Raw genomic sequence first — 109,152 nt, 5'->3', positions numbered from 1 at the left:
CGTGCGCTCAATTAATACATTCGGTTTTAATGTTGTCGCGGCATTATCCAAATACACGGTAGCATTTGTTTTTCCAAAATAAGGAAAATTTTCTTTAAATGATTGATAATCAAAAGCCATATTTTTTCTCCTGTTTACGCCATTCATACGGTGGAATGGGGGAACGCGCAGCCCATAATCCTAATCGTTGTATTTGTGCTTTTTGTTGGGCGTATAAATAAACGGGGTGGCGAAGATATTGACGATATGCCCAAGCCATACCGGATTTCACCATTTCAAGATTAATGTTTTTTCCGTTGGAATAAACTGTTGCCAGTGTGCGTTTATAGCGATCTTGACCTGTTATTTTTAAGGTGACTATACGTTTGTAAATTAAATTTGAAAGCCGTTGTTTTGATTTTTTCCCAAAAGGTTGATTGCTTTCCGGCGCATCAATTTCTTCCAAACGCACTTTGATCGGCTTGTTTCCTCGCATAAGGCAAGTGATCGTATCCCCATCACTAATTCCTACCACAACGCAGGTATTGGGAGGATGAGCATAGGCAGAAAGTGCGGTTAAAAAAAATAATGAAATTAAGATGACAGTATTTTTAATCATAGCGTTATTGAAAGATAAATCGGCGAGTGGCTAACAATTATTATGCCTAGTAAAGCTAAGCGACTATTGTATCAAATTCCAAACTGAATGAAGCATAATTGTTGTTTTTGATCAAACGCATAAATTCCGGTGTTTTTAAAGAAAAAGGGTAGCAAGAGTTCGGGAAATCGGCGTAAAATAATTTTGAAGTTTTATTGAAAAAGTTTAAAAGGACAAAGATGTTATACAAGCTGTTTCTTTTGGTTCGTTCCTTATTAATTCTTTACATCATGCTTTATCTTGGCAATCAAATTGCGTCTTTTATCCCAGCCGGCGTACCCGGGAGTATTTGGGGATTACTATTACTTTTCATTGGCTTGACGACCAGAATTACTCCGTTGGAATGGATTTATTTTGGTGCAAGTTTGTTAATTCATTTTATGGCGGTTTTATTTGTTCCCGTGAGTGTGGGAATTATTAAGTATTCCGATTTATTATGGACGCAAATGAATATTTTGATTATCCCAAATGTTGTCAGCACCTTTGTTACGCTGGTTTTTATCGGTATTGTGGCGAATATGATGTTTGAGCGCCAATCATTTCGCCATAAACGTAAAAAAGTATTAGCCAAACGCATAGTGCAAGAAGAAAAACAAACACATCAACAATAGAGTCAAAGTATGAATTACATCATTTACCTTTATAGTTTTTTAACCATTTTCGGATTTTGGCTTGCCCTGCAAATTAATAAACGTTGGAAATCAATTATTTTTAACTCGTTTATTCTCACCGTGCTGATTTTAGTAGTGATTTTGATTATGGGAAAAATTCCTTACGATGATTATATGCAAGGGAATGCCCCCATTAACCATTTATTAAGCCTGAGTATTGTGGCACTCGCCTTGCCGTTATATGAACAATTAAGACAAATTGCAAAACAGTGGCGCATTATTCTCTCTGTTGTTGTCCTTGCTTCGCTTCTTTCGATGTTTAGCGGCGCAATCCTTGCACTAATTTTAGGGGCGACACCGGATATGGTTGCTACGGTACTACCTAAATCTATTACAACGCCGATTGCGATGGAAGTTTCAGCCCATTTAGGCGGCATTCCTGCCGTCACCGCTGTGGGGGTAGTCGTTGCGGGTTTACAAGGTTCAATTTTTGGTTATTTAATTTTGAAAAAAATAGGGTTACGCCACCAAGAGGCAATAGGTTTATCCGTCGGTTCGATCTCTCACGCTTTGGGAACCGTAAGCTGTATGGAAATTAATCCCAAAGCAGGGAGTTATAGTTCGATTTCTTTAGTACTTTGTGGCATTATCAGCTCTATCCTTGCTCCGTTAGTATTTAAAATGATTTATTTACTTGTATAAGCCTATGAAAAATACCTTATCTACCGATTGGATTGAGCGATTTATTCCCGATCCGCCACGAGAAAAAGATCACCGCCCGCCATTTCGTCGAGATCGAGGGAGAATTTTACATTCTGCCGCTTTCCGTTGTTTACAGGCAAAAACGCAAATTCACGCCATTGGCGAAAATGATTTTTATCGCACTCGTTTAACCCATTCTCTTGAAGTAGCACAAATTGGTAGCAGCCTTGTTGCTCAACTCAAATTTGCGGAAACATTCACGCATTTAGCAAATCAAGTAAATTGGCCACAAACCGAATTACAAAAACAGCTCAAACCACTCCTACCGAGCAATGATTTAATTGAAAGTCTTTGTTTTGCACATGATATTGGGCATCCGCCTTTTGGGCATGGCGGGGAAGTGGCTCTCAATTTTATGATGTACCAAAACGGCGGTTTTGAGGGCAATGCACAGACCTTTCGGATTTTGACAAAACTTGAGCCTTACACGGAAAAAGCAGGAATGAATTTAACGCGTCGTACACTTCTAGGCGTGGTTAAATACCCGACGATTTTAGAGATGACCTCACCGCGACATACCAATTTGCCTAATTTAACTCGGAGTGATGCCCGTTTTATCAAAATCAGCGACTGGAAACCGGGGAAAGGGCTGTTTCGCGATGATTTACCGATGTTTAATTGGCTATTAAAAAATTTATCTGAAAATGACCGCACTTTATTTACTTCCGTACAAAAAGAGCAGTCGGATTCCAGCGTTTTTTTGAAACCACGCTTTAAATCCCTTGATTGCAGTATTATGGAACTGGCTGATGACATTGCTTATGCTGTGCATGATTTGGAAGATGCTATCGTGACAAAAGTAGTCGATCAACATCAATGGCAAGAAGCACATAGTGCATTAATGCAAATCCCTTTGCCGTGGATACAAAAAAATATTCAGCGTATTAGCCGAGAGCTTTTTTCCGAAAAACATTTTGAACGAAAAAATGCCATTGGTGCATTGGTGAACTTTTTTATTACCCATGTACGTTGGACGGTAACAGATAATTTTGACGAACCTTTGTTACGTTATAACGCGGAATTGCCCGAGCAGGTTGTGATGATCTTGGATGTATTTAAAAAATTTGTTTGGAAATATGTCATTCGTAATGTTGAAACGCAACGTATTGAATACAAAGGGCAGAGGATGTTAACAGATATGTTCCAAATTTTTGAATCCGATCCCATCCGCCTTTTACCGCGTCATACCGCAGAAGAATGGCAAAATGCCCCGGATGAGCAGAAAAAGCGTGTGATTTGTGATCATATTGCGGGGATGTCTGATGCTCACGCAATGAGGGTATATCAACAACTGTAAGTAGTAAGAAAGAGGATGCTTGATGCATCCTTTTATTATTTAAAATCCTAGATAAAAAAAACGCTATTCATTCGAATAGCGGTGGAGGTCTTAAAAATAAAATAACAATTTAAAAAACTGCAAATATGCAGTGCACTAGCAGTTTATCAGACTATTGTTTTGTGAGTTAGTTCACATTTTTTCAAAAAAAATTTCAAAAAAATGACGAAAATATTTCATCAATACCTAGTTTTTTATAAAGGCAAGAATTTGAGTTTCAATTCCTTCGGCATCTAACTTCAACTCGTGCAACATTTCTTGTTGTGAACCTTGTGGAATAAAGTAGTCAGGCAAGCCGAGTTGTAAAAGTGCGGTCGGTTTTGCCGATGAATTTAATACTTCTGCTACCGCTGATCCCGCTCCGCCTTGAATCGCATTTTCTTCCAATGTCACGAGATAATCGTGGGTTTGTACAAGGACGTTAATCATTTCTACATCAATCGGTTTCACAAAACGCATATCTACCACAGTCGCATTTAATTTTTCAGCGACTTCTAAAGCAGAAGGTAGCAATGTACCAAAATTTAGGATGGCAATTTTTTCGCCTTCCCGAATCAAACGGGATTTACCGATAGGCTGTATTTCTAGCGGTGTTAATTCCACGCCTAATGCATTGCCACGCGGATAACGCACCGCAGCCGGTTTGCCGCATTTATAGCCGGTATAAAGCATTTGGCGGCATTCGTTTTCATCACTTGGTGTCATAATAATCATATTGGGAATACAGCGCATAAAACTTAAATCAAAGGCTCCTTGGTGGGTTTGTCCGTCTGCCCCCACGATACCGGCACGGTCAATAGCAAATAAAACCGGAAGATTTTGAATCGCCACATCATGAATTAATTGATCGTAAGCACGTTGTAAAAAGGTAGAATAAATGGCAACAACAGGTTTATACCCCCCAATAGCTAAACCGGCAGCAAAAGTTACCGCATGTTGTTCCGCAATGGCGACATCAAAATATTGTTCCGGAAAGCGTTGGGAAAATTTAACCATTCCGGAACCTTCCCGCATTGCTGGAGTAATACCGATAATTTTTGGATCATTTTCTGCCATTTCACAAAGCCAATCGCCAAAAATTTTAGAATAAGTCGGTTTTGCATTGGATTTTGGCAATTCGCCACAAGCCGGATCAAATTTGGGTACGCCGTGAAAACCAATCGGGTCTTTTTCAGCAGGGGCATAGCCTTTGCCTTTTTTGGTTTTAATATGCAACAATTGCGGCCCTTTTAAATTGCGCATATTGCTTAAGGTCGCGATTAATTCATCAATATTGTGTCCATCTACTGGGCCGATATAATTAAAACCAAGCTCTTCAAATAATGTACTTTCCGGTGAGAACATCACTCCTTTCATATGTTCTTCGGTTTTTTTCATAAAATTCTTCACCGTTGGTACTTTATTCAGAATTCTTTTACTGCCGTCCCGTACCGTAGAGTAGAACGATCCTGAAAAAATCCGCGCTAAGTGATTATTTAATGCGCCTACGTTTTCTGAAATTGACATTTCATTGTCATTTAAAATAACCAACATATCCGTGTGTAATGCGCCCGCATGGTTTAATGCCTCAAACGCCATACCTGCGGTGATTGCTCCGTCTCCGATAACACATACGGTTTTACGCCCCGCATTTTCGCGTTCCGCGGCTAAGGCGATTCCCAACCCGGCACTGATAGAAGTAGAAGAATGCCCTACACTCAATACATCAAATTCACTTTCTTCACGCCAAGGGAAGGGGTGAATACCGTCTTTTTGACGAATTGTGGACATTTGATCACGGCGACCGGTAAGAATTTTATGCGGATAGGCTTGATGTCCAACATCCCAAATGAGTTGGTCGAATGGTGTTTTATACACATAGTGTAATGCAACGGTAAGTTCTACCGTGCCTAACCCCGAAGCCAAATGACCACTGCTTTGACTAACCGATTCCAAAAGATAACTGCGTAATTCATGGCAAAGTTGTGGTAATTGATTTTTCTTTAAAAAACGCAAATCTTCCGGTGAATTAATAAGGGATAAAAGAGGGTAGTTGTTCATGTTAGTCATTCCCAAAATTTATGATTATTAACCGCATTTTTTCATTCAATTTGTGACACGGTATCAATTAATTTTTTCTTGTAATAATAAATTTAGCCAAAGCACGAAGTGCGGTGGTATCAAAAGGGATTTTATCCAATTCGGATAATGCGGTTTGGTATAAATCCTGTGCCTTTTTCTTTGCCCCCTCTAATCCGAGTAGTTTTGGGTAAGTATTTTTACCCAAAGTTAAATCCGAACCGACAGGTTTACCTATTTCTTCACAATTGCCTTCAATGTCTAAAATATCATCTTGTACTTGAAAGGCCAGCCCAATCGCTTCGGCATAACCCGTTAGCGATTGTTCTAATGAGCTATCGGCAAAATGGGGGGAGCAAATAAAACCCAGTTTTAAGGCTGCGGTGAGTAATGCACCGGTTTTATTACGATGGATAATTTCGAGTTCCTCAAGGCTGATTTGTTGATGTTCGGAAATCAAATCCAAACTTTGCCCCAAACACATACCTTGTACACCGGATGCGCGAGCTAAAAGCCGAATTAACGCTAATTTTTGTTCCGTCGAAATATGAGGAGTTTGGCTCAGAATATCAAAGGCAAAACTTTGCAATGCGTCACCAGCTAGAATTGCCGTGGCTTCATCAAAAGCAATATGACAGGTTGGATGTCCTCGGCGTAAATCATCATTATCCATTGCCGGTAAATCATCATGAATTAATGAATAGGCGTGAATAGCTTCAATCGCCGCCGCCGCATAATCTAAAGATTGTTCATTGGCGCCGAGCATTTTTCCCGTTGCATAGACTAAAAAAGGGCGAACCCGTTTTCCCCCTAGTAATAAACCGTATTTCATTGCGTCACGTAGTGGCGCACCTTGGCTTTCAATCTCATCGAATTGCGTTGCTAAGAACAAATTAATCCGCTGCTGAACATCTTTAGATTGTTGTATAAATTGGTTCATTTTACTCGCTTCCTTGGTAATCACTCAAAGGTGCGTTTTCACTTTTTTGCAAAAGAATTTGAATACGTTGTTCTGCCTGCTGTAAACGTTCTTGCCCCAACTGCGCCAATTTTATTCCCTGTTCAAATTCTTTTAATGCTTCTTCTAAAGGCAATTCGCCACTTTCTAAACGAGAAACAATGGTTTCCAATTGCATTAACGTGGTTTCAAAATCTTGTGAAGCTACCGCTTTGCGAGCCATTTTAGTGGTCCTTTTTATGGAAAATATACGCCATTTTACTTTATTTTATCGGATGTTAAAGTTTTATTTCAAAAAATACACATGGGAAAAATCACACTCGGTTTTGCTTTGTGGACTTTTCTTTCGCTTTGCGTAAAATATTCGCCATTTTTTATCAAATACTATTCTTATGAAATTTATTGTTAAACTTTTCCCTGAAATTATGATTAAAAGCGAAACCGTGCGTAAACGTTTCGCTAAAATTCTCACCAGTAATATTCGCAATATTCTTCAAAAATATGATGAAGATACTGCGGTTGTTCGTCACTGGGATTACATTGAAGTGCGGTCAAAAAATGAAACGAATCGTGAAGAATTAATTGCATTATTGCAACGTATTCCCGGTATTCATCATTTTTTGGAAGTGGAAGAAAAACCGTTCACTGATTTACACCATATTTTTGAGCTTACGCTTGCCGATGTTAAAGAGCAACTTCAAAACAAGACTTTCTGTGTTAGGGTAAAACGGAAAGGTAAGCATAAGTTCAGCTCTATTGAAGCGGAACGTTATATTGGCGGCGGTTTGAATCAACATATTGAAAGTGCGAAAGTGCGGTTAAAAAATCCGGATGTTACCGTGCGTATTGATATTGAAGATGACAAAATGATGTTGGTTAAGGCTCGTCATCTCGGTATAGGCGGCTATCCGATTGGTACGCAGGAAGATGTACTGTCTTTGATTTCCGGTGGGTTTGATTCCGGCGTATCGAGTTATATGTTGGTTCGCCGAGGTTCACGCGTGCATTATTGTTTCTTCAATCTTGGTGGTGCGGCACATGAAATTGGCGTAAAACAAATGGCTTATCATATTTGGCAACGCTACAGTGCCTCTCATAAAGTGCGTTTTATCGCTATCAATTTTGAAGGGGTTGTCGGTGAAATTCTAGAGAAAATCGATAACGGCCAAATGGGTGTTATCTTAAAACGTATGATGGTGCGGGCGGCAAGTAAAGTGGCTGCACGATTTAACATTGAAGCCATTGTAACCGGTGAAGCACTGGGACAAGTATCCAGTCAAACTTTAACCAATCTACGCTTGATTGATGAGGCTGCCGATGCTTTGGTATTACGCCCGCTTATTACTCATGATAAAGAACAGATTATTGCTATGGCAAAACAAATCGGCACTGAGGATATTGCAAAATCCATGCCGGAATTTTGTGGCGTTATCTCAAAAAATCCAACCATTAAAGCCGTGCGTGAGAAAATCCTAGCAGAGGAAGGCAATTTTAATTTTGATATTTTGGAAAGTGCGGTGCAAAATGCGCAATATTTAGACATTCGTCAGATTGCTGAAGAAACGGAAAAAGAGGTGGTGGCGGTTGATACCGCTTCAGAATTAGGTGAAAACGACATTATTTTAGATATTCGTAGCCCCGAAGAAACTGATGAAAAGCCGTTTAAATCGGATCGTTACCAAGTTATCCAAATGCCGTTTTATAAACTTTCGTCACAATTTAGCTCGCTTGACCAAAGTAAAAATTATATGTTGTATTGCGAGCGTGGCGTGATGAGCAAACTGCAAGCCTTATATTTGAAAGAAAGCGGTTTCACCAATGTTTATGTGTTTGTGACAAAATAACCGCTATATTGACCGCACTTTTTACGTTTAAATTGTGCGGTTAAGCTTAATTTAATTCTTCCAGCATTTCATCAATAGCTTTTGCCAATAATGTTCGATCGTGGCGGTAACTGATGTCATCCGCATTCAAACGTTTTTCGAGTATTTTTACTGAGGAAATATCTGAAATATTGACCGCACTTTTTTCTTGTATAGGCGTAATCACCCCGTCAAGAATAGTTGCACCGACGGTATGGTGAATCCAGTGAATACGTTCAGCTAAAGAAAGGGTAGCGGCGGTACCTAATTCTATGCCTAAATTATCGATAAAAATTTTTTTCGCCATACTTGTACGAATTGCGGCGGCAATATCAGATAAAAGCAGAGGCGGCATTATACTGGTTAAGAAACTTCCCGGCCCGAATAAAATAACATCTGCCTGCTCCATTGCTTGAATAGCTTCCGGCGTAGCCCGAACCAACGGAATAAGAAATAATGATTGTGGCGTTTCGGTTAAATTATCAATACTGACTTCACCCACAATACTGGAGCCGGTACCAAGGCTTGCAGCAAGATGAACAGGGCTTTCGGACATAGGAATCAAATAGGATTTAACCCGTAATAAGTCTCGAATGAGATTCACCCCATCAAGCGGACGAACGTGCATATTTTCGAGTGCTTTTAGCATTAAATTTCCCAAATTATGGCCTGCCAATTCTCCTTTGCCACTAAAACGATACTCAAATAAAGCAGAAGCAGTACTCGGTTCGGTAATAATTTGGTTTAAACAATTTCGGAGATCACCCCAAGCAATCCCGCCTTGTTGTAAACGAATACGACCGGTTGAGCCGCCATTATCCGTAGTAGTAACAATACCGGTTAGGCGTTCTTTCATAAAACTTAACGCAGACATTACCCGCCCTAAACCGTGCCCGCCGCCAATAGCGACAATGCGTAGATTATTTAAATATTGGTATTGACTCTGTGGGGTGAAATCTGACATGGAATTTTTCTACCTAAAATTAATTAATACGCCAATCATTATATATTTTTTTATATAATAAATTTAAAAGAATTTACTGAATTTACAATGAAGTTCAAATGAACTCATTGCGTTGTTCGACCGGAATCTTTTAAAATGCTGAAATCATTTTATCGCATAACTCCGAGCTTGTTTAGTCTAAGTTCTCAAGCAGAATATGACGGCAATGCCAATAATGATGTTTGTTATTCAGGGATAAGTTGGAAACGGCTTGTCCTCTCCATTTTAGAAAGGTGTCTCATGCAATCCATTCCTATAAAAAACGTAGGCGGCTCGTGTTTAGTCGATGCATTCCAGCGTGCCTACTATTATTTACGACTGTCGATTACCGAACAGTGTAATTTCCGTTGCAACTATTGCTTACCAAACGGCTATCAACCGGAAGCCAATAAACCCAGTTTCCTCACGTTAAGTGAAATTATCCGTATCGCAAGGGCTTTTGCCGATATGGGGACGAAAAAGATCCGTTTAACAGGTGGTGAACCGACTTTACGTAAAGATTTTCTTACGATTGCTGAAAATATTGCTCAAATCGAAGGTATCAATCAAATTGCGTTGACCACAAACGGTTATCGTATGGCGAAAGATGTCGATGCTTGGAAACGTGCAGGCATTACTTCCATCAATGTGAGCGTAGATAGCCTCGACCCGAAAATGTTTCACCAAATTACCGGTATTAATAAATTTGAAGAAATCATGCGTGGCATTGAACGTGCTTTTGAAGTGGGTTATGAGAAAATCAAGGTTAATTCGGTATTAATGAAAAATTTAAATGATATTGAATTTAATCAATTTCTCGCTTGGGTGAAAGCCCGTCCGATTCAAATGCGTTTTATTGAGCTGATGCAAACGGGAGAAATGGATAATTTTTTCCATCACTATCACCTTTCCGGGAAAGTTCTTGCTGATAAGTTAATCGCTCAAGGTTGGCAACAACAGCAAAAATCCCTAACGGACGGGCCGGCAAAAGTATTTAAACATCCTGATTATCAGGGGGAAATCGGCTTAATTATGCCCTATGAAAAGAACTTTTGTGCGAGCTGCAATCGTTTACGGGTATCCTCAAAAGGAAAATTACATCTTTGTTTATTTGGTGAAGAAGGTGTTGAATTGCGCGATCTATTACAATCTGATGAACATCAATCGCTTTTACAAGCTCGAATTTTTGCCGCCTTACAAAGTAAACGTGAACACCATTATTTGCATCAAGGTGATAGTGGTGTGCGTAACCACCTTGCCTCAATAGGCGGATAATATTCAAAAACTTTTTCAAAATTAACCGCACTTTTAATTATGACAACATTTACTCATATCAATAGCCAGGGTGAAGCCAATATGGTGGATGTATCCTGCAAAAGCGAAAGCGTACGCGAGGCGCGTGCCGAAGCCTTAGTGACCATGTCACAAGAAACATTAAGTATGATTCTAAACGGACAACATCATAAGGGGGATGTATTTGCTACCGCACGTATTGCAGGTATTCAAGCGGCAAAACGTACTTGGGAACTTATTCCATTATGTCATCCCTTGCTACTTTCAAAAGTAGAAATAAACCTAGAACCTTTGGCGGAAACGAATCAAATTCGTATTGAGTCCTTTTGTAAACTGACAGGAAAAACCGGGGTAGAAATGGAAGCTCTAACAGCAGCAAGTGTTGCAGCACTGACTATTTATGATATGTGCAAAGCAATACAAAAAGATATTGTGATTTCGCAAGTTCGCTTACTTGAAAAGAGCGGTGGAAAATCAGGTCATTTTTTAGCGGAGAAATAATGGATGTTACATATATTATTTTTTGGTCAGACACGTGAAATTATCGGACTGGATGGAGTTGAGTTAGAGGGAGAATTTGCGAGTGCAGAAGCCATACGTCGGCACCTATCTCTGCAAGGTGATAAATGGGCATTGGCATTGGAAAAAGAAAAACTGCTTGTCGCGATTAATCAAACTTTAAGTCCGCTTGAAAGTGCGGTTAAATCCGGCGATGAAATTGCTTTTTTCCCTCCGGTAACTGGGGGCTAATAGCATGAATAATATCCAGATTTCCGTGCAAGAAGAGGAATTTGATCAAAATTCGGTTTACCAATGGCTTTCAGCACAATACTCCGTTGGTGCAGTCGTCATTTTTGTGGGAAAAGTCCGTGATTTCAATTTAGGCGATGATGTATCAAGTCTTTATTTGGAACATTATCCTGCTATGACAGAAAAAGCATTACAGGAAATTGTATCGGAAGCCAAACAACGTTGGGATATTCAGCGGATAGTGGTTATTCATCGTGTTGGATTATTACATACCGGCGATGAGATAGTATTAGTTGGTGTGGCCTCGGCACATCGTGGCGACGCTTATAGGGCCAATGAATTTATTATGGATTATCTTAAATCAAAAGCGCCGTTTTGGAAGAAAGAGCAGACCAACAGAGGAGAGCGCTGGATTGAAGCGAGAGATTCAGATAAAACAGCATTAGAAAAGTGGTAAAACTAAAAAGCTCGGGAAACCGAGCTTTCGATTAAATCATTCTAGCCTTCCGAACCAGCAAGATTACCTAAATCTTTATCAATTAAGAACAAGCCTTTACCATCCTCACCAAGAAGGTTCAGTTTATCTAAAATACTGCTAAAGAGTTTTTCTTCTTCGTGTTGTTCAGCTATATACCATTGTAAGAAATTAAATGCTGAGTAGTCTTTTTCTTCAAAAGTAAGACCGACTAATTCATTAATTTTATCGGTAATTAATTTTTCATGTTGATAAGTAATCTCAATTACTTCTTTTAGTGATTTATATTCGTGCGGTGGTGCTTCAATCGCAGAAATAATAGCTAATGCACCGGTCTCATTTAAATAAGTGAATAATTTGCGCATATGCTGCATTTCTTCTGCTGCATGCGCAGATAAGAATTTTGCTGTACCTTCAAAACCTTGTTGCTCACACCATGCACTCATTTGAAGATACAAATTAGAAGAATAAAATTCCAAATTCATTTGATCATTTAATAATTTTACGACATTTGTTGATAACATTTTATATCTCCTATCTATTATAAAGTTGCCAAATCACGATCGACGAAATATAAACCACGGCCATCTTCCCCGACTAAATTAAATTTATCAATAATACTATTGAATAATTTTTCTTCCTCATGTTGTTCAGCCACATACCATTGTAAGAAATTAAATGTAGAGTAGTCTTTATTTGCAAAAGTCACCTCAACTAATTCATTAATTTTTGCAGTGACAAGCTTTTCGTGTTCTAACGTAATTTCGAATACTTCCTTTAATGAGGAATAATCATTTTTCGGCGCTTCAATTTTACCCAAAAGCGGCATACCGCTGGTCTCACTTACATACTGGAATAATTTGTGCATATGTTCTAACTCTTCGTCTGCATGACGAAGTAAAAAAGCTGCAGCACCTTCATAACCATTTTTTGAACACCATGCACTCATTTGTAGATAAACATTGGAAGAGTAGAACTCTAAGTTAATTTGTTCGTTTAATCTATCTGTAATTGCTTGATTCAGCATAACTAACTCCTTTCCGTTTTGATCAATAAATAATGAACTAGGTCATTCTAGAGAGATAAATGAGAATTTTCAAGATATTTTTTCGCCACATCATTGTAACTTATTAATTTTAAAGGATAAAATCAAAGAAAATTATTCTCATTTAATTATTGATTTTGCAGCAATAAAAACTATGTCAACTTTAATACCCCTAAATAGCTTGAAATTAAATTTTTCAATTCTGTCGGCAGAATTAAAGAGCATAGATAAAGATAGCGTTTAAAAAGTTACTTCATTCCACATTAAATTTAACATAATATACATTATGCGAAATTAGTTATCTGGTAAGTAAAAACTACGGGTTAAGGAAATCACAGACTTATGCACACGTCACGAATACTACTAAAACAGGACAAATAAAGCGATTTTTAAACGTTGTAACACCTTGTCAGTGTAATTTATCGAATGGCTAAGATTGATTGTCAGTATTTTGTCAAGATACGGCTGTGCAAAATCCAGTTCGTTTTGACGAACAATCAACCCTATTTTTTTATCCTATAAAATGTTATTTGTGACGTTGTGATGTTTTACGTGTAATGATGACGAGATTTAAAATTAGGTGTGGATGTATCGGGATTGGTTTTACTTTTGAGATCTTTTCTTGTGTTTTTACTAACGCCTTTCGCTACGCTCCAGTTTTAAGTCACGTAAGGCTTTTTCAATGTTAAACTGTTCCAATTCTGGATAAGTCACTTTTCCCTTTCCGTCGCCCTCGTCAAATACAAAAATCTATAGTACTTAAAAACTAAAAAAGCATATTCATTTTCTGAATATGCTTTCATTTTTTAGTAGGTATTATTGTGATACTGTCACTAAATTAATCTAGTAATTTTGCACCATATTCATAAACCTGTTGTAGCAAAAATAGTTTTTCTGGATTATCAACATTTTCATCAGCAAGTTGCTTTAAGCTGTTCTCAAAATCAATCAAACTTTGCTCTAATTTACGTTGACGATATTTCTGCCATTTTATTTGCTCCGCACGTGTCAAGGTTTTATAGAAATGCCGTGCACGATAATGAAATAATAAATCAGTTATGCGTTTATCTTCAAAAGCTAATCCATGTTCGGCTAATTTTTCCGAAGGTAATTGACGTAATATCATCATATTGTTTTTATCGGCATTATTGAAAAAACCGCTATAAAGCTCAGTTTCCACATTGTCACTAGGCTCGAACACGCGTTCTTCGCTAAAAATATCAATGACTTTCTCGCGAATATCAAAAGACGAACGTAGCTTAGCCAGATTTTCTAAACATAATTGACGATCGATACCTAAACGCTCAGCATTTTCTGGTAATAAGGTTTTGGCTGGTGCAAGAATCGGACATTTATTAATATGTACAAGTTTTAATGGAACGGGTGGTACTTCCCTTTCGTTTAACGACGATTTTTTAGTATATAAATCCGTTCTTAATTCATCCACACTTTTTGCCAATAAATTATCAATATCACCGCTTAAATCACATACAATTACGGCATTTTGATTGATTGGATGCCAAGCTAAGGGAGCGATCCACGTGCAATTACCACGATAATTTCCAAGCATACCGGAAACATGAACTAACGGTGTCATTTCTGCTGTATCAATGAGTTTTTCCACGTCCCTTTTGCCGCGATTTTCAAAGAAATATTGAAATAATTTAGGCTGTTTTTGTTTAATTAATTTTGCCATAGCAATAGTTGCATACACATCCGCCATAGCATCATGGGCATTCTCGTGGGCAATTCCATTAACTTTGGTTAGCTTTTCTAATTTAAAACTTGACATTCCCTCCTCATCGTACGCCCAATTTATCCCTTCAGGGCGTAATGCATAGCAAGCTCGTACCAGATCTAATAAATCCCAACGAGAATTGCCATTCTTCCAACTATATTCATAAGGATCAATAAAATTACGATAAAAAGTATAGCGCGTCATTTCATCATCAAAACGAATGTTGTTATAACCCATTACGCAAGTATTGGGCTGAGAAAATTCGGTTAAAATTTTTTCAGCAAATTCCGGTTCGGGAATCCCCTTTTCATTACATTCTTGAGGCGTGATCCCCGTAACCATCACTGCTTCCGGGGAAGGCAAATAATCGTTGGTTTGCTTACAATAAAGCATTATCGGATCACCAATGATATTAAAATTCTCATCCGTCCGGATACCGGCAAATTGTGCCGGACGATCCGTCGCCGGGTTTACACCGAAACTTTCATAATCATAAATAAAAAAACTGAAATCGTTTTTTTGCATAGTCTTTCTCAAATCTAAACCAAAATTTTATCTAAATAATACAAACAGCAAATAGCCGTAAGGCTGAACACAATTCCTACCCCATTAATTTTGCTGATTTTTTCTTTAAAAATTAATGCACCGGTGATGGTACCCAAACAAATCACCCCAATATTCATTCCGGCAAATACTAATGTCGGGTTTGCACCAAAACTTTGGTGAGCCTTAATGTAAAACAGAATATTAAAAAAATTTAATACCCCTAAAATAATCCCACAGACAAAACTTGCCACACGCCATTGTGTTCTTTTAAGAAGCAAATAAATAAACATCACACAAGCGGCGAGTGAAAAGGCAATAAACAAGGTTGTCGGGAATGCGCCACCGCTCTTTGACACTTGCTTAAACAAAATATCAATAATGCCGTAACCAAACCAGACGCCAATTAACGCAAAAATACCTTTAAAATTGACCGCACTTTGCTCGTTCGGTTTACTTAACAAGCAAAGCAAACCAATAAATGCCAATATAACGCCAATTAATTTTGAGTGGCTTAAGGCTTCGTTAAAAATAAAAAACGCCGCTAAAATCGGCAAAAATAAAGATAAGCGCTGAGCCGCATCAGAACGAACTATACCGGCAAATTCAACCGCTTTTGACATAATAATAAATACGCTCGGTAATAATAATCCTAATGCCAAGAAAATCGGCATGCTATCGCTTTGTGCGATATAATCCGTGAATCCTAATCCTTTAAAGTTCGGCTTTAGCAAAAAATAGCTCAATAACAAGGCGACAATATAGTTAAAAGCAATCGCCTGCTCGATAATAATATTTTTCTTGCGTGCGACTTTGAGCAAAATAGAAACGGCAACGCTACAGAAAATAGCGAGAATAAGATTGTGCATTTTTGTTCCTTAATGAATAATTCTTAAAATTGCGGATAATTTCCTATAAAAAAGTGCGGTCAAAAATACTTTCATTTTTAACCGCACTTATCCTCTACTCTGTTGCACCAAATCCTCGTAACCCAACCACGTGAACGTGTTCTTGGTTACCGGCAATTTTACGTACCAATTTATAGGTTGTGCCTTTTTCCGGGCTAATATTTTCCGGTGCGGCGATGAGGAGTTGCATATCCAATCGTTCACACAATTCAAATAAGGTGGAAATGGACTTACCGTCAAGACGTGCCGCTTCATCAAGGAATAATAAGCGACAAGGTACAATGTCTTTACCTCGAATCCGGCGGCTTTCTTCTTCCCAGCTTTGGACTACCATCAGCAAAATTGACATCCCCGTTCCGATAGCTTCACCGGTTGATAATGCGCCGCTTTCCGCGCGTAACCAACCGTCCGCACCACGGAAAACTTCTACTTCCAATTCAAGGTAATTGCGATAATCCAATAATTCTTCGCCGATAGTTTGCGCGGTGCGTTGCCCCATATCAATGTGCGGATTAATGCGTTGATAGAGCTTCGCCATGGCTTCTGAGAAAGTAATGCGGTTGTCATTAAATAAATCTTGATACTCATCTTGCTGACCGGAAAGGGCGTCAAGCAACATTGCATGGGTATCACGAATATTTACCACTAAGCGTACGGATCTTACCTGACCGAAAGCAATATTTTGTAATCCCTGATTCAACATACGAATTCGGTTCTGCTCACGTTGAATTGTTTTCCGCATAATGTTGGCCACACTTTCAGAACTAATTGCCAGTTTTTTCTCACGGCTAGTGAGTTCGGCGGTTAAGCGGGAAAGTTCAATTTCCATTTGTTCAATGGCATCAATAGGATCATCGGTTTTAATGATGTCTTGGCGGATACGTTCACGCAAATGTTGATATACCGCGATAAAGAAGCGCACTTTGTTTTCCGGTTTACGGCTATCTTCCGAGGCACGTAAACTATCACGTAAATATTCGTTGTCTGCCACGGCGGTACGTAATGCCCCCAATGCTTTATCCGACATTGAGCGGAGTTCATCAGCAGATAAATAAGCCAGCTCACGGCGGTTTAAGCGTTTTTCCACATCGGAATGCCGGGATAAACGTAATACGACACACCAACTTACTTTGGCGGCAACAATCAATTCTCGCTGGGTTTTGTAATCACGTTCAGCCTTGCGAATACGGCGGTTAAGATTTTCCGCTTCACTTTCAATTAACGTGAGTTGTTTTTCCGCATAAGAACGTCTTTGACGATTGGTTGAAAGTTGCTGATGCAACTCATCACGGCGAATACGCACCCGCTCTTCAGCTCCTTCATCGGCACGCACACCCAACTCATCAATTTCACTAATGAGTTCTTTTAATAGCTGATTTTTACTATCATAAGAACTTTGTAATCCAATGAAAACCTGATTATATTGCGCAAATTGCGTTTGTTTTTGACGAAGCTGTTCCCGTTGTGCATCACGTTGGGTTTGCATTTGTTCTAAACGTTGGCGAAGTTGATCGTTCAATTCCGAAGTTTCTGTCTGAACCCGATCTTCATAAGCAAAATGATGTTTACGCTGTACGACATCAGCTAATGCAAAAACACGTTGTTGCACTTGTTTTTGGCGTTCAATGGCTTGTGCTAATTCGTTTTTTAACGTTTCATAGTGTTCCGGATCGCTTTGCAGCGTGTTAGCTATCGGCTCTAGTTGTGACAACGTCGCACCATATTGACGAATAAATAATTCGTCTTGCTCCGCTATATCTAATTGTTCCCGACATTCCTCGATACGATCAACTAAATCTTCGTCTGCCAATATGCTTAATTGTGGAATTAATTTATTAAGCAATTGCATTTTTTCTTTTGCGTTGTCTAATTGAATACGCAATTGCTGCTCACCGCTACTAAATTGATTTAATTCACGATCAATTTCATTACGTTCACGGTTAATTTCCGCCATTAATGCTTCCGGATTTGGTTGGAATGCAAGGGCTAAATGTAAACCGACAAATTGGCTGAAATGTTCGTGTAAACGTTGGCATTTTTGCACATCAAAGGCAATTTGTGCGTGATCTTCCGCAATTTCATCACGTTGAACTTGCAATTCTTCCAAACGTTTTTCACGGGCTGCACGACCAAATAATGGGATTTCCGGGAATTTAGAATAACGCAATTCACGTTCGGACACTTGAACCACCACGCCAAGCTCTAGCTCTTGCGCGGATAGTACGCTGTCATCGAAAGCGGTCGGATCACCTTCAATTAAATAGAGATCATCCGGACAATCATCAAGTTTATCCAATTGTTCCCTTACCGTATTTAAATCACGAACTACAATGGCATGTCGTGCCGGGCCGTAAAGTGCGGAAAAATACGGTGCGTCTTCAATCGGTACGTCATCATAAAGTTCGGAAAGCAACACGCCGCCGAAACGTTCTGCAAGCGTATTCAAACGCATATCTTCAGAACCGTCAGGCTGACTTAAACGGGAAATTTGCTCCTCTAATTGTTGGCGTTTTTGTTCAAGTTGATCACGTTGCATCGTCAATTCGCGTTCTTTCACGAGTTGCGCCTGCATAAAATTCATCACATCCTGACTGTGCCGGAAAGTCTCTCCGCTCTGCTCTTCCAAGCGTTCCAATGCTGCCTGAGCTGTCAGCCAAGCCGGCGCTTTACGTGCATTTTCATCATAAAGTGCGGTTAAGTTTTCACGTTTTTGACGAAGTATTGAACGAGTTTCCACTTGTTCGGAAAGATCCGCCGTAAGCTCATCTACCAAAGCTTCCTGCTCCGCATGATAGGCTTCTAATTCATCGGCAGTGGCTAAATTTAAATCCGCCCGCTGATTAAAATCATTCAATAATCTGACCGCACTTTGTTGTTGGGCGTAACGTTGTTCCAGCTCATGCAATTTGGCACGAAGTTGCGGTGTTTGTTGTGCTTGTAATTTTTGACTTGGGTATTCACGCAATAATTCTTTAGCGCTTTCCCAAGCAGTAGAACGCGGTATATCACCGGCAATTTTACGGACTAATTGGTAAGCCTTATCAAATTGGGATTTTGCCGCCTCAGAAATAGACATTTTATGTTCTAATTCCAATACTGTTTCCGTTAAGCTTTCCGCATGTGCTTCAAATTCAGCGTGGTAATCAGAGACATTTTTCACATTCAGATCGGCTAAACCGCATAGGTTTTTTGCCTTTTCTAAAGCCGCAATAGCCTGTTGATATTGTAAAGCCCGTGTTTGTTGGGCGTCCAATGCCTGTTGATAGTCGGCAAGTTGAGAACGTACTTCATCGATTTCGATCTCACTTTGTTCAAACAATGCTTGGCTTTCTTCAAGTTGTTCATTGGCAGTTTCCACTACTATTTTTTGTTCTTCCAAACGTTCGGAAAGCTCTGCAACATCTTCTTGATAACGAGATATTTTTTCTTGATGACGAAGTGCATTTAACACCAGATTTAAGTGATCCTGCGCGCTTTGGTGATCCACTTCCAACGTACGTTCATTTTCCGCCAGTTCGGCAACCTCTCGGCTTAAATCAATTAAACGGTGTTGTGATAAATCCTGCTCCGTCTTGGCTTTATACCATTCGCGGCGAAACGCGAGTGCCGCTTCAATATTGCCACGGCGTTCGTTGGCATTACGCATATAATCCGATGCCACATAATTGGTGGTTTCGGTAATTAAATGCTTGAATAAATCACGATCGGATTGGGTAACTTTTATGGCTTCCAAGGTCATACGGTTTTCACGCAACGCACTTTCCATATCTTGGAAGGCCTTGCGTACCCCTAAATTCTCCGGCAATAAATAATCACGCAAAGAACGAGTGATCGCACTTGAAATACCACCGTACAAGGAGGCTTCGATAAGTTTATAAAATTTGCTGCGATCCGAGGCGGAGCGTAAACGTTTCGGAATAATGCCCAAATCAAACATCATTCCGTGATAATCGGTGATGGAATGGTATTGTTTAAACTGAGAGCCTAAATTTTCAATTTTATCTTTGAGTTCGTTTAAATTCAGCACGCGTGCTTGACGCTCCCCCACGCTTTCCGTGAAAAGTGCGGTCGGATTTTGTGATAATTCAACACCTTGAAGGGAGAAGGTTTTTAAATCGACTTTTTTATCACGTCCGGCGACCTGCTGCAAACGAACCCCGACAAGAACACGCTGATGACGGGAATTAATGGTATCCAATACGGCGTAACAAACGCCCGGGCGTAATTTCCCATGTAAACCTTTATCACGTGATCCGCCCGTTGAGCCGGCTTCTGTTGTGTTACGGAAATGAAGTAATGTTAAATCCGGAATGAGCGCAGTAACAAACCCTGCCATCGTGGTTGATTTCCCCGCGCCATTACCACCGGAAAGCGTAGTAACCAATTCATCCAAATCAAATGTACGGGCAAAAAAGCCGTTCCAGTTGATTAATGTTAGAGAGCGAAATTTGCCCCGTTCGACAGCATGATTGATGGCAGGTGCAACAAGCAGGCTTTCTGCCGTATGTTCAATGTCTTGCGCGTGTGATTCGTCCTGCACAATATCATTTTTTAATTCTAATACATCAGACATTATTCTTGCTCTCCTACATCATCAAATTCTGCTTCAATTTCAACCGCACTTTCCTCGTCGATTTCCTCAACATTATGTTCCGTATTTGCCAATGCTTGTTTTTCCAGTTGTAAAGACTGCGGAGTGGCGGCTTCCCCATCACGAATTAAGCGGGCTTGGGCTTCTAGCGGATCATCTCCGGAACGCACTTCCGCTCCAAAACGGAAAACAGATTCGGAAATAGTAAATTTGCCGCTATTTTGTTCGCCTACCGTATGAATCATTCCCAAACGGCGCAAACGACCAATTGCCGCACGCACTTTTTCAGCTAATTTTTGTTTATCCAAGTCAGAACCGCTGGAGCGCTGATTCACCGCTTTTAACAATTTGTCTCCGTCAGCCAAATTGAGTAATTCATCATAAACTTCTTGTGTGCTAAAAATCCCCTGCTGTGCCAAACGCTCCGGACTTAAATAGAGGTAACAAAGCACTTTTCCCACTAACATTTCCAATTCGGAAAGTACTGAACGAGCAATTAAGGTCGTAGCCTTAGGACGTAAATAGAAAAAGCCTTCAGGCGCACGAATAAGCTCCACATTATAGCGACGATAAAAACCGTCTAGCTCATTTTGGAAATCCATTAAAAAGGCGTGATTATCAAGTTGTTCCGTGCTGATATGGCGACCTGAACGCAAAAGGCTATCCACCATAGGAAATAACGGATTCGCAATTGCCGTTGCAAGTTTTGGGGAAATTACATCTTGAAGATTATCTGTCATGGTTTATTTCTCTTACTCTTTATATCCTGTCCCAAGGATGATTAAATCTCTTTTAAAATTGACCGCACTTTAATACTTATCAATCACGTGAGCCTGTACCTCTGCACCCTGATCGTTAATTTCTTTCCAACTCGGATAAACGCCTGACAAATCGTCGTTCGCTATTCCTAAACGCACCGCCTGATCGACAATAATACGCGCCACATCAAAATGACGGGAAAGCGGATAACTATCAAGTTGTTCTTTGAGTACCTCGCTCAAATCTATCGGACGATTATTTTCACGGTATTGAATCAGCAGATTTTGCATATGATCAACAATCTGATCATGTAAATCAGATAAGGACTCGTATTGCAATGCCTCAGGCAATTCGCCGAGCGCATCATCCTCACGTAATACCATTTCTTCATCACGTAAATCAACGAGACGATCCGCTTGTGCCGTCCATAAAAACCACGGATGATCAAAATAATGATGAATAGAATGACGCAAGCGTTGTGAAAATACTCGGTTTTTATCCATATCGATGGCAGTACGGATAAATTTATGTACATGACGATCATAGCCAATCCATAAATCAATCGCTTGCTGTCCCCAGCTGATAATACGGTCAAGTTTGGATTGAAGATCCGTAATGAGTTGATCGATAAAATACAGCTCCTCACGCCCGATGACAGAATCCTGAATCCGAAGTAATTGCGCCTGCAATTTATCGCCGGCGGCATTTAGGGTATCTTGCAATTCACGTAAATTGCCTGATGTTTCATCCAGCAAACGTTCACAGCTTGAAATTGCCGCTTGCCAATCTTTGCTTAACAGCTCGGCAATTTCTTCTTTAATACTTTGCTGATTTTCATCCATGATACGTTGTGAAAGATCAATGCTGTCAAAGATTTCTGCGACGGAATATTTCAACGGCGCAAAGACATTTTTACGCCAATAATGCTCGTTTTCATTATTTTGAGCCCCTTCCTCTGCAGAATTTGATGCCCGTTGTATTTCATCGGCAACAATGGAAAGTTGCACGGAAAGGCGTAACGTAGAAAATTCACGCTGGCGAATATAATAATCGGACACGCCTACGCCGAGCGGCGTAAGACGATAAATAGCCAAACCTTCGGTAAACTCGCTACTAAAACGATTTAATAAACGTTGTTTGACTAGCTCATTGATAGCGTTATTGGCGCGAGTGGCAATTGCATCGGTAGATTGATCAAAGGCATTTATGGTATGACGAAAGATATCTACAAGATCGGCTTCTAACATTTCGCCGTCTAATCGTTCATTGTTATAAATTGCAATCGCCAACAGAAATACCAAACGCTCGGTGGGTAAATTCAGTGAAAACTCGCGTTCTTTTGCCCAAGAAACGAGTTCCGGGATAGTTTGTGATGTCTCGATCATTGAAATGATAGCGCGTTAAAATTGAACAAAAAATTGAGGCAATTATACAGGAATTTTTGTAAATCTTAAAAATCTTCTTTTGAATTGACCGCACTTTTAGCATTTTTCACGTATAATGTGCGCTTTTCATCAATAAGCCCAAAACAGAATGATCGAATTAACCCAACAAGAAAAAAAACAAACTTACAACTTCAATAAATTACAAAAACGCTTGCGCCGTAATGTGGGAAATGCGATTGCGGATTTTGCTATGATCGAAAATGGCGACAAGGTGATGGTCTGCTTATCTGGCGGAAAAGACAGTTATACGCTTTTGGATATTCTGTTAAATTTACAACAAAGCGCCCCGGTTAAGTTTGATATTGTGGCGGTGAATCTTGACCAAAAACAACCGGGTTTTCCGGAACATGTTCTGCCGACTTATTTAGAAAGCATTGGCGTAGATCACAAAATCGTGCAAGAAAATACCTACGGCATTGTAAAAGAAAAAATTCCTGAAGGGAAAACCACTTGCTCACTCTGCTCCCGCCTACGCCGTGGTATTCTCTATCGCACGGCGACAGAATTAGGTGCGACAAAAATCGCCCTTGGGCATCATCGTGACGATATGCTGGCGACCCTTTTCTTGAATATGTTTTACGGCGGAAAATTAAAATCAATGCCGCCTAAATTAATTTCAGACGACGGCAAACACATTGTGATTCGCCCTTTAGCCTACTGTAAAGAAAAAGATATTGAGAAATACGCCGTTGCGAAAAAATTTCCAATTATTCCGTGTAATTTGTGCGGCTCTCAGCCCAATTTGCAACGTCAAGTGGTGAAAGAAATGCTGAATACTTGGGATCGCCAATATCCGGGACGTTTAGAAACCATGTTTAGTGCAATGCAAAATATCACGTTGTCACATTTGTGCGACCCAAAACTCTTTGATTTTAAAAATATTCGGCACGGGCAATTATTAGAAGGCGTTGAAGGCGACACGGCATTTGATGAAGAACGAATCGAACCGATGCAATTTGATAATGAAGAATCTATTGATTTTTCTGATCAAGAAATGATTAGTTTTAAAGAAGTAAAATAAAATGATTGAAGTACAAGGAAAACCAATTAAAACCGATTCATCGGGCTATCTCACCAATCTTACCGATTGGAATGAAGAAGTTGCCAAAGCCATCGCACAGCAGGAAAACATTGAACTTTCTCCCGCTCATTGGGAAGTGATTTATTTTGTGCGGGATTTTTATCAAGAATACAACACCTCTCCCGCTATTCGTATGTTAGTAAAAGCGATGGGTGAAAAATTGGGCGAAGATAAAGGCAACAGTCGCTATTTACAACGTTTATTCCCTGAAGGCCCGGCAAAACAAGCAACAAAATTAGCCGGCTTGCCAAAACCGGCAAAATGCTTATAACTCTTTGATTCGCTTATAGCCGATTGTGCTGTTTTATTTTTAAAACAGCACAAAGTGCGGTCAATTTTGGCTAGATTTTATTATCCATTTTTAATTCCGCCAGTTGTTGATTGACACTTTGTTGTTGGCATTGCACCGCGTCGAACCAATGCTTTTTACTGTTTTCATTGCGCTTTTTCCATGCTTTTAGTTCCGTCTCAATCTGTTTATCCGCCAGTTTTTGGTTAAACGGCATACGGAAAATACTGCCTACGTTGAACAGGAAAATTAACGGGTTTAGCCACGGCAATTTATAGCAACGCCCGATATATTTCAGGCTTTCGGGATTGTTTTCACGTACAAAATCCCGAATGGCACGTAACAGGTAGCGGTTGTGTTCAAGGCTTGGGTTGGGGTAACAACCGTACATTAAAAAAGGCAGTTTTCCTGCTTTATCCGGTATGCCGATTTGTAAAGAATAACGCCCTGTTAGACTAAAAGGATAAAGCCCGTCAAGGCTATAAACAATACCACTTAACGGATCGCCCTCTTCCGGTATAAATGCCAACCAATATTCTTTACCTAAGTGTTGTTGATAAATCACTTTTTTCTTCCGGTTAATCCGAATGCCACGAGGGCGTGGCGGGAATAAAATGCAAAGAAGCAATAACGGCCAGATCACATGAAAAATAGGGCGAATTAAACGCCAATTATCATCTTCAACATAAAGAAGTCTATAATCTTCATATTTCATCACTTTAGAATTTGGATATCGACCTGTAAATACAGGATCATTATGTAGTTCTACATGATCTTGATATAAAGGTAAAATAAACTTATCTGGTTCAAAAGCCCATTCAAAATCATATTTAATTGCTTTAATTTGATTATCAAAAGGGCTAACGCCATATTGAAGATCAATAAAGGCAATGACACCTAAAATCGCTAAAAAGATCAGACGAATCATCCCTCAGGGAAAGGCATCTAAAATTAAATGGCGAATTTCCAATTCATCGGGATTCACCCGACGCACGGAATAGCCCAAGGTGTAAGTGCGGTAAAAATGAAGCCATTTTTCAAAAAATTTCATCGGTTATCCTTTAAAAGTTAAATGCAGTTTGATTTGAATGTTTTCGATATTCACTGCCCTGATAAGTGGGGATTGACACACTCATTGATAAATAATTAATGTCGCCGTAATTAAATTGTACAGGTGTCGGAAAATAATATTGTTTTGCCCGTAAATAACCGGGTGAGTTGTTGCGACGGAATGATAATTTTGGCAACGCCTTCCGTTTCAAACAGTACCTGGTAGCGCAATGCATTTCCCTCAACCCGATATTCATTATAAGGGGGATCATAAATAGTTTTTGGGGTTGCCGGACAACGAACCGTTATCGGGCTTTCAATCCTGATTTTATCCGCATCCGCTTGACTATAAATGCCTTTATAGTTCACAAAAAAGAGAAATTGACTTTCATCATGTACTTCAATTTCTCTGGAAAAACTAAAGTAACGCTGTATTTCAATTTGATAATATTTGCTTACAGATTTACTCATAGTAAAAAGAGAGTCTTCAAGCTGCTTATCAAAATTACTTAATCTCTCTTTTCCTTCCCACTCATAAGCTCTTACCTCTCTCCCCCAATACTACTCACTTCCGCCCCAAAATCCATTATCCACCCAAGTGACAATATCCGGTTGTTTGAAAAAGTCTGTGATGATACCCGCCACTAAAATCACTGAACCAGCAGCCAGCCCCACATAACCAAACCTGACCAGCCATTGCATATTGGTAGTGGCTTTGGCGACACCGATTAAACCAATTGAGGTACTGGACAGTAAAGTACCCGAACCCCGCATGATTGCGGCATACATGCCCACGGTATCCCCTTTGTAATAGGCTTCGTATCCGTAACCGATTTCAATCACCACGGCTAATCCTGCCAATGCAGTGTTCATACTGATAAAGGCGGCTTTTAAATGGGTGAGAAAATTCGGTTTGGTTTCGGCTAATAATAATTGTCCGACTTTTGAAAATGTGGCTTCTTTTTGGATTTCATTGGCAGCGCGTTCAATGGTTTTTTCTAAATAACTCTTTGGGGCGTTTAAGCCAGCAAACAGGGGCAGCATTCCCATCGTCGGGTCGTTGGAAAAACGCCCTAATGCGGTGGTGGCGCTGTTACTTTGCCAGATATAACCGAATATCACCGAGTAACCCAACATTTTTTGTAAGCCGGCAAGTTGCCCTCTCGGATTGAGTACCCGATAACCCTCTTCGTGGATTTTTAGTGTCGGCGCACCGTCCAATTGGTAGAGCGGGTGCGATTGGGGATGGGGTTTAGGGGGCGAAGGATAACGGGCTTTAATGCGAATGTCGCGGTTTATGACTTTGTTTTGTTTGATTTCCGCCTGTTTGGTAAAGGGGTTAATTTCATAAATGCGGTGAATATTTTTGACCGCCCGCACCACTTCGTTTTGTTGGCGTGATTTAGTATATTTTGCCGTTCGGGTATAGAGTTTGTCGGCAATCAGCGACACCAGAAAATCAAATTTTAATACTTCAAAATGGCTGATATCCGCAATACTGACACTACCGCTTGCCCTTACATTTTCATTGAACTTGTACCATTACAGTATAACCTCAATCAATGGTTTTTTATATTCGACTTTTTTAAGCATTGATCCACTTTAAACGTTTTTCATTTTTCACCACGCATAATCATTAAAATAATTCATAAATTTATTGAAAATAATAAATTTGCATAATAATCAAAAAAAACTCATTCTATACTCCTAAACAGTGAGCAACACAATATCATTTTATCAGGGAGTTATTATGACAACATTTCATTTATCCGGCTTTCCGCGTGTGGGAGCAAAACGTGAATTAAAATTTGCCCAAGAGCGTTATTGGCGCGGTGAAATTTCCGAACAAAATTTATTGGATATCGCCAAGAAACTCAGAGAAATTAACTGGAAACACCAAGCTGAGGCAAATGCGGACTATGTAGCGGTGGCAGATTTTACTTTCTATGATCACATTCTGGATTTACAAGTTGCAACGGGCGCGATTCCTGCTCGTTTCGGATTTGATAGCCAAAATTTAACCCTCGATCAGTATTTCCAACTAGCTCGCGGTAACAAAAACCAATTTGCCATTGAAATGACAAAATGGTTTGATACCAACTATCACTATCTTGTGCCGGAATTCCATGCGGATACTGAATTTAAAGCCAATTCTTCCCATTATGTAGAACAAATTCGTGAAGCCAAAGCGCTTGGATTAAATGCGAAACCAACTATTGTCGGGCCATTAACCTTCTTATGGCTGGGCAAAGAAAAAGGTGCGGCATTTAATCGCTTTGATTTACTTCCGAAACTTCTTCCGGTTTATGTGGAAATCCTCAATGCACTCGCGGCAGAAGGTGTGGAATATATTCAAATTGATGAACCGGCGCTGGTTTTAGATTTACCTTCGGAATGGGTTGCCGCCTACAAGGAGGTATATGCGACATTAAGCACACAAGTGAATACCAAACTGTTGCTTGCAACCTATTTTGGCTCTGCGGCAGAACACGCCAATTTATTAAAATCTCTGCCGATTGCCGGATTACACATTGATTTAGTGCGTGCACCCGAGCAACTTTCCGCTTTTGGTGATTACGATAAAATATTATCCGTAGGTATTATTGACGGTCGCAACATTTGGCGTGCAAATTTAAATCAAGTATTAGATATTGTAGAACCATTAAAAGCCAAATTGGACGAACGTTTATGGATTGCACCTAGCTGCTCCCTACTCCATACGCCTTACAATCTAACGGAGGAAACCCAATTACAGGCAAATAAACCCGAGCTTTACAACTGGCTTGCTTTCACGTTGCAAAAAATTCAAGAATTACGCGTTATTAAGACCGCACTTGAGCAAGGCAGAAGCGCTGTACAAGCAGAACTTGATGAAAACCAAGCAGCGGCTGATAGCCGAGCTGCCTCAAAAGATATTCATCGCCCAGAAGTGGCTGAGCGTTTGGCAAGTCTGCCGAAAGGTGCGGATCAACGTCAATCACCTTTTGCCGAACGAATTAAATTACAAAATGTCTGGTTAAACCTGCCATTACTCCCGACAACCACGATAGGATCTTTTCCACAAACTAAGGAAATCCGCTTAGCCCGTGCCGCCTTTAAAAAAGGTGAGTTAAGTTTGGCGGATTACGAAGCAGCTATGAAAAAAGAAATTGAATTAGTCGTGCGTGAACAAGAAAAATTGGATCTTGATGTGTTGGTTCACGGGGAAGCTGAACGTAATGACATGGTGGAATATTTTGGCGAATTGTTAGATGGCTTTGCTTTCACCAAATTCGGTTGGGTACAAAGTTATGGCTCTCGCTGTGTGAAACCACCGGTGATTTATGGTGATGTGGTTCGCCCTGAACCAATGACCGTGCGTTGGTCTCAATATGCCCAAAGTCTCACCCAAAAAGTGATGAAAGGTATGCTTACCGGTCCTGTTACTATTTTACAATGGTCGTTTGTACGTAATGATATTCCACGTTCAACGGTATGTAAGCAAATTGCGGTGGCGCTTTCCGATGAAGTATTGGATTTAGAAAAAGCCGGCATTAAAGTCATTCAAATAGACGAACCAGCAATTCGCGAAGGTTTACCGCTCAAACGTGCCGATTGGGACAACTATTTACAATGGGCCGGTGAAGCCTTCCGTTTAAGCTCGATGGGCTGCCAAGATGATACTCAAATACATACCCATATGTGTTATTCCGAGTTTAACGACATTTTACCGGCAATTGCTGCTTTAGATGCCGATGTTATCACGATTGAAACCTCACGTTCCGATATGGAACTACTTACGGCTTTCAGTGATTTTAAATATCCGAACGACATCGGCCCGGGCGTGTATGACATTCATAGCCCACGAGTACCGACCGCTGAAGAAATCGAGCAATTGTTACACAAAGCCCTTGCCGTTGTACCGAAAGAACGTTTATGGGTCAATCCGGACTGTGGTCTTAAAACCCGAGGCTGGAAAGAAACGCTAGAACAATTGAAAGTGATGGTCGATGTTACGAAAAAACTGCGTGAAAAATTAAATTAACCTTAATAAAGAAAACCGGATTGTAAAAGTATCCGGTTTTTTCTCCAAAAAATGCAGGAAGCCCTTTTTAACTTTCGTAACTGCTTAGAAATTACTGCTGAAAATAAGACAGAAAAAGCAAACAAAAAGCCGTTATTAAAGCGGCTTTTTGTGTTTGAAATTTTGTTTGGCGCTAGGGTCGGACTCGAACCGACACGGTTATTCACCGGCGGATTTTGAATCCTGTAAATTATAAATAAATCAAAATAAATAACAAACAAAATCAATGACTTGTATTATCTCAAACTAAATTACATTTATAGCTTTTTGTACCTTTTAACACCTATTGCGTCAAATTTACGTCAAACAATCAATTCATTTTACCCTTCCCAAATTATGAAAAAGCACGGTAAACCTACCGCGCTTTTATCAACTCCTACTGAATTTGTTCTCCCTTGTACCACACCTCAACTGAACCTTGTAATTCTTCCGCTGTATCAGCACTAAAAATGTAAGGCTCACTCATATCTTCAAGAATACCTTTTTGAACTTTACTATTTAAACGATATTCCACTTTACGCATAATGAATGAAGGTGTAATATTGCCGTCTCCACTACGAATACTCGGAAACAGGAATAACAAATTTGTTACCGATTTGCTTAGGTGAATTAAATTCAAATTCAGATCGTTTAATTGCAAAATCAATATCAGCAAATTGGGGGAAAGTGTGAGCAGTAAATTAACAAAGTGCGGTCGATTTTGACCGCACTTTTTGTTATGCAAAATCCTGTGGATATTGTTTGCGGGAAAGCTCACTTTCATAAGCGGTTTTACAGTGATTTTTGTCAAAAAACAGCCCGTTAATCAGGCGATATAACACTTGCCAACGTTTTTTCGGCTTACCTTGCGTTAAAACCGCACGGCGGTAGGTGCGGCTGGATAATGTTTCATCTGCACCACCGCCCGTGAGTGCGTTAAATAATTGGTCAATCGCGATAATGACGTTATAACCCCAATTTTTTAACTTGTGTTTTACAGTTTTTGCCATTGCTCAATCTCCTGTTCAATTTGGTCTAGTTCTTCTAACGTTTGCGCTTGTTCGATATGGGTTTCAAAATTTTGCTTAATTGCAAAAAGTTTACCCATCACAATGGCGAACAAATCCGCTTTTTCGATGACTTTTTGTTTCAACTCTTCAATGTTTTTTAAGTCGTCACGACCCTTGAAGATTTCAGTTAAAATCATTTCCGGCAATTCATTTCTCGCTTCACGTTCTTGACGGTAAAAACTGTCAATCTCGGCTTGAGAATACCCTTGCAGATATTGCATTTTAAATTGATCGGTTTTGTCCGCAATGCGTTGTAAAAGGGTTGTTTTGCGTTGGGTGGTAAGTGCGGTTATTTTGGTTTTTGAAATAATCCACTCACCATCTTTTAATTCGTGAGCCGGACTGGGTTGTGGCTCAAGCAGTACTGGGGTTCCTTGTTTATCACTGATGATTTGTTTTCCTTGCTCTTGCCCCTCAAGCAACTCAATATATTTTTCTTCGCTGATTTCTATCGCGCCTTCCGGCACAAACCCGCCAAAATCATCATTAAAAAATCCGTCTTTAAAATAAGTTGCCATTATCTCCATCTCCCGATTGCCAAAAATTGCAAGCGGCACAACCTCTGATTAGCGCTACCACTCTCATAGTTATACCAATATAATGTAGTGTTTGTTGATTTAGTAAGTATATTTACTCCTGCATTATGATTCTCCTCTAGAGATGTGGTGATGTTGCCAAACACTATGGGTTTACCAACAAAAGCCGCAGCCCAAGTTAATTGTTTTTGCCCAGAACCGCCCAGTCCGGAGTTAGCGCCGAAAATATCATTGAATTCAGCGAAATAAGTCTGAATCATCGTTCCGTCTGGATAGCGTCTAACTTCGAAATTACCAATTTTTTGATAGGTAAAATCTTCAAGTAATGCCAGCGTACCGCCTTTCTTCCGCAAAGAAACCGTATTAATATTTGTTCCGTTTGCTTCCCTATACATAATAGTCAGCATGTTAGTTGCGGAATGAGGATTGCCTTCAAATCTGACGTAGCGACCCGATAAATTTTTTATATTTAATCCCGTCCAATCAGAATCCTCCAGAATCATTCCCGGCGCGACAAGCGTTTTATTTGAGTAAACCGAATTCGCAAGCAATTCGATCGAGGTATTATCAGTATAATTGAGCACGACAACATCGTTACTTGTACTATTTCGTAGCCCGACAGCATATTTATTCACCCCGCTTCTTTTACCTTTAAGCAACGAATCATCCGTATCAATGACCAGATTTCCGGTCATCGTATCGCCCGATTTTGACACTCCGTTTAAGCCGTCAATGCGTTTCCAGTCACTCCAACCATTTTGATTTTTCCCTCGCGCATAAATGTGATTATCGTGATAACTGATATAAAGCTGCTGTGCGCCAAAGCCGGAGCTTCCAGTCACTATCAGCTTCCCGGCTTGTTCTATTGGATAATGTCGAGCTGATGTTGAGTTGGAATTTAAAGATTGTCCGTAAATACCAGAGGCTGTAATGCTGTTTAAATCCTCGCTTGATAACGCAAGTCCAAATGCACGTCTGTTTGCATTGTTGTTAGCATTATCAGCAGCGTTTTTTGCTTCTACTGCTTTGTCGTGAGCTGTTTTTACTGCCACCGATGTCGCCACAGTATCAGATGATGCACTATTCACCGCATTTGATTTTTTGCTGTTAGGGATGTAATTAGCCTGATTGCGTTGTACACTGTCAAGCTGGTCTTTGACCGTTTTAACCGCTTTTGGTGTTGACGCTTGCGTTTCGCTATTGCTGTTGGTTGCGGAATTTAACTGCACTATACCGACTTGTGTTGTTGTGGCTGTTTGTGTTTTCGGTACAAAAAAGTCATTGCCAAATACTACTACCCATTTACCGGTATAATCCTGTGTGTTGAAGTTGGTCTTATTGTTATCAACAAGACTTTGAAAGGCTAAGTTTAACCGTTCATTAATTAATATCGCCCCTTTCGGATAACCGCCGATTTTCTCTGCAAATTCAGCATTAAATGGATAAATTCCCCCTTTGTTTTGATAAACGATATGATCGGATAACTCGTTGAGTGCGCCGTTCATATCTTTGCCTGATGGAGCTTTCCCTCCCATAGAAATTGGTGTCATAGTAATTTGCGGAAAGCCGTCATTATAAGTTGCGGACTCTCTTGGCAAACTATCTGAGCGATCCATAGGAATATCATTTTTCAAACCGCTAGAAGCCCACGCTTTTGATAGTAGTTTTGGTACCCTCATTTATTTTCTCCAATAAAAAACCCGCATTTCTGCGGGCTTGTTAGTTATTATCTGTCACCTATGTAAAATGCACCCTCACCAAACGGCGCCATATTTGCTTCAATAAACCCGAATGTTTTCTTGATATCGGGTTCGTAAAAGTCCACTAATACACCTGTTGGCCTTGGTAATAAATCCGTACTAATTAGGACTGCTTTCTCATCCGGTGTTAGATTAAATTCAAAGATATAACGTGCCGACATAGTCCCACTTTTAACAAAATAGGCTCGACCTCGCTTTTCGAACAACAGCAAAAGCAATGTATTAATATTGTATGCCGTGGCGTAAATAATATTGCTCATTGCTTTCATCAAAATCATTTTTCTGAACATTTCGTCATTCATAAAATATCTTGAATTGACTTTGTATTTTTCTAAATCATCAGCCGCAAGCGTAGAACCGATAAATTGGTTTTTTTCATTGATAACAATATCTCTTTGGATGCCGACAACTTTCCCCCAAAAATCCAACCCGATTCCTTCTGCAGTGTCAATGTTCCAGATGATTCGATAAAAATTATTAATGTCATATTTCGGATCGATGTACTCATTAAAATGTTCAATCAAATTACATATCACGGGGCTGTTAGCGTATTGGCTGATGATCGTTGCTTTTACATTTTTCATACCACACTTACCCTAATATTGCTTTCTATCAGTGTAGGAATCTGATCAATGCCAATTTGCACATTGTCTGATAACTGTGTTTTGTTTTTGCCGACTTTTACATCTAATAGATATTCATTTCCGATTTTTCCGACTAAGTCAGGAATGAAACCAATAGCATAAATCGTTGCACCAATTTTCAATCTATTTTTATCAAATTCTTTAAGAATGGATTGCTTAATTAATTGTTCCGCCTCTAATATTGCACCACGTTTAACCGTGACAGAGACGTGAATCGGAATCGGTACCGGACGTTGAAATTGCACTTGATAAGTCGGCTTGGGCTCTAAATAACGTTCGTCTGTCACCTGTATAATCGTATTTCCATTGTAATCACACCCATTACCGGCATAACGATGAATGGCTTCTGCAATGGCTTTATCATCACCACCAAGCACCGCAACATAAACACTATGTGGCGCAAGTGCAGTATTGCTTGCCCCAATTCTGACAGTTTCTCCTTTTGGATTATCGATAACATAGCAACTCACCACACCTTCTAACTTGGCAACATTGGCATAAACCGTTGCCGGCATTCCCAGTGAATTAATGGTTACGCTGTTTTCATAGCGTTTAGCAAAATCATTCCGACTTTCTCGCTCAATCCCTGTTACTGCTTCAGTTGGATTAGTGACTCTATCCAGTCCGATAATTGATTGCGATAGACGATTGATTGAATGGGCTTTTGCTGGATAAATCCCATTGGCTGTACACCTTCCAATGACCGTGCCGTTTTCTAAAATACTGACCGCTTCATCAAGCACCCAATCATTTTCGTTTTCGTCTTTTACAACAAAACCTTTTGGGATGTTCACACCCGGCAAGCCGTTAAACTCACATTCTGCCGTGGAATTGATCTGCCCTTTGCGTTTAATAAAATAAATTTTCCCGATCGCATCTTGCATTATGCCATCGCTATAATCCGGATCTAAACTATTCACTAACCTAGCAATCGTGTTATTTTTCTCTGCAATAATAGCCGCAAGTGAGGTTGCCAACTGTCCCTGCGGTGTTTCCAGATTGCGATTTAAACCACCGCCAAAAGCGCGATCAATATCATCTAACACGCCATTTAAGATTTCTTGTTCAGTTGGAAGAATCAGCCCCTGTGGGGTAAATTGAATATTTGGAACACTTGTTGTCATACTTGCACCTGTAATTGTTTGTTTTCTTCATCAGTAAAAGTGATGTCGCCAACTAATCTGCGATTTTCTCCACTTGATACGGTTGCTTTGGCAGATTTCACCCCTGGAACCGTTAAAGCAGCTTGTTCTAACCGATACTGATACAACGCAAAAGATTGTTTTTTGCCTAGGGTGTCATCAAAGTAAGGAATCCCTTTTCGAATATCGTAATAAAGTTCTCCCTTGAATAATTTGACTGCACTTGCTACATCCTGTGCTTTAGCATACGGATCTTTGGCAAAGGCAATATTTCCTTCTGTATCCAACATTAAATCCCATTCTGTGGGATGTAAAAAAATAGTGTTCATTTTGCCCCTCTGAATAAGCGATCAAGACGTTGAATTTGATTAGGGTTTAGGTTTATAATTTGTTTAGTTCCCACGGCTCCCACATTTTGACGCGTAAGTGTAGGCTTAATGTGCGTAGTGGCGGAAGTATCTCCACCTACTCCGTTTACACCCGTGGAATGCAATTTAAACCCGGTAACTATCCAAGAATTGTTCCCTTTGCTTTTCGCTAGCCCCACCCTGTAACCTTGATAATCAATCTGCAAACTTTTATGTTTTCCATCAGGGCTTTTCCATTCTTTATGAATTTTCCCTTTGGCAATCACCTCTACAATATTCTTCGTCAGCATTTTCGTTGCTTGCTCGTAACTCATGCCATCTTTACGCATACGTGCTTCAATAATATGAGAAATCCCCTTGCCAATAGGTTCGCCTTTTTTATTCCGAGCTTTGGTTAAACCATCATCTCCCCATTCAAAATCAACCCAACCTAATTCTTGCTGATACATTGCTCGATGAACGGTTCGTTTTTCTACTATTGCCGTGTTCATCGACTGCCATCCTCGCTTAATATTCGCTTTTACCGATTTCATCGCCGATTGAGAACCGCCTTTACCAAACTGCCCGTTTTTCTTTCTCGGGTGCTTAGTTTCATCCCATTCATCGCTCACAATGACATAGTAAAGCCTGTCTAATTTCTGTTGTTGTAATTGACCCGGTTGCATATTTCCCCCAATAAAAAACCGCACTTCAATTAAAAGTGCGGTCAATTTTGGATTTGTTTTTTTCTACATTGTCGGTGACGGTTTTGGCCCGCCATTGTGAGTATGATCATTGTATAGCGATCGCATTGTTTTCATTGATTTTCCGCCGCCACTTGCATTATCCGTAATATCCCCACCGACTTGTAGGGTTGAAGTGGTTTCGACCGGTGCATCAATTTTCACTTTTGTACCTTTAATCATTACCTCTCCCGTTGAAACAATATCAATCCCCTCATCTTTAAATAAAATGTATTGAGAAGGTACACCATTTAAAAAGCCACCAAAGAAAAGCCCGTCAGAATAATCAAAACGCCTTAAACTTTGTGGATTTGAGGGCTTTTTGTTATTTTTCACACTTGAAATATCACGACTACAAAAACCGCACATTCCAATATCCCCCTCTTTAGGATCGATAATCACCGCATTGGCTCCACCTTGTAAACGAAAATAAGGAATATTGTAAATAATGCCATGCTCATAAGTATTTCCCTGTCCGTCTATTTGCGCCACCATCGGCTGAACATCAACCGTACCTACTGGATTAACACCGGCAGCCTTAACGGCCTTAACCTGAACTAACGTGACCGTTTGGATTCTCCCGATAAGGTTATTTATGATGAACTGTATTTGCGAGGTTTCATCTAGCGTATGGCTATGATTAATTAATCCTAATTTGCTTTCCATTACTTCACCTTTATTTCACCGATACGAGAGGCACTCACCTGACAAAACCATTTGCCATTAGGGGTTTCGCTCTCAAGATAATGGTTTAAACCATAAATAACCCATTGTCCGTTAGCCGGGGTAATCACACTATCCCGAATCTCACAAATACCATGAAATTTAATTTCAGGATCGAACAAGCATTGGAATTTAATCCCACTTAAATCCAACATCGGATAACCAATTAATCCGGTAGTTGGAGAAATCACCGGCACTTTGATTTTTCGCCCCTGCCCTTTGTTTTTTATTGCCACTTTGTTCGCCTCAATGGCCAAATCAATATCGGCAGCTAGGCAAATTTTTTTGACTTGCTCAAGGCTGGTTTCACACAAATAGGGATTTGATATTTTGACATTGACATCGTTATTCTCAAATTCCATTCCCATTTTTTGGCAAATTTGACTAATCAAAGTAGCGACATCAACATCACCCATCTTACTTATCGGCGGCACAGGTAAAATTTGATGTTGTGCTGCCGTGGTCGCTTTTATCGTTAAAGAAACATTTGGTGCGCCGGCAAAATTTGGCGTAGCAAAAGAAATCATTCCTTCAAATAAAATTGAATAGACTTCATTATTTAATGCTTCTAACCGAACAAAGTTTAATTTTGCCGCATCAGTGTACCATTTTACCCGGGCTACTCTATCCATAATGGATTGACTCAGTCCATAAATCACAATCTGTGCAGTAGGTGCCATATTGCCACCACCAACAAAGAGCTGTGCAGACACCCGCATATTTTCAATAATGACTGTATTATTGCCATTGTTGTCAAACTTTTGCTCAGGCGAACCTAACAACAAAGTAACACGCAATTTTCGTTGTTTGAAACTACCATTTCTCAAGAGTTCCATTATCATTTCTCCGAATAAACCAACACAAAACGAGAGCCGAGTTCTTTGTAATTTGGGTTTTCCTTGCCTTGTGTATCGAAAAAAACAAGATTCCCTACCATAGGCAAATAATCCACAGAAATTAACGGTACACCGTCTAAACAAATTCGATTGGCCACAATCAGTTGATTATTGGCTTGTACTGTTGCAAACAGTTGTTTATCGTTTCTCGTCACCAATGTAAGGTGAACGGATTGCGTGCCAATGTTAAACGACAAACTTTGATTAGGGGTTTGTTGTAATGGAATGATATGTAACATAACTAAACCTTAATTGAGGATTATTTTTTTAATTTCACTGACACCGTCTTTTATAAACTCCATAATTCCTTGATCAGAAATTTCCTTCAGAATTGACTTATTACCACCGGCTTGCACCTCTTTTGTTGAAACGGAACCGCCTTGACTTTCTGCGGAAGATTCCGGCATTTTAGTTTCCGTGTACTGCACCTCTACTTCCCGTACTTCTTGAAGGTGAATATTCGCCTTAATCATTCTCGCCCCATCGCCGGCGGAACGGGCATAATCATAGCTGGTGATATTACAATTCGGATAAATGGCTTCCGGTGTAATCACCATAAACAAATCCGTACTGTTCGCAAACGTATCAAGCAAGGCTAAAAATGCGCCACGCTCCATCACGCCACCGCTTGCCTTTGTCATGACTACATCAACCGCATAAGGTTCTGCCACTTTGTTATAACTGGCAAACGACCCTTTCTCTGTCGGCGCATCCGAAATTTTTGAACGATTTTGAAATTTAACAGAGCTCACGTTATCAGCAAGTAAAAGAGGGATTCCGTTTTGATCGAAAATCCCCCAATAGTTTCCAAAAATTTGATTAATAAGTTGCGAACCGCCGAATTTAATCGCCGCATCGCCAATATTCTTAGGTAGTTCCGGCACACTCGGCACACCGATTGAGTTCCAAGACATGAATGCTCCTATTTTGGCTACACAAAAATGCGGTTAGTTTAATAGTGGTAATTCAACTTGTAGTTTGTCTTCAAATACCTTTAATGTCGCTTCCAAGTACGACTTTTTATCTTTCCATTGATTTAGCCCTTTGCCACATAAACTGGCAAATTGTTTTTCAGCTTTATGTTCACCTAATGCTTGATAATATTGCTCAAGTAACGTCATTCCATTTTGCGCCAATTGTTCTTGCATAAAGTTAAAAGCTTTGATGTAGGAAATTTTAATTTCCATTGCTTTTTTAGTACGATAACCCATTACCAAAAGCATAAAACCATCTTTAGTCATTTCAAACATTGGGCGTTTTTCGCCTTTTTTGTCGATATATTCAACCAATCCAAAATTGGATCGGTTAAATTCATCATCGCCAGCTTCAAGGATTTCACGAATATCACGCATAACGTGAGCGTGTATCTTTCCAAAAACTTTAGCCACCGTTTCCGATGTCGTAATCGTTTTGGCATCTTTGTTTTGAACAAACTGTTTAAAATTTTCAGGGTTAGCAAGTTGCATAATATTCTCCTATTAAATTTTGGATAATAAAAAACCCCGAGAAAGTAGTTTCTCAGGGTTATTTAGGATGTAGAAAACCGCCACACGGTTTTCACAGGGAAAAGTGCGGTCGGTTTTGAATGTATTTTTACTTAAATCAGCCTTTGGTTATCGGCTAAGTGTTGTTTAATCCGTTGTAGATTAAGAGAGCTGTGTCTATTCACTTCTAAATTCTCAGCAAGACGGGACATAATTTCCATTCCATTTTGCCAAGTGCTTTTGTATTCTCGGGCATAGTCCCACACGTCAGACGTGAGCCGAGATTGAATAGCATTAAGCGGTTCAATGAGTTTTTCAAGCAACTGATTTTGTTGTTTAGCAGAAAATACCGCCCAAGCGACTTTACAAAACTCACTTTCGGTTAAGTAGTAATCTTCAGATTTTGATGGTTCATTAATAATCAGTTCGCCCTCTAATGGTAAGCGTGCTAATAAACTCACCGCTTCCACAAATTGATCGTCATTGATATTTTTATAACTTTTTCCGAAGTGGGTTTTCAATGCCGACCACTGGGTAATTGCTGCTTTCGCTTGATGTTCTTTCGGTAGCATCTTAGTGCGATCCATTACGAGATTTTTGATGAATGTCTGATGCTCTTTAGAAAGTTTTTCAATTTTTACCACACTTTGAGAAAGTGAATATTGTCCTGTTTTACGAATTTGTGGCAATACCTCAGCAGTTACCCATTTTCTGAAGCGGTGTGGAACTGACCCTTTTTTCACCGCATCACGACAACGTAAAATTAAAGTGTACATTCCGCTTTCGCTGACAATGTTCATTTCTTGTTGCCCGCCAAGGGTGTCGGTTAAAGCGACACCCTTTTCGTCCTCATCTAATCGTTCAATTGCATCACGATAATTTGAGATATTGATTGCATTACAAAGATCTTTTGCAACAAACCAAGGCTCATTGCTAATAGAAACAACACGGATCGATGACTCACCGAATTGAAAGGTAGAAACATTTTGAATTTCTGTTTGTAAAGTAGTATTATTCATAAGTGAATTTCCTAAGTAGGTATTGGGTTTTTCATTATTAGCCTTAATGGTTGCAGCCATTAAGGCTTTCTCATTTTATGCTTCTGCACTGTCATTTTTCATACACTCTTCTAAACAACGTTGAAGTTCACGCGTTACCGAACGATAGTTTTTCTTAGCTGAACCTTGCAGCCATTCAACAAGATAAGCCGGTAGATTAGCGGTAATGTTCTTTTTCTCTGTTCTTTCTTTCATAGTTTCACCTATAAATTTATGTTAGTATTAGACATTAGCAATCGCACTGAGCGATTTCCAATAATATTAGACAATAAAAAAGATAATTTCAAGCAACTTCAAGTAAGAAAAGATAATTATTATGCAAAACATACCTTTTAAGCAGTTAATGAAAGAAAAGCGTACTGAATTAGGGTTATCTCAGAAAGAGTTATCTAATCTAACAAGCATTACTCCTGCACTAATTTCTAAGTATGAAAATGGCTTATCTAAGCCACGCATAGAAACTGCAAAACGCATATCAGAAGTTCTACATATTGATTTAGATACGCTTATCAAATCCCTAGATCAAGACGAAATCTACTTAGTAAAAATTCCTTTCTATTTAAACGAAGAGGAAGATAGAAGTTATTTTCATATCGCAAGTGATATGCTACCTAGACATATAGATACAGATAATTTGCTAGCTTACCGACAAAAAGGTGATTCTATGACCCCATTGTTCCAAGATGGGGATCTATTACTCATCAACAAACTAGATAAAGAAGTCAATGTGAACTCGCTTTTTTTATTAGAGATAGATGGTTATAGTGGAGTAAAACAAGTCAGCATAAACGATTTTGCTAACGAGTATATTATTAATTCATTAAATCCAAATTATCAGTGCATATATATCAAACAAGATAAAGCAAATATTATAGGTAGTGTAATTTGGTGTAGTCGTTTTTTAAAAGGTGATCAACTTATAGTGGGATTTTGATACCACTAAAAAAGCCCTATTGATTGCAACAGGGCTTTTGAAATTTTAGTAAGTTGTAGATTCAATGTGAATCACATATTAAATTGATGAGAGTTTATTCCTTGTTTCTTTTACCATAAACAAGCGCAGTAACAATACCCACCAGTCCTGCGCCCATTAATAGTGCCGCGCTTGTCGTATCACCTAGAATGGCTAACAGTGCAGACAAAGCGGTAAATAAAGTAATAACAGCAAGTGAAATCCATTGCCCTCGTTTGATGACATCAATTTCATCCTGCCCTTGTTTGAGCCGAACATCATTCTGCGCCAATTCCCGATCACGTTGTTCTAACTGTTTACGGCGATCTGCATGATTAGCTTCCTGTTCCTTTTCTGCCATAATCATAATGCGATTTGCCCCATCGGGGATAACTTCATTATACTTTGCAACTTCTGAAGCCATTGGAAGTGGACCAGAATGGCTAATTTGTTGTTGAACCATAATAGACAAAACACCAGCAACTTCTGGTGTTTGAACTAATTTTTCAAGTAACTTTGGGTCTTTAGCAACAGTCTCAATGAGTTCCTGTTCCTGACTCTCTTCTAAATTATTAGTTTCTTTGCTCATGGGCTTCCTTTGCTTTTGCTAATGAACTTCGCATATACCCACCAACGTTATGCCAATATTGATTAATATTTTGAGACGCATTTGGAACATTAAATCTTGATACATCAGATAGCTTAGCACTAGATACCGTCGGCACAATAGATAAAACAGACCCGATCCCTAATGCAAGGCTGATACAAGGTGTCGTTTTACGCATTATTTTTCTCCCCCAAAATCATAAAAAGTATGATTCCACTAGGATCATATCAAAATTTGTTTCAAATGAAAAAAGAATTTATCAATTATCTTGCTAAATATCTTTGGGATGAAACCTATTTTTGCGCCCCTACTCAAGCATTAGGCACTTTTCAGTATGTTCTAGGAATGCTTAATAAAAAACCGAGAACTTATGATTCTCGGTTTTATTTAGACAATCTAGGCGTCATACTTTTTCAACAGGCTATAAAAATAAGGTAACTCGTTTTCACAAAATTTCCTCAAGCTACCTGCTTTATTTATCTTTTCTGAGACTGCTTGATAAACCTGCTCTTGGTAGCGGTCTTGGGTATCTAAATCTGTCACTCCGCACTTCAAGCCTTGACGATAAGCTATCGTTTTATTACTAGCTAAAATAAAGGCTTTTTCAAACTCTGGCATTCCTGAATTAATAAAACATTCTTTATGCATAGCTGCAGTATAATATGTTTCTTTATTGCTCTGCTCACAGTTTTGTGACAATTGAGTAGAATTAAAAGAACTAGAAACATCCTTAGAGGCATTTTTTTCGTTTTGTTTGGAATTTCCAACAAAGTAACTAAGAATTAAGAAAAAGATAAATATACCAAGAATAAACTTAGCAATAGTAGATAAACATCCTCTTTTCTTTACCACTCTTGTACTACTTGCTGCAGAGGCAGCAGCTGAAGCAGAGTTTTGGATAATAAAAGTCGGCTGATTTTTTGCTGAATATTCACCCTCTAAAATTTTCTTCTTCTGGATTTTAAATTCTTCCTCCGTTAGATGTCCAGCATCCTTTAATTTAACTAACTTTTCTAGTTCTTCACTCACCGACATATCCATTCCCCCAATTAACTCAACCCATTATTAAAACTCATGATATTCAACCCCTGATTTAATCCAATCATTGCATCAGAGGCTACCCCAGTAATAGTACTTGCACTAGATTGTACATTCACTCCCCCATTAACGACAACATCTATTTTGTTGTTATGGTTAATATTTTTTGTTTGGGCTTGGTTGATCATTGAGTTTCTAGCAAGTTCGTTTGTATTATACGCTGCTGCAATTTGATTGATACCTTGTGCTGTATTTTCGCCTTTAGAAGAATATCGATTCAATTTAGCAAGTCTATCTTCCCATCCATTCATTCCATTATTTACAGCTTTTGTAACAGTCTTAAAATCTCCATTTTGCGTCGCTGCTAAGAAATCTTTATCCTCTTTTTTGCGCATTTCCCACCAAGTAATTGATGCCTTCGCGGCTAATGCCGGATTTGTCTCCAACCATTCAGGATTATTAACAAGATCAACGTTTAATGCCTTACCTATTTTGCGATAGTTATCTTTACCGGTGATCTGAATAGCTCCTCGTCCTCGATACTTCGCACCATCTCCCTCTTGGTTGTTCCCCATTCTACCGCCGTACATAAAATTAAATTGAGCATCTACACCTTCGGAAATCGCTTTTGCCGCTCCTTCAGGGTCGTTAATTGCACGCTTGATTCCTGCTTTTTGCATTTGCTCAACCGATTTATATCCTCCTCGTTCTCTTAACCGAGTGAAATCTTGTGATTCATGGGCAGTTGTTGCCATAAACATGGCTTTTTCTTCATCACTCCAATCAAGTTTATTTATTTCATTGAGAAGCTCTTGCTCTACTTGTGTTCCTATTACTCTAGGTTTCCCTGTTGCTCCCTCTTTGTTATAAAAGGAACCATCTTCTTTAAATCCTTGAGTTAGAGATATTTCACTATCTGTGTCATGACCAAGTAATACATCCGCAGCCTGTAACCCATTATCTTTAAACATATTCACAAAAGACATCGCCGGATTATTCTCCAATGCCCATTTTGCTGCGTCTGTGGCGAAATTATTTACATCCTTCCAAGCTCCTTTAAAGTCGCCATCTAACAATTTTGAAATGGTTTCCCCTACTCGCTGCAAGATAGGAAGAACAGATTGGAGAAGTTCTTTTGTTAAGTTAGCGAAACCATTTATCAACGAATCAACCGATACTTCGCCATCATACAAGAAACCTTTTAAATCCAGCCAAGATTTACCTTTAGCAACAAGATCTTCCCAGCCCTTGTAACCCGTTGTTAAGGTCATAAAAGCATCGTTCAGGCTTTTTACTGAGAATTTTGAGGTATCAATATATTTAATGAAATTTTCCCAGTTAAACTTCGAATCTCCCCCCTTTACCCATGTTTGATAATCGTCATACAACAGCCCAAACGCTGCCGCCAGTCCCACAACAGCAATAATTGCCGGCAAAAATGGCGCAATAAACGTCCAAGCCGCTTTTGCAGCATTCCACAAAGTCGGAATGAGAAATGCGCTGATAGTGCCGGAAAGCCCGAAGAAAAAGCCTTGTACTAAATTCTCATGCTCCATTAAGAAATTAAAGAATCTTTCCGTTATTTGTGAAATTTTCAATAATACCGGGGCGACTGCATTACCAATCATCAATTTCATTGATTCAAATTGTTGGGAAACCATTTTTGTGGATTTCATCAATTTTTGACTGGTTTCAATATCCTGCTGTCTTGATCGGTATAATTTCCCTTGTTGAGATAACAGGGATTGGACTTCTGCTCTGCCTTTGGAAAGTAAGCTAAAGGTATCCTCATCAATTCCCATTAATTGGGCAATGCTAAAAGCTTTAACCCGATCCATTGAGCTAAATTTATCCGCAAGTTCAAGCATTAAGCTATTCATATCCTTGATTTTTCCGCTTGCTTCTAGTGGCATAATATCCAAAGCGGAAAAGAATTTAAGGATAGAATCATCGCCCATAATGGCAAAGCGATTCAGCCCATCGGAAAGGGTTTTAAAACTGGCACTCATACCTTGTGCAGAGCCGCCGGCAAGTTCAGCTGCTCCGCTCCAATTTGAAAGCGTATCACGGAATACACCGATATTTTTTGAAAGACTGTCGAGTTTCACATTAGCTTCAGCACTTTCTTTCACTAAGCGGTCTAAGCCCGTTCCTGTAGCAATCACTACACCGATAGCACCAAGTGCTTTACCAAACTTAGTGATAGTTTTTCGCTTGCTTAACGTTTTTCTCGTTGGTTTTACTGAGTTTCTCAAAGTCTGCATCGGCTTTTTCCAGATTTTTATCAGTTTCAGCTACTGATTTTCCGGTTTTGCCAAACTCTTTTTGAAGGTTTTCATTCGCCTCTAATACTTTTTCGGCTTCTTCTTCAAAATTACCGGTAATGCCAAGCTCTAAAAAGAGAGAATCAATAATTGTTGCCATCTTAAATATCCATTGCCATTATTTATGGGCTTTATTTTGGTTGTATATATCCACGCTTATTATCTCAACCATATCAAACACATCTTCGAGGCTGTACACTGTCTGTAGCTCGTGTAATGTAGCTAGTTTGTGAGAGATGACCGAACCAACAAGCGGAGTGAAATTAACGTATGCCGCACCAGCTCCCGGCTTGCTTACACCGAGATCTGGGTATTGGCGAGTTGCAAAAAATCGAGATGCAACATCAATGCTTCTTTACGCAAAACCCAAAGTGTTGTGAAATCTTGTACGTCATTCATTGATAAATCTAATTTACGAGGTGAACCGCCTTCAGGAATAATTTGAACACAATCTAATAATTCATCAAGCAACGGAATCGCCTTCTCTGCATCCACATTTTGCAATGATGAAAGCAGCATTGTTGTTATGCCAAGCATACCCATTTTCACATCAGGCACTTCTACACCGGCATTCATTAATGCAATAAGGACCTTTGTCGCCCATTTATCCGCTTTTACTACCGGCATTTCGGTAATAATGAAACGCACGCCCGCATCACGGCCTTCCTCAATAGTGATTTCTTTTGTTTTTAATGCCATTTTGTTTTCCTCTTTTTTAATATGAATTTGGAGTAATAAAAAACCCCGACCATTGCGAGTGTCCAGGGTTTATTTATAAATTAAAAAATAATTCCATTTGCTTGATTTGCGCATATTCTTGCTCCAATGCGCTTTTTTCTTTCTTACAGGCGTTTAGTGCTTTTCCCTTTTCGCTCGCAGAAGTTTTGTATTCCTTGTTTTTAATATTCCAAGCTGAGAGTTTATTTTTCACTTCATCACGGCGGGCGACACCTTCCGTCCAATAATCCCATAAGGCAAGGAAACATTCTTCTTGGTAGTTTTCCAAACGCGCCTTTAAATCCGACCGCACTTTATTTGGGTTAAGACTGAACAGCCAACCATTGAGCTTTTTGATTGGGATACAGAGCATTTTACGGGTTTTGCCATCTGCACCAACCGTTGCGATATCGCAACAGTTGAATTTTTTACTATTTTGATTAAGTTTAACGGATTGGCTCGCCCAGTTCAGACCTATGCCTAACACAATTTCACGCATTGCCACATAAGGCACGCCGTTGTTATCAATTAAGGTAACTTCTTGTCCTAGAAATTCAGCTTTTAACGCTTGCATATTTTCTCCTGTGCTCTCCACAAAAAGAGCCTGTAAGAAGCAGTGAGTGGAGAATGAAACACCGCTTGTCGAGTGTACTTTTCTATCTTACAGGTAATAAAAAAGCCCAATCGTTAATGATTGAGCTTCTGTTTTTATGACTAAAGATTAAATATCTTCTGCCCCGTTATTCACGACTTTGAAAGAATAAGTCGCCGCTTCTAATAATTTTTTCGCATTAGTCCCACCAGGAATGGAAACCATAAAACCGGAAGAGTTATAGCGTTTTTTAATTGATGGAATTTCACACGAAAATTCCACAGCAACCGTTTCTTGTGTGTTGTTGATGTGATTGATAAGTTTGTCGAAATAAGATCGGCTCGGGCTGTTTGCCTGTAGCTGAATGTTTAAATCAACCTCATAAGGGGTAAATCCCCCCGATTGAATCCCATCAACCCCCATTACCGTTTCACCGATTGAACCTTGTCCATAATCAAAGGCATTATCAGCAGCATATTGTTCTAACTTCACCCAGTTATCGTTAAACCCTTTTGCTCGAATTTGTAAGATACTGTTGGCAGATGTCAATGTTTTCTCTGTATTTGTACGCATTGCTTTTTCCTAAAATGAAAAAGCGACCTAAGTCGCTTATTGAACGTTAATTGACGCAAGGTTGATTGATTGCACACTTCCGCCATCGGTGTACCATAACTTCATCGGCATTGATTGACGGATACCTCGAGTTTGTGCGGTTGCCTGCCCAATATATAAGCAATAGCCACGGCTTTCTATCGCACTTGCGGCATCAAAACCAGCTTCACGATTGATAATAGCTTTTTGTTGCTCACTCAATACTACACCTGTTTGAATAGAACCAAAATTCAACGCTTCGTTAATTGGGTCATTACAAGCCGCACGTTGTAAAGCTATCCCTTCTGCATTGTAAGGAAGTGATTTGACAGATGTTAGCAACGTAATCAATGCTAACTGTAATTGGCTATTAATACGGATTTGGTTGACGTAGGCATCGATCCACTTCCACTTACCAGCAATTTGCCCCGGTGAAAGGAATAAGAAGCGATCGTTCGCTGTCGCCCAAGCACCATAAAAATTATAGCCGTTTTTCTCAAGATTTTTTGCGACCGTAGCATCGGTGACATCCGCACTTAAACCGGATTGACCTTTAAATGCCAATGTAATGCGTCCTTGCCGTTCAGTAAAGTTAATCGATGCAATGGTTCCGCATACAAATGCTGCTTTATCTAAACCTCCGTAAATTGCACAACTGCCATCATAAGCACTTTCTTTCAGTTTAGCCCCAAAGCATTCTGTATTACCGGCTAATGTTGCTTCATTTTCAAATCCCCACCCAACAAATAAGAAACGACTGTTTTGATTATTTGACCATTCGGCAAAGCCTAATTTCTCTTCAAGAGTTGGATTAAAAATTGTGGTGAAGGTTGCCCAATTTAGTGTTGAATCAGTGACTGATTTCATCACCTCAGCCGGAGAGCTTGCGCCCGCCCCTTGTGAGAGCACCGCGCCGGCTTTTTTTGTTAAACCTATTTTTTCTGCGACTGTACCTTTAGCGTAATCAATTGATGAACTTTCCCCTGCGGCGTTTGATGATACTTTGAACGCCTGTAGTTGACCATCAAAGGAGACTGTTGCGCCATCAAGTAATTGAGAGAGTTTCTCCGCCGCATTGGAAAAACTAGTTACATCAGAAAAATCAATGTTTTCGATTTTCTTGGCAATCCCATCAATAGATATCTCAAAACTGCCTGTCACCACCTTTAATGCATCGAGTTTTAAAGATTTGACGGAAGAGCCAACTAAAAAGGCACTTTCTTCATCGGTATTATATGCACAGAAATAAAGCTGACTAGGCTTGATAGTTGAATTATCAAAACCGTTAAAATACACACTGGCCGCTTTATGTTCGTCCGAATTAATACCGAAATACTCTCCCACCGCATCGGCAGTTGCAAAAGATACCGCTTGCCCTGTCGGTAGGTTTTCGTTTTTACTGATAAATACCGCATTCATTGATAGCGGAGAACCACCCGCACTTAATACAGCAGGGGTAATGCTAACAATTTGTGAAGCGGGAATAGATTTAAACATAGTTACCTCACACTTTGTTTATTTGGATTAATGGATCTGTTATAAATTCCTGCTGATGAGTAATCACAGGGTTGTAATTGAAATATGCCGTTACCAACCACCGATTTTCATATTCCGAACGCTCATTGATAAACTGCATAAATTTAGGTTCATCACAATACAAAGGACTGCCACAAGTAAAATGTTCACACGCATAAAAATCACGCCATAGCAGACAAAATGTCTTCGCCATTTTGACCGCACTTTCACCATAGAAATCAAGCTGTATCATTATCTCGGCCGTATGTGAAACTTCTGTATTGCTTTCATTGATACTGTAATTATGAGCGTTGGTTGATAAGGCTTTTTCATGGAGAATATTCATCAAAATGAAATCCCCATTAGGTAACGGGACATTGTTGCTGTACCCCCGAATCACGTTGTCTTGCGGCAAATTAAAAAGAGCCAGAAGATAACTTCTAAGCTCTCTATAAATATCATCGTGAGAAGTGCTTAATTCTGTCGCCATACCACCACCTTGCACCAATTCGGGAATGATTCAGAAACTGATTTAATGAGCCATTCTGAGGCTTCATTCTCACCAAACGCCTTAAACACTAATTTATCTGCACCTTGCCCTGTAATACGGCGTAAAACGTGTATCTGCCCTGATACATAAACGTTTAATAATTGCCCTTGCTGTGCTAAGGAATCAAATAACGATAAATCCTGCGTGCTTAAACTTTGCGCCTGAATAGAAACTTCGTAACTTTCATAGTTTGAAACCCGCTTACCGGTATCATCAGTAACATATCCTTGGTTTACTTGAAGTGTTGCCGGTATATTTGGATTTACAGCGGTAATCGCGCTATTTGCGATATTTCTTAGGTTCATTTTGCTTCCTTATCAATAAGATCGCTTGTAATTGATGCTATTAACAAACCGGTATCAACCAAAGGCTTTATTGAGATAGATTTTGGTCTAGGCTTACGCCAACGCCCAGTCTTTGTTTGATAAGGTTTATGCGCTCTACGATTTCGTGCAATTTTTGTTGAGAGCGCAAGAGGTGGGCTATCTATCTCACTAATGGTCATTTTAATATCGCCAGCAGCAGTTTTCCCAACAAGTTTCAATACGCTTTTTGTATTTTTACCCTGTTTTAAAAGTGCTTTAGCGGAAGCCCCCACTCTTTCTGTTTTTCAGAAATTGTTGGGCGAAAAAATGGACGTGGCTTAATATTATTTGACTCCGAACCATATTCGTGAACGGCAGCAATATAAGCAACAGGTGTGTCGTCATCATAGTGTTGATTTTCAATCACACCTACACGTGCTACTTTTCCTTTACCTGCTTTAAAGCCCGCAATCCTTTTCTTCAACTCCTTAGCAAATTTGCTCATAAGAACACGCCTCCCACTTTACGTACCGCTTTACGCTCAGGCAATCCACCAATATAAAGACCGGCAGAACCTAAGCTGTTCAGCAGCGCCCATAACTGAACCCCATAAGGCGAAGACGATAGCCAGTATTCCCAGCCATTACGAGACGGTGGGGCGGAAAATGATACGCTTACACTCCCTTCTGTTGCAGATTGAACAGCGCCATTTGCTCCATTACCACTTGCCACAGAACTCGCTAAATGAACAAGATGAGCTGTCATTAATGATTTAGCATGCTCGAACACTGGCCCGTTTAATATCCAACTTTCTTTTAAATAATGGTCAGCCTGCTCTCCCCAAAGCTCTATCATTTCATCTGAAAATTTATATTCATCGCGAAACGCCAGAAACAATTCGCGGAAAACATCGACATCCATTATTCACCTTCGCTATTTGTGGTTACGGTTAGATCTTCAGGTTTGTTGCGTTTTGATTTGTAGCTTGAAGGCGTTAAAGGCGCACTGCCATCATTGCCTTTCATATCACCAGCCACTTTTTCGACATCGGCTTTTTTATCCTGAACAACGATATAGCCGTTTTCTTTGTGAAGTTGGAAAATTTGGTTTTTCTCTAAAAGCTCCAATTCCTCTTTAGTCACTTCAGTTGCCATACCTAATGGCGTAATGAAACGGTCATTCATAATCCCTGTTCCGCCTTTAATTAGTACGCCACGTTCAGGCACTTTAATATCTGCGCCGGTTTCTGCGTAAGAAACGTAACGGTTATCACAGGTTAAGGTTGAAAATACATAAGGCATTATTTCAGTCTCCAAAATAAAAAATCCGACCTCTTTTAGATCGGATTTATCAATAAAAAAGACCGCACTTTGACGGTCCGATTAAATACCTGTTGCGCGATATACTGCGTAAGGTCGTTTACACATCACACCTGCTGTTGCATTGGTGTAATCTTCCACAATGCCTTTTGCTTTTGGCTCGGCACCTAACGCCATGAATTTCACCGGAACGGCTTGAATCCATACGCGATTGTCATCAGTTGCGCCATCATCAATAGTTTCTGCGTACAAGTAGAACACATTTGCACCACCATTTGCACCATTTAAGTTTGGCGCAGTCACTACGCGACATTTCGGATAGGTTTTACTTAACCATTCACGAACGCTAATGCCGAAATCTGAAGTTACAGTTAAGAATGTTGAGCAGTTAGTCGGTAACACTAAACAAGTCGGAGTTTGCTCAGCATCTACAACGCCTTGTGATTGAATTTGCAATTGCGTGAATGCTTGACGTAAGTCTGCGGTGATTTCCAAGAATGTTTTCTTGTTCCAATTGGTTGCGTTTGCCGCACCTGATGCCACAGTGGTGTAAGCCGGTAGCGCAGGATCGTTCAAGAAACCGTAAGTACGCGCATTGCCATCGTTATAACCTAAGAAACCTACGTTGTTACGTTGGATTTCTAATGCTAACTCTGCAGCAGTACGTTTCTCCGCTGCAGCATCTAAGCGCATTGCACCGGCGCGAGCCTCCTCTAAACGACCAACTTTAATACCTTTTTCAAATCGAACTACTGTGCGACGTTCAAAGCCTGCATTAAAACTTGAAAGTGGAACGTTTGACGTATCACCATAAGGTACTGCATCACCCATGGTTTCTAATACGCCTTGAACAACTTCTTCATCATGCCATTCGCCCACCGTTGCAATACCGACTAATTCGTCGATTTTACGTGGTGCAAATGCCGCACGCACAAAGCCCGGCAACCACGCTTGCAAGAACTGAACCGGAGTCCCTGCGTTAGCAGTAAATACACCGCCATTCAGATCGTCCATTGCATAAGCCTGTGTTGCTTTACGTAAGTATTCACCCGTAAAACCCACACCAACTTTACGGAGTGCCTGATAGTTTTCTACATCTTCCGCATCCATCGCGATAAGCGGTTTATTTTCCGCAATACGTTTCGCAACATCACGACCACTGATATAACCATGCTCTTTTGATTTCATCTAATTTGCTCCCTAATTAATTGGATAAACGAATAATAGTTAAACCGCCAGCAGAATTTGTTACCGGATAGCGATAGATAATCGCGTTAGGCACAAGTTCTTTACCTTCTAAAGATGATTTATCAGAAACGGTTGAAAGCTCGCCAGTGTCTTTATCATAAACCACAAAATCACCGATTTTACATTGCGTTGTTACATGGACAACGACATCACCCATTGTGACAAAATCACCGTGCTGGTGATCTGCAATTGCGAGAGAGGATTCTAACGGGCCTTTTTCAGTGCCATAAGAAACGGCTTCTTTAGGATTAGCCAAAATACCGGCAAACACACGACCGGTTTCAATTTGCCCTCCCACTTGTGCAACATTTGTTGCGCTATCTTTAGTGAAAGCGTAACCATAAACGTTTTTCTTGCCGTTGGAATTAATAATTAAGTTTTCTGCACGAGTTGGAGATTCAAGATGAATATCACCCGGAACGCCAAAGCCTTGTTCAAAACCTACTGATTTTTGAAATGCCATAATTTAACCACCTTATCGTGTTAATTGTTTGTCTAAGAATGATGAATCAGCCTGATCCATTGCAGCAACAGTTTTTTGTTTATTTACCGGAGTGCGATTGGACATATACCCTTGAATCATCGCCATTTCTTGACCTTTTGGGGCCTTTAAGCCGAGCTTGTGGCAACCATAAACCGCAACATCTGTTTCATCCATTGCGGAACAGTCAAATGCGCCGGTAAAGAGAGAAACTTGTTTATAAAGTCTATCGCGATTTGCGATTTTCACCATTGCTAACTTCGTAATTTCTGCTGCATCCATCGCCTCTCCTTTTTGAGCGTCTGAATCATCATCACTACCACTTGCCCCATCATCTGAATCATCATTATCTGAACCATTAGGATCACTAGTCTTGCCTTCTAACGCATCGACACGATTGGCTAGTTTTTCAACAACTGTGATAAGCTTGTCGATCGGCGATGGCTCACTATTTTGCTCATCATCTTGATTGTTATCATCAGGTAAATCATCATCTTGATTGTTGTCTTGGCTATCAGGTTCGCCGGTGCCTTGATTGTCATCGCCGTCTGTTTGTTTTACTTCTTTGATTTTTTCACCTAACACGGCGATTTGCTCAGGTGTTAAATCACGAAGTTGTTCCATGAGTTCTTCTAAAGTCATTTGTTTTTTCTCCATAAAGGAATCACAAGTAAAATTAAATTGTCCAAGGTTCGTATCATCGTGATCTAATACTCGAACATCACCACCCATTCGCCCATTCTCAACAAGGGCTAGGTGGTTTCCCCGCAAATCTAGCTGTATGTAGTCATAAGGCTGACCGTTCCATACACCGGGATTATGCTCATAACGGCAACGATAACCGAGAGAAAGCTCTTTCTTGCCATTCTCAATCTTTCGCGCCAATGCCTCGGAAAATGCTTTAATATTTCCGTAAAGCACGCCATCTTTAAAGTAAACATCTTCGCCAATCACGCCACTTACGCCTTTACGCTCCGCTGGCGTCATACCAAGATCTTCACTTCCAAGCATAGTGTGATCATCAACCCATGGTACGAGTTTGAAACTATCTAAAGCTTCCAAACTGCTTAATTCTTCCGCTGGGCGATATACACCATACATTTTGTCTAAATCTGGTGGTTGAGTTCCATCGGGCAAGCGAATACTCGCCCCTCGATAAAAGAAAACCCCCTCTTTGCTGAGGGGGTTGTTTTTCACTTCAAACCAGCCGTTTTTATCAAACTCTTTTTTATCCTGTGCAATTGTCATTGTTTTATCCTTTGAAATAAGGTATTTATTCTTTCAGATATAGAGGAACCATCGGCTACGTATTTTTTTCAATCCTACCAGCATTTCCTTACTGGTAGGTAAGTACCATTTTCTCTTGACTTGATCCTATCTTGCGCCCAATTCTTTCGCTAGTCTTTTTATTATTTAAGGGAATTTTTACAACTTGATTATTAGTACCCACCTGTTCTTCATTCACTATTTTCACAGGCACAACACCACTTGACACTCGAGGTATTTGTTTTTTCTTTTTAGTTTTAACTTGTTCGCTGCTTATCTCATTATTTTGTAATGGGTTAACATTATTTTTAGACTCCAGTTCTGCAATACGCTTATTAATATCATCTTTGATATCAGTATAGCGTTTTTTAGCACTTTCCTGATTAAATGTATATTTGGGAGAATTGGAAATTTTATTCATTGCCTCAGATAAACCTCGTAATTCATTTAATCCTTTACTACTAATTGCATTTTCTGCATTTTTCCGAGCGGCTTTAATTTCTTTTTCAATATGCTTATTGGTTTCTAAGGAGGATTTATTTGGTGTTTTTGGCCCTTTAAAATCTTTTCTTACTTCATTGATTTTTACGCCTTTAAATTCCCCCCCCCATACCGGCAACAACACGACCTTCGTCATCAATTTTGACAGGAGAACCTTTTCCTTTTGCACCATTTGGTTTTACAGTAATCCATCTGTCATCCATAGCAAAGACAGAGGACCATAGATTACCTATTCGTTTAATTTGTGATTTATTCATTTTCATCATTTTTCTTGTCCTCAAATTCAAAAATCGGTTTCATCAAACAGCGGCAATTAGGTAGCGTACCTGGCAAACCGTGTACACGCTCGCCATACATCACGCCAATGAACGGCGGATTATCAAAATCAAACACCTTACCGTGCATATCAACATGCAACTGGCGCGGTTCATTGCCACCACCAGAATGAATCCATTGGAATCTTTTTACGCCCAATGATTTGAGCTTAGATGATTGAATTCTTGCGTAAACTTTGCGAGTTTGATCAAGTGCAGTCAATTCTGCTCGTCTTTTATTGCCTTGATAGTATTTCTCAAGAGATTTTTTTAAATCAGAAATCCCCTTTCCGGTTGTTACCGAATTGAATACAAGCTTTTGAATATCGGAAAGATAACTCTGCGGAATGAGCTTGATTAGATTCACCGATTCAAGCGTTGCAACTTGAATGATGTCTTTCATTTCATCATTCATAAAATCCGTCTTCACTGCTAAATCTTTGCCCATATCTTTTAGGCTCATTTTTAGTGTAGAAGACGAGTTTTTTAACATTCGCCCAATCATTCGCTCGCTAACTTTCTTGGCCAATAACGAGAAAACAGGATTGTATTTTTTAAGCAGTCGGTTGAATAAAATACGCAGTTGAGAAATTAAATTCCCCCTCTCCGGCAAATCACTATCTTGTGCATATACCATATAGCATTTTGAAACTTCTTGATTGATTTCCTTATGCAGTAATCGAACTGCTGCATTAATGCTTTTAGCATATTCCTCGCCAATTGAGGCACTTACAAGTAGTGGTTTGCCTTCGATTTTATTCATTGCCTTGCTCTAACTGATTAATCGCATTTATAGTTTCATCTGTGACGCCAAGTTGCTTAAGTAACTCCGAATCATCGTCTTTTTCGCCCATATCATGGAATCCAGAATCAGGATCGGATGCCAAGCGATAACGAATATCTTCACCATCAATCGCCCCGGACATTGCAAGTGCCGAATAAGTATCTGCTTTGAGTTTATTACGCTCTGCAATTTCTTGAGCTGTAGGACTATCTACTGGTCGCCAATTTACAGAGGTTTCAATAAATGGCACGCCGGTAGATTTCATCACTAGCTGATGGTGACGTTCTACAAATTCGGTTAAATCATGCTCCTGAATGCTTTCAAGTTCTTCATGATAACTTTTTGCCTCACCTTCACCTGTTGAATTAAAGCCTTTTGGGGTCGTTCCTAATAACTTTGTAGCAGGTACATTCGCAGAAGCCGCTACAAGTTGGTAATTAGTCATAATGACATCATCTAAATCACCAAGGGCAGTATCAAACTGCTGTAACTGATCGCCTTCCTTGTCGCCGATTTTTACGCCGTAATTATCTCGGTAGTTAATCCATTGTTTGAGCTTTTGAGCGTTATTCTCGGCATCGGTCATAAACATCGCCATATTTGTCAGCCAAACAGTTGTACGCTTTGATGTAACCAGTCCAAGTGATTCACTTGCGGTTCTTTCAGCACCATAAACACGCTCCATGATAAGCTGAGGAACAGGTAGCCCACCGTATAAATACATTGGCTTAATTAAATCAGGAACTTCACTGTTGCGAAAAATCATCAAGTGAGAGCGGTGATATTTTTTACCGTTGATTTGCCAGTATGTAGGCTCATAGAAGTGTCGACTTGCCGGATTATTTAATTCTTCGCCAACCATCAAAGGTACACACCAATAAGGATCAATTTGAATAATCCCTTTGTAGCTATCTTTAGTTACACCGTCTAGATTAAACGGCTTTTCGTAAAACTCTGGATCGTTGCTATTGATATCAAAAAGGGCGAGCCTTATACCAAATACTCGCCCCATTCTGACAAATTGTTCACAATTCCAACGCAACCTAAATTTTTTATCATATTTCTGCAATGCCTTAATTGTCTCATCCGGTATATCGCTACCATCTGTTGCAATAATATCATAGCCATTACGAGTAGCATCACGCGCAGGAACTGAACAGGCTTTATTGATAAGCCAGTTTTGCGACAATAGTGCACACATATGATATCCAATAAATGACTGCGAAGCATACCAGTTGGCAATTTGAACACTGATACTTTCCGGTGCAGAGAATTGCATTTTAAGTGACGACAAGTCGCCGTCATCTTTAGAGATGTCACCAACATTAGCACCTAATTTGTTATTTTTTGAAACAGCGTTACGAATGGCACTTAGAAAAAAATTGCTCTCTAAATTCTCAGTAAAGCCGCTATTCGTCCAGTATGAACTTTTTGGTTCTTCTACAACAACTTTTTCAGGTTCTTTTTTCTTTCCAAATCCAAACATATTACTTATCCAAACCAAGAACGTTTGTGCTTCATCAAAGGCTCCAAGGCGTAACGTATCGCGTCTATATAATGGTTGTGTTCATCAATAACTATAGCGAGAATGTCACCACTCAGTCGATCCACCTTATAACTATAGAGTCTAAACTCATTTAGTGTATTTCTACATCTAGGATGAATATAAACTCTTTTGTAAGATTTTATATGTGCTATACCGTCTTCAACACTACCTTTTCCTTTTTTAGCTCCCTCCATGCGTGGTAAGCCATGGCGTTTCAAATAGCTTATTGATTCTGGCCGGGCAGAATCAGAGCGCACAGTATGAGATTCTATATCCGGCAATCTTTCTATTAAGTATGGAGCAGTATCATCAAGCTCTAAACCGACCTTTCCACCCTCATACTCAATGTATAAGTCATCATTAAAAACCCACAATTTAACAGCAGCAGTAGGGTCTTTTGCAAAACCAAAGTCCAAGCCAAAATAAGGTCCGTTGAAATCTGGATTAGGCTCAAACTCCAACTCTTCATATTTTCCGTAAAATACTTGAGACTCTGATTGTTCAAGATAATCGCCCTCCCAGATCCAGCGGTAAGTAGCATCATCTAAACGAATTTTGTCTCGCAATCTCTCTTGTTCAAGCACATCAGGAAACCATGGATTATCGGAATAATTCATTTCAACGATAATCATACTATCATCTTGATTTTGTCGATAACGCTTGTCTGTAGCAGAACCTTTGTTTTCAGGATTCCAGGTAACCCATACTTCAGAACCATCTTCACGAACAGTAGGATTTAATTTTTGCCACGCAACCTCACTAACATTCTCTGCTTCATCTATCCACGCAAGTAATATTCTTGCTTTAGATTTAATGCTATCTAGATTATGGCGTAATCCGGCAAACACATAAGATATATTGCCATCTTTCGTTCTAATATACTTTTCGCCTATATCAAAAAATGACTCAAGCCATGCTTCAGATTTAATCGCCTGTTTAACTTCTTCTAATGATGACTCTTCCAATGAATTCATGTACTCGCGACCACAAAGAATTACACCACTAATACCTGCCTTAGCCCACTGATAAGCCCTAATTGCTGTCATTTTAGCAAAGGTTCTTGTTTTACCAGAACCACGTCCACCGTGCGCACCACGAGTACGCTTATTAGGTGTGGTAAAAACAGGAATTAACTTAGGAGGTATCTCAATCGTTGCTTTCGTCATCTTTATTAAACTGAGGAGCGACTAATTCAATAACTGTCGGCTGGTTAATTGATTCGCCATTTGTCGTCACATCAACCTTATCCTTGAACATACCAATGTGTTTACCAAGCAATTCAAGGGCTTTGTTTACGGCATGTGGTTCAAAACAAGATTTCACCACATCTGTCCCAATTGCTTCACCATTTTCTGATTTTGTAACCACGGTCTCTGTCACCGATTGTTTTCCCGTAGACATCGCAATTACTTCAAGCAAACCACGTAAAACATCATCTTGTGAAACTTGAACCCGCTCCGAACGTTTTTTTTGGGCTTCTTTAATGGCATTTTGAACTGTAGTTTTCTGTAGTAGTTGATAACCCAATTCAGATGCCCTATTTTTACTGTATCCTGCTCTAATTGCTGCTTGAGTGGCATTTAGATCAATCAGATACTCATCAACAAATTTTCTTTGCTTTTCATTTAAACCACGCCCTTTAGACGTGGATTTCACCTCGTCTTTTTTTACAGGCATAGGTTTAATCCTTATATGTTATTTTTGTGCATGCTCTACCTGCCATTCCCGAATCTTATCAATTCGATTTAAGCAAATATCACGCTCACGTTTTAGTATGACGGCATACTGTGTCACATCACCATAAGTGCTGCCATTGAATGAAGATTTATCTAAGTGAGAGATAAACGCAGTAGGCAATACAGGACAAGCCGTTGTTACCGGTTCATTCTTGACGCAAGAAGTCGATAACAGCGCGAGGAGCGTGGCTATGATAAGCGTCAGTACTTTTCTCTTGCTGAGAGATAGATTTAATAACTTCATCTGATTTACTCCTTGCCTCTGATTCTGCTTTGCTTAGTTCAAGTGTAAGACGTTCATTTTCTTTGGCTTGTAATTTAAGCTCAGAAATAACCGCACTTTGCTTTGCGATAGTTTGGGCTTGAGCCTGATTGTCGGCTCTTAAGTTAGAGATAGTGCTGTGCTGAACCCATAACCAAAAGCACAAACCCAAAATAAGAAAAAGTGCGGTCAGTTTTATCGCACTTTCAAATCTCGTAAACATAATGCCCTTTCCTTTTCTCGTCGTATCTCAAGCCCACGTAATTTCTTACCGCCGGCATAAACCCACTTCGGTAATTCATTACACGCCCCGATATAATCACCTGCGTTAGCCTTGCGGAACATCGTTGATTTACGCATTGCACCACAACCCACGTTAAATACGATGGAAGTCATGGCATCAAATGTGCCTTGTGGTAGATTTCTACCATTGCCATATAGATTCACGCAACCTTCTGCTATGCGTAAGTCATTCGCCCAGCGGTCAGCAATCTCTTTATCCGTGTAACGTTTATTGGGATTGATAGATCCACCGCTTACTTCTGTCGAACCAATACCCACCGTTAATACATCAGACGGGCATTGATAAGGGTCACGTCGGCAACCTTCCGCATGACCGATAATTTCCACTCCGGCTTGACTTGTGCGTAAATCAGGGTGATTCGTCTGTACAATACCAATAATGGCGGCGATACTACATACCAACACACCGCCAACCTTGCCGACAACTTTTAATCTACTCATCTCTTAATCCCCGCTTAAGTTGCTGCACTTTAAGTGCATGGATTTCCTCTTCCCGTTCCTCTGCTCGTCGTCTTGCTCTGCCTTCAGAACATTTCGAATAAAGATTGACTAATGCCGTTAAAATACCGATAGCAAGACTGAGTAACATTAAATTTTGCTGGTCGCTTAACCAAGCAAGTAAACCGGAAAAGCTAGACCAGAAATAACTTTGATTTCCCGGGTCTTTAAACATATTTCTCATACTCCGCCCCCTTTCTTTGAGGCAATAAAAAAGCTCGCCTATTAAAGCGAGCCATAGTTCTGTTAAGATAAAGTTTCCACACAATAAAATAACAGAGGTTTAAAATGAAATTATTTTCTAAAATCTATATCGTGATACTTCTTCATGCAGCATTCATATCCACAATTATTTTTTTCTTGGAACCTTACGGAATCATTCCTCATATCATACAGGGACCAATTTGTGTTGTTTTTTGGTTTTTCATACATAGTAAGATTAAACTAGAGGATAATTCTACCCACTATCTCGTAGCTCTTTTATATAGCAGCATGGCAATTACTATAGCAAGCTTAAGTTTTGATGAAATCAACAGTATTATGAAAGTTTCTACATTTGAAGATTATTTTTGGAACAAAATCGTGTTAAATCTTTTAGGTTGGGCTAATTTACCGTTAGCTATAACTGAGTTAATAAAAATAGCAAAATCAGAAACAAACACGAAAAAAGATAGCTAACAAAAAACTACGCTCATTGCGTGGCCTGTATAAATTCATAGGACGTGTTTTTCAATAAAAATATTGGATCTTTTGTATAAAGATCATTGATAAATAAAAGATCCTTGAATATAATCCCTATATCTTGTGTGAAATTTTTTTATTAAGCACTAGATATAATAGGAAACCCCTGATAGTTTATGCTATCAGAGGTTGTAAAAGACAGAAACGAAAACAAGTGAGTTTTGCAGAACACCACTTGTTTATGCTCTTGAAAGGGCTTCGAAACCGAAGCGCATTATGGAGGTTTTGATTCTCCTTTGCAAGAGCTTTTCAAGTTCTTGTAGGTTAATAATATGGCTAATAAAATAAAACCTGGTGAAAATACAGGTAAAAATGGTGGTATTTATCAACAAATAGGACCAAGGGGAGGACGAACAGATAACTTTACAACGATTAAAGATAATCAAAAAGCCCCTCCAACAACGCAACCAGGTCACTCTTGGGAACAAATCCATCGTACACCTGATAGCAAGAAGAGTTAAAATATTTAAAGCTGGTAAAAAATTACCGGCTTTTTACACGACATTTAGCAAATTGCATTATACAATCTAGCAAATAACAAAAAGTTTCATTAGCTTTTCCAGCCTCAACCTCAATACCAACTAAATAACAAATATCAAAAACAATATGAGCAGCCTCGTGAGCAAGTGTTGAAAATTCTCCATCAAACCATCCTAGTAAATGGATATCTTGATTGGCTGATAAAGATTTAAATGTATTAGCAGCCCCTCTCCTGTCTAATTTATCTGCCTTAACATTAAAAAATGAATGAGCTTGTTGCCATTCCTCTCGGCTTAAACATAAGTAAACACGGCTACTTTCAAACAAAGGAACATTCAAATAAGGTAATTGAGATAAATTCATTTTTTCCAAACAAAAAGCCCCAAGCATTTCTGCCAAGGGCTATATCAGATTTATGGCACTCTGTACCGGAATCGAACCAGTATCGATGACTTAGGAGGTCATTGCTCTATCCTGTTGAGCTAACAGAGTAAATATATAATAAAAAGCCCCGACTGTATTCAATCAGGGCTACTAAATTCATTTGTGCGTTTGCAACGTGCTAAAACCGCACCATACTGTGAATCATATACTTTCAGTGCACACTTTGCAAGTGTTTTTTACAAAGTTTGGCTAGTTTTTGTGAATATGGTAAAACAATCCGTCCGTCGTAGTCGCTACCTAAATCAAAGTGCCACGCCAAACTGATAAATACCAACGCCACCAGTGTAATTTTTACCTTTCTAATGCTCATTTTCTGTTCCTTTTGCTGAATCTAAGGTGCAAGAAACCACCACACTGAGCTTTGAAGTTAGGTTCTGAGCTACTTCAAAGTAAAAAGTGCGGTCGGTTTTGAATAAGTTTTAGAATCCGCCTAGTCGGTGCTTTGGTCTGAGAATATCGTTATCCCGAATGGTCGGAAGAACTCTATTCCAGTTTTCATCGCCCCACATTTCGACTTTAAAGTCAGCGGTGAGCTTTTGGATTAGCGGTTGATGTCTGCGTAACATTGAGCCATATTCGCTCACAATACTGTGTGCTTGTGCCGCAAATTTGGATTGAATGTTATCAAGTGCCGGAATGAGATAGTTTGTAAATTCCACGCATTTGACGAGAGCGAACCAGTCCCAAGCTATTTGTTGTAAATCGTGTTCGGCAAATTCAAAAGAATAATGCTCGTTATTCTTCGGTTCGATTAATTCCCCCTCAAGTGCGATTTTATGCACATATTCCACCGCACTTTGTAATTTGTCTGCCGGAATATCTTCTATGCTTTCTACGTTCATATATTGATGAACAAGATTATAGGCTTCGGAATAAATCAATCCTTTTTTACTCACCAACATATTTACAGCATTACGTAAGCCTGTGCGTTCATCTACTGTGGTTTTGTGTTCGTATTTTCCCGTTTTGCGAATTTGTGGTAGCACTTCTTCAAATACCCAATTCTGGAATGTTTCAGCTTCAGGTTTATTAGATCTAAAAATAACACGGTAAAGATTAGGTTCATTGATAAAGATCATTTCTTGATCTCCACCATTTGAAGGGGTGGAAAGTTTTTCCACTCCTTTCGGATTGAACTTGAATTTAGACACAGATCTGTTTCCCAATCCCAAGACAGTTGCAACGTCTAAAAGACAGAAGAATGGCTCTTGATTAAGGACATTAATACGAACAGGGAAAGAGTGAAAGTTAAATGTAGATAGTACGGTTTTCATATAAGCATTTCCTTTTGAGAGAAATCCCGATAATTCGGGCGGTCGAGAGCTCAAAACTCGTGCTTAATCGAGCGGAGTTATTCCCTTTCGGTATTTTATTCCTCGCACTCTCGACCATTGGTTTAGATTATTGTTTTTTTGTACCATTAATTCTGTGGTAAAGAGAAAGAGATCACAAATTTCAGATACAAAAAAATCACGCTGACGGGGTGAATAACCGTTAAGCAAAAAGGCTTTTGAGACCTTGGATGGGATAATACAAAAAAGCCCCATTGATTGCAATAGGGCTTTTGATTTTTAACTACTTTGTTTTTTTCTGAAGTTTTCATCGTTTGTACAATACTCTAAAGAATCACGGATCAAGCCGCTAATTCTTAAAATATTCTCAGGATAATCTAGGATAATTTGGTTACTAGCCACCTCTAACCCCGCTCTTTGAATCTCTCGCTGATGTTCCTCTGTGAGTTCAATCGGTATAATGATTGATGGTCGCTGCTTATTATCATAATAACGCAATACCCAACGATTAGATTTACCTTGGTAAAGAATACTGAAATAGCTTTCCGTATCTTTGGCGATAATGTCTATCTCGTCTCCTAAGATCATTTTAACGTAATCCAACAATAGCCTCTCTGTGTAAGTTGTAACAATTTTGCTATTACTTGGATCGATTATCGGTGCAGTTTCATCTACGACCTGTTCTACTTCGGTAGTATCAGGAATATCCACTTCTTGATTTCCGGTTAAACCCGATACAACCATTGCACTTACCGCTTTTTCTACCGCTTGCTTGACTATTGGTGTAATGCTCTCAATAAATCGCTGATTCAATTGTCTCCCGATATTTGAATGACTTGCAACATAGCGTACAAAATCAGCATTAACTTCTTTTAAACTACTTGAAATGGTTTTTGTAAATGTTGATAAATAGATGCTTTCTTCAGCTAATGTGCGTAACGCTTCCGGCTGAAATTTATCATGACAAAATTGGCTTAGTTGCTCAATTTTAGAATGATCTAATGATTCAAAATTGATACGCAAGAACGGCGTATCATCCATTATATTTTTTTCTTTTAGATCAGTAAAAAAACGCCATTCCCGACCATTTGTAATAGCAGCAACAGCCACCTCAGGTGTTGCATTAAAATATCGAGCAAGCTGTGGCGCATGATTTGTGAGGTTTTCAGCGTAGGCTTTAGCCTCAATGAACATCACAGGAACATTATGACAAAACAGAGCATAATCTACTCTCTCACCGTTTTTAACACCAACAAAATCAGCCATATATTCTGCTTTTACTTTTGTTGGATCATAAGCACTAAATCCTAAAATATCCAAAAATGGCAAAATTAATGCCTGTTTAGTCGTTTCCTCTGTCGTACAGTGTGAGCCTACACGTAAGATATGCTGAGCATGAGATAAAATACGATCTTTAAATAATTGGTCTGTCATAACTTTTTTCCTTAGGTTGATTGGTCTTTTATATTCAACTATAAGAACTGGATCAAACAAGTGATCTAAATCACAAAACAGAAAAAAAGCTCAATTTCTTGAGCCTTTTGAAGGTTTTTTTAAGCAACAAATACCGTTTTCCCAGTGTGCAACATGAGTTTTAGTGATGTTTTCGCTGTTTTTAGACGGTTAAAATACTCTCTACGGGATATATTAAGGCAACGATGAATATTGCTAATTTCCCACCGATCAACATAAGTCAGCATAAATACATCATAAAGCTCAGGATTCACTTTATGCATAATTAACATACATTCGTTAATCTGCATACCTAAATCATCAGAAATCGGATCTAAATGCGGTTTGTAAGCATATTCGGCATTAGGCTTAACTTGAGCAAATCCGGCTGATATGCGAGGAAATTCCGTGCCGTAACGAGGTGTCGCCCAGTATCCCCATTGCACCGCTACTCTATCAATATTAATACTACGCATTTAAGCCCTCTAACGTTTTAATTTTCTCTTTGTAATACTGAATAATTTCTTTGCAATCTTCGATTGTGTTAATCAAGCTCAAGTCCTCTTGAACCAAGCTCAAATTTATTTTTATATTTAGGGACAGAATGCTTAACCTTTGAATTTGGGTGAGTCATGCTTGGAGAAAACAACGCACTTTCAATAGACCATCCGGCTTTAATTCGATTTAATATCGTATTTCCTGCAACTGTTACCCTATCTTGTCTTGCCCACTCGTTAGCAGTCATTGTTACTCCATTAAATGTTATTGTTGAATGTCCTTTATGAGTATATTTAGGTATTAATGAATGGCTGCGCATCACATTACAACCACGGCATATCGGTCTAAGATTGCTTGGCTTATTGTTAGCTATATCATTATCAATGTGATCTACATGACAGTTATGCCAAGTTAATTGAGAGCCGCAAAACTGACAATGAGGCAATTTATCACCGTAGATCGAATAAACTACAAGTCTATGCTCGTAAACATATCCATCACTCATTGCCAATGGATGTCTTGGCTCAAAAAGTAATTGATAACCTTTCATGTTACTTCTGCGGTACTGTCTAGTAGGTTTAGGTAACAAATCGTAAGTGCCATTCCGCATAAATCTAAAATAATGTTTTTGGCATACGCAATCTGCTTTGTACCTAGCCTCTCTATCGCAACCATCAATCTTGCATTTCATTTTCTAGCTCCTTGTTTTTAACTCGGTATAATTTAAGCATTTCTTTTAGTTCAGCTATTTCCCATTTTTTTATCCGGTGTTGATTTGCCTCCAGCCACTCAACTTTTTCACTTCCGATCTTATTTACTAGCCTTGGTCTATACCCGTGGATATTCCCGCCGCCAACAAATAAATTGCATCTAATGCAACCGGAGTGAATATTGTCTTCGTGGAACCGTAAAAATGAACTTCTACCCTGAGGGATAAAGTGTGATGCTTGAAAACTTGGTTTCCATGGCGCACCGCAAGCAATACAAGGCATTCCTTTGTCACGCAATCTAATAAATTTATTAACTTCTTTCTGTAACGCCTTAAGCCAATGTCCACGATCCGTTTCTTTCAATTTCGCCTTACGTTCCCTTAGCCTTTGCTTCTCCGCTTTCTCTCGGGCTTTCTGTGAGTTATTTCGAACGAGCTCTATTGCGCATTTTGGAGAACAAGCCTTTTGCATTGAGTTAAACGGAGTAAATTCTTTACTGCACACTTTGCATTTCTTCGGTTTGAGTAGTTTAATTCTCATTTTTTCCTCGCTAAAAAAATGCATATAACTGATTAATCACGTTCTCATCTGTGGTATTACCAAAAATCTCTTTGAGAGCGGCATTGATTAATGCGGAGTAACATTTTTCAAATTCATCTTGCTCCATATTGCCATAACTCAAACTTTGAGCTTCTACCCGTAGGCTGCCGTCCAATTTGTAAGTCACATCTTTATAGCCGGCAATCACTGTCAGATTCTTGCGGAAAGTGTCAAACTGCTTGCGTTCGTCAAAGTATTTCCATTCGGTTTTATCTGCGGCCCAATGCTCAAAACAGAAATTAAAAAAGGCGAAAACCTTACGATGAAATGCCGGATTACGAACTTGCTTAATTTCAATTTCGTATTGCTCGCCGTTGCGGAACTTCTGCAAGGCTTCGGCTTCCGTTTCCGTTGCCGGCACAAAAGTTCCCCCCGGTAACTTCGTCATCTGAAATTTAGCCACAATACCCACCGCACTTTTTCAATTCTTCCAACTTAAACCAACCGCAAGACTTCGTGCGGTTTAAACTACAATCCCGACTGACATTCGGGAATCGTCCCGTGTAATGACCGGCACAGCGAAAGGGTTCATCTTCAAACCAACCCCATTCATCACCGGCGCTGCAATCCTCAATCTCACCACCGCATTTAGGACATAGGTATTTACTCATCAAAATTCATCCTTTTCCGTTTTTTTATAACGTGGTTGTTTTTTATCCGGCTTACCCATTTCTGCTCGTCGTTCAGCCTCTAATTGATCACATTCAAACATCGCACCAAATTTCTGATCGACATAAACCTTACCCGTTCCACCGTGGCGATTTAATCTCACCATCACCTCCGTCAAATACGGATCGGCATTTTCGTTGTAAACCGATTCTTTATATAAACCGAACCAATAATCACACTCTTGCTCAATTTGCCCTGTATCACGACTATCACTCGGCAGAGGGCGCTTATCCGCACGACTCTCAAGGTTGCGGTTTAATTGTGTAAGGAGTAAAACCACACAATCCATTTCGCGTGCAAGATTTTTTAATTCTTTGGTAATTTGCCCATAGGCTAAATCGTTTCGCTCGGCTTTCTCTGCTTTCATCAAGGTGAGGTAATCGACGCCAATCAAACCAATTTCTCCCCGTTCACGCTTAATGCGGCGACATTCATTGCGGATGTGCGCCATTGATACTCCCGGTGTGTCATCGATATAAAGTAAATCACCATTGACTAAATCGCCTACAGCACTTGCCACCTTATTGTTAAACGTTTCAGGGTAAAGATGATATTTCTCGTTAAACGCCTCCTCATTCTGCTGTGATTCATAAAACGCATGACTATTCACGTCCGCACGTTTACTGATCATCCGTTCAAAAATGGCTTTACCGGACATTTCAAGGCTGAATAACAAAACGGGTTTCTTCTCATTCAAAATGCAGTTTTCCGCCATCAACGAATAAAACGCCGTTTTACCGCACTTAGGGCGTGCGCCCACAACAGCAAGGGATTGTCTAACTAACCCTTTTGAGCCAAGTAAGCGATCTAAATCCGAAAGCCCGGAACTTAATCCACGCACCGATTCAGGATTAAGCAAGCGTGTTTGATAGTCGTTCAACCAGTCATTTCCGACATCACGACCACGACGTAGCCCTTGAACTTTGCCCTCTCTTGAATAATCCGCAATTTCAGACATTAAACGGCTAATCGTCTCCAAACGTGCTTCAACCGGCGCACCGCTTTGTTCAAAAATTAATGCCTCACAATCTTGCAGTTTCGACAAGGTAAAACGTTTCACCGCCTCAGAACGTACGATTTCAGCGTACGCTTTCACATTTCCGGCGCTTGCCGTATTGTTGGATATTTCGGCAAGATAAGCGAAGCCGCCCACGTCTTCACTGATACCTTTCGATTTCAAACTATGCTCAAGTGTGAGTAAATCAATCGGCTTGTTCGCTTGCGCCAAGGCTCTCATCTCTGCAAAAATTCGCTGATGGGCGTAAGTGTAAAAACTCTCCGGCTTGAGCATGCCAAAAATCGGATTGGTTCGTTCATTCACACCCGCAAGCATTAATGCCCCGAGAACCATCTGCTCGGCTGTTACATCGTGTGGGATGATTTTCACGGTTCCTGTCGTCATTACAGCGCCTCCTCCCGAACCCGTAGCACAATATCGGCACGGATGGCAAAATCAAAATTTGCCCGCCAACTCCGATCGTTTTCGCCCCAATGATGCGGTTTCATTGCCTCGAAAAACGCACGGAAATAATTCGCCGCACATTCCGCCGTTGGCGCTTTCAATTCACCAAGAAATTTTTTGATTGCCCGCTTTCGCTTGTCGTTGATTTTTTCCACGAATGGCAATTGTCCACCACGATTTTCGTTTTCGCTGTTCCAACATTCTGCGATTTGGTCAAAATTAATTTTTTCTCCAACACGACGTGGGCTTTTCGCCAAGGATTTGCCGTCAGGCAAATTCTCCCCTTGGGGGATAATGGGGGTATTTATTTTTTCTTTTGTAATAGTTTCTTTTGTGTTCCCTACTTTTTCGGGATACCCATTCCCTACTTTTTCGGGAATTAAATCCCTATTATTTCGGGAACTCCCTACTTTTTCGGGATTAACCATTTCCCACTTAAAAACATCTAGATTTACACCTGTTTTCTTGCCAGACTCAAATAAAACCCGCTCTTTAATCAATTCTTTTCTTGCTGCCGAAAGTTGATTGATATGGTATTTTGTCGGTTCAATATTCATCATTTCGCAGACTTGTGAATGTGTAAACCAATCACTTTCTTTGTGCCAAGAGAGTGTTTTAAGAATAGTGGCTAATAAGTAAGAGCCTTTCCAACCCAACACTTTTGAGCGTAAGATAGCTTTTAAAAGCTCATTCGGAATTGCCGTGAATCCATCATCAACACTCACTTTCTTTGCACCTTGCTGTTCTGTTTTTTGTTTTGCTACTTGTTGTAAACGTAGCTCTTCAATTCTCACAACGTTACTCATCATTCAACTCCTTAAAAAGCCTTTTGGATTGTTTATCAAGTTCATCAATTGAAATCCCCTGCTCAATTAACTGTTTTAATCGTTTTCGATATTCCAAGGCTTGCCAAAAAGGAGAATAATGCGTATAATCATTCCTGAATTTGGATTTATTTCTACACATAGGAAATCTCCTTATAGAATTAACCACGGTTGCAGCCGTGGTTTTTTATTGCCGTTTGTTTAATACAATCACACTCTCAATCGAAAGCTGTGTCGCTGTTAAATGTTTGTCGAGAAGACGGCGGATTTTGTCTTCTTCATCGGACGTAATCTCACCGTCTTGTAAAGACTTTTCTAATGCGGTGTACAACACGCCACGGGCGGATAACTCGTGAAATTGCAGGGTTGAAATTTCCGCATTGTCTAACTCATCTGCGCTCACATTCGGCACAAACCGACCGCCTGATAAGCGACAAATCTCATCGGTGAAATCCGTTAAGCCGTACTCTTGTTGAATCGCCAACAATTCCTCATTGGTAAAGCGTTGTCCTTTGGTTTGGTATAGGCGGTTGTTTAACTGCGTTTCGTTCAAGCCAAGAAAGCTCGCCACGGCTGATTTACCGCCCGCACATTTTTCAATCATCTCAATAATGGTTTTCTTAATTGCCATAATTTTTGCCTTGTTTTTATGGTTTTCATTTGGGGGGAATCGGGTAAATTAGTTTTTAACAGGGAAAACATCGTCAAGAGAGACATTCGCACCCAAAGTGTTTAGTGCTACGATGATTTGTCTCGCTACAGCCAATGATGGCTTACGGGTTCCGGTTTCGTAATTTGCAATTCTTGGTTGACTCCAGCCAATACTGCTCGCCAATTGAGTTTGAGTTACACCAATTTGATTGCGGATTTTTGCAATATTGTTCATATATATTTCCATTTGTAATAAATCCCACGCAAATTAAATCACAAAAAGAAATGTTTAGCAATTGCAATTTGAAATTATGAAAATATAACGGAACGTATTAAAATAGATTGCAGGTAAAACAAGGGGGAAAAATGTCAACAACGTTAGGTGAAAGAATCAAGGCTTACAGGGAGCAACTTGGTATAAGTCAAAAGGAATTAGCTGAACGTAGCAATCAGCTAGATAAAACAAATTCAAATTGGGGGCAACCAAGAATAGCTAACTATGAGAAAGGTAATCGAACACCGAATCTTGATGATATAAAAATCTTAGGAAAAGTCCTAAATGTAGATCCACAAGTTTTGGCTTTTGATACCAATGTTGAACCAATAAAAATTGTAAGATCTCGCGAATATCCACTGCTTAGCAAAGTACAAGCCGGCTTATGGACCGGAATTGATTATCTCCAAAACATTGATGAGGGCTTTGAATTTTTATCAACCAACACACTTGCTTCCGAAAATGCTTTCTTTTTGCAAATATCCGGACAGTCAATGGAAACACGCTTTCACGAAGGGGATTTAGTGTTAATCGATCCGGACCTTGCTCCGACACCGGGCAAATTTGTTGCGGCTGTTAATGGTGATGGTGAAGCAACATTTAAGAAATATAAAGAACTTGGTACTTTTGATGAATGGGGTTCTCCACACTTTGAATTAGTGCCGCTTAACGATGTATTCCCAACATTAAGCTCTCTCAACCAAGAGATACGCATTATAGGTGTAGCCGTTGAGCATCGACAAGGCTTGTAATGAGAGTACACCAAAGCCAGAAGTTGAATTTTGTGGGGTAACAAAAACTGATTATTAAACCTTAATAACAATTAACTCTAAGGAGAATATTATGGAAGAGTTTATTTACGTTCCTATTTTAAAAACTAAACAAAATGAATTCTTGGCACTACAAGTGTTAGATGATCAAGTTAAAGACAAAATAAAACCATTATTTGTTTTAACTCAAGATAAGTGCTTTGAAAGAGCCTTATCCCTAGCCAAGAATTTAAATCAGAAGTGGTCCTCTAGAGATGTGTTTATTGACATATGCCAAGTAAATAACTTCAATATAAATCAATTGAATCATGTAACAGCCATATTCTCTGATCTTATTAATAATAATATTCAATTTACTCCCGTGATTCACCTGGATAATCCTAACCAAGACGCTATAAATTATGTTATCCAAACCCGAATAACTTCAGCTATATTGGTAAAAATAAAGAACTTTTCACACTCTACACCAAATAATTTACAACAATTGATTAGCTCATTACCAAACGTAACTGATGTTATATTGGATTTTGGAAGTGATATTGCAACAAGCAGACAAAATCATTCATTTAATATATCAACATATATTAACCATATTTCTACACATATATCACCACATATAAGCATAATTGTTGCCGGATCTTCGATTCCAAGTGAATTACCGAGAAATAATTATATGCCATTTGGAATGGAACCAAGAACTGAATGGCTTGGCTTTTATGATTACTATTATTCAACTCCAAGAAGTAATCCTATTGTTTTTAGCGATTATTCAATTACACACCCAAACGAATTGGAACCAATGACTTTTGTAAACCCAAATGCCAAGATACGATATACCATTTCAGATAATTATCTTTTTGCAGTTGGCTATCAAGTTCACTCACATACATCTGGATTTGGACAGTATCACGCAATGGCAGGATATATAGTTAACTCTCCATATTTCATGGGGCAAAACTACTCATGGGGTGATAAATATTTATATGATTGTAGTACTCAGGCGTGTGGACCAGGTAATATGGGAAGTTGGATTAAAGTAGGACACAACCATCATATAACTTTTGTCACTCGTCTGATTGGCGCCAATTTATACGGGATTTCAATATAGCTCTAGTACTATCCCTTAGCTCATTTAAAGAAAAGGTGTCTATAATTAATTTATAGATATCTTTTCTCACGAGTTTTCGGATACGCCAGTCAACCCTTATTTTTGTGGCAAGCAAAGTTAACGCTTCTTCTTTCCAAATGAGCTTAGATAGCTCAAATGGATCAATATTCCTATTCTTTTTATTACGGCGATAAGTGATAATGTTCACCTTCCCATGACTGCTCATTGTTGCAATCTTAACTCCCCACCAATCAGGAATCATATCAATCGCTTCTTGAACATGTTTCCCTCCAACTACCAAAGTAACTTTATCCATAATAGATGAATAAGCCAAAGATTGTTGAGGCAAACGCAAAAGATTGTCTGAATCGCTTTTTAACTCATAACCATGTAATTCGCCATTGACTACGGCAATATCAACTCGATTGCGTCCATGATCTAGCCCCAACTCATCAATAACTAAAGTAGATGGATCATTGAGGTGCATCTTTAATATTTTGTCTTTTACCGCTTGACGAACATCTTTATCAAGCATTCGATTTATTGACATTTGCTTCTTATGCTAAGTTAAAAATGAAGGTAATTATAAAGAAAAATATGAAATATTCATCAAAAATCTCTATTTGCTATCCTTCTTTTTATTTTAGAAAATTTTCTCTCTCCTCTCTTTTTTCTCCATCCATTGATTAAAAAACAAGCAATCAAACTACTTCATCAAAAAATTATTCTCTTAAAAATCAATCAAATAATAACAAATTGAAATACATCTTACAAATGAATCACTTATTGTTATTGACTTTTAAATTTCAAACCGTGATAATAAACACATCAAAACAAAACACCCACTAAGGAAATAACATGACAGCTAAACAACTTCTTGAAAACCAAAATTTCTTTTCAATGGCATTGGTAGAAAGTATCAAGCTAATGGCGCAGAAAAGCGGTAAAAGCACTCAAGAGTTATATCGTCTATATCAAAAACAAGAGAGTGGATTTATGGACGAGCTAACGAAAAATATCAAAGCCTGTGCTGAAATCACCGCTCAAGCCCTCGCTTAAGAATTTTTACCAAGCCCTTTGAGGAGGGCTTGAATAAAGGTTCTACCTTTACCACCCGAGCAGGCGAAAGCCGAGAGATAAGCAGAGACGGTGGTTTGAATGTTCTTTAAAAATAGATAACACCCTTTAGCCTTAATTAGGGCGATTTCGCCACAATAAGGTACGCAAGCTAGGCGTGGGTGGTTGAGGCAACAAGCACAATGTTTTCATTGTTTACCGTATTTTCCCTTAATCGGGCCGAAACCGATTCAACCTTTACAACGTAAAGCAAGATGACGGATTAAGCGGATTATCATATTAAGTGCGGTAAACAATGGAAAAGAGAGAAAGGGGTCAGAAATGGCAAAAATCACAATTTTAGGCAAACCGGGAAAAACTAAACCGCAGGAAATCGGCAAAAAAGGACGACAAGCCAGAATGTTTGAAAAGTCCCGAAAAATGACCGCACTTTGGGAAAAAGCGGTTGTGAAACCAAGTGCGGTTGATAGTGCAATCAACTTGGCCCACAGAGACAAAAAACTAATAGATATTGCCAACTACAACTGCGTAAAAGGCAAAATCAAATTCGGTCAAGTCAGAGCCAAAGAACGCCGACAAATGGGGTGTCGGGAGTTGGTGAGAATTTAAGTTTAGAAAGAGGAATTAAAAATGGAAAAAAGTAAATTTTATGAAGCTGAAAGTGTAAAAAGTGCAACAGTTGACGCTATTCAGAAAGAAAAAATTATTGAAGCAATTTTACAATCAATTAAAAATTGCAATTATTATGATGGTTTAGAAATAAGCGCTTGTAAAGCCATCTCTAACATCAATAAATTTAGTGATGCAGAAATTAAAAGCGAATTAAAAGATGAAGCCGGAACAGATTTATCAGGGTTCAATTAATTCTGCCATAAATCAGAAATCTTGTTAATTGCTCTCATTGTAGCAAAATCATTGTTCGAGCAATCAAAAACACCTATTCGATCATCTGAATCAATAAACTGATTTAAGTAATCTCTACATTCTTCAGCTGTATGTGATTTTGACTGAACATACCATACCGATTCAAATAGCTTAGCATAGGTTCCATAAGATTTAATTGCATCAATTAATGTTTTGTAATCACGTTGATTTCTTAAATCATAGGTAACAATAAGATTTGGCATAATATTTTCCTCGCATTAATTGTAGTCGCAGGAAACATTATATTCCTCGATGTAGTCGCATACAAGAGGACTTGAGCCTTACAAGTATAAAGAAAGGCAATCACCAAAAACCGCTCTCAAAACCCTGTGCGAAGCAATTCGCCCAATCTTCTTGAAACCTCTAAACCGAGAGCGGTTTTTAATGACATAGAGACCTAGTCTCACTCCGTTTGCCCACTTAACCGTGGGCTTTTTTATAGGACAAACAAAATGCAAAAGAAATACGAACTATTGAAAGATGACACCAAAGAATATTTTGGCAGAACGCTATATCGCATTAAAGCCCTAATCTCTTTTGGTGCAGTAGTTGCCGGCGAACTTGGCGGCTATATCGAGCAGAGAAAAATTTAGATCAATCTGGCAACGCTTGGGTATATGGCAACGCTCAGGTGTCTGGCGACGCTTGGGTATATGACTACGCTCAGGTATTTGGCAACGCTCGGGTATATGGCGACGCTCAGGTATTTGGCAACGCTCTGGTATCTGGCGACGCTGAGGTATCTTGCAACGCTTGGGTATATGGCAACGCTCGGGTATTTGGCAACGCTGAGGTATATGGCAACGCTCGGGTATATGGCAACGCTCAGGTATTTGGCAACGCTGAGGTATATGGCAACGCTCTGGTATCTGGCGACGCTCAGGTATTTGGCAACGCTCGGGTATATGGCAACGCTCGGGTTAGATCTTGCGCCATTGTTTCCGAGCGAAAAATGATTTTCTGGGCGAGTAATGTCGGTACCGAGAACGGTACACTCACAGTGTTTAATGGCAAGGATGACTTAATCGTTACAAGAGGTTGTTTTACCGGCACAGTCGATGAATTTTTAGCTAAATCGGCGGAAGTGCACGACGAGAAAACCAAGAGGGAGTATCAATTGTTAATCGAAGTAGCTAAGAGTCGAATTTTAGGATAAGTAATTGTTCTGATTTTTGATTAGACATGATAAATCCTAATTTATACGTTGTGGTTGCACAAATTATAATCCTTATGCGTTGTGGTGACAAGTAAGGCGTGTTAGTCACAATCGCATTTTTGCAACGGTTACACACTGCCATTAAAGAAAATTTATAGCTATTTCCCCAAGTGGGGTCATCTTTCTGATGAAAAAATTCTCCCTTGATCTCAAAACCAGTATTTTGTGCCCCACAATAAGGGCAATCATAAGCAAAGGTAATCATATGGAACTCCAAAAACACACAAAACTTATTGATAATTTTATCAACGATGAACACGCAATGTCACTTCTTTTCGACACATATCAAGCAATGTCGAACAACAAAGAAGATCAGGAAAAATTTGTGCTTGCTCTTATCGGTCATTCGGTTACCTCGCACAAATTGTTACAGTTCAAAATGAAATAGGGATTTGACACCGCCCCCAATTCAGACTAAACTAACCCCACTTTCAACAGAAAGTCGGGAATTGGCGTTCCTGAATTATACAGAGCGGTGCAGAAATAATAGTCGCTCAAGGCGGCTTTTTTTATAGCCGAAAATCAGTAAATCTAAAGGCGCTGTCAAATTGACAGAGCCCTAAAAACTTCAAAGGGTATTACAAATCATCATACCCTTGAAAAGTTGTCAATGATGGGCTGGTTGAGGGATCGAAAGATCGCCGTTTTCTCTGTATAGCGGTACGCCAACCTTGATCAGTTCATCACCAGTAATTGGCGTTGCTTGTGATGAGTTTAAAAAACTTAATACAGAGATTTCAATTATGACAACTTTAACCTTTCAAAATACTACTCTTTCGGTTATCAATCAAAATAACCAAGTTTGGCTTACTGGCTTAGAAATTGGTCGTGCTTTAGGCTATAAAGATCCATCATCAAATATCGCAAAATTATTTGAACGCAACCGTGATGAATTCTCCGAAAATATGACCGCACTAATTGATATGAAGACAGTAAGTGGCATTCAAAAGGTACGAATTTTCAGCCTGCGTGGTTGCCACCTCATCGGAATGCTCAGCCACACCAAAGTCGCCAAAGACTTCCGCAAATGGGTGCTGGATATTTTGGACAAAGAAACCGCCGAGCCAAAACAACTCGCCCTGCCAACGCCCGAACGCACATTTACCCTCAACCTCACCGAAGGGGAATTATGCGATCTTTGTTGGCTATGGAAAGCGGCAGAAGTTATGCGTAACTTGCTTAAATTCATTGAACCTGCGTTAGATATGCTTGGTTCTCGCTATGCAGGAGCGGCACATTCATGCTCTGTTGAATATCGCCGAACGGTTGAAAGCGCCAGAGAAATTCTTCTTCGCCCCACCGCCGAAATCAAAGAGCAAGGTATTTACCTTGAAGAAAATTGGCATAGAGTGTTACACGAACTGCGTAAAGGCAAGCTAAATAAAATCTACTAAAACCTAATCAAAAACCGACCGCACTTTTCCCCGTGAAAATCGTGTGGCGGTTTCTTGCACCCAAAATTCAGCAAACTGACTAAAAAGGAAACAAAAAATGGCAAAAAAAGTAACTTATCAACTTATTGTGAAAGTTGATGATGAAGAGGTTTTAAACCGCAAAACTGAGTTCGAACATCAGATGGATTTAACTGCACCGGGAGAAAAAGCACTCGAAGCAATCCGAGTGCTTGAGCAAGATAAGTTAGAAAATGAATTACTTGGTATTACGGTTCAGGCGTTTCTATAAATGTGCAGTTCGCCTCATAACGAATACGTTTCGCAACATTGCATACTTCCTGAATACGCTTTATACGCACATCTTCATTTCTAAAACTAAGATAGTTATCAGGGAAAAAATGAATAGCAAGGCTCATTGCCTCATAAGGTGTTAAAACATTTTCATCATCAAAATTAGACATTTTTAATCTCCTATATTGGTTGTGTGGAAATGCCAATATACCACGTTTGCGGTCGTGGTAAATAAACCGCACTTTTAAGAGGAAACAACAATGAACAAACGCCAAAAGAAAAGAAAGCGATCTCAACGAAACCAAATCGCTATGCGTTCCCGCACCGTATTTATTAACGAACCACCAAAACAGGAAGCCACTATGCACAAATCTATTTTTGAATTTCTCGCCTTTCTTGGCAAAGGCGCACTTGTTTTACTCGCCACCGCAATCGTAGTGATTGCCATTTTTAGTGTCTCTCAAGCGTGGGGCAACCCAACAGACTGGCACAATAACGAACTCAGCGAGCAAATAAGCCAACAAGCCCGAGCCGAAGCCCGAAAACTTTGGCGTGAAGAAAACGGCGATTGGCAGCCAAATTTAACACCACAAGCGGAATGGGAACTACTCCACTACACAGCAATAAAACAAGCGGAGTTAAATCATGAAAATCAATAAAACACGCAACTATGACATTCAATCGCACCCACAAGGATTGGGCTATATCGCCGTGGAATATATCAACGGAAAGAAAGTATGGATAAGCCAAAACCACTGCGACAAGTCATTATGTGAAACCGAAATTGAAAAAAGAAAGCAGCGATTAGCAGAGCTAAATTTGCTTAATCAAACAAAAAATAGACGTAGAAATTGACCGAACTTTGGAGATTAAACAATGAACCCTTTACTTGCCTCAGCTCATCAAGAACACCTAGACAGCCTCGCCGCTTGGGATTGCGCCCTTGAGGAAGAAATAAAAGTGGTTAAATCCGAGGCTGAAAATAAAGATGAACACGTCCTTTACGCCATCAACGAATACGTTAGTTACCATGATGACGAACTGGCATTACACGACTTAGCATTCGGTTCTGGTGCATTTGACAAGCTCATTGAATTACGTGATCGCGCGATTGCTCATGTAGCTGAAAAACGTATCGAAAAACGAATGAATGAATATCATCCGCCCTATTAATGGAGGTAAAAAATGACAACGACACAAAATACGCCAACTAAACCAAACGCACCGGTGAAATTATCCGAATGTAAAACGCTCAAGGATTTTTTGAGCCACCCGATTATTCTTGAAAAAGTGAAAGCATTGGTCAATAAAAATGCGGCAACTTTTACCACAAGTATTATGCAGATTGTAAACAGCAATACCATGTTAAAAAATGCCGTTCCAATGAGTGTTTTCAATGCAGCCTGTATGGCAGCAACGCTGAATTTGCCATTACAAAACGGGCTTGGTTTTGCTTACATGGTGCCATATCAACGCAGTTACAAAGATAAAGATGGTAAATGGCAGAAAGTAACCGAAGCTCAATTTCAAATCGGTTATAAGGGATTAATCCAACTGGCGCAACGCAGCGGACAATTTAAACGATTAGTCGCTGTTCCGGTTTATGAAAAACAACTGATCGAAGAGGACCCGATTAACGGCTATGTGTTCGACTGGAAACAAAAGCCGGAGCAAAACGAAAAACCTATCGGCTACTATGCTTATTTCCAACTGGTGAATAGCTTTACCGCTGAATTATACATGACTGAGGAAGAAGTCAATCAACACGCACAACGCTATTCACAAACTTACCGCACCTACCTTGACAAAAAATCAAGAGGGGAAAAAGCCACCAGTGTTTGGGTGGATAACTTCGATTCAATGGCCCTGAAAACCGTCATGAAACTTTTGCTTTCCAAGCAAGCCCCGCTATCTGTCGAAATGCAAAGTGCAGTATTAGCCGACCAAGCCGTAGTGAAAGATGCCGAAAAGGGCGAATTTTCTTATGTCGATAACAATATCCAAGACGCAGACTTTACAGAATTGACCGTCAGTGATGAAGCCTTTGAGAAGTGTAAACAAAACATCATCAACGGTGAAACCACACTACAAGAATTGTGTGATAGTGGGATGTATGAGTTCAGCAAAGAACAGTATGACGAATTGGAGAAGTTGGAGAAACTATAACGTCAGAAATTCTTATTCTTTATTTAAAATTAAAAATTAAGTACTATAACCACACTAGTCAAAAGAGGAAAATCAATGCTCATCACTCACAATAGAGAAAAATTGTTACAAGTAATTACTTTTTTTTCTCAAAATGTTGAAAAGTTAGGGAAAATAAAGCTCTTTAAGTTGCTTTATTTCCTTGATTTTGAACATTACAAACAAGTAGGGCGTTCCGTAACAGGGCTTGATTATTCTGCTTGGAAAATGGGACCTGTACCTGTCGATTTACATGAAGAAATTAAACAGCCAGAAGCCGATTTTCTAGCTAAAATCAAAATTGAACAAATTCCCATCCGTAAAGGAAGACAAGAAATGCTGAAATTTAATGCCTTGTCTGAATTTGATCAAACCCATTTTTCTAAACGAGAATTAAAAATACTTAATACATTAGCACAGCAATATAAAAATGCATTTGCTGATGATATGATCGAAGCAACCCACCTTGAACGTTTACCGTGGCATCAAATCTATGAAGTTGAAGGCAAAAAGAAAGAAATAATTCCTTATGAGTTAGCATTACCAAGCCAAAATAGGGAGTCAATGCACAAGGACAGTATTGAACGTCTAGCACTGCTTGAGGTGTTAAAGTAATGCTTCAGTTGGGTTCAATCTTATTTCATCCTAAATTCAAGTTTAATGATGGCGGAGAGCGTGATAAATACCTAATTATTTTGGGTATGACATCACAAAAATTGATTGTAGCTAAAACCACTTCAAAGGGGTGGAGATATACCCTTGAATATGGTTGTCAGTTAAATACGCATCAAGCATTCTTTTTGCCACAAAATAGTAACCCTATACTGAGTAAAAATACTTGGATTTGTTTTGATGAATTTTATGAACTTGATAAAAATGAATTGGGCAATCGAATAGGTAATTCTGAATTATTTCATTGTGGAATATTAGTTAATGAACATCTAAAATATATTCAACAATGTGCATTGCAATCAGACGATATTTCAGCACACCAAGAGCTAATTATTCGACAATCACTAATCTAAACATTTGACACCCACCGCCCTTTATTCTAGACTGTCCCCACTTTCAACAGAAAGTCGGGAATTGGCGTTCTTGAATTAGTGAGGCGGAGATAATAATGATCGCCTTAAGGCGATTTTTTTATAGCCGAAAATCAGCAAATCAAAGGTTACGATGAATTGTCGTATCCTTCAAAACTTCAAAGGTATGGGCAATTTGCCCCACCCTTTCAAAAAGTTGTCAATGATGAACTGATTGAGGGGATCGAAAGATCCGCCGTTTCTCACTACGGTACGCCAACCTTGATCAGTTCATCACCAGTAATTGGCGTTGCTTGTGATGAGTTTTTAAAACTTATTAGTGAGAACAAAATTATGACAACTTTAACTTTTCAAAACACAACCCTTTCGGTTATCAAACAACAAAATCAAATCTGGTTATCTACAGCAGAAATTAGTAAGGCATTGGGCTACAATCGTTCTGATAATGTATTAAAACTCTACAACGCACACCAAGACGAATTTACTCCAAATCCGACCGCACTTTCAGATGAACCGGTACAGGATTTTGTGATTTCAATTCGGTTAAATCAAGTTACCCAATCTTACGCTGTCAATATTGCCCGTGAATTGAAAGCGCGCTTTGGCGACAATGTGAGCTTAAATAAAGCAAAGTAGATTTGACAAACCGCCCAATATCGGATTAAGATAACCGCACTATTAAAGCAAGTCGGTTATCCGCTCCGACAAATCAGCGGTTTTTTTGTACCTAAAATTTAGGTAGAAATGATCATATTTGTTATGATCGGGGCGAGAGAGCTGAATAAAATACCCTTTTGGGAAATAAGCTCCGCCAACTTGCTTTGGTAGTTGACCCCTGATCACCTATAAAATGATCAATCTACTAAACTAAAAAGCAAGGTACAAATTATGTCAAATCTAACCATTTTCAATTTTGAAAACACTCCTGTTCAAACGATCGTTGAGAACAACGAAATCTTTTTCCGTGCTGCTCAATTAGCTGAACTTTTAGAATATAAAAATCCACACGACGCATTAAAAAAACATGTTGATCCTGACGACCTAGCAAAACGCGAGATCGTCAATACAGTAAATAAACGTGCACAAGTCTTATTTGTGAATGAAAGCGGAATGTATTCATTAATTCTTAGTTCTAAATTGGAAAGTGCGAAAAGAGTAAAACGGTGGGTAACTTCCGAAATTCTTCCACAAATCCGCAAAACAGGAAAATATCAACTTAAGCCGAAACAATTAGCCTTGCCCGAACCCGAAAAGAAATTCACTTTTGAATTTACCGAATATGAACTTGAACAGCTTGTCTGGTTATGGTGCGGACATAAACAAATGAACGTCCTATTAGGTGATATGATAGAACCCCTCGATGCCATTGGTTCACGCTATACCGGCATAGTCATTAGTCATCACCACGAATATCAGCGGCAATACAAAGCCACGCTCCCAACCATTCAACGCTTGATTGCCCCGTTTAAGCAATCGGACCGTCTGAATTGGACACGGGCAATCAACCTGATTAAACAATAAAACCCAATCAAAACCGACCGCACTTTTCCCCGTGAAAATCGTGTGGCGGTTTCTTGCACCTTAGATTCAGCAAAAGGAAGAAAAAATGTTCAAGAAAGGTTTAAAAATTGTGCTTGCCGTGTTTGTGATTATCAGCGCATATCAACTGGATCTCACCCACGACTACGATGGGAAAATTTCTCACATTCAACAATAAGGAATAACTATGTACCAATTCAAAGCCAGATGTTCAGGTCTTGCTGACTTAATGCCACAGAAGAGAGGCGGAGAGGGACTTTCCGACACCGCCAAAAGTGCGGTCAGAAAAATTGCTAAATTCGATCTGTTTGGTTATCAAGATTTTGAAGGCAACAAATACACCGAAAAAGGGAATCTTCTGGAAGAACAAGCCATTAAATTAAGTGGCAGAAAACGAGGCTTACCCCTCAAGAAAAACACTGAACGCCGAGAGAATGAATGGATCACGGGAGAGTGTGATATTTACGTTCCCTCTCGCAAGCTCATTATTGATACAAAATGCTCGTGGGATATTGGCTCACACCCATTTTTTACTGATGAAGCAGCAGACAAAGCGAAAAAAGCCGGTTATGACATTCAAATGCAGGGCTATATGTGGCTATGGGATTGTGAAGAAGCACAAATTGATTTTGTCCTCTTCCCTACTCCTTACGAAATGCTCAGTAGTTATGATAGCCCCCAACGCTACATTGATTTAGTTGAACAAATCCCGCAAGACAAACGGATCACTACCGTGACCGTCAAACGTGATAACGCCATCATCGACAAAATCAAAGAACGTGTTAGTGCTGCCCAAGAATATTATCAACAGCTCATTCAGGAAATGAGCTAATCCCATTCTGAACCACACCGCCCACTTAACCGTGGGCTTTTTTATAGGACAAACAAAATGCAAAAGAAATACGAACTGTTGAAAGATGACACCAAAGAATATTTGGGCAGAACGCTATATCGCATTAAAGCCCTAATCTCTTTTGGTGCAGTAGTTGCCGGCGAACTTGGCGGCTATACCGAAGCAGAGAAAAATTTAGATCAATCTGGCAACGCTTGGGTATGTGGCAACGCTCGGGTATTTGGCAACGCTTGGGTATATGGCAACGCTTGGGTTAGTTCTTGCGCCATTGTTTCCGAGCGAAAAATGATTTTCTGGGCGAGTAATGTCGGTACCGAGAACGGTACACTCACAGTGTTTAATGGCAAGGATGACTTAATCGTTACAAGAGGTTGTTTTACCGGCACAGTCGATGAGTTTTTAGCAAAATCGGCGAAAGTACATGACGAGAAAACCAAACGCGAGTATCAACTATTGATCGAAGTGGCGAAGAGCAGAATTTTAGGACAAGGATAAGGATAAGGATAAGGATAAGAAAAATGAACATAAATGAAACGCTACAAGAGCGCGCTGAAACACACGGAAATTTTCACGAAGGTGCGGTGATTTTTAATGACATCTTAAAGCACGTTGAAAAATCAACAAAGCTGGATAGCACACACAAATACGCAATCACGATGATAGCGACAAAGTTGGCGAGAATATTAAACGGTAATCCGCACGAAGTCGATCACTGGCGTGATATTGCAGGTTATGCAACGCTAGGCGGACGATTAGATATACCGGAAGAATCGTTATCACCGCAACCGCTCAATGCGTTTGTTGAGTTGCCGGTTGTTGATACAAACCGCAATTAACCGAACCGCTCTTATGCACAGTTTCATTTTATAAAAGCCCTGTTATTACAGGGCTAAATTTTAAGCAACAGTCAAGTCTTTAACTTCTGTTTGTTCATTTACAGTTTTAATAACGCCAATGGCGTGTTGGCAACTTTGCTTTGTTGTATAGCCTTCACCACTTGTCGCTATAGATTGGTGATTACCTGCTTTCAATCTCCAGCGAAATTCACCTTTCGCATCTTTATAAATTTCAAAATACATAGGAGCTCCTTATGCACCAAATGAAAGAATATACCTTTACTTATCATTTTGAGGGTCAAACTTGGGTTATCAATATCTTTGCCGATACGCCAAAGCAAGCCAAAGAAAAAATAAAGGCAGTTTCCCAAGCAACCTACGAAGGCGAAATTACGCAATCAATTCACATTCCAGTAAAAGATACCTCGTGGTTAGCAAAGGCGATCAAAAGAATAGCACAGCGATTTTCATCTTCAACAAAATCATTTTAATTTTGAGGCATATCTCACATTTTAATAAGTGGTTTTGCTTTTGAAAAATTTGACACTGCCCCCAATTCAGACTAAACTAAACCCACTTTCAACAGAATGTCAGCAAGTCGCATTAAGTGGCTCTTTTCATAGAAACCCTATTTCACAAGGGATTTTCGCACAACCAAAGGTATTTATTATGACTAAAACAAAATTGCTTGTTCCTAGAAAAACTCGCAATGTTTCAGCCAAGCAGTACTTGAATGAAGCGAAAAAAGCGAGTGTAAATAACAATGTCCAATCTGTTACTTTTGTACCACCTACAATCGGTTCAAGTGGTTACGGTTCATTCCAGATCACTTACAAAACACCACAACTTTGCCCGTTGAGATAGTATGAATCCAAAGCCACAAACAGACGTTCAACTTCTCGCCACAATGCGAGATTTAGTCAAAGTACAACAAGCTAATCAAGCCGTGAAAGAAAAAGAATTAGCAGTTGAACAAGAGCGTATAAAATCCAATGAAAAGATTGCACTGGCAAGCATTGACGCACAAAAAGGCGACAGGAACGAATAAATAAAAGCAGTTTCCAAAATGCACACACAACGCAATATTATTATCGGTATTGTTATTGTTGCGGTTGTTGCCGTTATTTTTGTATCAATGTTTACAGATAATACTGCTTTTGCTCTAGAGGTGCTTAAAATTGGTGGTGCATTATTAGCTGGTTATATCGCAGGTTTCGGACGTGGTAAAATAACCACACTGGAACAACAAAGACGAAACGAAGATGAATAAATTTTCAAAAACCCCGTTGCAATCCACGGGGTTTTGTTTTACTATCCGCCTAAGGTCTGAAAACCTTAATGTAATAGGCGGATAGTTCACTAATCGCCACAAGGCGATTTTTTTATATCCGTAATCCTGACTATGGTCGGGAGGGCGACTAATACAATACCTTCGGGGAATACGTCCAGCCCTTTCCTATTACGGGGTTTTTCAGCCTCCCGACCGCCATTGTTGAAAACTGAAGAATTTGATAAAGCCTGTTTACAACACAGGCTTTTTTGTTATATCATTCCGCTAACGGTGCTGAACACACCTTGACTAACAGCGGAATATCACCGCAGAAATGCGGTTTTTTTGTATCCTGATTTTATGATCGGGTGGCGTTCCGTACATACAAGACCGTAAGGAAAAACGGAAGGCTGTCTGTTAGCAGTGTTCAAGCACCCGATCGCCCTATCTGAACAATGGGGCAAAATAAAATCTAACAGAGGATACATTCCAAATGACAACTCAAATTCAATTTCAATCTTTCAATTTTAATGCAAATGCGGTTCGTGTCATTACAGATCCAACAGGTGAATTTTGGTTCTGCGGATCTGATGTTTGCTATATTTTAGGTTATAAAAATGCCCCTGATGCCTTAACTAAACATTGTAAACAAGGGGGTATAGCAAAACGCTATACCCCTACCCAAAGCGGTGAGCAAGAGATGATCTTCATCAACGAACCCAATTTATACCGCCTGATCATCAAAAGCAGAAAACCCGAAGCAGAACCCTTTGAAGCTTGGGTATTTGAAGAAGTGCTACCCCAAATCCGCAAAACAGGAAAATATCAGTTAGAGCCAAAACAGCTCGCCTTGCCCGAACCCGAAAAGAAATTCACTTTTGAATTTACCGAATATGAACTTGAACAGCTTGTCTGGTTATGGTGCGGACATAAACAAATGAACGTCCTATTAGGTGATATGATAGAACCCCTCGATGCCATTGGTTCACGCTATACCGGCATAGTCATTAGTCATCACCACGAATATCAGCGGCAATACAAAGCCACGCTCCCAACCATTCAACGCTTGATTGCCCCGTTTAAGCAATCGGACCGTCTGAATTGGACACGGGCAATCAACCTGATTAAACAATAAAACCCAACCAAAACCGACCGCACTTTTCCCCGTGAAAATCGTGTGGCGGTTTCTTGCACCTTAGATTCAGCAAAAGGAACAGAAAATGAGCATTAGAAAGGTAAAAATTACACTGATAGCGTTGGTATTTATCAGCTTGGCGTGGCACTTAGAACTTGGTAATGATTATGACGGAAAAATGGCACCTATACATAGAATTGAACAGGCTTTTTAGGAAAACAAATAATGAAATTAACAAACAAAGAGGACTTAAAAAATGAGTGAAAACAATAACGGCTGGATCAGTGTTGAGGATAGATTGCCGGATAATTTTCAACAAGTTTTATGCTGCAATCATTTATGTATTTTTGTTGCAGAAAGAGTTAATGATAAGTGGTTCACCTTTCCAAGTAACTCTTATGCAAACGTAACATACTGGCAACCTTTGCCGGAACAGCCCAAATAATTAACACGATACGTCGTGCTTGAATGCCAATATAGACATATTTGGACGGTGGTCCAAGAAACTCATAGAACTGTAACGGAAGAGCAAGCGACCGAGATCGTCAACTATTATCTTAAGTACAAAGACAAGACACCTGAACAGCTAAAAGTTGTTGAGGTGCCGGATATTTTGAAGTAGTGGAGAAAATATGGAGCAGACATTAACAGTCAAGCAAGCGGCAAAACTACTGAATTTAAGCTACTCTACTGTTTTTGCCCGTAAAAAAGAATGGGGATTTTTTCAAATGAAATCTTCAAAGATTTGGCTTGTAGAAAAATCAGTTCTTGAACAAAGTAAGAAAAAGAAGAATAATTTATGCCGAGATATACAGGTCGGCGATTCGGAGAAAAGAAAATGTCGATCAGAAAATCAAAAAACGGGATATGGCAAATCGATATTGCCACACCGAGCGGAGAAAGAATTAGATGCTCTGCTAAAACAACTGAAAAAAGGCTCGCGCAAGAATATCACGACAAGTTAAAACACGAACTTTGGCAAGTTGAAAAACTCAACAAAAAGCCGGAAAGAACAATCGAAGAGGCGTTAATTCGTTTCCTCGAGATTTCACAAGGGCAAAAGGATTTCACCACTAAAATCCGCCATGTGGAATATTGGCGTGAGGCATTATCAGGACGGCTACTTAGCTCTTTAACAACCGATGATATTCTAAACGCCCTCCCCACTCACAAAACAGGCACAAAAGAGCCAATTTCTCCTTCCACCCAAAATCGTTACCGCTCCTCTATTATGCGTGTACTATCCCTTGCACAAAAAGCAGGTTGGATTGATAGCATACCGCACATTCCACGCAACAGAGAACCTAAAATAAGAGTACGATGGATAAGCCAAACAAAAGCGCAAAGCTTAATCAATGCATTACAACTGGAATGGATGAAAGATGTCTGCGCATTTGCTCTCGCCACCGGCGCAAGAGCGAGTGAGATCCTCACATTAACATGGGATAAAATTGACATAGAAAGACAAGTAGCCATTGTAACAAGCGATATTGCCAAATCAGGCAAAGCAAGATCTTTGTTATTAGGCGGCGAAGCAATGGCTATTTTGAAAAGGCGAACATTTGAGCGTATTTCACCTTATGTCTTTCACCGTGGAAAAGGAAAACGAATCAGCGAAATTGATGCCTACGATTTCAAACGCGCACTCAAACGGTGCAAAATTGAGAATTTCCGTTTCCATGATTTGCGTCACACCTGGGCGAGCTGGCATGTTCAAAATGGCACCCCATTGATGGTGCTAAAAGATTTGGGGGGTTGGGAAACCTTGGAAATGGTAAAACGTTATGCACATCTCAACGCTGACCATTTGTTGAGATACGCAAACCACGTCAAATTTACGTCAAACTCTGCGATCGACACTTCAAAAATCACCGCAGAAAATGACGAAATAAACGAAAAAAGCACAAATAAAAAAGCCGTAAACCATTGATTTATCAATAACTTACGACTTTTTTAAATTTGGTGCCTAGGGTCGGACTCGAACCGACACGGTTATTCACCGGCGGATTTTGAATCCGCTGCGTCTACCAATTTCGCCACCCAGGCTTGGGTACGAGGGAGATTATACGCATATAAAATCCGCTCGCAAGTAAAAACTCAATTTTTTAATTTATTTGATTTAAAATTAAGCAAACTTCTTTTAGCGTTATTACTATATGTTTAGGATAAAAAATATCGCCAAACAAATGCGCTTCCCAGAATACATAATGCCACTAAAATTTGAACCAACCTTTTCTTCGTTAATTTTTCTGCTGCCATCTTCTGAAAATCCCTATTTAGTGTTAAAATCTTTGAGCTAGATCAATTTTACACTATTATTAAAAAAAATCTGAGGGTTAAATGAGAAATTTCGTTTCAGAAACTAAGGCTGGATGCCGTGCTCAATCAATAAGTGGAGCTATTCATTGCCAGGACTGCAGTATTAGCCAACTTTGTATTCCTTTCACATTAAATGAACACGAACTTAATCAATTAGACAATATCATTGAACGAAAAAAGCCCATTCAAAAATCGCAAATATTATTTAAAGCTGGTGATAAGCTGAATTCCATTTATGCAATCCGTTCCGGAACGATTAAAAGTTATACAGTTAGTGAAACAGGTGAAGAACAAATCACCTCTTTTCATTTGCCTGGCGATGTAGTGGGCTTTGATGCGATCACAAATATGAAGCATCCTAGTTTTGCACAAGCCTTAGAAACCTCTATGGTATGTGAGATACCTTTTGATATTTTAGACGAACTTTCAGGAAAAATGCCTAAACTTCGTCATCAGATAATCCGTTTAATGAGTAGTGAAATCAAAAGAGACCAAGAAATGATTTTATTACTTTCTAAAATGAATGCGGAAGAACGCCTTGCCGCATTTATCCATAACCTTTCTAAGCGCTACTCTGCCCGTGGTTTTTCGGCAAAAGAATTTCGTTTAACGATGACTCGTGGTGATATTGGTAACTATCTTGGTTTAACTGTTGAAACAATCAGCCGTCTCTTAGGTCGATTCCAAAAATTAGATGTACTTTCTGTACAAGGAAAATACATTATTATAAATAATATCAATGAATTAATTGAGCTTTCCGGGATAAATAAAACAAAAATCACAATGGCTGAATAAAAGTTGGGCGTGATTTTCACGTTACTTAATTTATTTGCACCAGATCAGTTTTTTAGGGTTCTTTTCTTGTCATATTACAAATTCTTTTTTATGCTATGAGAAGTAATCCAAGGAGGTAGTAATGAAATTTAAAAATATCTTAGTTGTTCTTAATCCGGATAATGAAAAACAATATGCCCTTGCTCGTGCTGTTCGTCTTGTAAAAGAACAAGAAAGTATTGAAAAAATCAAGATTACAACATTATTAACCGTTTATGATTTATCCTATGAAATGACTGCCTTGTTATCTTCTGAAGAACGTGAAGAAATGCACAAGACAGCCATAGAGCAACATCGTCAAGCCGTTCAATTTTATCTGGATAAATATGCTGATCCGCAAATTGAATTTAACTCTCACATTGTTTGGAATAGCAATGAAGCAGAAGGTATTCGTGAAGAAGTTGAAAAAAACCAATATGATTTGGTTGTTAAATATACTAAAGATGAGGAAAGTTTAACCTCTCTTATCTTTACTCCGGTGGATTGGCAACTATTACGCAAATGTCCCGTTCCCGTTCTTATGGTTCGTGATGGTAATTGGAAACATCAGCGCCGAATTCTTATTGCTGTAAACGTATCCGGTGAGCAGGACTATCAAGATGAATTTAATCAAGAACTGGTATCAACCGGGATTTCTCTCGCTGAAAGACTAAACCGTGGTAACGTTCATCTTGTTGCCGCCTATCCTATCACGCCAATTAATATGGCAATTGATTTACCTGAATTTAATACTCAGGGCTATGAAAATGGCGTTCGTGGACAGCATTTAATTAATATGAAAGCATTGCGCCAAAAATTCGGTATTGATGAAGATCATACTCATGTAAATGAGGGTTTTCCTGAGGACGTCATCCCAGAAGTGGCACAAAAAATTGAAGCTGAACTTGTAATTCTCGGAACAGTCGGTCGCACCGGTTTGTCCGCCGCATTACTTGGTAATACTGCAGAGCATGTTATCAGCAAATTAAATTGCAATTTACTTGCTATCAAACCCTCCAAATAAAAAGAAGCTTAATTACAAAAAAGTGTGGCTATAAAAATAATTTTTTAAATGACCGCACTTTTTGTGATCTTTGTCACAAATTTAAAAAAAACAACTCGATCATCCTTTACTTTTCTTCTATATTCCCCTACCCAGTTTTAGAGAATGATTTTCATTTAAAGGAGAGAATAATGAAAAAAAATCTGATCTTAGGATTAGCCCTTTTTGTCGGTAGTGTACAAGCTCACGAAGTTTGGGTATCCGCACCTCAGCAGTTAAAAGCAGAGGATATTTTAAAAGCTGAACTTGCTTATGGGGACTACCCTTACGTTGAAAAAATCCCCGAAGCCCGTTTACATATTTTTGCCCCAATGGAAATTATTAACCAAGATGGTGAGCATCAAACCTTGATACAAAAAGGTGAAAATTATCAATATCAATCTGAAAAACCTTTAAAAACCGGTTCTTATTGGGTTACCGCAACCTACAAACCGACTTTTTGGTCACAAAACGCTGAAGGTTGGAGAATGGATAATATTCAAGGGACACCAAATGCAACTTACTGTGAACAAACCCAGATGTTTGGTAAAAGTCTTGTTACTGTAGGAAATCAACCTTTAAATGCAGAAATGGCATTAACCCGAGTAGGATTACCTCTTGAAATTGTCCCGTTGAAAGATCCAAGCAAAGTAAAATCGGGCGAGGCTTTCCCTGTTCAAATTTTCTATAATGATATGCCATTAGCAGGAGAAACAGTGATTGCAACGGCAGATACGGTCATAGTCAAAGATTTAGAGGCGGCAACAAGCCATCGTGAACCTCAAGGCTTTTCTGGAAAAACCGATAATCAAGGGCGAATAAATATCCTCCCGTTAATTGACGGTATTTGGAAAATTAAAGTCGTTCATAAAACGCCATTTGCCGATCAAAATATTTGCCAACAATCGGCAAATTATTCAACCTTAATTCTTCCTGTAGGAAAAGGTTTGGATAAGCTCCCTACAAAACCGGAACATCATCATTAAAAACAAAAAGTGCGGTTAAAATTAACCGCACTTTTTCTTTTCTATTTTTTCCGTTCAAGCCATTTTCCATCAACAAAATCAACAATCCATTTTGTTGCTTTACCCTCTTTTTCAGAAGTTACATATTGCTTTTTCTCTTTACGGCTAAAACGAATAATGGCTTCATTACCCTCAGGATCTTTTTGTGGTGCATCTGCAAGATAAGCCAATTTTTCCGGTAAACGCTCACGATATAATGCCAATTCAGCTACTTTTGCCGGACGTGTTTCACGTGATTTAGGGAAATTATGGGCAGACATAAATACCCCACTTGCGCCATCACGTAGTACAAAATAAGCATCAGATTTTTCACATTTCAATTCAGGGAAATGTACCGGCTCTTCTTTTGGTGGGGCAACCTCTCCATTTTTCAAAATTTTGCGAGTGTTATCACATTTTGTACAAGCCATATATTTACCGAAACGACCTAATTTCAAGTGCATATCCGCACCACATTTGTCACACTCAACAACAGGCCCTTCATACCCTTTTATTTTAAAAGAGCCTTCTTCAATCAAATAGCCGTCGCAATTCGGATTATTACCACAAATATGAATTTTTCTTGCTGCGTCGATAATATAGCTGTCCATCGCAGTATCACATTTCGGGCAACGTTTGCGTTCCATTAAGGCTTTTGTTTCAGAAGATTCATCTAATACATTCAACAATTCGGCCTCTGGAATTAAGTTAATCGTTGTTTTGCAGCGTTCCTTAAGCGGTAAAGCATAACCTGTACAACCCAAAAATACACCGGTACTTGCCGTACGAATTGCCATATTTCTGCCACATGTCGGGCATTTAATCTCTGTTTCAACCAAGCTATTTGGGCGCATACCGCCTTCTAATTCATCTAACTCCGCTTTTGATAATTGATTAGAGAAATCTTTAAAAAATTGATTTAATTCTGTTTTCCAATTCGTAGAACCGGAGGCGATTTGATCAAGCACATTTTCCATATTTGCCGTAAAATCATAGTTCATTAAATCACCAAAAGATTCATTTAAGCGATCCGTAACTATTTCCCCCATTTTCTCAGCATAAAAACGACGATTTTCCGTTCTCACATAGCCACGCTCTTGAATAGTCGAAATAATTGTAGCATAGGTAGAAGGGCGACCTATCCCACGTTTTTCCAACTCTTTTACCAACGCAGCTTCGGTAAAACGCGCCGGAGGTTTAGTAAAATGTTGGCTTGGTTGTACTTCTTTTAGAGTTAATTTCTCTGAAACAGCAACTGAAGGCAATTCTTGATCTTCAGGATTTTTCCCCAGTTGTGGCAGTACTTTTGTCCAACCATCAAAACGTAAAATTCTTCCCTTGGCTTTCAAAGTATAGTCACCTGCAGTAACGGTAAGCGTACTACTATCATATTGTGCAGGCGGCATTTGACAGGCTAAAAATTGACGCCAAATTAAATCGTAAAGACGAACCGCATCTTTTTCCATTCCTTCCAAATGTTCCGGCAAAATGGCTATGTCGGAAGGGCGAATTGCCTCATGGGCTTCCTGTGCATTTTCTTTGCTCGAATAGAAATTAGGTTTTGTCGGCAAATATTGTAAACCAAAGTGTTTTTCAATGTGGTTACGTGCCATATTGAGTGCATCTTGGCTCAAATTTGTAGAGTCCGTACGCATATAGGTAATATAGCCTGCCTCATAAAGACGCTGTGCTAACATCATGGTTTTCTTCACACCAAAACTCAAGCGAGTGCTTGCAGTTTGCTGTAAAGTAGAGGTAATAAAAGGTGCGCGCGGACGTGAACTGGTTGGTTTGGTTTCTAGATTTGTGACAACGTAATCAGAAACGTTCAGAAAATCAACCGCACTTTGAGCATCCTTCTGATTCTTGGGATCAAATTTCTTTCCTTTATAATCGGTAACATCCAACCTAATATTTTCTTTACCTAAAGTTTGGGTGAGAACGCCTACTTCCCAATATTCTTCCGGTTGAAATGCCTTAATTTCACGCTCACGTTCCACTAATAATTTGACTGCAACAGATTGCACACGTCCTGCGGATAAACCTCGTGCAACCTTTTTCCAGAGTAGCGGCGATACCATAAAACCCACCACACGGTCTAAGAAACGGCGTGTTTGTTGAGCGTTCACCCGATCCATATTCAATTGTTCAGGTTTTTCAAAGGCTTGTTTAATCGCATTTTTAGTGATTTCATTAAATACTACACGGCTAAAACGGTCATCATCACCGCCAATCACTTCTCGTAAATGCCATGCAATAGCCTCTCCTTCTCTATCCAAATCGGTGGCAAGATAGACATGATCTGTTTTCTTTGCCAGCGATTTTAATTCCGCTACTACTTTTTCTTTTCCCGGAAGGATTTGATAATTGGCTTTCCAATCGTGATAAGGATCAATCCCCATGCGTTTAACTAAAGCGCTACGTTCTTTTTCTGCTTTAATTTTCGCTTTTTCTTCCGCACTCATTCCTTTGGTCGAAATTGGCTTAGCTTTCTCGCCCGTACTTGTTCCCACTGTCGGTAAATCCCGAATGTGTCCCACACTAGATTTCACCACATATTGGCTGCCTAAATATTTATTAATAGTTTTTGCTTTTGCCGGTGACTCAACAATCACCAAAGATTTACTCATTTGATTACCTAATTGACTGGAATTTTGTAAAATTGGCGGTATAGTGCAAAGTTACGTAATCAAAATCAAGTATTTTTTGAAAAAAGGAACATAAATGGACAAACTCAATGCGATTTCCATTTTTTGTAAGGTGGTTGAAACCCAGAGTTTTACTCAAGCAGCATTACAACAAAATATTTCTGTCGCGATGGCGAGTAAATTGGTTTCTCAACTGGAAGAACATCTAAAAACCCGTTTGTTACAACGTACCACAAGAAAAATTATGCCAACTGAAGCCGGTATGATGTATTACCAACGTTGCCAAGGTATTTTACTTGATTTAGATGAAGCTGATGCCAGTATCAGCAATATGACAACAAGTCTGCAAGGCAATCTTCTTATTTCGGTACCGCGTGATTTTGGCTTATTATTTATCTCCCCTAACTTACCTATGTTTATTGCGGCACATCCTAATTTACATATTGAAGTAGAATTTAATGATAAAAAAATCGATCTCCTTGCTGAGGGCTACGACCTTGCTTTACGCATTGGCTACATGCAAGATAGTTCTTTAGTTGCTCGTAAAATCAGTACATCCAGTATTCACTTTGCCGCCTCTCCCCGTTATCTTGAGCGATATGGTATTCCCCAAACACCTGATGACCTCGAACACCATGAAGGGTTACTCTATAAAAGCACATTAAATCAAGTAAATTGGCAAGGCGTACGACCAAATCAAATACAACGCTTTAAAATCAAATCAAAAGTTGTGAGCAATAATGGCTTAGCGCTATTAGATATGGCGAAATCAGGGCTTGGGATTGTCAATTTACCCCGCTTTATTTTAGGCGATGCTTTTAAAACCGGAGAGTTAGTGGAAATTTTACCGGAGTACAAACAACAAGAATTGGAAATTCATATTGTCTATCCAAACCGCCGGCATTTGCCGGCAAAAGTACGGGCTTTTATTGAGTTTTTGGCTAGTTTAGGGTTGTGTTCTGAAATTTAATTTTTGGCAAATCAACTTAAGTGCGGTCAAACTTTTGAATATTTTCATCGAAAAAATGACATCAAAATTGACCGCACTTTTTATGCTTTTCTTCCTTCCATAATAAAAAGGATAATTACACATCCAGCAAAATCAAAATTGCCGCTTCGCCACCCCATTCTCTCGGAGCCTGATGTAATGCCCTCACGTTGGGATGTTGAACAAGCCAGCGGGGAATTTGTTTTTTTAAGGTGAAAGTGCCGTAGCCCGTCATAACACTGGCACAATATACTCTCTCACTTTCGCAGGCAAGCAATAAAGCCGCTAATTCCATTTTCGCCTGTTCACGGGTTAAACCGTGTAAATCTAAAAATAATTCAGGAGAAAAATCTCCTCGGCGTAATTGTTTAAGTAAATGGGAATTCTCACCTTCCCGAAGGTATTTTACGACCCCATCGTTTTCATTCAGTAACGGTTCATATTCATCAGAAAAATAGAATAATGTATCTTCTTTTTCACGAATATCACGTAAATGGGATTTTTTTTGACCGCTCTTTTGGCGCGGTGCTACAAACGTATCTTGTTTGATAGGTTTAATACCTTTCGTTTCTGCACGAAACAACTCAAATTCGTCTTGCATTTTTCTTCACTCAATTTAAATTTTGCTTATCATATCATAGTTATCAACGGCCTTATGTGGTATAACTAGGCAAATTTTTTCACAAGGAAAATATGATGGACATTACCTATAATCAAGAGTTGGTCGCAACAATTTTAGAAGATAACGTTGCCCATGAACTTCATACCATTCAAGATTTTCTCCGTTGGACATATAGCACATTTAACCGTTCTGATATTTACTATGGACAAGGTTATGATAATGCTTGGGATGAAAGCCTTCAACTTGTGCTTGCCGGTTTACAATTGCCTATTGATCTACCGACCGAATTATTCCACAGCCGTTTAACCCCCTCAGAAAAAGAAAGCCTCGTCCAACTGGTTTTAACCCGTATAGAACAACGTGTACCGGTTGCCTACCTAACAAACAGTGCGTGGTTTTGTGGTCATGAATTTTATGTGGATGAACGCACAATTATTCCTCGTTCGCCAATTAGCGCACTCATTCAGGATCGCTTTGAAGGGCTAATGAAACAAACGCCACAACATATTCTTGATCTTTGTACCGGCAGCGGTTGTATTGCGATTGCCTGCGCCTATGCTTTCCCCGAGGCGGAAGTGGATGCGGTGGATTTATCCTTTGATGCTTTAAACATAGCGGAAATCAATATTGCCCGTCACCAATTGGAGCACCGTGTATTCCCTATTCAATCAAATTTATTTGAGAATATTCTTGGGCAAAAATACGATCTTATTGTGACGAACCCACCTTATGTAGATGAAGACGATCTTGCCGATATGCCGGAGGAGTTTCATTTTGAACCTGAGCTTGCATTGGGTTCGGGTAAAGACGGCTTGGAGCTCACCAAACTAATTTTAAAACAAGCACCTGATTATTTAACGGAAAACGGTATATTAGCTTGCGAGGTGGGAAATAGTATGGTAAGTCTGATTGAGCAATACCCTGATGTGCCATTTAACTGGGTTGAGCTTAAAAATGGTGGTGTGGGAGTATTTGCTATCACTCGTGAAGAATTGGTGAAACATCAAGATTTATTTTAATTGAAAGAGCGGTCAATATTCTCCTGAATTTCAACCGCTCTTATTATTTCCATAATGTAACTACTTAACTTCCAGTTCCACGTTATCAAACAATTTTTTCACAGCATTGTTATCACGTAATCGTTCTGCTTTTTCTACGATTGAACGTGTGAGATGAGGTGAAAAATATTCAATAAAATCATACATATAATTACGTAAGAAAGTGCTGTGTTTAAAGGCGATTTGAGTCATACCGGAAGGGAATAAATGACTTGCATCAATCGCAACAAGATCATTATCAAGCTCGGTATGCGCCATACTTGCCATAATCCCTACGCCCAGTCCCAAACGCACGTAAGTTTTTATCACATCCGCATCAGTAGCGGTAAATACGATGTTCGGAAGAATACCGGCAGCGTTAAAGGCGTAATCTAAATCGGATACGCCTGTAAAACCAAAGGTATAAGTCACTAGCGGATACTGCCCCAATTCTTCAATCGTCAAATTTTTGACTTGTGCCAACGGGTGATCTTTTTTCACAATCGCAGAACGATTCCACAAATAACAAGGTAATTGAATGAGATCATCAAAAAGATATGGAGCCTCTGTTGTGATCGCCAAATCAACTTCCCCCGATACTAAAGCATCATGAATTTGAGTTGGTGAACCTTGATGAATATGTAAACTTACATCGGGATATTGTTTAGAAAAGCGTTCAATCACTGAAGGTAACATATAACGTGCTTGGGTATTTGTAGTCGCAATGCGCAGCACTCCGTGATTCGGGCGTGTATATTCACATGCAACGGATTTAATACTTTCCGCTTTCACTAACAATTCGCGCGCAATAGCAATGATTTTTTTCCCTGCCGGTGTAACGGATTTAATATGTTTGCCATTACGTTCAAAAATTTCTAAGCCTAATTCGTCTTCCAACAAACGCACTTGTTTACTGATACCCGGTTGTGACGTATAAAGCGCATTTGCCGCTTCCGTAACATTCAAATTTTGATTCACTATTTCCACAATATAACGAAGTTGTTGCATTTTCATCGCAGACACCTATTTTTTATAGCGTTTTCCTAATTCAGCGTAACGTTTCACCGCTTTACGGATTTGTCCGGATTTAGGCCGGCGACGAGGTCTTGTTACATCAAGTTTACTTTCCGTTTCCGGCGCTAATCCCACTAATTCGCGCAGATAGTTCACCTTCTCAAGATCCATTTCTTCCCATCCGCCCCGCGGTAAGCCTTTCATTAATTTGATATTTCCATAACGAATACGAATCAAGCGACTGACTTGAATACCTTGAGACTCCCATAAACGGCGCACTTCACGATTGCGTCCTTCCATCAATGTGACTTCATACCACTGATTCATTCCCACGCCACCGATAAATTTAATTTCTTTGAAATTTGCCGGACCATCTTCAAGCTGAACACCTTTGCGTAAACGGGCTAACATAACATCATCCACTTGTCCGAATACACGGACGGAATACTCACGTTCTACCTCTCGGCTAGGATGCATAAGCCGATTTGCCAGTTCACCGTCAGTGGTAAATAACAATAGACCGGAAGTGTTAATATCTAAACGCCCCACAGCAATCCAACGCGCGCCATTCAAGCGTGGCAAACGATCGAATACCGTTGCACGTCCTTCCGGATCGCTACGGGTACAAAGTTCACCTTCCGGTTTGTAATACATCAATACACGACACATTTCTTTTTGCGCCTGTTGAAGATTAATAATACGACCGTCAATACGTACTTTCACACCGGAATGGACATCAATTCGATCACCAAGTGTCGCTATTTTTCCATCCACACTCACCCGATTTTCAGCAATCATTGCCTCAATTTCACGACGAGATCCTTGCCCTGCACGCGCGAGAACTTTCTGTAATTTTTCCCCCTCAATTTTCGTGTTAGATGATGAGGATGTTTGGCGTTTCGTTAGGGCTTTATGCTCAGAATGTACTGTACTTTGCTTCTTTTTATGCTCAAAGTGCGGTCGGTTTTCACTCTGTTTTTTGATATTTTTGTTGGATTGATTGATTTTCATCTTATTTCCTTTGTCGCTTTCACAAGCGTCTTGTATAAATTTAAATTAAATAAATGGTTCGCTAGAACCGCTTCCTTCACGTAAAATAACCGGTGTATCTTCTGTTAAATCCACCACCGTTGTCGGCGCTTGCCCTAAATACCCTCCATGAATAATTAACTCCACTTGATGTTCCAGACGTTCCCGAATTTCTTCCGGATCGGATTGTGTTATATGCTCTTCCCCCGGTAACATAAGTGAGCAGGAAAGAATCGGCTCACCTAATGCCGCTAATAAATCTAAGGCGATCTGATTATCCGGCACCCGTAAACCAATGGTTTTACGTTTTGATGTCATCAAACGACGCGGCAGTTCTTTAGTTGCCGTCAGGATAAAAGTATAACGTCCCGGCGTATTATTTTTAATTAAACGATAAGCAACATTACTCACGGTTGCATAATTAGAAAGCTCGGATAAATCACGACACACCAAGGTGAAATTATGCCCTTCCGGCAATTTGCGAATCGCAATAATACGATCCATCGCATGTTTATCTCCAAGCATACAACCTAATGCATAACCGGAATCTGTAGGGTACACAATCACGCCGCCTTTACGCAAAATATCTACCGCTTGGTTGATTAAACGTGCTTGTGGATTGTCAGGATGAATATAAAAAAATTGGCTCATAATTTTTTCCTTAAAATAAGCTTGAGATTATACACCTTTTAATCATGACGTTATAACAACTTGTTATAAAAAAACCGCACTTTGAATACATTGGCAAAGTGCGGTCATTTCTTAAATGTGTTTTTATTTTAATAATGTTCTTAATGCCGAACCAATCTCCGCTAAACTTCTTACTGTTTTAACCCCTGCTGCTTCAAGGGCGGCGATTTTATCCTCAGCAGTGCCTTTACCACCACTAATAATTGCCCCGGCATGCCCCATTCGTTTGCCTTTCGGAGCGGTAACGCCGGCAATATAGCCAACCATCGGTTTGGTGACATGGGCTTTAATATAAGCCTCTGCTTCTTCCTCTGCGGAACCACCGATCTCACCAATCATTACAATGGCTTCGGTTTCGGGATCATCTTGGAAACGTTTTAAAATATCAATGAAACTTGAGCCCGGAATCGGATCGCCACCTATTCCCACACAAGTGGATTGCCCAAAGCCTTCATCAGTGGTTTGTTTTACTGCTTCATAAGTTAATGTTCCGGAACGGGAAACAATACCGACTTTGCCTTTTTTATGAATATGCCCCGGCATAATACCGATTTTGCATTCATCCGGCGTAATAATGCCCGGACAATTAGGCCCTATCATAATCACACCGGTTTCATTTAATTTTTGTTTCACCGTAAGCATATCCAAAGTTGGGATACCTTCTGTGATACAAATAATTAATTGAATGCCAGCATCAATGGCTTCTAGGATGGCATCTTTACAAAATGCCGCCGGCACATAAATCATTGTCGCTGTCGCACCGGTAGTCTCCACCGCCTCTCTTACCGTGTTAAAAACCGGTAATCCCAAATGCGTACTTCCTCCTTTATTAGGGGATACACCGCCTACCATTTTTGTGCCATAAGCCAATGCTTGCTCGGAATGGAACGTACCCTGTGTACCGGTGAAACCTTGGCAAATAACTTTAGTATCTTTATTAATTAAGATCGACATAATTACGCTCCTTTTGCCGCTTTTACTACAGCTTGTGCGGCATCTTTTAAACTATTTTCGACAATAAGATTTACCCCACTGTCTGACAGGATTTTACGCCCTAACTCAACATTCGTGCCTTCTAAACGCACTACAACAGGAACATTTATCCCAACTTCTTTGATAGCGGCAATAACCCCTTCGGCAATTAAATCACAACGAACAATTCCTCCGAAAATATTGACTAAAATGGCTTTTACACCCTTATCTGTCAAAATAATTTTGAAGGCTTCAGTAACCCGTTCTTTTGTCGCACCGCCCCCAACATCGAGGAAATTTGCCGGATTTCCGCCATAAAGTTTCACCATATCCATCGTTCCCATGGCAAGCCCCGCACCGTTTACCATACAACCGATATCCCCTTCTAAGGCGACATAATTGAGTTGATGTTTTTCCGCTTCAGCTTCTCGTAAATCGCTTTGGCTTAAATCTTGGAAAGCCAGTAAATCCTTATGGCGAAACAACGCATTATCGTCAATCGTCATTTTGGCATCTAAACACAGCAACTGACCTTGCTTCGTCACCACTAGCGGATTAACTTCTAAAAGCGAAAGATCTTTTTCTATAAATAACTTCGCTAATTGTACAAATGCATGAGCAAACTGTTTATTTTGTTCTCCGCTTAAACCTAATTTAAATGCTAATTCTCTGCCTTGATACGGCATACCGCCAAATAACGGATCAATGGCGACTTTATGAATCAAATGAGGCGTTTCGCGAGCGACATCTTCAATATTCATTCCACCAGCGGAAGATGCCATAAAGATAATTTGTTGTGAAGAACGATCAATCACTGCACCAAGATAAAGTTCTTGAGCAATATCACAGGTTTCCTCAATATAGATACTATTTACCGGTTGGCCTTGTTTATCGGTTTGGAAAGTTACCAAACGATTTCCCAGCCATTGATGGGCAAAAGATCGGGCTTCTTCCGCATTATGTACCAGTTTTACACCACCGGCTTTTCCTCGGCCTCCGGCATGAACTTGGCATTTTGCGATCCAACGATCACCGTTAAGTTGGAAAAGCGCCATGGCGGCATCATCCGCCGAATGACAAATAATCCCTTCACTCACCGGTAGATCATATTCTTTAAAAAGCTGTTTTGCTTGATATTCGTGTAAATTCATAAGGTTTACCTGCTTTTTTCTGGTTATTTAGGATATGTGAAAATAGTCATCTTTTCGTCGAAAAATAAAAATGCGATCAAAATTGACCGCACTTTTACTCTAAATTTCCAATAATAATCTTGTCGGATCTTCCAATAATTCTTTAACGGCGACAAGGAAACCAACGGATTCTTTACCGTCAATTAAACGGTGATCATAAGACAACGCCAGATACATCATTGGACGAATTACAACTTCCCCATTCAATGCGATCGGTCTCTCTTTAATCGCATGCATGCCTAGAATCGCACTCTGCGGTGGATTAATAATCGGGGTGGACATTAATGAACCAAACACCCCACCATTAGTAATAGTGAAATTTCCACCGGTTAAATCTTCCACCGTTAACTTGCCATCGCGACCTTTTTCTGCCAGTGCTTTAATTTGTTTTTCGATTTCCGCCATACTTAGTTTATCGCAGTTACGTAACACCGGTGTAACCAAACCGCGAGGGGTAGAAACAGCGATACTAATATCAAAGTAATTATGGTAAACAATATCATCGTCATCAATAGAAGCATTTACTTCCGGATAACGTTTTAACGCTTCGACCACAGCTTTAATATAGAACGACATAAAGCCTAAACGTACATCATGCTGTTTTTCAAATTTTTCACCGTAGGTTTTACGCAATTTCATTATCGGTTGCATATCCACTTCATTAAATGTCGTGAGCATTGCAGTGCTGTTTTTTGCTTCAAGTAAACGCTCTGCAATGCGTTTGCGTAAACGTGTCATTGGAACGCGTTTTTCAGAACGAGACTGGTAAGCCACTGTACTGATGGTATTTTGTTCTGTTGCCACCTGTTGTTTTGCTTTTTGCGCATCCCGTTTCGCAATTTCACGCTCAATATCTTCACGGGTTAATCGACCGCCTACACCGGAGCCCTGAATTTGAGAGGCATCAAGATCATGTTCCGCCAGTAAACGTCTGATTGCAGGCCCGTGATCATCAGCATTGTGTTGACTATTTTCAATGGCTGAATGATGGCGATCTGCCGGTGTCGGCTCATTCGATTCATTGATCTTTGTCGTACTAACATCACCTGCTTGAGCTTTGGAAAGTTTACCGAGTAGTTGTTTGCTAACTACCGTTGCGCCTTCGGCTTCTAAAATTTCCGTAATCACACCATCGGACTGAGCCGGTACTTCTAACACGACTTTATCCGTTTCAATTTCAACTAACACTTCGTCACGTTTTACTGCATCCCCTACTTTTTTATGCCATGTTGCCACAGTGGCATCCGCAACGGATTCGGGTAAATCTGGAACAAGAACTTCGATTGTCATGGTCGTTTTTCCTTTACTATTTTTTCTCATGTGGGTTTTAGCCCACCATTTTGGTTACTCTTATTAGTGGATTATTCCACTCATGAAAACATGCAAATTTTGCACCGCACTTTACAATGTCAATGCCTCTTCAACCAATTGTTTTTGCTGTTTAACATGTAATGACATATATCCAACAGCCGGTGAAGCCGAAGCCGGACGCCCTGCATATTTCAATTTAATATCCTCAGGAATGGAACTTTCAAAATTATGTTTGCAGCTATACCACGCCCCCTGATTAAGGGGTTCTTCTTGACACCATACATAATCTTTTACATGGGCATAAGGTTCAAGGGCTTTTTTCATATCTTCATGCGGATAAGGATAAAGTTGTTCGATTCGGATAATTGCTACATCAGTTTGATTATTGGCTCGACGCTGTTCCAGCAAATCGTAATAGACTTTTCCTGAACACATCACAATACGTTTAACCCCTTTCGGATCTAGTTCGTCCATTTCACCAATTACCGTTTGGAATGAACCATTAACAAGTTCATCTAAACTTGATACGGCTAACGGGTGGCGCAATAAAGATTTTGGTGAAATCCCAATTAACGGACGACGCATTTTACGCAAAGCTTGACGACGTAACATATGATAAACCTGTGCCGGTGTAGAAGGGATACAAACCTGCATATTTTGCTCTGCACAAAGTTGCAGATAACGTTCTAAACGAGCGGAAGAATGTTCCGGTCCTTGACCTTCATACCCATGCGGTAACAACATCACCAAACCGCACATTCTGTTCCATTTTTGTTCTCCCGAACTGATAAATTGATCAATCACGATTTGTGCACCATTAGCAAAATCACCAAATTGCGCTTCCCAAATCGTTAGGGTTTTCGGATCGGTGGTTGCATAACCATATTCAAAGGCAAGTACTGATTCTTCAGATAGCACCGAATCCCACACTTCAAAACGCCCCTGGTTGGCATGCAAATGTGTGAGCGGTACATAGCCTGTTCCATCATTTTGGTTATGTACTACAGCGTGACGATGGAAGAACGTCCCCCTTCCCGCATCTTCCCCTGATAAGCGAACGTTTACTCCCTCATCAAGTAAAGTTGCATATGCCATAGTTTCAGCCATTCCCCAGTCAAGCAATTTTTCGCCCTGATACATGGCTTTGCGATCATTATAAATTTTTTCAACACGCGGGTGTGCACGTAAACTTTCCGGATATTCACATACACGTTTTGCCAGCGTGATAAAACGATCTTGCGGGAATTTACTTTCATAAGGCGATGTCCAGTCATAATTAAGATATTGCAACCAATCCATTTTCGCCGTATCCATTTCACGCCATTCTGCCACTACACGTTCGCCATTATCTAGACTGTCACGATATAAATTCATCATTTCAATGACTTGTTCTTCAGTAATCACACCTTCTTTTACTAAACGAGCAGCATAGACCTCACGTGGTGTCGGATGTTTCTTAATGATGCTGTACATCATTGGTTGTGTAGCCAAAGGTTCGTCGGCTTCATTATGTCCATGACGACGATAAGAAATCAAATCAATGAAAATATCCCGTTTGAATAAACTGCGATATTCCACTGCCATACGGGCAACAAAAGCAACAGCTTCCGGATCATCACCATTGACGTGAATTATCGGCGCTTGGATCATTTTTGCAATATCAGTGCAATATTCTGTGGAACGAGTGTCATTTGGATTAGATGTGGTAAAACCGATTTGGTTATTGATCACGATGCGAATAGTGCCACCTACCGTATAACCACGGGCATTCGACATATTTAAGGTTTCTTGTACAACACCTTGCCCCGCTACCGCTGAATCACCATGCACCGTCACGGCTAACACTTGTGAACGTTCTACATCATTTTTCTTAGTTTGGCGTGAACGTACAGCGCCTATCACCACAGGGCTAACAATTTCTAAATGAGACGGGTTGAAAGCGAGGGTTAAATGAACATGCTTTTCACCAACAGCAAAATCGGATGAAAATCCCTGATGATATTTAACGTCACCGGTACGGTCGCCCGAATGTTTACCTGCAAACTCATCAAAGAGATCCTTCGGTTTTTTACCCAGCACATTCACCAGCATATTTAAACGCCCTCGGTGTGCCATCCCCATCATTACATCTTTCACACCTTGTTTGCTGGCGTGGCGAATAATTTCTTTCATTAACGGGATAAAAGCATCACTTCCCTCTAAAGAGAAACGTTTTGCCCCTGGAAATTTCGCACCAAGATAACGTTCCAATCCATCAGCAGCGGTTAATTCATTAAGAAAATTCTTTTTTTCTTCATGGGTAAAGAGCGGTTGATTTAAGCGGCCTTCCAATTTATTTTGAAGCCACATCTTTTGTTCCATATCCTGCACGTGCATAAATTCTAAACCGATAGAACCACAGTAGGTCTCTTTCAGCATTGCATTTAAATCGGCTAGTTTAATGGTGTCTCGTTGATAAACGTAGTGGTTAATATTGAAAGTTTCGTTGAGATCTTGTTCGGTAAAACCGTTATAACGATAATCTAATTCCGGCACATTTGATACTTTCCAACGATAATAATTGAGGGGATCAAGTTTTGCTTCCAAATGACCACGGAAACGGTAGGCATTGATAAATTGTAATACTTTTACTAATTTTGCACTTGCTTCCGGATCAATCACTGTCACCGCTTCGGTGCTATTTTCACGGGCTAAACGTCGGAAATAATCACGCACCGGCGAATGCGGTTGTTCAACCGTAGTTGATTTGGGTAAAGAATCAAAGGTTGTTTTCCAGCTTTTATCAATAGAATTCGGATCGTCTAAATAACGCTCATATAATTCTTCGATATAGGCTTGGTTTGCGCCACCGAATGCGGTTGTTGCCAACCATTCATCAAAATCTTTATTTGGTTGCATGTTTACCTCAAATAATATGATCGATTAATTTCTCTTCCATTATACATAGGATTGAATTGGAAAAATGCCTCATTTATAAGTTTGTTGCAAATTTGTGATCTAGCTCAACAATATTTTTAACTTATAACAAAAAAGCCCGACCAAATTTGTCGAGCTTTAGAAAGTACACTTGATATTGACCTTGTTTTTAAAAAGTCAGGTAAGGCGCAATTTTTTCAATGGTTGTCTCACCTAAACCATCAATTTTTGATAATTCCGCCACATTTTTGATTTTGCCCATTTTATTACGATAATCCACAATTGCTTGCGCTTTCTTTTCACCAATGCCGGAAAGTTTTTGTAAGGTTTCAGCGTCCGCTTTATTAATATTTACTTTAGCACTTGAGGCAATTTTTTGTTTTTCTGTTTTAATCTGCTCTTTCGCTGAATTGAATTTCTCAGAAACTTGGTTTTTCATTGATGAAGTATCTGATGATTTCATTGAGTTAGCTTTTTCTTTCACTACATCTATTTTTTCTTTTGTCGCTTCTTTTGTAGATTTCACCGCCTCTTTAGCTTTTTCTTTTGTCGCAACGACTTTCTCTTTTAGACTATTTTTATCTGCGATAGCATTTTCTTTTTGTTTCTGAATCATTGAATTTACATTCGTTACTGATTCTTTTTTAAGAGTGGTAACCGTATTTTCATTTGAAAATGCAGAACCGGCAACGGCTATGCTAAGTGCGGTCAACGTTAATAAAGATTTTAAAGATTTCATAAAAAACTCCTATAAATAGTGATTTTGTCAGAAGAACATACTTTAAGATTCTAATTTAGGGAATTAGTTCAACTCTGTTCTATTTTTAGAATAAAAAAAGTGCCTCAAAAGAGGCACTACTCGGAAAGCAAAATAGATGTCGGCTATTTGGGATAGCACTTATTTTTAGTGAGGTTAGGTTACTCCCATCAAGATACTTATGCAAATATCTATTTCCAAATTTGTGAAGTAAGTCACGGTTTTTCTTAAAAATTTCCTTTTTACAAAAAAAAGCGTCTATTATGTAGACGCTTCTTCTATAAAATTTATAATTAACCGTTGATAAATTTCTCACCTAATTCAATATCTGCACGTAATGTCGGCAACATTGATTCCAATGCATGTTGTTCAAATTCGCTTAATAAACCGATTGGTAGAATCTCTTCCACACCATCTTTACCTAAACGAACCGGTTGAGCAAAGAAACGGGCATATTTTCCATAACCTTCCACATAAGTGCATTCAACAACAGTCTCTCCTCTCAAACCCTTTATTAAAGAGCGGGCAAAACGAGCGGCGGCTTGAGCCATAGAAAGCGTTGCCGATCCGCCACCGGCTTTGGCTTCTACAACTTCAGTACCTGCATTTTGGATACGTTTTGTTAATGGTACGATTTCTTCAGCGGTAAACTCCGCATAAGGAACTTGAGAAAGTAATGGAAGGATGGTAACACCGGAATGCCCCCCGATAACCGGTACGGTCGTACGGGAAACATTGAGATTTTTCAATTCGGCAACAAAGGTTTCTGAGCGAAGCACATCTAACGTTGTCACACCGAATAATTTACGTTTATCATAAACACCGGCTTTTTTCAGTACTTCTGCTGCAATAGCAACTGTTGTATTAACCGGATTAGTAATAATACCTATGCAGGCCTTCGGGCAAACAACCGCGATTTTTTCAACAAGATTACGAACAATCCCGGCATTGATATTAAATAAATCGGAACGATCCATACCTGGCTTACGTGCTACACCTGCAGAAATCAATACCACATCTGCGCCTTCAAGTGCAGGACTTGGATCTTCACCTGAAAAACCTTTCACTTTCACGGCTGTAGGAATATGGCTGACATCAGCCGCCACGCCCGGTGTTATCGGCGCAATGTCATAAAGTGATAATTCTGTTCCTGCCGGTAATTGTAGTTTTAGCAATAATGCCAACGCTTGACCGATACCGCCGGCTGCACCTAATACTGCAACTTTCATGTATACTCCTTATTAAGTAGATTAATTAACTTTGTAAATTTTAAAAGGTAAACCGATAAATTACAAACATAGAAATTCAATAATGAGATCTAGCTCAAATTTCTAGATAAAACTTGTCTCTTTTTTTACTCAAATTTGTATTTTAGTTGCATATTTTGCATTTTTATGCAACGCTTATGCGGATTAGTCCCATCTTAAAACGAATAAATGGATGATTTAACAAAAACATTTAAAGAATTGCTGAGCCAGGAACGTTTTTCCTCTCAAAGTGAAATAGTTGAAGCCTTAAAAAGCCAGGGTTTTCCAACTATAAATCAATCTAAAGTTTCGCGTATGCTGAGTAAATTTGGCGCAGTGCGTGTGCGTAATACCAAGATGGAAATGGTCTATTGCTTACCAAATGAATTAAGCATACCTGCAACCAGTAGCCCACTAAGAAATCTCGTATTGGATATCGATCATAATGAGTTTTTAATCGTGATTAAGACCACTCCGGGTGCAGCGCAATTAATTGCACGCCTATTGGATTCTATTGGTAAAGCAGAAGGGATTCTTGGCACAATTGCCGGCGATGATACGATTTTCGTGTCGCCGACACGTACAACTGCAATTTCCACTCTAATTGAGCATATTAAAAATTTGTTTGAAAGCTCACTTTAATGAAAATTTTTATTACCGGCGGCACAGGATTAATCGGAAAAAAATTAACCTCTGCCCTAGAAGAACAACATCAACTCACTATTCTCACTCGCAATGAGAAAAAAGCCCGTTCTCTTTTTCCTAAAAAAACGTTGAAATTTTTAACCGCACTTTCCCAGCTTAAAAATTTAGATGAGTTTGATGTAGTGATAAACTTAGCTGGTGAACCTATTTTTACTAAACATTGGGCAACATCACAAAAAGCAAAATTATTTAATAGCAGAGTAAAACTGACACAGCAATTAGTTTCGTTGATTAATGCCGGTGTGAATCCCCCACGCTTGATTTCCGGCTCGGCAGCCGGTATTTATGGTGATCAAGCCAATAAAGTTCTTACTGAAACAAGCCCGACTGTTCATCATACATTCACGGCAGCACTTTGCCATGCTTGGGAAAACACAGCATTACAAGCCAAAACGAAAGTCTGTATTCTTCGCACCGGTATGGTGCTTTCTCCGAATGGCGGGGCATTAAAAAAAATGCTTCCGCTCTATTATTGGAATTTAGCCGGTCCATTAGGTACGGGAAAACAGTACTGGGCATGGATTGCATTAGAAGATATGGTAAACGGCATTTTATTTTTACTTTCTCATGGCGAGTGTCAGGGCATTTATAATTTTGTTTCACCCCAACCAATTACCAATAGAGCGTTTAACCAACAATTGGCTCAATCGTTAAAACGTTGTGCGCCTTTCCCTGCGCCGAAATTTGCCTTAAAACTCGTCTTAGGTGAGCGTGCCAATATGTTACTAGAAAGCCAATATGTTTTGCCGAAACGGCTTATTGAAGCGGGATTCACGTTTCAATATGAAAATTTAACCCAATATTTGACCGCACTTTTTTCCAAAAAATAATATAAAAAAATGCGCCTTAATCCTAATCAAGGCGCATTTTGTTTTTTTAAGCAAATTTAGTCATTATTGCTTGAAAAAATTGAGAGCAATCTTAACAAACTTAAGAATAAGTTATAAATCGCTACATAAATACTTACTGTGGCACGAATATAATTTGTTTCACCACCGTGAATGATATTGCTGGTTTCATACAAAATTGTCATCGTTGAGAAAACAACAAATAATGCACTAATTGCAATGGCTAACGCCGGTATTTGGAAGAAGAAACTAGCCACCATACCAAGTAAAAGCACAATGAAAAGGGCAAACATTGCGGTTGCAAGGAATGACATGTCTTTTTTTGTCGTCAATACATAGGCTGAGCAGGCAAAGAAAACAATCGCTGTGCCGGCAAATGACAACATAATTAAATCTTCCATGCCGTTTGCCACATACATATTGAGAATTGGCCCAATGGTATAGCCCATAAAACCGGTAAAGGCAAATGCCGCTAAAATACCCGCAGGACGGTCAGCTAAACGATGTGTAATGAAAAGTAAGCCGTAAAAGCCAACAAGTAAAACAATAATGTTTGGATACGGCAAATTCATCGCCATAGAAATATAAGCGACAACTGCCGAAAATGCCATTGTTAGACCAAGTAAGAAATAAGTATTACGAAGCACTTTATGGGTGCTTAATAAGGATTCGTTTCTTGAGTCAACAATAATGCGTGATTGCATAAAAGCTCCTTAATAACGTTAGTTAGCATCAAACCCTAAAGTAAGGGCGAGTGTATAAAAAGTCAATGGCTGAGCAAAAATTATTTCCTGCTTTGGCTAAAAAGAAAGCAAAATGAATAAATAAACGCCGAATAAATAGATTTCACTCGTTTTTTATTTACATCAAAAAATTTTGAATTATACTACGCACCGTCAAGTACGGAGGAATGGTCGAGTGGTTGAAGGCACCGGTCTTGAAAACCGGCGAGGGTTTACGCCCTCCGTGAGTTCGAATCTCACTTCCTCCGCCATTTCTTAATAACTCCATAAATGAAGAGTCTTCAAATTCAATAACTTACATTTCGTTATTTTCTATAATTTCTTCTCGTTCATCATTTTCAACTATTAAATTATTAAGTTGCAAAAATGAGTTTGACTCAAATTTGACTTGAGTCTAGCGCCCTTTGTTAAATCAGCGCATTTCCGAACCGGTTCGATAATTTCCCATCCGCT

At 39.5% G+C, this 109,152-nt stretch carries 140 protein-coding genes, 3 tRNA genes, 1 pseudogene and 1 riboswitch (1 of these 145 only partly in view); of the genes and pseudogenes, 51 read left to right on the top strand and 93 right to left on the bottom strand.

Annotation, left to right across the window (positions count from 1 at the left end; all coding sequences use genetic code 11):
• Together FEE42_RS02065 and FEE42_RS02060 are read right to left on the bottom strand one after the other, a co-directional pair.
• Positions 1–120, bottom strand: partial view of a cysteine desulfurase gene (locus FEE42_RS02065; RefSeq protein ID WP_059366289.1) — the start only. Its footprint begins 1,080 nt before the window's first position; only the first 120 of its 1,200 coding nucleotides appear in the window; it begins with the start codon at positions 118–120; its stop codon lies beyond the left edge, outside the window.
• Positions 110–598 (bottom strand): thermonuclease family protein, encoded by a 489-nt coding sequence (locus FEE42_RS02060; protein WP_059366288.1) that lies wholly within the window; start codon positions 596–598, stop codon positions 110–112. Before FEE42_RS02060 ends, FEE42_RS02065 begins: the two co-directional genes overlap by 11 nt.
• Before the next feature lie 218 nt (positions 599–816).
• On the opposite strand from FEE42_RS02060, the gene FEE42_RS02055 reads away from it, so the two are divergent.
• The 3 genes from FEE42_RS02055 to FEE42_RS02045 are packed head-to-tail and all read left to right on the top strand — an operon-like array spanning position 817 to position 3,307.
• A complete protein-coding gene (locus tag FEE42_RS02055; protein WP_135968577.1) occupies positions 817–1,248 on the top strand; it encodes a CidA/LrgA family protein in 432 nt (143 codons plus the stop codon).
• Positions 1,249–1,257: 9 nt separating this feature from the next.
• Positions 1,258–1,950, top strand: coding sequence for a CidB/LrgB family autolysis modulator (locus tag FEE42_RS02050; RefSeq protein ID WP_135968576.1), 693 nt, complete (start codon positions 1,258–1,260; stop codon positions 1,948–1,950).
• A gap of 4 nt (positions 1,951–1,954) precedes the next feature.
• Positions 1,955–3,307, top strand: coding sequence for an anti-phage deoxyguanosine triphosphatase (locus FEE42_RS02045; RefSeq protein WP_135968575.1), 1,353 nt, complete (start codon positions 1,955–1,957; stop codon positions 3,305–3,307).
• Positions 3,308–3,532: 225 nt separating this feature from the next.
• Here the strand turns inward: FEE42_RS02045 and dxs are convergent, their stop codons facing one another.
• From dxs to xseB, 3 genes are all read right to left on the bottom strand, one after another.
• Positions 3,533–5,386, bottom strand: a complete 1,854-nt coding sequence (gene dxs, locus FEE42_RS02040; protein WP_164027610.1) for a 1-deoxy-D-xylulose-5-phosphate synthase — start codon at positions 5,384–5,386, stop codon at positions 3,533–3,535.
• Between the two features lie 67 nt (positions 5,387–5,453).
• The gene (gene ispA, locus FEE42_RS02035) at positions 5,454–6,344 is read right to left on the bottom strand and encodes a (2E,6E)-farnesyl diphosphate synthase (protein ID WP_059366284.1); all 891 of its coding nucleotides are present in this window, start codon (positions 6,342–6,344) and stop codon (positions 5,454–5,456) included.
• Position 6,345: 1 nt separating this feature from the next.
• Positions 6,346–6,585 (bottom strand): exodeoxyribonuclease VII small subunit, encoded by a 240-nt coding sequence (gene xseB, locus FEE42_RS02030; protein ID WP_059366283.1) that lies wholly within the window; start codon positions 6,583–6,585, stop codon positions 6,346–6,348.
• 169 nt (positions 6,586–6,754) lie between these two features.
• On the opposite strand from xseB, the gene thiI reads away from it, so the two are divergent.
• Positions 6,755–8,206 carry a tRNA uracil 4-sulfurtransferase ThiI gene (gene thiI, locus FEE42_RS02025; protein ID WP_164027609.1) on the top strand — a complete coding sequence of 484 codons (1,452 nt, stop codon included), beginning with the start codon at positions 6,755–6,757 and terminating at the stop codon, positions 8,204–8,206.
• Between the two features lie 46 nt (positions 8,207–8,252).
• On the opposite strand, the gene FEE42_RS02020 is transcribed toward thiI, so the two are convergent.
• On the bottom strand, positions 8,253–9,188 hold the full coding sequence (locus FEE42_RS02020; protein ID WP_164027608.1) for a gluconeogenesis factor YvcK family protein: 936 nt from the start codon (positions 9,186–9,188) through the stop codon (positions 8,253–8,255).
• Positions 9,189–9,336: 148 nt separating this feature from the next.
• A riboswitch (molybdenum cofactor riboswitch) is annotated at positions 9,337–9,479 on the top strand.
• On the opposite strand from FEE42_RS02020, the gene moaA reads away from it, so the two are divergent.
• From moaA to moaE, 4 genes are all read left to right on the top strand, one after another.
• On the top strand, positions 9,468–10,481 hold the full coding sequence (gene moaA, locus FEE42_RS02015; protein ID WP_164027607.1) for a GTP 3',8-cyclase MoaA: 1,014 nt from the start codon (positions 9,468–9,470) through the stop codon (positions 10,479–10,481). (Overlaps the previous riboswitch by 12 nt.)
• Before the next feature lie 39 nt (positions 10,482–10,520).
• The gene (gene moaC / locus FEE42_RS02010) at positions 10,521–11,000 is read left to right on the top strand and encodes a cyclic pyranopterin monophosphate synthase MoaC (RefSeq protein WP_135968571.1); all 480 of its coding nucleotides are present in this window, start codon (positions 10,521–10,523) and stop codon (positions 10,998–11,000) included.
• A gap of 3 nt (positions 11,001–11,003) precedes the next feature.
• Positions 11,004–11,249 carry a molybdopterin synthase sulfur carrier subunit gene (moaD, locus tag FEE42_RS02005; RefSeq protein ID WP_135968570.1) on the top strand — a complete coding sequence of 82 codons (246 nt, stop codon included), beginning with the start codon at positions 11,004–11,006 and terminating at the stop codon, positions 11,247–11,249.
• 4 nt (positions 11,250–11,253) lie between these two features.
• Positions 11,254–11,706 carry a molybdopterin synthase catalytic subunit MoaE gene (gene moaE, locus FEE42_RS02000; RefSeq protein WP_164027606.1) on the top strand — a complete coding sequence of 151 codons (453 nt, stop codon included), beginning with the start codon at positions 11,254–11,256 and terminating at the stop codon, positions 11,704–11,706.
• Positions 11,707–11,747: 41 nt separating this feature from the next.
• On the opposite strand, the gene ftnA (FEE42_RS01995) is transcribed toward moaE, so the two are convergent.
• From ftnA (FEE42_RS01995) to mukF, 7 genes are all read right to left on the bottom strand, one after another.
• The gene (gene ftnA / locus FEE42_RS01995; RefSeq protein ID WP_135968568.1) at positions 11,748–12,248 is read right to left on the bottom strand and encodes a non-heme ferritin; all 501 of its coding nucleotides are present in this window, start codon (positions 12,246–12,248) and stop codon (positions 11,748–11,750) included.
• A 17-nt stretch (positions 12,249–12,265) separates the two neighbouring features.
• On the bottom strand, positions 12,266–12,751 hold the full coding sequence (ftnA, locus tag FEE42_RS01990) for a non-heme ferritin (protein ID WP_135968567.1): 486 nt from the start codon (positions 12,749–12,751) through the stop codon (positions 12,266–12,268).
• Positions 12,752–13,607: 856 nt separating this feature from the next.
• Positions 13,608–15,032: an exodeoxyribonuclease I gene (gene sbcB, locus FEE42_RS01985; RefSeq protein WP_164027605.1), complete on the bottom strand. Its 1,425-nt coding sequence runs from the start codon at positions 15,030–15,032 to the stop codon at positions 13,608–13,610.
• Positions 15,033–15,046: 14 nt separating this feature from the next.
• Positions 15,047–15,919, bottom strand: coding sequence for a DMT family transporter (locus tag FEE42_RS01980; protein ID WP_135968565.1), 873 nt, complete (start codon positions 15,917–15,919; stop codon positions 15,047–15,049).
• A 94-nt stretch (positions 15,920–16,013) separates the two neighbouring features.
• Positions 16,014–20,531 (bottom strand): chromosome partition protein MukB, encoded by a 4,518-nt coding sequence (mukB, locus tag FEE42_RS01975; RefSeq protein WP_164027604.1) that lies wholly within the window; start codon positions 20,529–20,531, stop codon positions 16,014–16,016.
• Complete coding sequence (mukE, locus tag FEE42_RS01970; RefSeq protein WP_077494552.1) at positions 20,531–21,289, bottom strand: chromosome partition protein MukE; 759 nt, start codon at positions 21,287–21,289, stop codon at positions 20,531–20,533. Before mukE ends, mukB begins: the two co-directional genes overlap by 1 nt.
• Positions 21,290–21,358: 69 nt before the next feature.
• On the bottom strand, positions 21,359–22,693 hold the full coding sequence (gene mukF, locus FEE42_RS01965; RefSeq protein WP_059366247.1) for a chromosome partition protein MukF: 1,335 nt from the start codon (positions 22,691–22,693) through the stop codon (positions 21,359–21,361).
• Between the two features lie 148 nt (positions 22,694–22,841).
• Here mukF and ttcA point away from each other — a divergent pair, with 148 nt between their 5' ends.
• Positions 22,842–23,774, top strand: coding sequence for a tRNA 2-thiocytidine(32) synthetase TtcA (gene ttcA / locus FEE42_RS01960; RefSeq protein ID WP_164027603.1), 933 nt, complete (start codon positions 22,842–22,844; stop codon positions 23,772–23,774).
• 1 nt (position 23,775) lies between these two features.
• Complete coding sequence (locus FEE42_RS01955; protein ID WP_164027602.1) at positions 23,776–24,105, top strand: TusE/DsrC/DsvC family sulfur relay protein; 330 nt, start codon at positions 23,776–23,778, stop codon at positions 24,103–24,105.
• Positions 24,106–24,175: 70 nt separating this feature from the next.
• Here the strand turns inward: FEE42_RS01955 and FEE42_RS01950 are convergent, their stop codons facing one another.
• From FEE42_RS01950 to FEE42_RS01940, 3 genes are all read right to left on the bottom strand, one after another.
• Positions 24,176–25,051 carry a hypothetical protein gene (locus tag FEE42_RS01950; RefSeq protein ID WP_164027601.1) on the bottom strand — a complete coding sequence of 292 codons (876 nt, stop codon included), beginning with the start codon at positions 25,049–25,051 and terminating at the stop codon, positions 24,176–24,178.
• Between the two features lie 233 nt (positions 25,052–25,284).
• Positions 25,285–25,644, bottom strand: coding sequence for an immunoglobulin domain-containing family protein (locus FEE42_RS01945; RefSeq protein ID WP_164027600.1), 360 nt, complete (start codon positions 25,642–25,644; stop codon positions 25,285–25,287).
• A gap of 90 nt (positions 25,645–25,734) precedes the next feature.
• Complete coding sequence (locus tag FEE42_RS01940) at positions 25,735–26,625, bottom strand: hypothetical protein (RefSeq protein ID WP_164027599.1); 891 nt, start codon at positions 26,623–26,625, stop codon at positions 25,735–25,737.
• A gap of 298 nt (positions 26,626–26,923) precedes the next feature.
• On the opposite strand from FEE42_RS01940, the gene metE reads away from it, so the two are divergent.
• On the top strand, positions 26,924–29,197 hold the full coding sequence (gene metE / locus FEE42_RS01935) for a 5-methyltetrahydropteroyltriglutamate--homocysteine S-methyltransferase (protein ID WP_164027598.1): 2,274 nt from the start codon (positions 26,924–26,926) through the stop codon (positions 29,195–29,197).
• A 415-nt stretch (positions 29,198–29,612) separates the two neighbouring features.
• Here metE and FEE42_RS01930 read toward each other — a convergent pair whose 3' ends face one another.
• From FEE42_RS01930 to FEE42_RS01860, 16 genes and pseudogenes are all read right to left on the bottom strand, one after another.
• Positions 29,613–29,960, bottom strand: a complete 348-nt coding sequence (locus tag FEE42_RS01930; RefSeq protein WP_069029799.1) for a hypothetical protein — start codon at positions 29,958–29,960, stop codon at positions 29,613–29,615.
• Complete coding sequence (locus tag FEE42_RS01925; RefSeq protein WP_059366240.1) at positions 29,953–30,225, bottom strand: hypothetical protein; 273 nt, start codon at positions 30,223–30,225, stop codon at positions 29,953–29,955. Before FEE42_RS01925 ends, FEE42_RS01930 begins: the two co-directional genes overlap by 8 nt.
• Positions 30,210–30,812, bottom strand: coding sequence for a phage tail protein (locus FEE42_RS01920; RefSeq protein WP_164027597.1), 603 nt, complete (start codon positions 30,810–30,812; stop codon positions 30,210–30,212). The genes FEE42_RS01925 and FEE42_RS01920 overlap by 16 nt, the downstream gene beginning before the upstream one ends.
• Positions 30,803–32,500, bottom strand: a complete 1,698-nt coding sequence (locus FEE42_RS12765) for a pyocin knob domain-containing protein (RefSeq protein ID WP_164027596.1) — start codon at positions 32,498–32,500, stop codon at positions 30,803–30,805. The genes FEE42_RS01920 and FEE42_RS12765 overlap by 10 nt, the downstream gene beginning before the upstream one ends.
• A 47-nt stretch (positions 32,501–32,547) precedes the next feature.
• On the bottom strand, positions 32,548–33,165 hold the full coding sequence (locus tag FEE42_RS01910) for a baseplate wedge 1 family protein (RefSeq protein ID WP_164027595.1): 618 nt from the start codon (positions 33,163–33,165) through the stop codon (positions 32,548–32,550).
• Positions 33,162–34,349, bottom strand: coding sequence for a baseplate J/gp47 family protein (locus FEE42_RS01905; protein WP_164027594.1), 1,188 nt, complete (start codon positions 34,347–34,349; stop codon positions 33,162–33,164). Before FEE42_RS01905 ends, FEE42_RS01910 begins: the two co-directional genes overlap by 4 nt.
• Positions 34,346–34,696 carry a contractile injection system sheath initiator gene (locus FEE42_RS01900; RefSeq protein WP_164027593.1) on the bottom strand — a complete coding sequence of 117 codons (351 nt, stop codon included), beginning with the start codon at positions 34,694–34,696 and terminating at the stop codon, positions 34,346–34,348. The genes FEE42_RS01905 and FEE42_RS01900 overlap by 4 nt, the downstream gene beginning before the upstream one ends.
• On the bottom strand, positions 34,693–35,400 hold the full coding sequence (locus tag FEE42_RS01895; RefSeq protein WP_164027592.1) for a putative barnase/colicin E5 family endoribonuclease: 708 nt from the start codon (positions 35,398–35,400) through the stop codon (positions 34,693–34,695). Before FEE42_RS01895 ends, FEE42_RS01900 begins: the two co-directional genes overlap by 4 nt.
• A 63-nt stretch (positions 35,401–35,463) precedes the next feature.
• Positions 35,464–36,123, bottom strand: a complete 660-nt coding sequence (locus tag FEE42_RS01890) for a Gp138 family membrane-puncturing spike protein (RefSeq protein ID WP_164027591.1) — start codon at positions 36,121–36,123, stop codon at positions 35,464–35,466.
• Positions 36,123–37,016: a baseplate hub protein gene (locus FEE42_RS01885; protein WP_164027590.1), complete on the bottom strand. Its 894-nt coding sequence runs from the start codon at positions 37,014–37,016 to the stop codon at positions 36,123–36,125. Before FEE42_RS01885 ends, FEE42_RS01890 begins: the two co-directional genes overlap by 1 nt.
• Positions 37,017–37,018: 2 nt before the next feature.
• Positions 37,019–37,315, bottom strand: a complete 297-nt coding sequence (locus FEE42_RS01880; RefSeq protein ID WP_164027589.1) for a phage baseplate plug family protein — start codon at positions 37,313–37,315, stop codon at positions 37,019–37,021.
• A 9-nt stretch (positions 37,316–37,324) separates the two neighbouring features.
• Positions 37,325–37,990, bottom strand: coding sequence for a phage baseplate protein (locus FEE42_RS01875; protein ID WP_237184457.1), 666 nt, complete (start codon positions 37,988–37,990; stop codon positions 37,325–37,327).
• A gap of 33 nt (positions 37,991–38,023) precedes the next feature.
• Positions 38,024–38,542, bottom strand: coding sequence for a Rha family transcriptional regulator (locus tag FEE42_RS01870; RefSeq protein ID WP_164027588.1), 519 nt, complete (start codon positions 38,540–38,542; stop codon positions 38,024–38,026).
• A gap of 131 nt (positions 38,543–38,673) precedes the next feature.
• A complete protein-coding gene (locus tag FEE42_RS12970) occupies positions 38,674–39,240 on the bottom strand; it encodes a P22AR C-terminal domain-containing protein (RefSeq protein WP_418067223.1) in 567 nt (188 codons plus the stop codon).
• Positions 39,217–39,579, bottom strand: a pseudogene (locus tag FEE42_RS12965) (BRO-N domain-containing protein); the annotation flags it as partial. The gene FEE42_RS12970 and the pseudogene FEE42_RS12965, both read right to left, overlap by 24 nt.
• A 75-nt stretch (positions 39,580–39,654) precedes the next feature.
• Positions 39,655–39,813: a hypothetical protein gene (locus FEE42_RS01860; RefSeq protein ID WP_164027586.1), complete on the bottom strand. Its 159-nt coding sequence runs from the start codon at positions 39,811–39,813 to the stop codon at positions 39,655–39,657.
• Positions 39,814–39,934: 121 nt separating this feature from the next.
• Here FEE42_RS01860 and FEE42_RS01855 point away from each other — a divergent pair, with 121 nt between their 5' ends.
• Positions 39,935–40,552: an XRE family transcriptional regulator gene (locus FEE42_RS01855; protein WP_164027585.1), complete on the top strand. Its 618-nt coding sequence runs from the start codon at positions 39,935–39,937 to the stop codon at positions 40,550–40,552.
• Between the two features lie 94 nt (positions 40,553–40,646).
• Here the strand turns inward: FEE42_RS01855 and FEE42_RS01850 are convergent, their stop codons facing one another.
• The 28 genes from FEE42_RS01850 to FEE42_RS01725 form a co-directional block, all read right to left on the bottom strand.
• On the bottom strand, positions 40,647–41,159 hold the full coding sequence (locus tag FEE42_RS01850) for a DUF2335 domain-containing protein (protein ID WP_164027584.1): 513 nt from the start codon (positions 41,157–41,159) through the stop codon (positions 40,647–40,649).
• On the bottom strand, positions 41,143–41,355 hold the full coding sequence (locus FEE42_RS01845; RefSeq protein WP_164027583.1) for a hypothetical protein: 213 nt from the start codon (positions 41,353–41,355) through the stop codon (positions 41,143–41,145). The genes FEE42_RS01850 and FEE42_RS01845 overlap by 17 nt, the downstream gene beginning before the upstream one ends.
• 218 nt (positions 41,356–41,573) lie before the next feature.
• On the bottom strand, positions 41,574–42,206 hold the full coding sequence (locus FEE42_RS01840; protein WP_164027582.1) for an SHOCT domain-containing protein: 633 nt from the start codon (positions 42,204–42,206) through the stop codon (positions 41,574–41,576).
• A gap of 20 nt (positions 42,207–42,226) precedes the next feature.
• Positions 42,227–44,479: a glycoside hydrolase family 19 protein gene (locus tag FEE42_RS01835; RefSeq protein WP_164027581.1), complete on the bottom strand. Its 2,253-nt coding sequence runs from the start codon at positions 44,477–44,479 to the stop codon at positions 42,227–42,229.
• On the bottom strand, positions 44,412–44,639 hold the full coding sequence (locus FEE42_RS01830; RefSeq protein ID WP_164027580.1) for a hypothetical protein: 228 nt from the start codon (positions 44,637–44,639) through the stop codon (positions 44,412–44,414). The genes FEE42_RS01835 and FEE42_RS01830 overlap by 68 nt, the downstream gene beginning before the upstream one ends.
• Before the next feature lie 194 nt (positions 44,640–44,833).
• Positions 44,834–45,238, bottom strand: a complete 405-nt coding sequence (locus tag FEE42_RS01825) for a hypothetical protein (RefSeq protein ID WP_164027579.1) — start codon at positions 45,236–45,238, stop codon at positions 44,834–44,836.
• A gap of 73 nt (positions 45,239–45,311) precedes the next feature.
• Positions 45,312–45,830 carry a phage antirepressor N-terminal domain-containing protein gene (locus FEE42_RS01820; RefSeq protein WP_164027578.1) on the bottom strand — a complete coding sequence of 173 codons (519 nt, stop codon included), beginning with the start codon at positions 45,828–45,830 and terminating at the stop codon, positions 45,312–45,314.
• Between the two features lie 147 nt (positions 45,831–45,977).
• Positions 45,978–46,421 carry a phage tail fiber protein gene (locus FEE42_RS01815; RefSeq protein ID WP_164027577.1) on the bottom strand — a complete coding sequence of 148 codons (444 nt, stop codon included), beginning with the start codon at positions 46,419–46,421 and terminating at the stop codon, positions 45,978–45,980.
• 36 nt (positions 46,422–46,457) lie between these two features.
• Entirely contained in the window at positions 46,458–47,936 is a 1,479-nt protein-coding gene (locus FEE42_RS01810; protein WP_164027576.1) for a DUF3383 domain-containing protein, read from the bottom strand.
• A gap of 7 nt (positions 47,937–47,943) precedes the next feature.
• Positions 47,944–48,444, bottom strand: coding sequence for a phage neck terminator protein (locus tag FEE42_RS01805; protein WP_164027575.1), 501 nt, complete (start codon positions 48,442–48,444; stop codon positions 47,944–47,946).
• Positions 48,429–48,809 (bottom strand): hypothetical protein, encoded by a 381-nt coding sequence (locus FEE42_RS01800; protein WP_164027574.1) that lies wholly within the window; start codon positions 48,807–48,809, stop codon positions 48,429–48,431. The genes FEE42_RS01805 and FEE42_RS01800 overlap by 16 nt, the downstream gene beginning before the upstream one ends.
• Positions 48,806–49,102, bottom strand: a complete 297-nt coding sequence (locus FEE42_RS12760; RefSeq protein ID WP_237184456.1) for a hypothetical protein — start codon at positions 49,100–49,102, stop codon at positions 48,806–48,808. The genes FEE42_RS01800 and FEE42_RS12760 overlap by 4 nt, the downstream gene beginning before the upstream one ends.
• Complete coding sequence (locus FEE42_RS12755; RefSeq protein WP_237184455.1) at positions 49,075–49,314, bottom strand: hypothetical protein; 240 nt, start codon at positions 49,312–49,314, stop codon at positions 49,075–49,077. Before FEE42_RS12755 ends, FEE42_RS12760 begins: the two co-directional genes overlap by 28 nt.
• Positions 49,311–49,730, bottom strand: coding sequence for a DUF4054 domain-containing protein (locus tag FEE42_RS01790; protein ID WP_164027573.1), 420 nt, complete (start codon positions 49,728–49,730; stop codon positions 49,311–49,313). The genes FEE42_RS12755 and FEE42_RS01790 overlap by 4 nt, the downstream gene beginning before the upstream one ends.
• On the bottom strand, positions 49,730–50,110 hold the full coding sequence (locus FEE42_RS01785) for a hypothetical protein (protein ID WP_164027572.1): 381 nt from the start codon (positions 50,108–50,110) through the stop codon (positions 49,730–49,732). The genes FEE42_RS01790 and FEE42_RS01785 overlap by 1 nt, the downstream gene beginning before the upstream one ends.
• An 81-nt stretch (positions 50,111–50,191) precedes the next feature.
• Positions 50,192–51,316: a major capsid family protein gene (locus FEE42_RS01780; RefSeq protein ID WP_164027571.1), complete on the bottom strand. Its 1,125-nt coding sequence runs from the start codon at positions 51,314–51,316 to the stop codon at positions 50,192–50,194.
• A 16-nt stretch (positions 51,317–51,332) separates the two neighbouring features.
• The gene (locus FEE42_RS01775; protein ID WP_164027570.1) at positions 51,333–51,839 is read right to left on the bottom strand and encodes a structural cement protein Gp24; all 507 of its coding nucleotides are present in this window, start codon (positions 51,837–51,839) and stop codon (positions 51,333–51,335) included.
• Between the two features lie 12 nt (positions 51,840–51,851).
• Positions 51,852–53,105 carry a DUF2213 domain-containing protein gene (locus tag FEE42_RS01770; RefSeq protein WP_164027569.1) on the bottom strand — a complete coding sequence of 418 codons (1,254 nt, stop codon included), beginning with the start codon at positions 53,103–53,105 and terminating at the stop codon, positions 51,852–51,854.
• 88 nt (positions 53,106–53,193) lie between these two features.
• On the bottom strand, positions 53,194–53,745 hold the full coding sequence (locus FEE42_RS01765) for a hypothetical protein (protein ID WP_237184453.1): 552 nt from the start codon (positions 53,743–53,745) through the stop codon (positions 53,194–53,196).
• Complete coding sequence (locus FEE42_RS12750; RefSeq protein ID WP_237184452.1) at positions 53,717–53,890, bottom strand: hypothetical protein; 174 nt, start codon at positions 53,888–53,890, stop codon at positions 53,717–53,719. The genes FEE42_RS01765 and FEE42_RS12750 overlap by 29 nt, the downstream gene beginning before the upstream one ends.
• The gene (locus FEE42_RS01760) at positions 53,874–54,701 is read right to left on the bottom strand and encodes a phage head morphogenesis protein (protein ID WP_164027568.1); all 828 of its coding nucleotides are present in this window, start codon (positions 54,699–54,701) and stop codon (positions 53,874–53,876) included. The genes FEE42_RS12750 and FEE42_RS01760 overlap by 17 nt, the downstream gene beginning before the upstream one ends.
• Positions 54,694–56,208 (bottom strand): phage portal protein, encoded by a 1,515-nt coding sequence (locus FEE42_RS01755; RefSeq protein ID WP_164027567.1) that lies wholly within the window; start codon positions 56,206–56,208, stop codon positions 54,694–54,696. Before FEE42_RS01755 ends, FEE42_RS01760 begins: the two co-directional genes overlap by 8 nt.
• Positions 56,209–56,213: 5 nt before the next feature.
• Complete coding sequence (locus tag FEE42_RS01750; RefSeq protein ID WP_164027566.1) at positions 56,214–57,434, bottom strand: PBSX family phage terminase large subunit; 1,221 nt, start codon at positions 57,432–57,434, stop codon at positions 56,214–56,216.
• A complete protein-coding gene (locus FEE42_RS01745) occupies positions 57,415–57,945 on the bottom strand; it encodes a terminase small subunit (protein ID WP_164027565.1) in 531 nt (176 codons plus the stop codon). The genes FEE42_RS01750 and FEE42_RS01745 overlap by 20 nt, the downstream gene beginning before the upstream one ends.
• Before the next feature lie 18 nt (positions 57,946–57,963).
• Positions 57,964–58,125 (bottom strand): Rz1-like lysis system protein LysC, encoded by a 162-nt coding sequence (lysC, locus tag FEE42_RS12745; RefSeq protein WP_164027564.1) that lies wholly within the window; start codon positions 58,123–58,125, stop codon positions 57,964–57,966.
• A gap of 25 nt (positions 58,126–58,150) precedes the next feature.
• Positions 58,151–58,489 carry a DUF2570 family protein gene (locus tag FEE42_RS01735; RefSeq protein WP_164027563.1) on the bottom strand — a complete coding sequence of 113 codons (339 nt, stop codon included), beginning with the start codon at positions 58,487–58,489 and terminating at the stop codon, positions 58,151–58,153.
• Positions 58,462–59,010, bottom strand: a complete 549-nt coding sequence (locus tag FEE42_RS01730; RefSeq protein WP_164027562.1) for a lysozyme — start codon at positions 59,008–59,010, stop codon at positions 58,462–58,464. Before FEE42_RS01730 ends, FEE42_RS01735 begins: the two co-directional genes overlap by 28 nt.
• Positions 59,003–59,242: a hypothetical protein gene (locus FEE42_RS01725; protein ID WP_206023163.1), complete on the bottom strand. Its 240-nt coding sequence runs from the start codon at positions 59,240–59,242 to the stop codon at positions 59,003–59,005. The genes FEE42_RS01730 and FEE42_RS01725 overlap by 8 nt, the downstream gene beginning before the upstream one ends.
• A gap of 113 nt (positions 59,243–59,355) precedes the next feature.
• Here FEE42_RS01725 and FEE42_RS01720 point away from each other — a divergent pair, with 113 nt between their 5' ends.
• Together FEE42_RS01720 and FEE42_RS01715 are read left to right on the top strand one after the other, a co-directional pair.
• Positions 59,356–59,745, top strand: a complete 390-nt coding sequence (locus FEE42_RS01720; RefSeq protein ID WP_164027560.1) for a hypothetical protein — start codon at positions 59,356–59,358, stop codon at positions 59,743–59,745.
• Positions 59,746–60,080: 335 nt separating this feature from the next.
• A complete protein-coding gene (locus tag FEE42_RS01715; RefSeq protein WP_164027559.1) occupies positions 60,081–60,269 on the top strand; it encodes a hypothetical protein in 189 nt (62 codons plus the stop codon).
• 22 nt (positions 60,270–60,291) lie between these two features.
• Here FEE42_RS01715 and FEE42_RS01710 read toward each other — a convergent pair whose 3' ends face one another.
• The 15 genes from FEE42_RS01710 to FEE42_RS01635 form a co-directional block, all read right to left on the bottom strand.
• Complete coding sequence (locus FEE42_RS01710; RefSeq protein ID WP_164027558.1) at positions 60,292–60,651, bottom strand: hypothetical protein; 360 nt, start codon at positions 60,649–60,651, stop codon at positions 60,292–60,294.
• Between the two features lie 53 nt (positions 60,652–60,704).
• Positions 60,705–60,780: transfer RNA gene (locus tag FEE42_RS01705), tRNA-Arg, on the bottom strand.
• Between the two features lie 103 nt (positions 60,781–60,883).
• A complete protein-coding gene (locus tag FEE42_RS01700) occupies positions 60,884–61,042 on the bottom strand; it encodes a hypothetical protein (RefSeq protein WP_164027557.1) in 159 nt (52 codons plus the stop codon).
• Between the two features lie 109 nt (positions 61,043–61,151).
• Positions 61,152–62,006, bottom strand: a complete 855-nt coding sequence (locus tag FEE42_RS12740; RefSeq protein ID WP_237184451.1) for a P22AR C-terminal domain-containing protein — start codon at positions 62,004–62,006, stop codon at positions 61,152–61,154.
• Positions 62,007–62,303: 297 nt separating this feature from the next.
• Positions 62,304–63,458, bottom strand: coding sequence for a type I restriction endonuclease (locus FEE42_RS01685; RefSeq protein WP_136126486.1), 1,155 nt, complete (start codon positions 63,456–63,458; stop codon positions 62,304–62,306).
• A gap of 119 nt (positions 63,459–63,577) precedes the next feature.
• Positions 63,578–63,952, bottom strand: a complete 375-nt coding sequence (locus tag FEE42_RS01680) for an antiterminator Q family protein (RefSeq protein ID WP_237184450.1) — start codon at positions 63,950–63,952, stop codon at positions 63,578–63,580.
• Positions 63,953–64,020: 68 nt separating this feature from the next.
• Positions 64,021–64,665, bottom strand: a complete 645-nt coding sequence (locus FEE42_RS01675; protein ID WP_164027556.1) for an HNH endonuclease signature motif containing protein — start codon at positions 64,663–64,665, stop codon at positions 64,021–64,023.
• Entirely contained in the window at positions 64,649–65,224 is a 576-nt protein-coding gene (locus tag FEE42_RS01670; protein ID WP_164027555.1) for a recombination protein NinG, read from the bottom strand. The genes FEE42_RS01675 and FEE42_RS01670 overlap by 17 nt, the downstream gene beginning before the upstream one ends.
• A 10-nt stretch (positions 65,225–65,234) precedes the next feature.
• A complete protein-coding gene (locus FEE42_RS01665; protein WP_164028796.1) occupies positions 65,235–65,672 on the bottom strand; it encodes a DUF1367 family protein in 438 nt (145 codons plus the stop codon).
• A gap of 7 nt (positions 65,673–65,679) precedes the next feature.
• Positions 65,680–65,895: a hypothetical protein gene (locus FEE42_RS01660; RefSeq protein ID WP_164027554.1), complete on the bottom strand. Its 216-nt coding sequence runs from the start codon at positions 65,893–65,895 to the stop codon at positions 65,680–65,682.
• On the bottom strand, positions 65,895–67,355 hold the full coding sequence (locus FEE42_RS01655) for a replicative DNA helicase (protein ID WP_164027553.1): 1,461 nt from the start codon (positions 67,353–67,355) through the stop codon (positions 65,895–65,897). The genes FEE42_RS01660 and FEE42_RS01655 overlap by 1 nt, the downstream gene beginning before the upstream one ends.
• On the bottom strand, positions 67,355–68,224 hold the full coding sequence (locus FEE42_RS01650) for a replication protein (RefSeq protein WP_237184449.1): 870 nt from the start codon (positions 68,222–68,224) through the stop codon (positions 67,355–67,357). Before FEE42_RS01650 ends, FEE42_RS01655 begins: the two co-directional genes overlap by 1 nt.
• Complete coding sequence (locus tag FEE42_RS01645; RefSeq protein WP_157888085.1) at positions 68,214–68,381, bottom strand: hypothetical protein; 168 nt, start codon at positions 68,379–68,381, stop codon at positions 68,214–68,216. The genes FEE42_RS01650 and FEE42_RS01645 overlap by 11 nt, the downstream gene beginning before the upstream one ends.
• Before the next feature lie 45 nt (positions 68,382–68,426).
• The gene (locus FEE42_RS01640) at positions 68,427–68,870 is read right to left on the bottom strand and encodes a YmfL family putative regulatory protein (RefSeq protein ID WP_164027552.1); all 444 of its coding nucleotides are present in this window, start codon (positions 68,868–68,870) and stop codon (positions 68,427–68,429) included.
• A 48-nt stretch (positions 68,871–68,918) separates the two neighbouring features.
• On the bottom strand, positions 68,919–69,125 hold the full coding sequence (locus FEE42_RS01635) for a helix-turn-helix transcriptional regulator (protein ID WP_059366203.1): 207 nt from the start codon (positions 69,123–69,125) through the stop codon (positions 68,919–68,921).
• Positions 69,126–69,256: 131 nt separating this feature from the next.
• Between FEE42_RS01635 and FEE42_RS01630 the strand changes: the two genes are divergently transcribed.
• Together FEE42_RS01630 and FEE42_RS01625 are read left to right on the top strand one after the other, a co-directional pair.
• Complete coding sequence (locus FEE42_RS01630) at positions 69,257–69,916, top strand: LexA family transcriptional regulator (protein WP_059366202.1); 660 nt, start codon at positions 69,257–69,259, stop codon at positions 69,914–69,916.
• A gap of 91 nt (positions 69,917–70,007) precedes the next feature.
• Positions 70,008–71,042, top strand: coding sequence for a beta family protein (locus tag FEE42_RS01625; RefSeq protein ID WP_164027551.1), 1,035 nt, complete (start codon positions 70,008–70,010; stop codon positions 71,040–71,042).
• Here the strand turns inward: FEE42_RS01625 and FEE42_RS01620 are convergent.
• Positions 70,999–71,592: a sce7726 family protein gene (locus tag FEE42_RS01620; RefSeq protein ID WP_164027550.1), complete on the bottom strand. Its 594-nt coding sequence runs from the start codon at positions 71,590–71,592 to the stop codon at positions 70,999–71,001. The genes FEE42_RS01625 and FEE42_RS01620 overlap by 44 nt on opposite strands.
• Positions 71,593–71,900: 308 nt before the next feature.
• Here FEE42_RS01620 and FEE42_RS01615 point away from each other — a divergent pair, with 308 nt between their 5' ends.
• From FEE42_RS01615 to FEE42_RS01605, 3 genes are all read left to right on the top strand, one after another.
• A complete protein-coding gene (locus FEE42_RS01615) occupies positions 71,901–72,101 on the top strand; it encodes a hypothetical protein (protein ID WP_059366196.1) in 201 nt (66 codons plus the stop codon).
• Positions 72,102–72,440: 339 nt separating this feature from the next.
• Positions 72,441–72,728, top strand: a complete 288-nt coding sequence (locus tag FEE42_RS01610) for a hypothetical protein (RefSeq protein WP_164027549.1) — start codon at positions 72,441–72,443, stop codon at positions 72,726–72,728.
• A 21-nt stretch (positions 72,729–72,749) separates the two neighbouring features.
• Positions 72,750–72,983 (top strand): hypothetical protein, encoded by a 234-nt coding sequence (locus tag FEE42_RS01605; RefSeq protein ID WP_077494273.1) that lies wholly within the window; start codon positions 72,750–72,752, stop codon positions 72,981–72,983.
• On the opposite strand, the gene FEE42_RS01600 is transcribed toward FEE42_RS01605, so the two are convergent.
• Positions 72,980–73,246 carry a hypothetical protein gene (locus tag FEE42_RS01600; protein ID WP_077494272.1) on the bottom strand — a complete coding sequence of 89 codons (267 nt, stop codon included), beginning with the start codon at positions 73,244–73,246 and terminating at the stop codon, positions 72,980–72,982. The genes FEE42_RS01605 and FEE42_RS01600 overlap by 4 nt on opposite strands.
• A gap of 249 nt (positions 73,247–73,495) precedes the next feature.
• Here FEE42_RS01600 and FEE42_RS13010 point away from each other — a divergent pair, with 249 nt between their 5' ends.
• Positions 73,496–73,636: a hypothetical protein gene (locus FEE42_RS13010; RefSeq protein WP_418067185.1), complete on the top strand. Its 141-nt coding sequence runs from the start codon at positions 73,496–73,498 to the stop codon at positions 73,634–73,636.
• A gap of 38 nt (positions 73,637–73,674) precedes the next feature.
• Complete coding sequence (locus FEE42_RS01595; RefSeq protein WP_418067183.1) at positions 73,675–74,199, top strand: polymer-forming cytoskeletal protein; 525 nt, start codon at positions 73,675–73,677, stop codon at positions 74,197–74,199.
• On the opposite strand, the gene FEE42_RS01590 is transcribed toward FEE42_RS01595, so the two are convergent.
• Complete coding sequence (locus FEE42_RS01590; protein ID WP_164027548.1) at positions 74,177–74,464, bottom strand: hypothetical protein; 288 nt, start codon at positions 74,462–74,464, stop codon at positions 74,177–74,179. The genes FEE42_RS01595 and FEE42_RS01590 overlap by 23 nt on opposite strands.
• Here FEE42_RS01590 and FEE42_RS01585 point away from each other — a divergent pair, their 5' ends adjacent.
• The 3 genes from FEE42_RS01585 (at position 74,465) to FEE42_RS01575 (ending at position 75,942) form a co-directional block, all read left to right on the top strand.
• Complete coding sequence (locus tag FEE42_RS01585) at positions 74,465–74,647, top strand: hypothetical protein (protein ID WP_164027547.1); 183 nt, start codon at positions 74,465–74,467, stop codon at positions 74,645–74,647. It abuts the gene before it with no gap.
• 355 nt (positions 74,648–75,002) lie between these two features.
• On the top strand, positions 75,003–75,653 hold the full coding sequence (locus FEE42_RS01580; RefSeq protein WP_164027546.1) for a P22AR C-terminal domain-containing protein: 651 nt from the start codon (positions 75,003–75,005) through the stop codon (positions 75,651–75,653).
• A gap of 97 nt (positions 75,654–75,750) precedes the next feature.
• Positions 75,751–75,942, top strand: coding sequence for a hypothetical protein (locus FEE42_RS01575; protein WP_164027545.1), 192 nt, complete (start codon positions 75,751–75,753; stop codon positions 75,940–75,942).
• Here the strand turns inward: FEE42_RS01575 and FEE42_RS01570 are convergent.
• A complete protein-coding gene (locus FEE42_RS01570) occupies positions 75,920–76,114 on the bottom strand; it encodes a hypothetical protein (RefSeq protein ID WP_164027544.1) in 195 nt (64 codons plus the stop codon). The two genes, FEE42_RS01575 and FEE42_RS01570, sit on opposite strands and share 23 nt — an antisense overlap.
• A 90-nt stretch (positions 76,115–76,204) precedes the next feature.
• Here FEE42_RS01570 and FEE42_RS01565 point away from each other — a divergent pair, with 90 nt between their 5' ends.
• The 11 genes from FEE42_RS01565 (at position 76,205) to FEE42_RS01515 (ending at position 82,399) form a co-directional block, all read left to right on the top strand.
• Positions 76,205–76,603 (top strand): hypothetical protein, encoded by a 399-nt coding sequence (locus tag FEE42_RS01565; protein ID WP_237184448.1) that lies wholly within the window; start codon positions 76,205–76,207, stop codon positions 76,601–76,603.
• Positions 76,590–76,799 (top strand): hypothetical protein, encoded by a 210-nt coding sequence (locus FEE42_RS01560; protein WP_059366188.1) that lies wholly within the window; start codon positions 76,590–76,592, stop codon positions 76,797–76,799. Before FEE42_RS01565 ends, FEE42_RS01560 begins: the two co-directional genes overlap by 14 nt.
• A 21-nt stretch (positions 76,800–76,820) precedes the next feature.
• On the top strand, positions 76,821–77,117 hold the full coding sequence (locus FEE42_RS01555) for a hypothetical protein (protein ID WP_059366187.1): 297 nt from the start codon (positions 76,821–76,823) through the stop codon (positions 77,115–77,117).
• A 12-nt stretch (positions 77,118–77,129) separates the two neighbouring features.
• Positions 77,130–78,110, top strand: a complete 981-nt coding sequence (locus FEE42_RS01550) for a recombinase RecT (RefSeq protein ID WP_136125908.1) — start codon at positions 77,130–77,132, stop codon at positions 78,108–78,110.
• Positions 78,111–78,185: 75 nt separating this feature from the next.
• The gene (locus FEE42_RS01545) at positions 78,186–78,743 is read left to right on the top strand and encodes a Panacea domain-containing protein (RefSeq protein ID WP_059367746.1); all 558 of its coding nucleotides are present in this window, start codon (positions 78,186–78,188) and stop codon (positions 78,741–78,743) included.
• Positions 78,743–79,153, top strand: a complete 411-nt coding sequence (locus tag FEE42_RS01540; RefSeq protein ID WP_059366185.1) for a hypothetical protein — start codon at positions 78,743–78,745, stop codon at positions 79,151–79,153. The genes FEE42_RS01545 and FEE42_RS01540 overlap by 1 nt, the downstream gene beginning before the upstream one ends.
• Positions 79,154–79,309: 156 nt before the next feature.
• A complete protein-coding gene (locus tag FEE42_RS01535) occupies positions 79,310–79,807 on the top strand; it encodes a BRO-N domain-containing protein (RefSeq protein ID WP_164027392.1) in 498 nt (165 codons plus the stop codon).
• Between the two features lie 252 nt (positions 79,808–80,059).
• Positions 80,060–80,692, top strand: coding sequence for a P22AR C-terminal domain-containing protein (locus FEE42_RS01530; protein WP_164027543.1), 633 nt, complete (start codon positions 80,060–80,062; stop codon positions 80,690–80,692).
• 205 nt (positions 80,693–80,897) lie between these two features.
• Positions 80,898–81,542 carry a translocation protein TolB precursor gene (locus tag FEE42_RS01525; protein WP_167514393.1) on the top strand — a complete coding sequence of 215 codons (645 nt, stop codon included), beginning with the start codon at positions 80,898–80,900 and terminating at the stop codon, positions 81,540–81,542.
• Positions 81,543–81,599: 57 nt separating this feature from the next.
• Complete coding sequence (locus tag FEE42_RS01520) at positions 81,600–82,058, top strand: hypothetical protein (protein ID WP_164027542.1); 459 nt, start codon at positions 81,600–81,602, stop codon at positions 82,056–82,058.
• 23 nt (positions 82,059–82,081) lie between these two features.
• Entirely contained in the window at positions 82,082–82,399 is a 318-nt protein-coding gene (locus FEE42_RS01515; protein ID WP_059366180.1) for a DUF6378 domain-containing protein, read from the top strand.
• A 60-nt stretch (positions 82,400–82,459) separates the two neighbouring features.
• On the opposite strand, the gene FEE42_RS01510 is transcribed toward FEE42_RS01515, so the two are convergent.
• Positions 82,460–82,642, bottom strand: coding sequence for a YegP family protein (locus tag FEE42_RS01510; protein WP_018356020.1), 183 nt, complete (start codon positions 82,640–82,642; stop codon positions 82,460–82,462).
• Positions 82,643–82,653: 11 nt separating this feature from the next.
• Here FEE42_RS01510 and FEE42_RS01505 point away from each other — a divergent pair, with 11 nt between their 5' ends.
• From FEE42_RS01505 to FEE42_RS01475, 8 genes are all read left to right on the top strand, one after another.
• On the top strand, positions 82,654–82,890 hold the full coding sequence (locus tag FEE42_RS01505) for a hypothetical protein (protein WP_059366179.1): 237 nt from the start codon (positions 82,654–82,656) through the stop codon (positions 82,888–82,890).
• Between the two features lie 178 nt (positions 82,891–83,068).
• Entirely contained in the window at positions 83,069–83,263 is a 195-nt protein-coding gene (locus FEE42_RS01500; RefSeq protein WP_164027541.1) for a hypothetical protein, read from the top strand.
• Between the two features lies 1 nt (position 83,264).
• Positions 83,265–83,447, top strand: a complete 183-nt coding sequence (locus tag FEE42_RS01495) for a hypothetical protein (protein WP_164027540.1) — start codon at positions 83,265–83,267, stop codon at positions 83,445–83,447.
• Between the two features lie 18 nt (positions 83,448–83,465).
• On the top strand, positions 83,466–83,669 hold the full coding sequence (locus FEE42_RS01490) for a hypothetical protein (protein WP_164027539.1): 204 nt from the start codon (positions 83,466–83,468) through the stop codon (positions 83,667–83,669).
• A 493-nt stretch (positions 83,670–84,162) separates the two neighbouring features.
• Positions 84,163–84,804 carry a BRO family protein gene (locus FEE42_RS01485; protein ID WP_164027538.1) on the top strand — a complete coding sequence of 214 codons (642 nt, stop codon included), beginning with the start codon at positions 84,163–84,165 and terminating at the stop codon, positions 84,802–84,804.
• A gap of 85 nt (positions 84,805–84,889) precedes the next feature.
• Positions 84,890–85,018 carry a hypothetical protein gene (locus FEE42_RS12925; RefSeq protein WP_255204519.1) on the top strand — a complete coding sequence of 43 codons (129 nt, stop codon included), beginning with the start codon at positions 84,890–84,892 and terminating at the stop codon, positions 85,016–85,018.
• A 42-nt stretch (positions 85,019–85,060) separates the two neighbouring features.
• On the top strand, positions 85,061–85,249 hold the full coding sequence (locus FEE42_RS01480; RefSeq protein ID WP_059366176.1) for a DUF551 domain-containing protein: 189 nt from the start codon (positions 85,061–85,063) through the stop codon (positions 85,247–85,249).
• Between the two features lie 393 nt (positions 85,250–85,642).
• Positions 85,643–86,734 carry a tyrosine-type recombinase/integrase gene (locus tag FEE42_RS01475; RefSeq protein WP_059366175.1) on the top strand — a complete coding sequence of 364 codons (1,092 nt, stop codon included), beginning with the start codon at positions 85,643–85,645 and terminating at the stop codon, positions 86,732–86,734.
• Positions 86,735–86,764: 30 nt separating this feature from the next.
• On the opposite strand, the gene FEE42_RS01470 is transcribed toward FEE42_RS01475, so the two are convergent.
• Positions 86,765–86,850, bottom strand: a tRNA-Leu gene (locus FEE42_RS01470).
• Positions 86,851–87,144: 294 nt separating this feature from the next.
• On the opposite strand from FEE42_RS01470, the gene FEE42_RS01465 reads away from it, so the two are divergent.
• The 3 genes from FEE42_RS01465 (at position 87,145) to FEE42_RS01455 (ending at position 89,964) form a co-directional block, all read left to right on the top strand.
• Positions 87,145–87,918, top strand: a complete 774-nt coding sequence (locus FEE42_RS01465; protein ID WP_059366174.1) for an FNR family transcription factor — start codon at positions 87,145–87,147, stop codon at positions 87,916–87,918.
• A gap of 121 nt (positions 87,919–88,039) precedes the next feature.
• The gene (gene uspE, locus FEE42_RS01460; RefSeq protein WP_164027537.1) at positions 88,040–88,960 is read left to right on the top strand and encodes a universal stress protein UspE; all 921 of its coding nucleotides are present in this window, start codon (positions 88,040–88,042) and stop codon (positions 88,958–88,960) included.
• Between the two features lie 170 nt (positions 88,961–89,130).
• Positions 89,131–89,964: a DUF4198 domain-containing protein gene (locus tag FEE42_RS01455; protein ID WP_059366172.1), complete on the top strand. Its 834-nt coding sequence runs from the start codon at positions 89,131–89,133 to the stop codon at positions 89,962–89,964.
• Between the two features lie 41 nt (positions 89,965–90,005).
• On the opposite strand, the gene topA is transcribed toward FEE42_RS01455, so the two are convergent.
• Positions 90,006–92,612, bottom strand: a complete 2,607-nt coding sequence (topA, locus tag FEE42_RS01450; protein ID WP_164027536.1) for a type I DNA topoisomerase — start codon at positions 92,610–92,612, stop codon at positions 90,006–90,008.
• Between the two features lie 94 nt (positions 92,613–92,706).
• Between topA and FEE42_RS01445 the strand changes: the two genes are divergently transcribed.
• Positions 92,707–93,600, top strand: a complete 894-nt coding sequence (locus tag FEE42_RS01445; protein WP_077587208.1) for a LysR family transcriptional regulator — start codon at positions 92,707–92,709, stop codon at positions 93,598–93,600.
• 115 nt (positions 93,601–93,715) lie between these two features.
• Here the strand turns inward: FEE42_RS01445 and smrB are convergent, their stop codons facing one another.
• Positions 93,716–94,219, bottom strand: a complete 504-nt coding sequence (gene smrB, locus FEE42_RS01440; protein WP_135968516.1) for an endonuclease SmrB — start codon at positions 94,217–94,219, stop codon at positions 93,716–93,718.
• A gap of 95 nt (positions 94,220–94,314) precedes the next feature.
• On the opposite strand from smrB, the gene prmB reads away from it, so the two are divergent.
• Entirely contained in the window at positions 94,315–95,259 is a 945-nt protein-coding gene (gene prmB / locus FEE42_RS01435; protein ID WP_135968717.1) for a 50S ribosomal protein L3 N(5)-glutamine methyltransferase, read from the top strand.
• Positions 95,260–95,319: 60 nt separating this feature from the next.
• Here prmB and cysB read toward each other — a convergent pair whose 3' ends face one another.
• From cysB to mdh, 9 genes are all read right to left on the bottom strand, one after another.
• Entirely contained in the window at positions 95,320–96,291 is a 972-nt protein-coding gene (cysB, locus tag FEE42_RS01430) for an HTH-type transcriptional regulator CysB (RefSeq protein WP_164027535.1), read from the bottom strand.
• Between the two features lie 9 nt (positions 96,292–96,300).
• Complete coding sequence (gene rluB / locus FEE42_RS01425; RefSeq protein ID WP_377092364.1) at positions 96,301–97,275, bottom strand: 23S rRNA pseudouridine(2605) synthase RluB; 975 nt, start codon at positions 97,273–97,275, stop codon at positions 96,301–96,303.
• 72 nt (positions 97,276–97,347) lie between these two features.
• Complete coding sequence (locus tag FEE42_RS01420; protein WP_059366164.1) at positions 97,348–97,971, bottom strand: L-threonylcarbamoyladenylate synthase; 624 nt, start codon at positions 97,969–97,971, stop codon at positions 97,348–97,350.
• A gap of 123 nt (positions 97,972–98,094) precedes the next feature.
• A complete protein-coding gene (gene sucD, locus FEE42_RS01415) occupies positions 98,095–98,964 on the bottom strand; it encodes a succinate--CoA ligase subunit alpha (protein ID WP_164027534.1) in 870 nt (289 codons plus the stop codon).
• A 2-nt stretch (positions 98,965–98,966) separates the two neighbouring features.
• Complete coding sequence (gene sucC / locus FEE42_RS01410; RefSeq protein ID WP_164027533.1) at positions 98,967–100,133, bottom strand: ADP-forming succinate--CoA ligase subunit beta; 1,167 nt, start codon at positions 100,131–100,133, stop codon at positions 98,967–98,969.
• Between the two features lie 99 nt (positions 100,134–100,232).
• Positions 100,233–101,462 carry a 2-oxoglutarate dehydrogenase complex dihydrolipoyllysine-residue succinyltransferase gene (odhB, locus tag FEE42_RS01405; RefSeq protein ID WP_164027532.1) on the bottom strand — a complete coding sequence of 410 codons (1,230 nt, stop codon included), beginning with the start codon at positions 101,460–101,462 and terminating at the stop codon, positions 100,233–100,235.
• Positions 101,463–101,573: 111 nt separating this feature from the next.
• Positions 101,574–104,381: a 2-oxoglutarate dehydrogenase E1 component gene (gene sucA / locus FEE42_RS01400; protein ID WP_164027531.1), complete on the bottom strand. Its 2,808-nt coding sequence runs from the start codon at positions 104,379–104,381 to the stop codon at positions 101,574–101,576.
• 187 nt (positions 104,382–104,568) lie between these two features.
• Complete coding sequence (locus tag FEE42_RS01395; RefSeq protein WP_164027530.1) at positions 104,569–105,138, bottom strand: ComEA family DNA-binding protein; 570 nt, start codon at positions 105,136–105,138, stop codon at positions 104,569–104,571.
• Positions 105,139–105,449: 311 nt separating this feature from the next.
• Complete coding sequence (mdh, locus tag FEE42_RS01390; protein WP_164027529.1) at positions 105,450–106,385, bottom strand: malate dehydrogenase; 936 nt, start codon at positions 106,383–106,385, stop codon at positions 105,450–105,452.
• Positions 106,386–106,592: 207 nt separating this feature from the next.
• On the opposite strand from mdh, the gene argR reads away from it, so the two are divergent.
• Both argR and FEE42_RS01380 read left to right on the top strand, forming a co-directional pair.
• Positions 106,593–107,045 (top strand): transcriptional regulator ArgR, encoded by a 453-nt coding sequence (argR, locus tag FEE42_RS01385; protein ID WP_164027528.1) that lies wholly within the window; start codon positions 106,593–106,595, stop codon positions 107,043–107,045.
• Positions 107,045–107,938, top strand: coding sequence for a TIGR01777 family oxidoreductase (locus tag FEE42_RS01380; RefSeq protein ID WP_135968514.1), 894 nt, complete (start codon positions 107,045–107,047; stop codon positions 107,936–107,938). The genes argR and FEE42_RS01380 overlap by 1 nt, the downstream gene beginning before the upstream one ends.
• A gap of 56 nt (positions 107,939–107,994) precedes the next feature.
• Here the strand turns inward: FEE42_RS01380 and FEE42_RS01375 are convergent, their stop codons facing one another.
• On the bottom strand, positions 107,995–108,660 hold the full coding sequence (locus FEE42_RS01375) for a Bax inhibitor-1/YccA family membrane protein (RefSeq protein ID WP_059366155.1): 666 nt from the start codon (positions 108,658–108,660) through the stop codon (positions 107,995–107,997).
• Positions 108,661–108,860: 200 nt separating this feature from the next.
• Here FEE42_RS01375 and FEE42_RS01370 point away from each other — a divergent pair.
• A tRNA-Ser gene (locus FEE42_RS01370) sits at positions 108,861–108,950 on the top strand.
• Positions 108,951–109,152 lie beyond the last annotated feature (202 nt).

Source organism: Rodentibacter caecimuris, from assembly GCF_010587025.1.
GTDB lineage: Bacteria > Pseudomonadota > Gammaproteobacteria > Enterobacterales > Pasteurellaceae > Rodentibacter > Rodentibacter caecimuris.
The sequence above is the reverse complement of the archived record's forward strand: the minus strand, read 5'-3'. Positions and strand labels throughout refer to the sequence as shown.

What these genes read in the sequence shown, in the direction of transcription:
- FEE42_RS02060 (WP_059366288.1), bottom strand. Translation starts at nt 598, where the DNA reads ATGATTAAAAATACTGTCATCTTAATTTCATTATTTTTTTTAACCGCA.
- FEE42_RS02055 (WP_135968577.1), top strand. Translation starts at nt 817, where the DNA reads ATGTTATACAAGCTGTTTCTTTTGGTTCGTTCCTTATTAATTCTTTAC.
- FEE42_RS02050 (WP_135968576.1), top strand. Translation starts at nt 1,258, where the DNA reads ATGAATTACATCATTTACCTTTATAGTTTTTTAACCATTTTCGGATTT.
- FEE42_RS02045 (WP_135968575.1), top strand. Translation starts at nt 1,955, where the DNA reads ATGAAAAATACCTTATCTACCGATTGGATTGAGCGATTTATTCCCGAT.
- dxs (WP_164027610.1), bottom strand. Translation starts at nt 5,386, where the DNA reads ATGAACAACTACCCTCTTTTATCCCTTATTAATTCACCGGAAGATTTG.
- ispA (WP_059366284.1), bottom strand. Translation starts at nt 6,344, where the DNA reads ATGAACCAATTTATACAACAATCTAAAGATGTTCAGCAGCGGATTAAT.
- xseB (WP_059366283.1), bottom strand. Translation starts at nt 6,585, where the DNA reads ATGGCTCGCAAAGCGGTAGCTTCACAAGATTTTGAAACCACGTTAATG.
- thiI (WP_164027609.1), top strand. Translation starts at nt 6,755, where the DNA reads ATGAAATTTATTGTTAAACTTTTCCCTGAAATTATGATTAAAAGCGAA.
- FEE42_RS02020 (WP_164027608.1), bottom strand. Translation starts at nt 9,188, where the DNA reads ATGTCAGATTTCACCCCACAGAGTCAATACCAATATTTAAATAATCTA.
- moaA (WP_164027607.1), top strand. Translation starts at nt 9,468, where the DNA reads ATGCAATCCATTCCTATAAAAAACGTAGGCGGCTCGTGTTTAGTCGAT.
- moaC (WP_135968571.1), top strand. Translation starts at nt 10,521, where the DNA reads ATGACAACATTTACTCATATCAATAGCCAGGGTGAAGCCAATATGGTG.
- moaD (WP_135968570.1), top strand. Translation starts at nt 11,004, where the DNA reads ATGTTACATATATTATTTTTTGGTCAGACACGTGAAATTATCGGACTG.
- moaE (WP_164027606.1), top strand. Translation starts at nt 11,254, where the DNA reads ATGAATAATATCCAGATTTCCGTGCAAGAAGAGGAATTTGATCAAAAT.
- ftnA (WP_135968568.1), bottom strand. Translation starts at nt 12,248, where the DNA reads ATGTTATCAACAAATGTCGTAAAATTATTAAATGATCAAATGAATTTG.
- ftnA (WP_135968567.1), bottom strand. Translation starts at nt 12,751, where the DNA reads ATGCTGAATCAAGCAATTACAGATAGATTAAACGAACAAATTAACTTA.
- sbcB (WP_164027605.1), bottom strand. Translation starts at nt 15,032, where the DNA reads ATGCAAAAAAACGATTTCAGTTTTTTTATTTATGATTATGAAAGTTTC.
- FEE42_RS01980 (WP_135968565.1), bottom strand. Translation starts at nt 15,919, where the DNA reads ATGCACAATCTTATTCTCGCTATTTTCTGTAGCGTTGCCGTTTCTATT.
- mukB (WP_164027604.1), bottom strand. Translation starts at nt 20,531, where the DNA reads ATGTCTGATGTATTAGAATTAAAAAATGATATTGTGCAGGACGAATCA.
- mukE (WP_077494552.1), bottom strand. Translation starts at nt 21,289, where the DNA reads ATGACAGATAATCTTCAAGATGTAATTTCCCCAAAACTTGCAACGGCA.
- mukF (WP_059366247.1), bottom strand. Translation starts at nt 22,693, where the DNA reads ATGATCGAGACATCACAAACTATCCCGGAACTCGTTTCTTGGGCAAAA.
- ttcA (WP_164027603.1), top strand. Translation starts at nt 22,842, where the DNA reads ATGATCGAATTAACCCAACAAGAAAAAAAACAAACTTACAACTTCAAT.
- FEE42_RS01955 (WP_164027602.1), top strand. Translation starts at nt 23,776, where the DNA reads ATGATTGAAGTACAAGGAAAACCAATTAAAACCGATTCATCGGGCTAT.
- FEE42_RS01950 (WP_164027601.1), bottom strand. Translation starts at nt 25,051, where the DNA reads ATGATTCGTCTGATCTTTTTAGCGATTTTAGGTGTCATTGCCTTTATT.
- FEE42_RS01945 (WP_164027600.1), bottom strand. Translation starts at nt 25,644, where the DNA reads ATGAGTAAATCTGTAAGCAAATATTATCAAATTGAAATACAGCGTTAC.
- metE (WP_164027598.1), top strand. Translation starts at nt 26,924, where the DNA reads ATGACAACATTTCATTTATCCGGCTTTCCGCGTGTGGGAGCAAAACGT.
- FEE42_RS01925 (WP_059366240.1), bottom strand. Translation starts at nt 30,225, where the DNA reads ATGGCAAAAACTGTAAAACACAAGTTAAAAAATTGGGGTTATAACGTC.
- FEE42_RS01920 (WP_164027597.1), bottom strand. Translation starts at nt 30,812, where the DNA reads ATGGAGATAATGGCAACTTATTTTAAAGACGGATTTTTTAATGATGAT.
- FEE42_RS12765 (WP_164027596.1), bottom strand. Translation starts at nt 32,500, where the DNA reads ATGAGGGTACCAAAACTACTATCAAAAGCGTGGGCTTCTAGCGGTTTG.
- FEE42_RS01910 (WP_164027595.1), bottom strand. Translation starts at nt 33,165, where the DNA reads ATGAAAAATGTAAAAGCAACGATCATCAGCCAATACGCTAACAGCCCC.
- FEE42_RS01905 (WP_164027594.1), bottom strand. Translation starts at nt 34,349, where the DNA reads ATGACAACAAGTGTTCCAAATATTCAATTTACCCCACAGGGGCTGATT.
- FEE42_RS01900 (WP_164027593.1), bottom strand. Translation starts at nt 34,696, where the DNA reads ATGAACACTATTTTTTTACATCCCACAGAATGGGATTTAATGTTGGAT.
- FEE42_RS01895 (WP_164027592.1), bottom strand. Translation starts at nt 35,400, where the DNA reads ATGCAACCGGGTCAATTACAACAACAGAAATTAGACAGGCTTTACTAT.
- FEE42_RS01890 (WP_164027591.1), bottom strand. Translation starts at nt 36,123, where the DNA reads ATGGAAAGCAAATTAGGATTAATTAATCATAGCCATACGCTAGATGAA.
- FEE42_RS01885 (WP_164027590.1), bottom strand. Translation starts at nt 37,016, where the DNA reads ATGGAACTCTTGAGAAATGGTAGTTTCAAACAACGAAAATTGCGTGTT.
- FEE42_RS01880 (WP_164027589.1), bottom strand. Translation starts at nt 37,315, where the DNA reads ATGTTACATATCATTCCATTACAACAAACCCCTAATCAAAGTTTGTCG.
- FEE42_RS01875 (WP_237184457.1), bottom strand. Translation starts at nt 37,990, where the DNA reads ATGTCTTGGAACTCAATCGGTGTGCCGAGTGTGCCGGAACTACCTAAG.
- FEE42_RS01870 (WP_164027588.1), bottom strand. Translation starts at nt 38,542, where the DNA reads ATGCAACTTGCTAACCCTGAAAATTTTAAACAGTTTGTTCAAAACAAA.
- FEE42_RS01860 (WP_164027586.1), bottom strand. Translation starts at nt 39,813, where the DNA reads ATGAAAGAAAGAACAGAGAAAAAGAACATTACCGCTAATCTACCGGCT.
- FEE42_RS01855 (WP_164027585.1), top strand. Translation starts at nt 39,935, where the DNA reads ATGCAAAACATACCTTTTAAGCAGTTAATGAAAGAAAAGCGTACTGAA.
- FEE42_RS01850 (WP_164027584.1), bottom strand. Translation starts at nt 41,159, where the DNA reads ATGAGCAAAGAAACTAATAATTTAGAAGAGAGTCAGGAACAGGAACTC.
- FEE42_RS01845 (WP_164027583.1), bottom strand. Translation starts at nt 41,355, where the DNA reads ATGCGTAAAACGACACCTTGTATCAGCCTTGCATTAGGGATCGGGTCT.
- FEE42_RS01835 (WP_164027581.1), bottom strand. Translation starts at nt 44,479, where the DNA reads ATGCAGACTTTGAGAAACTCAGTAAAACCAACGAGAAAAACGTTAAGC.
- FEE42_RS01830 (WP_164027580.1), bottom strand. Translation starts at nt 44,639, where the DNA reads ATGGCAACAATTATTGATTCTCTCTTTTTAGAGCTTGGCATTACCGGT.
- FEE42_RS01825 (WP_164027579.1), bottom strand. Translation starts at nt 45,238, where the DNA reads ATGGCATTAAAAACAAAAGAAATCACTATTGAGGAAGGCCGTGATGCG.
- FEE42_RS01820 (WP_164027578.1), bottom strand. Translation starts at nt 45,830, where the DNA reads ATGCAAGCGTTAAAAGCTGAATTTCTAGGACAAGAAGTTACCTTAATT.
- FEE42_RS01815 (WP_164027577.1), bottom strand. Translation starts at nt 46,421, where the DNA reads ATGCGTACAAATACAGAGAAAACATTGACATCTGCCAACAGTATCTTA.
- FEE42_RS01810 (WP_164027576.1), bottom strand. Translation starts at nt 47,936, where the DNA reads ATGTTTAAATCTATTCCCGCTTCACAAATTGTTAGCATTACCCCTGCT.
- FEE42_RS01805 (WP_164027575.1), bottom strand. Translation starts at nt 48,444, where the DNA reads ATGGCGACAGAATTAAGCACTTCTCACGATGATATTTATAGAGAGCTT.
- FEE42_RS01800 (WP_164027574.1), bottom strand. Translation starts at nt 48,809, where the DNA reads ATGAACCTAAGAAATATCGCAAATAGCGCGATTACCGCTGTAAATCCA.
- FEE42_RS12755 (WP_237184455.1), bottom strand. Translation starts at nt 49,314, where the DNA reads ATGAGCAAATTTGCTAAGGAGTTGAAGAAAAGGATTGCGGGCTTTAAA.
- FEE42_RS01790 (WP_164027573.1), bottom strand. Translation starts at nt 49,730, where the DNA reads ATGGATGTCGATGTTTTCCGCGAATTGTTTCTGGCGTTTCGCGATGAA.
- FEE42_RS01785 (WP_164027572.1), bottom strand. Translation starts at nt 50,110, where the DNA reads ATGCCTTATGTATTTTCAACCTTAACCTGTGATAACCGTTACGTTTCT.
- FEE42_RS01780 (WP_164027571.1), bottom strand. Translation starts at nt 51,316, where the DNA reads ATGAAATCAAAAGAGCATGGTTATATCAGTGGTCGTGATGTTGCGAAA.
- FEE42_RS01775 (WP_164027570.1), bottom strand. Translation starts at nt 51,839, where the DNA reads ATGGCATTTCAAAAATCAGTAGGTTTTGAACAAGGCTTTGGCGTTCCG.
- FEE42_RS01770 (WP_164027569.1), bottom strand. Translation starts at nt 53,105, where the DNA reads ATGACAATTGCACAGGATAAAAAAGAGTTTGATAAAAACGGCTGGTTT.
- FEE42_RS12750 (WP_237184452.1), bottom strand. Translation starts at nt 53,890, where the DNA reads ATGATGAAAATGAATAAATCACAAATTAAACGAATAGGTAATCTATGG.
- FEE42_RS01760 (WP_164027568.1), bottom strand. Translation starts at nt 54,701, where the DNA reads ATGAATAAAATCGAAGGCAAACCACTACTTGTAAGTGCCTCAATTGGC.
- FEE42_RS01755 (WP_164027567.1), bottom strand. Translation starts at nt 56,208, where the DNA reads ATGTTTGGATTTGGAAAGAAAAAAGAACCTGAAAAAGTTGTTGTAGAA.
- FEE42_RS01750 (WP_164027566.1), bottom strand. Translation starts at nt 57,434, where the DNA reads ATGACGAAAGCAACGATTGAGATACCTCCTAAGTTAATTCCTGTTTTT.
- FEE42_RS01745 (WP_164027565.1), bottom strand. Translation starts at nt 57,945, where the DNA reads ATGCCTGTAAAAAAAGACGAGGTGAAATCCACGTCTAAAGGGCGTGGT.
- FEE42_RS01735 (WP_164027563.1), bottom strand. Translation starts at nt 58,489, where the DNA reads ATGTTTACGAGATTTGAAAGTGCGATAAAACTGACCGCACTTTTTCTT.
- FEE42_RS01730 (WP_164027562.1), bottom strand. Translation starts at nt 59,010, where the DNA reads ATGAGTAGATTAAAAGTTGTCGGCAAGGTTGGCGGTGTGTTGGTATGT.
- FEE42_RS01725 (WP_206023163.1), bottom strand. Translation starts at nt 59,242, where the DNA reads ATGTTTAAAGACCCGGGAAATCAAAGTTATTTCTGGTCTAGCTTTTCC.
- FEE42_RS01720 (WP_164027560.1), top strand. Translation starts at nt 59,356, where the DNA reads ATGAAATTATTTTCTAAAATCTATATCGTGATACTTCTTCATGCAGCA.
- FEE42_RS01715 (WP_164027559.1), top strand. Translation starts at nt 60,081, where the DNA reads ATGGCTAATAAAATAAAACCTGGTGAAAATACAGGTAAAAATGGTGGT.
- FEE42_RS01710 (WP_164027558.1), bottom strand. Translation starts at nt 60,651, where the DNA reads ATGAATTTATCTCAATTACCTTATTTGAATGTTCCTTTGTTTGAAAGT.
- FEE42_RS01700 (WP_164027557.1), bottom strand. Translation starts at nt 61,042, where the DNA reads ATGAGCATTAGAAAGGTAAAAATTACACTGGTGGCGTTGGTATTTATC.
- FEE42_RS12740 (WP_237184451.1), bottom strand. Translation starts at nt 62,006, where the DNA reads ATGAAAACCGTACTATCTACATTTAACTTTCACTCTTTCCCTGTTCGT.
- FEE42_RS01685 (WP_136126486.1), bottom strand. Translation starts at nt 63,458, where the DNA reads ATGACAGACCAATTATTTAAAGATCGTATTTTATCTCATGCTCAGCAT.
- FEE42_RS01680 (WP_237184450.1), bottom strand. Translation starts at nt 63,952, where the DNA reads ATGCGTAGTATTAATATTGATAGAGTAGCGGTGCAATGGGGATACTGG.
- FEE42_RS01675 (WP_164027556.1), bottom strand. Translation starts at nt 64,665, where the DNA reads ATGAAATGCAAGATTGATGGTTGCGATAGAGAGGCTAGGTACAAAGCA.
- FEE42_RS01670 (WP_164027555.1), bottom strand. Translation starts at nt 65,224, where the DNA reads ATGAGAATTAAACTACTCAAACCGAAGAAATGCAAAGTGTGCAGTAAA.
- FEE42_RS01665 (WP_164028796.1), bottom strand. Translation starts at nt 65,672, where the DNA reads ATGACGAAGTTACCGGGGGGAACTTTTGTGCCGGCAACGGAAACGGAA.
- FEE42_RS01660 (WP_164027554.1), bottom strand. Translation starts at nt 65,895, where the DNA reads ATGAGTAAATACCTATGTCCTAAATGCGGTGGTGAGATTGAGGATTGC.
- FEE42_RS01655 (WP_164027553.1), bottom strand. Translation starts at nt 67,355, where the DNA reads ATGACGACAGGAACCGTGAAAATCATCCCACACGATGTAACAGCCGAG.
- FEE42_RS01650 (WP_237184449.1), bottom strand. Translation starts at nt 68,224, where the DNA reads ATGATGAGTAACGTTGTGAGAATTGAAGAGCTACGTTTACAACAAGTA.
- FEE42_RS01645 (WP_157888085.1), bottom strand. Translation starts at nt 68,381, where the DNA reads ATGTGTAGAAATAAATCCAAATTCAGGAATGATTATACGCATTATTCT.
- FEE42_RS01640 (WP_164027552.1), bottom strand. Translation starts at nt 68,870, where the DNA reads ATGGCAATTAAGAAAACCATTATTGAGATGATTGAAAAATGTGCGGGC.
- FEE42_RS01635 (WP_059366203.1), bottom strand. Translation starts at nt 69,125, where the DNA reads ATGAACAATATTGCAAAAATCCGCAATCAAATTGGTGTAACTCAAACT.
- FEE42_RS01630 (WP_059366202.1), top strand. Translation starts at nt 69,257, where the DNA reads ATGTCAACAACGTTAGGTGAAAGAATCAAGGCTTACAGGGAGCAACTT.
- FEE42_RS01625 (WP_164027551.1), top strand. Translation starts at nt 70,008, where the DNA reads ATGGAAGAGTTTATTTACGTTCCTATTTTAAAAACTAAACAAAATGAA.
- FEE42_RS01620 (WP_164027550.1), bottom strand. Translation starts at nt 71,592, where the DNA reads ATGTCAATAAATCGAATGCTTGATAAAGATGTTCGTCAAGCGGTAAAA.
- FEE42_RS01615 (WP_059366196.1), top strand. Translation starts at nt 71,901, where the DNA reads ATGACAGCTAAACAACTTCTTGAAAACCAAAATTTCTTTTCAATGGCA.
- FEE42_RS01610 (WP_164027549.1), top strand. Translation starts at nt 72,441, where the DNA reads ATGGCAAAAATCACAATTTTAGGCAAACCGGGAAAAACTAAACCGCAG.
- FEE42_RS01605 (WP_077494273.1), top strand. Translation starts at nt 72,750, where the DNA reads ATGGAAAAAAGTAAATTTTATGAAGCTGAAAGTGTAAAAAGTGCAACA.
- FEE42_RS01600 (WP_077494272.1), bottom strand. Translation starts at nt 73,246, where the DNA reads ATGCCAAATCTTATTGTTACCTATGATTTAAGAAATCAACGTGATTAC.
- FEE42_RS13010 (WP_418067185.1), top strand. Translation starts at nt 73,496, where the DNA reads ATGCAAAAGAAATACGAACTATTGAAAGATGACACCAAAGAATATTTT.
- FEE42_RS01590 (WP_164027548.1), bottom strand. Translation starts at nt 74,464, where the DNA reads ATGATTACCTTTGCTTATGATTGCCCTTATTGTGGGGCACAAAATACT.
- FEE42_RS01585 (WP_164027547.1), top strand. Translation starts at nt 74,465, where the DNA reads ATGGAACTCCAAAAACACACAAAACTTATTGATAATTTTATCAACGAT.
- FEE42_RS01580 (WP_164027546.1), top strand. Translation starts at nt 75,003, where the DNA reads ATGACAACTTTAACCTTTCAAAATACTACTCTTTCGGTTATCAATCAA.
- FEE42_RS01575 (WP_164027545.1), top strand. Translation starts at nt 75,751, where the DNA reads ATGGCAAAAAAAGTAACTTATCAACTTATTGTGAAAGTTGATGATGAA.
- FEE42_RS01570 (WP_164027544.1), bottom strand. Translation starts at nt 76,114, where the DNA reads ATGTCTAATTTTGATGATGAAAATGTTTTAACACCTTATGAGGCAATG.
- FEE42_RS01565 (WP_237184448.1), top strand. Translation starts at nt 76,205, where the DNA reads ATGAACAAACGCCAAAAGAAAAGAAAGCGATCTCAACGAAACCAAATC.
- FEE42_RS01560 (WP_059366188.1), top strand. Translation starts at nt 76,590, where the DNA reads ATGAAAATCAATAAAACACGCAACTATGACATTCAATCGCACCCACAA.
- FEE42_RS01555 (WP_059366187.1), top strand. Translation starts at nt 76,821, where the DNA reads ATGAACCCTTTACTTGCCTCAGCTCATCAAGAACACCTAGACAGCCTC.
- FEE42_RS01550 (WP_136125908.1), top strand. Translation starts at nt 77,130, where the DNA reads ATGACAACGACACAAAATACGCCAACTAAACCAAACGCACCGGTGAAA.
- FEE42_RS01545 (WP_059367746.1), top strand. Translation starts at nt 78,186, where the DNA reads ATGCTCATCACTCACAATAGAGAAAAATTGTTACAAGTAATTACTTTT.
- FEE42_RS01540 (WP_059366185.1), top strand. Translation starts at nt 78,743, where the DNA reads ATGCTTCAGTTGGGTTCAATCTTATTTCATCCTAAATTCAAGTTTAAT.
- FEE42_RS01530 (WP_164027543.1), top strand. Translation starts at nt 80,060, where the DNA reads ATGTCAAATCTAACCATTTTCAATTTTGAAAACACTCCTGTTCAAACG.
- FEE42_RS01525 (WP_167514393.1), top strand. Translation starts at nt 80,898, where the DNA reads ATGTACCAATTCAAAGCCAGATGTTCAGGTCTTGCTGACTTAATGCCA.
- FEE42_RS01520 (WP_164027542.1), top strand. Translation starts at nt 81,600, where the DNA reads ATGCAAAAGAAATACGAACTGTTGAAAGATGACACCAAAGAATATTTG.
- FEE42_RS01515 (WP_059366180.1), top strand. Translation starts at nt 82,082, where the DNA reads ATGAACATAAATGAAACGCTACAAGAGCGCGCTGAAACACACGGAAAT.
- FEE42_RS01510 (WP_018356020.1), bottom strand. Translation starts at nt 82,642, where the DNA reads ATGTATTTTGAAATTTATAAAGATGCGAAAGGTGAATTTCGCTGGAGA.
- FEE42_RS01505 (WP_059366179.1), top strand. Translation starts at nt 82,654, where the DNA reads ATGCACCAAATGAAAGAATATACCTTTACTTATCATTTTGAGGGTCAA.
- FEE42_RS01500 (WP_164027541.1), top strand. Translation starts at nt 83,069, where the DNA reads ATGACTAAAACAAAATTGCTTGTTCCTAGAAAAACTCGCAATGTTTCA.
- FEE42_RS01495 (WP_164027540.1), top strand. Translation starts at nt 83,265, where the DNA reads ATGAATCCAAAGCCACAAACAGACGTTCAACTTCTCGCCACAATGCGA.
- FEE42_RS01490 (WP_164027539.1), top strand. Translation starts at nt 83,466, where the DNA reads ATGCACACACAACGCAATATTATTATCGGTATTGTTATTGTTGCGGTT.
- FEE42_RS01485 (WP_164027538.1), top strand. Translation starts at nt 84,163, where the DNA reads ATGACAACTCAAATTCAATTTCAATCTTTCAATTTTAATGCAAATGCG.
- FEE42_RS12925 (WP_255204519.1), top strand. Translation starts at nt 84,890, where the DNA reads ATGAGCATTAGAAAGGTAAAAATTACACTGATAGCGTTGGTATTTATC.
- FEE42_RS01480 (WP_059366176.1), top strand. Translation starts at nt 85,061, where the DNA reads ATGAGTGAAAACAATAACGGCTGGATCAGTGTTGAGGATAGATTGCCG.
- FEE42_RS01475 (WP_059366175.1), top strand. Translation starts at nt 85,643, where the DNA reads ATGTCGATCAGAAAATCAAAAAACGGGATATGGCAAATCGATATTGCC.
- FEE42_RS01465 (WP_059366174.1), top strand. Translation starts at nt 87,145, where the DNA reads ATGAGAAATTTCGTTTCAGAAACTAAGGCTGGATGCCGTGCTCAATCA.
- uspE (WP_164027537.1), top strand. Translation starts at nt 88,040, where the DNA reads ATGAAATTTAAAAATATCTTAGTTGTTCTTAATCCGGATAATGAAAAA.
- FEE42_RS01455 (WP_059366172.1), top strand. Translation starts at nt 89,131, where the DNA reads ATGAAAAAAAATCTGATCTTAGGATTAGCCCTTTTTGTCGGTAGTGTA.
- topA (WP_164027536.1), bottom strand. Translation starts at nt 92,612, where the DNA reads ATGAGTAAATCTTTGGTGATTGTTGAGTCACCGGCAAAAGCAAAAACT.
- FEE42_RS01445 (WP_077587208.1), top strand. Translation starts at nt 92,707, where the DNA reads ATGGACAAACTCAATGCGATTTCCATTTTTTGTAAGGTGGTTGAAACC.
- smrB (WP_135968516.1), bottom strand. Translation starts at nt 94,219, where the DNA reads ATGCAAGACGAATTTGAGTTGTTTCGTGCAGAAACGAAAGGTATTAAA.
- prmB (WP_135968717.1), top strand. Translation starts at nt 94,315, where the DNA reads ATGGACATTACCTATAATCAAGAGTTGGTCGCAACAATTTTAGAAGAT.
- cysB (WP_164027535.1), bottom strand. Translation starts at nt 96,291, where the DNA reads ATGAAAATGCAACAACTTCGTTATATTGTGGAAATAGTGAATCAAAAT.
- FEE42_RS01420 (WP_059366164.1), bottom strand. Translation starts at nt 97,971, where the DNA reads ATGAGCCAATTTTTTTATATTCATCCTGACAATCCACAAGCACGTTTA.
- sucD (WP_164027534.1), bottom strand. Translation starts at nt 98,964, where the DNA reads ATGTCGATCTTAATTAATAAAGATACTAAAGTTATTTGCCAAGGTTTC.
- sucC (WP_164027533.1), bottom strand. Translation starts at nt 100,133, where the DNA reads ATGAATTTACACGAATATCAAGCAAAACAGCTTTTTAAAGAATATGAT.
- odhB (WP_164027532.1), bottom strand. Translation starts at nt 101,462, where the DNA reads ATGACAATCGAAGTTCTTGTTCCAGATTTACCCGAATCCGTTGCGGAT.
- sucA (WP_164027531.1), bottom strand. Translation starts at nt 104,381, where the DNA reads ATGCAACCAAATAAAGATTTTGATGAATGGTTGGCAACAACCGCATTC.
- FEE42_RS01395 (WP_164027530.1), bottom strand. Translation starts at nt 105,138, where the DNA reads ATGAAATCTTTAAAATCTTTATTAACGTTGACCGCACTTAGCATAGCC.
- mdh (WP_164027529.1), bottom strand. Translation starts at nt 106,385, where the DNA reads ATGAAAGTTGCAGTATTAGGTGCAGCCGGCGGTATCGGTCAAGCGTTG.
- argR (WP_164027528.1), top strand. Translation starts at nt 106,593, where the DNA reads ATGGATGATTTAACAAAAACATTTAAAGAATTGCTGAGCCAGGAACGT.
- FEE42_RS01380 (WP_135968514.1), top strand. Translation starts at nt 107,045, where the DNA reads ATGAAAATTTTTATTACCGGCGGCACAGGATTAATCGGAAAAAAATTA.
- FEE42_RS01375 (WP_059366155.1), bottom strand. Translation starts at nt 108,660, where the DNA reads ATGCAATCACGCATTATTGTTGACTCAAGAAACGAATCCTTATTAAGC.